Origin of the sequence: Halobacillus sp. A1, from assembly GCF_024189295.1 — a bacterium.
In the GTDB taxonomy this organism is placed as follows: Bacteria; Bacillota; Bacilli; order Bacillales; family Halobacillaceae; genus Halobacillus_A.
This window is the reverse complement of sequence record NZ_JAIZEN010000007.1, coordinates 115,343-197,177: the sequence shown is the minus strand read 5'-3', so window position 1 is coordinate 197,177 and position 81,835 is coordinate 115,343. Positions and strand designations below refer to the sequence as shown.

Below are 81,835 nucleotides of genomic sequence, written 5' to 3'. Positions count from 1 at the left end.
TAATCCGAAAGAACAGAGGGATGAAAAACACTTCTTCTGAGTAAAAGCGTTTTTTATCGCTTACTTCGCAGGGAGGAATGAGAACTGCGATGCTCCTTTTTAAATGCGAAAGCGCTTCGTCCAGCGGAGTTTGAACTGGAATGAGCTGCCAGAGATAAAGGAAACAAGAAGCCCGTAGTGATTCGATCTTGACTTACAAAAATCGTTAGTCGCTAATCGTCGGAGCTTGTACGCAGCTTTGATGAAAGATCAGAAGTCTTTTCCAGTGCCAGGAGGGTTCGTTCATTCCATTTCGCATGGGGTGGTTGGGAAGCTAGGAGACTCCCGTGGGAGAAGGATGTAGGCGAGATCCCACAGGGCTGCCAGCCCGAGGAAGCTCGCCACTTCCCCCACAGGAAAGCGAGTAGCTTTCCAACCACCCCTGACTCTTAATAAGGTAACGAACCCTGGTTATCTCGAAACTGAGTCTTAAAGTATCCTGCCAGTTAGTTTAATTACGGTAACTCACAACTATTTCAGGACGTTCACCCACCTCTTTTTCTTTGCATAAAGTACTTACAAATGCAGAGAGGATGTGAGGCGATGAGTACAAACCAGCTTCACTATTATGCTGGAGACCATACCGCTAAAGGGTTTTACCCATTATATGCTTCGAATCTCCAGAATCTAGACCATGTCATCCGGTTAAAAGGCGGACCAAATCATATTAAAACAAATGTCCTGAACAAAATTGCAGACAAATGGAGCCGTGAAGGGTTCCTTTTAGAATTCATGCATAGCTCTTCCGATCATGAAGCCCTTGACGGGTTGATCAATCCTGAATTGAAGATCGGTCTTTACAGCGGTCCGAGTCATACTCGAGGGTTTGGCCGGTGGACGATGAACTGTATCGATATTGATAAACTGCTAAAAACAGAGGAACAGGATAAAGCCGCACACTATCGATCAAAAATAAAAGAAGCTTGGAACTATGCCCACGAGGCTTTTCAAACGGGTCTTGAGATTCATGATGATTTAGAGGTCATTTATATATCCAACATGGATTTTCAAAGAGCTGATCAACTAACAGAAGATTTTATTCAACATTTAAAAATGAAGCCTGTCAATTCTTCCCCCATCACTAAGCATCGATTTTTCGGAGCTTCGACTCCCGGTGGTGTGTTGGATTACATTCCTAACTTGACCGAAAATTTAACCCATCGTTATTTTATTAAAGGTCGGGCAGGTACAGGTAAATCAACCTTTCTAAAAAAAGTCGCTGCTGAAGCAGAGCTGAAAGGTTACAACGTTGAACTTTACCACTGTGGATTTGACCCTGAAAGTATAGATATGGTCATTGTCAGAGAGATGGGCTTTTGTGTGTTTGACAGCACAGACCCTCATGAATATTTCCCTGAAAAAGTTGGAGATTCGATCGTGGACCTATATTCTGAAACAGTTACAGCCGGAACCGATGAGGCACATGCCGAAGAAATCGCTGAACTGACTACGGGCTATAAATCATTCATGAAAAAAGGCATCGATTATTTAAAACAGGCGAAATATTTAAATGATGAACTGAGCAGCCTCTATGTCACACCTCCGTCGTTCGAGAATGAATTGTATGATTCAGTTCTCCAGGAGATTAGCCAATATGCGTAAAATAAAACGGGCTGAATAGTTTTTTTCAGCCCGCTTTTTTATAATCTTTTCAGGGACATCGCTTCCCTCATATTTTCCAACGAATTTTTCCCTTTTTGCTGAAGAGCGATCATAAGATTGGTATAAAGGGCATCCATAATGCTCAGCTGTGCAATTCTGGAAGAAAATGCTTCCGACCTGAAATCTGTCTCTTCTGAGACAGTGTAAAGTGAAATATCCGCTTCTTTTGTAAGAGGTGACTTTGCGAAATTCGTGATGGCAATCGTTTTTATTCCACGCTCATTCAAAATTTGCAGTACATCGAGTGAATCTTTTGTCGTACCTGAGTGGGATATGATGACAGCCACATCATCTTTAGTCAGTTGAGATGCAGACATTAGCTGCATATGTGAATCAAGCTGCGTGCTGACCATTAAGCCCGTCCGTATGAATTTATGGTAGCCGTCTAACGCCACGACAGCTGACCCCCCACAGCCATAGAATTCTATCTTCCGCGCCTTAAGCAATAGCTGGACAGCCTCTTCTATGGCCGTTCCATCCAGAATCTGCAACGTGCTTTCTAACGTCTTACTATTTGAACGAAAAACTTTTTCAGAAACAGTGGACACGCTGTCTCCATCATTGATCTCTTCGTGGAGATCTTTGATTGGTGTAACAATTTCAGCTGCAAGCGCAATTTTGAACGCCTGGTACCCTTTAAAGCCGATCCTTTTACAAAAGCGAAAGACAGTCGATTCAGCCACATCCAGTTCATCTGCAACCTGGTTAATCGTGTGGTGAACGATGATTTGCGGGTTATCCAAAATATAATCAGCAATTTTCTTTTCTTTATCACTGAATTTTGAATAATGACTTCTAATTCGTGCTAATCCATGTTGTCCTTCAGTCTTCATCATATTGACCCCCTGTTTTAACTATTATTCTCATTATATAAGAAAAAATATTTTTTTAAATGTCTTGATAACGAAAAAAAATTTGATATAATTGCCTCAAGATAAAAAAATATTCTTTTTACAAATGGAGGAACTACGATGAAAATAGGGATGGTCGGCCTTGGAAAGATGGGTCTTAACCTCACACTTAACATGCTTGATCATAACCACGAAGTATTAGGTTATGACACAGATTTAACAGTAAAGGAAAAAATTGATAATGAAAATTTTACTTATCACAGCTCTTTAGAACATCTTGCAGCTAACCTGCCTAAACCCCGAGTGCTTTGGATGATGGTTCCTGCAGGAAAAATCACAGAACAAGTCATTGAGACACTTTCTTCCCAGTTAGAAGCTGGAGATATGATCATTGACGGCGGAAATTCAAATTACAAGGATACTGTTCGCCGCTCTGAATTCTTAGAAGAAAAAGGAATTTACTTCTTTGATTGCGGAACAAGTGGAGGTATGGATGGAGCAAGAAACGGCGCATGCACGATGGTCGGAGGAAATCCTGATAAATTTAAACATATCGAACCTATTTTTGAAGACGTTTCCATAGAAAACGGATACTTGTATACTGGAAAAACGGGCAGCGGACACTTCCTTAAAATGATCCATAACGGCATTGAATATGGAATGATGCAGTCTATCGCTGAAGGATTTGATATTTTAAGCAAGAGTGAGTTTGATTATGACTATGAAAAAGTGTCCAAAGTTTGGAATCATGGATCTGTTATCCGATCATGGCTGATGGAACTGACTGAGCAGGCTTTTGCAAAGGATGCCAAACTAGACGATATCAGAGGAGTGATGAATTCGTCTGGTGAAGGAAAATGGACAGTCGAAACTGCGCTTGATGTACAAGCCGCTGCTCCTGTTATCGCGCTATCATTGATGATGCGTTACCGTTCACTTGAGGATGACACCTTCACAGGTAAAGTTGTCGCCGCTTTGCGAAATGAATTCGGAGGGCACGAGGTCGTCAAACAATAGTCTAATTCATAAGAATTTGAAAGCGTTTAATTATTTTAAAAGGAGGAATTTTTTATGTCAGATGTATCATTGATTCTTATAGCCATGGCCGGTATTTTTCTATTATTATTTCTAGTTATCCGCACAAAACTTCATGCTTTCGTAGCTTTACTGCTTGTCAGTTTAATCGTAGGGATCGCAGCAGGAATGCCGCTTGGAGATGTTATCGATTCAATGGAAAGCGGTATGGGCGGAACTCTCGGCTTCGTTGCGATTGTTGTAGGTTTAGGTGCGATGTTCGGGAAACTGCTTGAAGTTTCTGGCGGTGCTGAACGACTAGCACAAACATTAATTGCAAAATTCGGAGAAGATAAAGCCCAGTGGGCGCTCGGGATCACAGGTTTCCTTGTAGCCATCCCGGTGTTTTTTGATGTCGGTTTCATCATCCTCGTTCCAATTGTATATGGATTAGCTAAAAAAGCGGGTAAATCCATATTGTATTACGGAATACCGCTACTTGCTGGTCTGGCCGTAACTCACAGCTTCATTCCCCCTACACCAGGACCGATTGCCGTTGCTGACTTAGTCGGCGCTGACTTAGGCTGGGTCATTTTATTTGGTGTTATTGCAGGTATCCCATCTATGATTCTAGCAGGACCTGTATTTGGTCGGTACATCGCTTCTAAAATCGATGTCGGAGTTCCTGAATATATGCAGAACAGTGAAGAAGAACAACAAAAAGAATACGATAAGGAACTACCAGGATTCGGTTTAATTACTACGTTGATCCTTATTCCACTAGTATTAATACTAGTGAATACCATTTCAGAATTGACGTTGGCAGAAGGAAACGTCTTCAGAAGTATCGCTACTTTCATCGGACACCCTTTCGTGGCACTGACTTTTGCTACACTACTTACATTTACACTGCTTGGAACAAAACGTGGATATACGCGTGACGAAGTGCAGGAGATTGCTACAAAAGCGATGGAACCTGCCGGGATCATTATACTAGTAACGGGTGCAGGAGGAGTATTCAAACAAGTATTAGTGGATTCAGGTGTTGGAGATGTTCTCGGTGAAATGATGATTGATTCCGCATTGCCGCCCGTTCTTCTTGCGTTTATCATATCTACGGCAGTTCGTTTAGCACAAGGTTCAGCTACCGTTGCGATGGTCACAGCTGCAGGACTTGTCTCTCCATTGATTGAAACATTAGGATTAGAAGGCCCAGTGCTTGGGTTAGTCGTTATCTCCATTGCTGCCGGTGCTACCGTTTTCTCACACGTCAACGACTCTGGTTTCTGGCTTGTAAACCGTTACTTTGGTCTAGACGTAAAAGATACCTTGAAATCCTGGACCGTCATGGAAACCATCATTGGTTTTGTCGGTTTTGGAGTTGTATTCGCCATCAGCTTCTTTATATCGTAAAATTAGAAATATAGAAGAAAAAGGGATAGCATAGGCCTGTCCCTTTTTCTTATTAAACTATTCAAATCGCATGGGAGGATAACAGCTATGAATACTCAATCTTATTATTTAGGTGTCGATATCGGTACAACGAGTACGAAATCTGTACTTTTCAATAAAAAAGGTGAACTCATTACGAAACACACAATCAATTACCCTCTGCACACCCCCAATCAGCTGGTGGCTGAACAGAACCCGGAAGAAATATTCGAGGCTGTTCTAGGAACTATCAGAGAAGCTCTCAGAAAAAGCCACATACAGCCTGAGGATCTTCAGTTCGTTTCCTTCAGTTCAGCAATGCACAGTTTAATCGCTGTCGATGAACACGGAGAATTGTTGACAAACAGCATTACATGGGCCGATACCCGAAGCTCAATCTATGCAAAAGATATTAAAGAAAATCAAAACGGCCACGAAATTTACTTACGGACAGGTACTCCGATTCATGCGATGTCTCCACTTTCAAAATTAGTGTGGCTGAAAGCCGAACAGCGTGAAATTTTTGACCAGACAGCCAAATTCATATCGATTAAAGAATATGTATTTCATAAACTATTTGGAGAGTACATTGTCGATCATTCCATAGCTTCTGCTACCGGACTATTCAATTTGGAAAAGCTTGATTGGGATGAAGAAGCGTTAGCTGTAGCCGATATATCAACCGATCAATTATCAGACATCGTTCCTACCACTCACTCTATATCTGGTTTAAAAGAAGAATATATAAAATTCCTCGGCTTAAAGGAAAATACTCCTTTCATCGTCGGTGCGAGTGATGGCGTATTATCTAACCTAGGAGTCAATGCCATCGATCCTGGTGTAATTGCTGTAACAATCGGAACAAGCGGGGCGATTCGAAGCGTAACCAATAAACCAACCACTGATCCTAAAGGAAGGATCTTTTGTTATGCGCTGACTGAAGACCACTGGGTCATTGGTGGTCCTGTAAACAATGGTGGAATGGTGCTTCGCTGGCTGCGGGATGAATTTGCAGCCGCGGAAGTAGAAACCGCCAAGCGTCTTGGAATCGATTCTTATGACGTGTTGACCAAGATTGCGACAAACGTTCCGGCTGGATCTGACGGGTTGATTTTCCACCCATTCCTTACTGGCGAGCGGGCACCGCTATGGAATTCAAGTGCGAGAGGTTCATTCTTCGGACTCAGCATCCACCACAAGAAACAACACATGGTCCGTTCCGTTTTAGAAGGAATCATCTATAACTTATATACGGTCCTGCTCGCGCTTGAAGAGCTGACAGGCGAACCTAAACGTATCCAGGCCACAGGTGGATTCGCAAGATCTGAAGTTTGGCGGCAAATGATGACAGACATTTTCGATAAACCTGTTGTCGTCCCTGAAAGCTACGAAAGCTCCTGTCTCGGAGCAGTAGTCCTTGGGATGTACGCTACAGACGAAATTGAAGATTTCAGCATCGTATCGGATATGCTCGGGCACACTCATACGCATGAACCAGTAGCTGAAACATCGGCCGTATATCGTGAACTTCTTCCGATTTACATCCGTTTATCTCGTAGTCTACAAGAAGAGTACGATTCGATAGCAGAATTTCAACGTAACCACATTCAGTAAAATAAAGCGCTCCCTCCATGTGGAAGGGAGCGCTTTTGATTTATACCCTTTTTCATACTTTCAATGAGATGTTGGCTAAGTACATAAAGGGAACTGTCCTCTCTAATCTTTTTTTTCATCACCTACGAATTTTCCATGTTTAGGCACAGCAATCTGTTCGAATTGGGAATCTAATTTCTCCAGATTCTCCTTCAAGGTCGCACCTCTCATAGGAAAGCCATGCCCAGTGACGGCTAATTTTGGGTTCAGTGAATTGAGTTTTGTCACAGACTTCCGTGCCTGCTTCCAATTCACGGTCAAGTAGCGAGGCGGACCGCTGATCTCCTGCTTCTGAGTAAGAACCTTTGATAAATCCTCTTGTTTGACGGTAATAAATGCATCCCCCGCTATTAGTGCTCGATCTTCTTGACGGAATAAAGAGATATGACCTTCCGTATGACCTGGGGTGTGAATGGATTCCCACCCTTCCATGTGAGGTACTCTACCATCTTCTGGAAGTGGACGGATGTGTTCGCTAATATCGATTCCTTCGTTCGGAAACATTCGTGACATTTTAACGACCAGCCCGCCTTCTACACTAGTATCCGGTTCAGGATAATCTTTTCTTCCAGTTAGATATGGGAGCTCATCACGATGCGCGTAAACCGGTACTCCCCAATGCTCAGCAAGTTTCCCTACTGCACCGACGTGATCGAAATGACCATGAGTGAGAATGATAGCTTTCGGACGATTGTGCTCTCCATATATTTCAGCTGCCGCTTCGAGTATGCGATCCGTTGATTTAGGCATACCTGCATCGACCAATACCCAGTCTTGTGGTTGGTCCGGATGACCAACAAAACACACGTTAACGACTTGGATTGTAAGGCAATGAATATCGGCAGCGAAGGACTGTTTCATGCCCGTGGCTACTGAAGTGACAGGAATCAATCTATCTTCCATTTTTATGCCCTCCTTTTTAAGGACATGTTCCCGCTGTGCTTTGATTCTACACTTCAACCCGTCTTAATTACTGCAGAAAAACACTAAATAGCAGCCGCTAAGTGTTTATAGTTCTGTCAGATATTTTAAGTAATATTCAAAAGTGAGATCGGCAAGCATAATAAGCGATGAACGATTGGATACATCGTATCCTTCATAAGAAACCTTTTCAACAGGTGCACTTAACGCTAAACTACACAATCTATTCAATCGGCTATCAGGATGATTAGTCAAGGCTACAGTCTTAATGTTCAAGTGATCTAATTTATCACACGCTTTAATCAATGTTTCTGTTTCTCCACTAGAAGAAATAAAAATGACTAAATCATCCTCACTTATCCAATTGCTAATTAGGTCAATCATATGAGATTCGTAAATGTAGGTGGTTGATAAGTTCATCTGCATCAACCTCTTACTCATATATTCACCGATCATTTTGGTAAGACCAACCGAAAGAACCACTATTCGATCGGATACGTGAATTAAGGAAGCGATCTGCTGAAAATCATGTGCTTTTAAATGGGAGAGACTATCTTGGACGTCCTTTTGATAGCGATTTATTGGATCTAAGTCACCTAATAGTAAATCCACCTCAAAGTTTTTCAAGAAATATTTCAATTCAGAAAAACCTTCCATTCCTAACTTGTGACACAAACGTACAACCGTAGTCGTACTTACATTGTTATTTTCAGCCATTTTAATTAAAGACATCGTTTTGGAGTTCTCCAAGTGGTGTTCAATATAATAAAGTACGCGCTTTTCAGAATGTGTCAATAAAGGGATTTCCGATGAAAAATTATCAAGTAGAATGCCCATGCCGCCAGCCTCTTTTCTTCATATTACCACGAGTATAGCACGCAGAATGTACAATTGTACATTTCCTGTATAACTACGCACCTGAATCCTGTGATACAAATGAAACAAGCAAATGAAAACACTTACAAAAAAGAAAGGGTGATGGGAATGAATTTAGCTCAAATGACAGAAAAAGCACTCGTTCGCTTTGACTTACAAGAGCATAGCAAAGAAGGTGTGATCTGGAACTTGACTGAACAGCTTTTTGAGCAGGGTTACCTCACTTCCAAAGACGACTTTTATAAAGAGGTATTAGAAAGAGAAAAATTATCAGCTACTGGATTTGAAGCAGGTCTTGCTATTCCCCACGGTAAATCATCAGCAGTTAAGAAAGCTGGATTTGCGGTAGCAAGACTATCAAAACCTATTAACGACTGGGAGAGTATCGATCCGGACAACAAAGTCGAACTTGTCTTCCTACTAGCAATACCTGAGGGCGAATCTGGTTCTACTCATTTGAATCTTCTCGCTGAATTAAGTACCCGGTTGATGGATAAGTCTTATTACAGCCAGCTGATGCAATCTAAAAACGCAGAAGAATTTTTGGCAGCACTTGATCAATACAAGGCTCCTACAGACCAACCTGCAGGGACTGAAATGAACAAAACAGTCCTGGTCATCACGGCATGTGCTGCAGGAATAGCTCATACTTATATGGCTGCAGAAGCGATGGAACAGGCTGGCAAGAAAAAAGGCGTGCGTGTATATTCAGAGAAACAAGGTGCGAATGGATTAGAGGATGAACATACAGCCGAGCTGATCAAACAAGCAGACGGCGTAGTGTTCGCTACCGATATCACTCCTAAAGGTAAAGAACGGTTCAGAGGACTTCCTTACGTTCAAACTCGCGTCGCTGCTCCCTTGGAACGAGGGGAACAACTCATTGACCAGGTCCTAAATAATCCTGATGGCATTGTAGAAGGAAGCGGAGAGAACGATTCACCCGACCCAAGTTCCAACAAAAAACAAGGTGTTCTCGCTGAAATGGGACAGGCTATTTTAACCGGGATTTCGTATATGATTCCAGTAATTGTCGCTGCCGGACTCATGATGGGGATTGCCAAGCTTGGTGCTATTCCTTTTGGTCTTGTTAATGAAATAAATGAACCCAGCTATGCTGATTCAGATAACGAACTGTTTGTTATCCTGCACCACCTTGATAAATTCGGCTTTTTAATATTCCAATTCATGTACCCGATATTCGCGGCATTCACTGCCTATTCCCTGGCTGACCGAGTAGGTATTGTCGCAGGTTTTATCGGAGGTTTATTCGCAGCAGGTGTTCACTATCAATACTGGGGTGTTGAAGAAGGTATTCCTTCAGGTTTTCTTGGAGCACTTATTCTTGGTCTCACGGCAGGGTATATTTCTAAGTTTTTAAATGAAAAGATTAAATTGAATAAGAACTTCCAGGCGATGAAGCCAATGCTCATTATTCCTGCCATCAGTGTTCTATCTATCTTTTTACTGAACTTCTACATCATTGATCCAGTATTTGGTGGTTTAAATGAGCTGCTTAGAGTGACGATTGAATCCGCACAAGGATCAGGAGAAGTTGTTCTCTCTACGATCATTGCTTCAGCGACAGCTTTTGACCTTGGAGGACCTATTAATAAAGCTGCAGGCGCCATTGCAATTGGTTTAGCGGCTGATGAAATATTCCCTTTGACAGCTCGTGTACTTGCTATTGTCATTCCACCAATCGGCCTTGGACTCGCCACTTTAATTGATCGCTTTGTCGTCGGCCGTCGTGTCTTTGATGCCAATCTTCGTGTTGCTGGAAACACATCTATTTTGTTAGGATTTATTGCAATCAGTGAAGGTGCAATTCCTTTCATGCTGCGTAATCCGATTATTACTATTCCAATTAATATTATTGGTGCCATATTAGGTTCTGTAACAGCAGTAGTTCTTGGAGCCGTGCAATGGTATCCACTTCCTGCCTTTTGGGGATGGCCTCTCGTTGAAAACATTGCTGCTTATTTAATCGGCCTTGCCGTAGGTGCCCTGTTTATTGCGTTCGCCAATATTTTTGTCCGTAATGCACTAATTAAAAAAGGACGAATCACAATTTAATAAAAAAGCCTGTCCGTTCTTACGGATGGGCTTCTATGCTAAAAGGAGGCACTTACTATGTCAAAGAAGCGGGTATATATCGTTCCCCATTCCCACTGGGACAGAGAATGGTATTTCACAATAGAAGATTCTAATATATTACTTGCTGAAAATCTTGATTACTTGATCGATCTATTAGAAAAAAATCCAGATTACCATAGCTACATTTTTGACGCTCAGACTTCAATTGTAGAAGAATATTTAAAAGTTCGTCCTATGAAGATGGAAAGACTCAGACGACTGATCTCCGAAAAAAGAATTTTTGTTGGTCCATGGTATACGCAGGCTGATTCCCTGCTAGTTCATAAAGAATCTTTGGTTAGGAATTTATTATACGGGGTGAAAGGAGCCGAACAAATGGGCCACTCCATGAACGTTGGATACCTTCCTGATATTTTCGGCCAAAATCAATACCTTCCTTCTATATTTAAAAATTTCGACATTGAGAATGCAATTCTTCAACGGGGAGTTTATAAAGACCAGCTCAACGAAAACCTGAATTTCCTATGGGAGTCTCCCGACGAAGAAAAGATAAAAACGAACCTTCTTCCTTTGGGGTACGGTCCTGGAAAATTTCTAAGCTCTGAGGATGATTATCATTATGACAAATTGCAGCCATTGTTGAAAAAACTAGAAAAACTTAATCATGATACTGACCATTTGCTTCTCCCGTCAGGAGGAGATCAAGTATTAATACGAGATCATTTTCCAGAAACAATTGCCAAACTTAATGACAATGATGATCAATATGAGTATGTACTTTCCGATTATGAAACTTTCATGGACAAAACGTGGAGTGAATACAGTTTTAACCACACCATTGCAGGAGAGTTGATCGGTACGGAGAGTTCGCGAATTCACAACACGATCGGATCCCAGCGCTATGATATTAAACAGATAAACGATCAAGTCGAACATAAGATCATCAACCAGCTGGAACCTTTGGCAGCAATTGGGCAGAACCTCGGGCTTCGCTACCCTCAGGAATGGCTGGATCAGATGTGGAAACCTTTGTTTGACATACATGCTCATGACAGCATAGGCGGCTGTAATTCTGATGACACTAATCACGACATCATTCAACGTCTAGTAAAAATTGACCGACAGGCAGACGGACTGATGAACCTTATAAAAAAACAAATTACGTACGCTATTCAAAACCAGCTGGAAGATAAGGATATCCTGGTTATCTTCAATACGTATCCAAAGCCATTCAGTGGAGGGATACAGACGACCCTTTTCACCCGCTCCCCTCAGTTTGGAATCCATTCCATGCAGGGGTCTGAAATTGATTTTTCGATTTTGGATCAACAATACCTGAGCGGTGGTAAAAAAATTGTAGTATCTGCTGAAGGTGATCAGGAAGTTGAAATACCAGGTTATTATCGAACAGAAATTTACGTCGGATCCACAGAACTTCCTGCTTTAGGGTATTCGACTTGGAAAGTGACTGCTTCACAAAAGAAACAGGACAAGCTTGACATACAGCATGATCAATTGATTAGTAATCAACATTATATTATAGAGTTCAATAACGGAAAGCTGACTTTGACCGAACGAGATACCGGAACGACGATCAGTGATTTTCTAAAATTTGAGGATACAGCAGACGCAGGAGATTCCTATGATTACTCTCCCCTTTTAGAAGATACTCCGATATTTTCTGGTATGGCAGACCTTGTGTCTGTTGAACATTCACAAGCTTCGCAAAGATTGACCGTAAGACATGACATGAACCTGCCGATCGACTTAGCCGCACGCAAACAACGTAACACGGATCGACCTTTTTCTATAAACACTGTCGTTGAACTTCGTAAAGGTGAAGACTTTATCCGCTTAAAGCATGATTTAGACAATCAAATAAATGATCACCGCTTGCGGGTCCATGTGAAGTCACCAGTGAGCAATCCGGATTTTTCTTACGCAGATCAGGGATATAGTCTAATTCAACGACCAGTGATAAATCCTCGGATGGACTTTTGGCGTCATGATGGTTATAAAGAGGCTCCTGTTCCTATTTATAAAGTCGAGCAGTTTGCTGGTGTATTAAGTGAGCAAGGTTCGTTGATGGCGTACACGAAAGGAATTAAAGAGTTCGAAATTGTAGACTCTTCGATTGCGTTAACATTGTTTAGAAGTGTCGGTTTGCTTGGCCGAGATGATTTAATGTGGCGGCCCGGCCGAGCTTCTGGAATTAATAACAAAGTAGTAAAGACGCCTGACGCTCAAATGCATGGGAAGATGGAGTTTGAGTATGCACTTCAGCTATCAGGAAGTGAACTGCGTGCAGAGAAGTTGTTTGAGAGTGCCGATCGATACCGAGACCGCTATGTGACCTATCAGTGGCAGGATTTAAACACATTTGAGGAACGTTTGGATCGCTTTGAAATTCCATACCCGCTTAAAAATGTTCCTGCGGATTATTCTTTAGCAGAGCTTCAGGACAAAGAATTATTTGTGAGCTCCGTGAAAAAATCTCATGACAGTGAGGACACTATTATCCGTGTCTTTAATCCATCAAATGTTAAACGATTCATCGATATAACGAGTGACATATTAGGTCCTATGAAACCTACTAATTTAAAAGAAGAGAACGGCGGAGAATTATACGTAAAGCCGAAGAGTTTTCAAACAATTAAGCTAAGCAGCGGAGGCGGTCAATCGTGAATCAATTGATGGGTGACATACTGACCCACTTAGAGAAGATATACGGCAGTATCCACGAGAAAGATTTGAAACTGTTTGAAAATATGATTAACCGTTGGACAACAGTTGACTGGAGTGGAGCTGAACCTCCTACTGAAAAAAACATTTACCTCATTACCTACGGAGACAGCATTTATGTAAAAGATGAACCGACGCTCCCTGTATTAAATCGCTTTTTAAAAGAGGAAGTTGGAGATACGATCACCGATGTTCATGTTCTGCCGATGTTTCCGTATACTTCGGATGATGGTTTCTCAGTTACTGACCATAGAGCCATTAATCCTATACTTGGGGATTGGAGTGATATTCGTTCCTTTTCTAAAGATTATCGTTTGATGTTTGATTTCGTTGCGAATCATATGTCGAAATCAAGTTCATGGTTTGAAAAATATTTACGGGATGATCCAAATTACTGTCAATTTTTCACTCCAAAAGAGGAAAGCTTTGATGCCAGCCAAGTCGTCCGTCCACGAACTTCACCACTGTTTCATGAGTATCCAGGAGGAAAAACCGCTTGGACTACCTTTAGCGAGGATCAAGTAGATATAAACTTCAAACATATCCCAGTTCTTGTAGAGATGACGGATATATTACTGGAATACGCACATCAAGGAGCAACTAGCATTCGATTAGATGCGATCGGATTCATATGGAAAAAGTCAGGTACCACGTCTATTCATTTACCTGAAGCTCATGAGATAATTAAGCTATGGCATACAATAATCAACGCATTCCAGCCAAATACTCAGATTATTACAGAAACCAACGTCCCACACAATGAGAATATCAGCTATTTCGGGAATGGGAAGGATGAAGCAAATATGGTGTATCAATTCAGCCTCCCTCCTCTCGTTTTATATAGCATGATTACCCACAACGCTGAGAAATTGACGAACTGGGCAAAAACAATAAATAAAATATCAGATACTGCCACGTACTTTAACTTTTTAGCCAGTCACGACGGAATCGGGATGCGACCTACGGAAGGGATATTGCATGATGAAGACCGTGACCTGCTCGTTGATCATGTAAAACGAAATGGCGGAGAAGCTTCTTACAAAAGTAACCCGGATGGAACTAAAACGGTTTATGAATTAAATATCAATTACTCAGAGGCACTCGTGCATCCATCAGAAGATGTAACGGAAGAAGATGAAGTGAATAAGATGCTCGCAGCTCACTCCATCCTACTTAGTTTTATCGGTGTGCCCGCTATTTATTATCATTCTCTACTCGGATCTAAAAACGACCTTCAAGGGTTGGTGGAATCAGGAATACCGAGGAGAATTAACAGGGAAAAACTTAATTACCATGTCATTCGTGAGGAATTGAGTACTGACCCGCGACGTTCAGCAATATTTGACGGATTACAAGAAATGATTACAGTAAGGCAAAAGGAAAATGCTTTTTCCCCGTATGCCTCGCAAGAAGTAATTAATATCGACCAAAGAATTTTTGCATTAATAAGGAAGAATGAGAAAACCGGGGAAGAAGTGTTTTTTGCAGTTAATACTTCCAGAGATGATATAACCTTCACCTCTCCATATGCTGCCGAGGGGTCTATCGATTTATTACTAAGATGTGAAGCACCATCAGAAATTTCACTTTCAAGCTACGAATTCACCTGGATAAAACGCTAACATATTCACTGCATTCTTATGGTACAATGACCGATAGAACGTATAATAAGAGACAAAGGTGTGTGTATAACGCCATGTATAAAGAGCCTATTTTTCTCCAACCCGAATTCAAAGAGCGTATTTGGGGCGGAACAACACTTAAAGAAATTTTCAACTACGATATCCCCTCTGATACAACAGGGGAATGCTGGGGGATTTCCGGTCATGTGAATGGACCAAATACCATTTACAATGGACCTCTTTCTGGCAAAACCTTGGCTGAAGCATGGGAACAGCATCGTGAACTATTCGGAAATGAGGAAGGCGAAGAATTCCCTTTACTCGTCAAAATCCTTGATTCTAAGAAAGACTTATCTGTTCAGGTCCATCCTGATGATCAATATGCACGTGAAGTAGAGAATCAAAACTACGGCAAAACAGAATGCTGGTATGTCATCGACTGTGAGGAAGGATCAGAAATCATTTTCGGTCATCACGCGAAAAATAAAGACGAACTCACTTCTATGGTAGAGCGCGGGCAGTGGGACAGCTTACTGCGCCGGATCCCCGTACAGCCTGGAGATTTCTTCTATGTACCTAGCGGGACGATTCACGCCATCGGCGAAGGTATCCAAATACTCGAGACCCAGCAGAGTTCAGATATTACGTACCGAGTCTATGACTACGACAGAACTGGAGCTGACGGTCAAAAAAGAGAGCTGCATTTAGAACGTTCTTTAGATGTAACAACGGTACCTCACTTGGATCCTGATCTAACTAGAGAATCTTATTTAGAAGCAGGACTCCGCTTTGAGAAACTCGTCGAGGAAAAATATTTTACTGTGCACCATTGGGATCTTGACGGAAAAAGTAATGATCTGATCCCAGGTAAGTATACGTTAGTCAGTGTACTTGATGGGGAAGGTTTGGTTCATATCGGTTCAGAAGATTTTTCGTTTAAAAAAGGCGACCATTTCATTATGCCTGCTACAGTGGAACACTTTAAGATGAGCGGAAAAGCTAAAATGATTAGTTCACGATCCAACAAATAGCATATTCAAACGTACAGCTTTAAGCAGCTGTACGTTTTTTTATTTACTGCATTATTATCCTAAGCACTATTCTTACATTTGCAGAACCACTCCTTACATTTCCCTAAATAAAAGGCTAGATTAAAGTTCCGTGTTGATATTCAAATAAGCTCCCTATTCTTGAAGATTCAGTTTCGAGACTTTTGTAAGAGAATATGGTATCTTCAGAAAACGGATCGCTTTCCGCGGGCATGTGGTGAGCTTCCTCAGGCTTCGCCTTCCGGGACCTCACCTATTCACCTATCATGTACATCCCACAGGAGTCTTACCGGTTTCTGAAGTCACCATAAGATTGAGTCTCTCCATATCCTGGACCCTCTTGCTTTTGTTAGATAATGGAAACATCTTATACGGTGCTTATATAAAAAATAACTGCTTTAGAGTGATAACCAGCGAGACTTTTTTGTTCAGAAAAATGCCTGCAGATACCTTAAAGTACAGCGAGTATTAAATCTAAAATACTATATACCCTCCACTGGAGTTTTATCCTCCCAGTATTACTAAGAAAGTTTTTGAAGCGATTTCGAGAAGCAAATCATAGTTAGGGGCGGCGGGGAATGGTGAAGACTCCTGTGGGAAGAGAGTGCTTGGTGAGATCCCGCAGGACGGAACGTCCGAGGAAGCTCACCGCGCTCCCACGGAAAGCGAACCATTCCCCGCCGCCCCTAACCTCTCACCAAATATCTCGAAACCAAGTCTTAAAGTATCCTGCCATATTGTTGAATAACTCACTTATCAATATCAACAACCACCTTTAACTTAGCCAATAAAAAAAGATTTCGACCGAAGTCGAAATCCTTTATTTCGTAGCCAGTCCAAGAGCACCTTTGACTCCTGCTTCATTCGTCAATCCTGGCGGCACGATATAATCATTTATATTTTCTTCAGTCAGTCTTGGGGAACTTACATATCCATTGAGCATCTCGACGACCTTTTTACGGATCAGATCAAATAAGTGGGTCTGCTGCATGACTCCGCCTCCCATGATGATCCGTTCTGGAGAGATAATATAAATATAGTTCACTAACGCTTGAGCTAAGTAGTGCGCCTCAATTTCCCATACGCGGGGATCCTCAGACAGTTCTACACCAGCCTTTCCCCATCTTGCTTCAATTGCAGGGCCGGAAGCCATCCCTTCTAAACAGTCCTGGTGATAAGGACAAGCTCCTGAAAAAGAATCTTCCTCATGTCGACGGACTCCGATGTGCCCCATTTCAGGGTGTGACAATCCTTTTAATGTTTGGCCGTTAACGACGGCGCCCGCTCCGATACCTGTACCCACTGTGATATACAAGCATGTATCTACGTCGGTCGCATTCCCCCAGCGAGATTCAGATAGAGCTGCCACGTTAACATCCGTATCGACTGTTACAGGTACTCCTAGATTTTCGGATAGGCTGTCCGCTAAGGGAAAACCGATCCAATCGATTTTAGGGGTTTTCTGAATTTGACCGTAGGTTCCCGCTTTTTCATTGAGATCGATTGGGCCGAAACTTCCCACTCCCATGCGTTCAATTCCCTTACCCTTAAAGAACTCGTAAACTTTAGGCATAGTAATTTCTGGTGATTCAGTCGGGATTACGATTTTTTCAAAAATGCTTCCTTCTTCATCTCCAATAGCACATACAAACTTCGTGCCTCCTGCTTCTATGGCTCCTAATTTCATCTCATCACCATCCTTGACTAGTTATATCAATTGTATCATTTTTTAAATCCCAGGCTTGTACATTTAATTCGCCTTTTACCTGAAGAGAACGGTTATCTTCCTTAGCAAAAATACGAGAAGTGAACACTTCTTCTCCATGATTCACAAAAACCTCTAATGAGGAGTGGTCAATAAATAACTGAAGATGACGCAGGCCTTTAGGCAAACGACAGCTTCGTGTTTCCATAGATCCATCGACATAGCTTGGCCTTTCCATTGTCAGAAGTGATGTTTGTCGGTCATAACGTAAAGTAGTGTAATCAAATAACTGTACTTCTTCCATTTCTCCCTCTAATTGAAGTTCAGAAACTCTTGAGATTGACCCAGACCATTCCCCTTTCACATCTTCACAAAATCTTTTAGAAGCGCGCAAGTTTTTCATTTCTTCTAATGGAAGCTGATGAATACGCCCATCAATCAGTACTAATTCACGGGGCAGTGTCATCTGATGGATCCAGCCATTCTTAACAGTTGGCTGCTCTGCTTCATTTTGGTCAGGGACGCCCATCCATCCAATAAGAATCCGGCGGCCCAAATCATCCAGTGTTGTCTGAGGAGCATAAAATTCAAATCCTCGATCAATCTCCATGAATCGATTGTGTGACAGCTCAGCTTTTTCATAATCAAGTCGACCGACAACATAACCAGACTGATACTGATTATTAAAATCTATCCCATCAGCCTCAAGCCCTTGAGGAGAAAATAGTAAAACCTCCTGCCCGTCCAGCTCAAATAGATCAGGGCATTCCCACATATAGCCGAGGTCGCTAAACGGAGGACGATCAGCTTTTGCAATCATTCCCCTGTGTGTCCAGCTTTCTAAATCTTCGGATTCGAACAGCGCGACGGAACCAACCTCATCTTCTGTCTGAGCCCCTATGACCATATACCACAGCCCATTATGAAACCACACTTTCGGGTCACGGAAATGAGGGGTGTATCCTTCTGGAAGTTCGAGTTTTACTCCCTTTTTTGAAAAAGTTATACCATCTGCAGATTCCGCAAGGCATTGGTAACTTTCTCTCTGTCCTGATTCGTCTTTTACATTTCCCGTGTAGAAGAGCTTTAACAGGCCATCGTCATCTACAGCACTTCCAGAATAACAGCCATTTTGATCAAACCAATCGCCAGGCGTGAGCGCAATCGGCTCTAGTGACCAGTCCACTAAATTCGTTGTACTGAAATGCCCCCAGAACTTCGCCCCATGACCCGTATGGAACGGCATCCATTGAAAGAAAAGATGATATTTACCTTTCCACTGGATCCAGCCATTAGGATCATTCAATAAGCCAACAGGTGGTGCCAAATGATAGGAAGGGTAGTACGGATCGTTTTTTATGTCACTGTGGTGATTGTTAACCGCCTCGTAAGCTTGCTCTCGTAATTTGCTGTCATGCGTCATAGAAATATCTCCTTGTGGAATAAAAGGAGACCTAGCCGCGTGCCCAGGTCCCTTTTGAAAAGTATAATTATTTATTCTTATCTAGCATTTTATCATTGAATCCGAACAAGTACGTCAAGATGAAAGCTACTGCAATCGCGACAATATTGACGATCAAGTAACCGATGATTTGTTCATTCAAGTAAAGCAATGATCCAGGAATAACCGTAATCGCCAAGCCTGTTGCCTGCAAGTTGAAAATCGAAGCAAGGAAACCAGAAACACCACCGCCGATCAATCCCATAAGGAACGGCTTCATATAGCGAAGGTTAACACCAAAGATTGCCGGTTCTGTAATACCCAGGAACGCAGAAAATGAAGATGGGTAAGCTAGCGCTTTGAGTTTATTGGAGCTCGTTTTCACACCAACCGCAAGAGCCGCTCCACCTTGAGCTGCAATCGCACCTGTAATGACAGGGTTGAACGGGTTATACCCTAAATTCTCGAACAATTGGATTTCTAAGAAGTTGAAGATATGGTGTACCCCAGTGACAACGATGACCTGGTGGAACAGACCGATTGTTAAACCACTTAAACCGAATGGAAGATCCAGCAAAAATAGCATAGCTTGAAAAATTCCGTCCTCTGCCGTATGCAGCACAGGTCCAATTAAGAAAAGGGACAAAGTAATCATTACTAACAATACAATGAATGGTGTCAATATTAAATCGAGCGCTTCAGGTATTCGTTTACGACATGCTTTCTCTAGTTTGGCACCAACCAAGCCGGCAAAGAATGCTGGAAGCACAGAACCTTGATAACCGACAATCGGGAGGAATCCAAACATGTAAATTGGTTCAGCATTTCCTTCTGCCACTGCCCACGCATCAGGTAATGCTGGCGATACAAGCATGAGTCCTAACACGAGACCGATGACCGGGGTTCCTCCAAAGACTCTAAACGTCGACCACGCCACTAATGCAGGCAGGAATATGAACGCCGTATCTGTTAACACTTGAGTGAAAAGAACGATATTTTCAGGTACACTATCTGGCGTCAAACCGAACATAGCTAAGAATCTTTCCTGGATCAATAGTCCGCGAAGACCCATAAACAGCCCTGTTGCTACAAGAACGGGGATAATCGGTACAAATACATCACCGAAAGTACGTACAGCCCGCTGGAACATCGTTCCCTGCTTTTTAGCTTCTTCTTTCATTTCAGACTTGGAAGATCCTTCGACTCCAAGATTCGTTACTTCTTCATAAATACGATTTACTGTTCCTGTTCCGAAAATGATTTGGTACTGTCCAGAGTTATAGAAAGCACCTTTCACTTTTTCAATGTTCTCTAGGCTCTCAACATCAACTTTTTCCTTATCATGCACCATGACTCTCAAACGTGTTGCACAGTGTGCGATCGACTGGATATTATCTTCTCCACCAACCGCTTCAATGACCTGCTTAGCAATTTCATTGTTACTAGCCATTACTTCTACCTCCCTGTTTGTTAGATATGTGATCGATTACACAACGCTAATAATAAGATGATTGCGCTGTCAAAACAAAAAATAAGGAATCGATTACATGTTTCGTAAATAAAAAATGTAAGCGTTTGTAAATTATTTCTGAAAAAAGATTACAACTGTGTGTAATCGATTACATATCATTTATTGATTTATACTATACACTATCTCTTTTTATAAGTCTATAGGTTTGAATGAATTTTTCTTTTTCCTTTTTTTGTTTCAGTTGCTGGAGCAACAACTGCGCTGCTTTTTTTCCAGCTTCTTTATTGAAATAATCAATCGTTGTCAGAGCGGGCGTCACATATTGAGACAAGGTTGAGGCACCAATTCCTGCAACTGCCATATCCTGAGGAATTCGTATTCCTTGTTCTCTTAAATATTCCATCGCGCCAATAGCCATGCGATCGGTTACTACAAATACGGCAGTAGGAAGATTATCTTCATTGCGTTTTACTATTTTCTTCATACATTCATAACCCGATTCAATACTGAAATCACCTAATTGTATCCATGAATCATTTATTAGAAGCTGATGCTTTTCAAGCGAATCAAAGTATCCTTTTTTTCTCTCGACACCGACGGAGGGATCTTCCTCTCCTACTCCGATAAATGCTATCTTATCATGGCCCTGACCGATCAGCATATTGGTCATATCGACAGAAGCGTGGTAGTCGTCATATACGATAGAAGTTACACCAGGAAGATCTTGACCTAAGGAGATAAAAGGAAGAGCGGCGTCCTCGATGGTCGAGATCAAGCGGTCGTTGATGTTTGTAGCAAGTAAAATGATACCGTCCACATGTCGGCTTTGCAGCAATCGAATGTATTCGATTTCTTTCTCTTTATTTAATTCGGTGTCCGTCAATAAGATTTGGAAGTTTTCACTTGCTACGACTTCGTTAATCCCGCTGACGACACGACTTGCTGTCTCTGTACTTATTTTAGGCAGGATGACACCGATGACGCCTGATTTTTTTGTGCGCAGTGATTTGGCGGATAGACTTGGAATATAGCCTGTTTCTTCTACTATTTTCATAATGCGTTTCCTGACTTCATCACTTACATACCCGTTATTGTTCAACACTCGGGAAACCGTAGTTCTAGAAACATTCGCCAATTTTGCAATATCATTTATAGTCGTCATATCCGCGCCTCCAACTGTCATTATCTACAATTATTTTAGGGGATATACGAGCGATTGTCCATGAGAGCTATTAACTTCTTTTCTTACCGAAATCGGAAAACTTTTTTATGTCTCTATAAAAATCGTAGCAATCCCGGCACAGCTCTACCCATTTCGTCTTTCCATCCGTTACCGTAACCATATCTTTTTCTTCTACAAGTTCCTTACATTTCCAGCAAGTCGTTCTTATTTCAATTACATCCTCTAAACCTTTCCTATCCAGCTCATTGAAATAGCTCATCAAAAGGTCACTCCTTCGTATGTTTGTCCATACTATACTCCTTCCTCCGATAAGCTGCTAATCAGCAAAATATAACCTTCTATGGTTTTCTTTATGACTAAAACTACTTTTATAGGAGTGATTTTCATTTTTTCACTTATTGAGAGAGGCTGTTATTTGAAGAAACAATCCGTTATAAAAAGATTTAACTGTGTCAATATCAACACCTGCTTGTTTGAAGAGCTCTAAAGTGTCTCTATTTAAGTGGCAGCCATCACACACCTGCTTCCATAAAGGTGTCAAAAAATCCTGTGTACGCGCGACCCAATGTGGGGCTGTTCTCACATGTTCAAAAAGAAGTATTTTAGCTCCAGGGCGGCTTACTCTCTTCAATTCTTTAATTGCTAGATCAGGTTCTGGAATTGTACAAAATACGAGTGTTCCAACAATTGAATCAAACGAGTCATCCTTAAATGGAAGAGCTTCGGCTCCTACTTCATGGAAACGGATAGTAACGTTTGATTTCTTTGCGTTTTTGAAGGCATGATTAATCATCCCAGAGTTCGGATCAATAGCATCAACAGAATGTACATTCTTGTAGTAAGGAAAATTCACACCTGTTCCAGCCCCTAACTCCAACACTCTTCCTTCTGCGAGTGTTACTAGTTCTTCTCTTATTCTATTAAACCTTTTTTCTTCAATCGGCTTCATGGCCGCGTCATAAATAAAAGGAAATACTCTTCCAGTCATGAAACTCCCCCTTTTTATTTGTTTACCCTTTTTATAAATTTAAAAGCTTTGTTTTTTCAGAGCGGGTCAGCGTCCTGCCCCAAAGAGCGAACTTTCACCCGAAGCATACGGTGCTTATATAAATATTTTAAGGGAGCTAATCCAAAAAACCTCACATCGAAATGTGAGGTTTTAAAGTTACTCATTTTCTATCAAAGCGTCAGTCAATTCAACCGCCAATCTTTCTGCTGATAAAGGGCCAGCAAAAGTACCCATATCTCCTGGAAGCTCATACGTATGGCCTTCTTCTACAAAATCGAGATTTGTCCATGCCGGATTGTCCTCTAATTGTTCGAACACATTATCCTCTTCTAAAACCAGATAGAAGAAACGAGCATCCTGGTAATTTTGAAGAGCCTCTATATCAGTTTCCAAAAATCCATAAATCTCCGGTTCTTCTGTTTCCACAGCATTATCGACGCCGATTTCTTCTAGAACTCCCGCTACTACCGAGTTATCGGTGAAGTGTCTCATTATAGTAGAGTCTTGGGCTGTAAAGGCTTGTGTAACAACCGCCTCAATATTGTCCAGGCCAGCCTCATCTAACCGCTCGGATTGCTCGCTGAAGGTATCTTCCAACTGTTGTTTCATTTGTTCAGCTTCCTCCTGCTTGTCAAAAATCTCGGCCGCAGTATCGAATTCATTAAGTAAATGTTCATATTGATCATCTGCGTCTTCTTCCGAATAAGGCGAAAACATAACGGTTGGAGCAATTTCTTCAAGTTCCTCAACAATACCTTCGTGATTATATTTAGCTCCAATAATTAAATCAGGCTCTAATCTTGCGATAGCTTCAAGGCTCGGTTCAGCACGAGTCCCTACATCTTTTGTCGAATCAGGAAGCGGATCCCCTACGTTTATCCATTTATTATACCCATCTACATCTGCTACACCGACCGGCTCTATCCCAAGTGGTAATACATGTTCAACGTAGGACCATTCCAATACAACAACATCCTCAGGCGTTCCTTCAATCGTTTTTTTCCCCATACCATCTTCTATCGTTACACTTCTTTTCTCTAGTTCGTCCTCCTGGTCCGTTGTTGAGCTTTCCTCTGAATCACTGCAGGCAGCAAGAAGCAGTAATATCCCTGCTAACAAATAGATGGTAACGTTCTTCATCACAACATCTCCTCTCTCTTAAAAATATATCCATATGTACATCGTTCAATTGATAAAGATTATCATTATCATTTATTATGATAGCCTTTGTGTTTTTCTAAGTCAAACGAATTTCCTATTATAAATTGACGGTTGAAAAGATTTCTTCTATACTATCGAATAACATTCCACTAATATTTTCTAATGTATAGGCTTGAGAATAAGGCTCAGCTGTTTCTACCCAGGCAACCGTAAATTGCCGGACTACATGCTCTTTGAAGGGATTCGTATACCCTCAGAAAGCATGGTACACCTGGACAGCTGGTCCAGGTGTTTTTTATTTGAAGTCGTGAAGCATGATGTAGATTTACTGATTGACTTCCATCACCTTGCAAGGTAAAGCAACATCATCCATCCTCTTAAAAGAGAATGATGAGTTCGAGCTCTTACTAATTCTCCACAAAATTTGAAAGCATCATGTAAAAAAACAATTTATAAAAGGAGACTTCCCCATGTCCATTTCAATGCAGCAGCGCAAAAACCTGGCAAATACAGCTCTTGGCCACAGAAAGGCAGACACTGTTATTACCAATGGCATCCTTGTGAACGTTCATACAAAGGAGTACGAAAAAGAAAAAGATATTGCTATTACCGACGGATGCATCGCTTTTATCGGGGATTGCTCCTCATTGATCGGTGTCGAAACCGTAGTGATTGATGCGAAAGGTAAATATATTACACCCGGTCTCATCGACGGCCATATGCATGTAGAAAGTACGATGCTCAGTGTCACCGAGTTCGCCAAAGCCGCCATTAAAAAAGGAACGACCACGGTTTTTATGGACCCTCATGAAATTGCTAATGTCTTCGGTTTAGAAGGGGTCCGCTGGATGCACGAAGAAGGACAGCACCTACCCTTGCGCGTATTTACTACGGTACCTTCCTGCGTACCTGCAACTGATACACTGGAAGATGCAGGCGCCGAATTGCTCCCAGAGCATGTGGAAGAAGCGTTAGGGTGGAAAAACGTAGCCGGTTTAGGTGAAGTCATGAACTTCCCAGGGGTCGTCTACGGCGACCACAAGATGACGACTGAAATTGAAGCGACAATACAATCAGGGAAAACCGTGACGGGGCATATACCTGCTGAAGACCCTAAAATGCTTCAAGCCTATGCAGCATCAGGCGTAACTTCATGTCATGAAACGGTGACTAGAGAACAAGCCCTGGTGAAATTGCGGATTGGAATGCATCTCATGATCCGGGAAGGGTCAGCCTGGCAGGATGTGAAACAATTGGCCCCGGTCATTACAGAGGATCATATGCCTACAGAAAACATGTCGCTCATCACTGATGATGTATATCCACAGACGCTGACAAACCAGGGTCACCTTAATCACGTTGTTCGTAAGGCGATTCAAGAAGGGATCGATCCTTCCACAGCAATTCAGTTGGCGACTATTAATATTGCAAATTATTTCAATTATGGAAATGAGCTTGGAAGCATAGCTCCTGGCAAAAGAGCTGATGTACTTTTAATAGAAGAATTAGAAAAAGTTGACCCGAGTACCGTAATCGTCGGCGGTGATATCATTTATGATAACGGCCAATATCAAGTCGATTTCCCAGCCTACACATATCCCGAAAAAGCTAAAAACTCTGTTCACCTTAAAGAACCTTTAAAAGCCGAGGACTTCTTTGCTAAAAGCATCCAGTCCCATGAAACAGAGGTGAATGTTATAGAGGCGGTTGAAAATAATGCGAGGACTGTTAAATCGCATGCCCTGCTCCTTGTAGAGAACGGGGTGATACAGATAGACCAAGAGCAGGATGTCATCCGTCTCTCCTGCATCGACCGTCACCACCGGTCAGGGGAAATTTCCAATGCTTTCGTAAAGGGTTTTTCTATTAAAAAAGGAGCTGTTGCTTCCACTGTAGCCCATGATAGTCATAATTTACTTGTCATGGGTGTGAATGAGGAAGATATGGCTATAGCTGCCAATCAATTAGCGAAGATCGGTGGAGGAATGATCGTTGTTGAGAATGGTAAAGTACTTGCAGAAGTCCCTCTTCCAATTGCCGGACTTATGTCAGATCAGCCTTTGGAGACTGTAACCGACCAAGTGGTGAAATTAGAAAAAGCCTGGGCACAGATTGGCTGCAAAATGAATGCTCCCTTTATGACTTTCTCTTTAATTGCACTTCCCGTCATTCCAAGCTTGCGCATCACGAATCGCGGGCTTGCTGATGTAGAAACCTTTGAGTTAATTCCTTTAGAAAGGTAGACACCCACCTTTTGGGAATGGCATAGGTTATTCCTAGACCCTCTGTATTTATAAGATGGTCCAGGAGGCGATGGGTCGTGGAACTGACCGTTTCCCATTGGTTATATGGGTTCTTCACATTCCTTATCATCCTAACGATGATATTTCGAAAAGGCGTCGTATTTCCGACGTTAGTTGGCACATTTTTCGTTGCGTGGGTATTCAGTGGAAATTTGATAGGTGGGTTTACGGCTATATTCAATGCAAATTTAGTAGCGGCACGTGAATTATTCAACATCTTTTTAATCATTACGTTTATGGTCGCTCTTTTGCATTCCTTAAAAGACCTTGGGGCTGACCGAAGGATGATTGAGCCTATCCAGAAGGTGATGATCAATAGCCATGTTTCATTTTTTGTATTAATAGCGGTAACCTATGTCATTTCGCTGTTCTTTTGGCCTACTCCTGCTGTTCCGCTTATCTGTGCACTGCTTGTGCCGGCCGCAATTAAATCTGGCCTGCCTGCAATGAGTGCCGCAGCGGCCGTTGCGCTTGCCGGTCAAGGAATGGCGCTATCTTCGGACTACATTGTTCAGGTCGCGCCTGGCTTATCAGCAAAATCAGCTGGTGTTTCCACTTCAGCTGTTATGGACCAAGCGCTTATCCTATCCTTGATTACAGGAGCTGTTGCGATTGGGACGGCCTACCTACTGCAACGCAACTCTTTCCGTGTAAGGACGGATCCTCGTAATGAGCTGGAGATCCAATCGATGCAGGGATTGAAAAACCAACACCACAGTCAAAACAAAAACTTGCACATATGGAGCAAAACATTCGCAGTAATCGTTCCTCTGTCCATGCTTGCCGTTATGCTATATATGGTTTCTACAAAGCTGACCGCTGGTCGTATGGGAGGATTTGAAGGCGGGGATGGGGCCGCCTTCATCGGCGGCGTAGCCGTTATTTTACTGTTACTTTCAACCGTTGCTTTTGGCAAGCACCGTGCTCTCGATTATATTAGTGATCATATTACGGAAGGTTTCGTTTTTGCGTTCAAGGCAATGGGTCCTGTCATTCCGATCGCGGGCTTCTTTTTTCTTGGGAGTCCAGATTTTTCTGGCGATATCTTATCCGTTTCTGAAGCCGCAGGACCGGCTCTTTTATTCGATCTAGTCCAGTCCACTCATGATATGGTTCCTCAAAATGCATTTTTAGCAGCTTTCAGCATTTTAATTATTGGAATCATCACAGGGCTCGACGGTTCAGGTTTTTCAGGGTTACCTTTGACTGGAGCACTGGCTGCCTCACTTGCCAACAGTGAGATCGATCCTGTTACACTCGCTGCTATAGGTCAAATGGGATCGATTTGGACAGGTGGAGGAACCATTATCGCATGGTCCTCTTTAATAGCAATTGCTGGATTTTGCGGTGTATCAGTCATGGATTTAGTACGGAAAAATTTTGCTCCGGTCATAATCGGACTTGTCGTTTCTACTTTTCTTGCCATGTTCATATTTTGAAGGAGCTGGCTTCTGCATTGGAAGCCAGCTTATTTTACATGGGGAATGTTTCTTGACTAATGTATGTAATCGTGGATAAACAAAACAAATTAAAAGTCCAGGGTAGACCGGACACTTTCCAAACGGATACCTGACAATGGAGTATTAAATGACTCATTAATGAACAAGATCTTTTCGTAATCTGATCAGAACTTCCCCTGATCCCTGACGACGATGACCGCATGAGTCATTTCGTTGTTCTGCCCTAGAACAGGTGTCCCTCTTGCTTCTACATCCACCCATCTTCCATCGATGTGTTTGTAGCGGTAATTTGCTCGTTGAACTTGTTTAGTCGCCACCATTTCTTTGAATTTGTTGTAGACCCTCTCTGAATCTTCCGGATGAATAAAATCGAAAATTTGCTCTCCGAAATAGCCATCAGACGTATACCCAAGCATTTTTTCATGGGAAGGGGAGGCGTACTCCACAATCCCTTTCCTGTTGATGACTTTGATTAGATCTGTGATGTTATCAGCGATAAAGCGATATTTTGATTCGCTTTTACGCAACGCTTCTTCCGTTTTCTTTCTTTCTGTAATATCCACGCTCGACCCTATCACTTCAATGATCTCTCCGCCTCTGCTGATCGGTCTCAGGGAAGAAATATAATGAATACCATTCACTTCGGCTTCATAAGTGACTCTTTTGGATCCGCTCCACGCTTTTTCATAATAAGCGGTCTTTTCCTCCGCCACTTCTTTCGGAAGGAATTCTTTCATCTCCCTTCCTACGACATGCTCAGGTGTCAGTCCCATTCGATAAAGTAATTCTCCATCACATAAAGTATGAATGAATTTACCGTCACGTTTGACGAATTTAAGAATCATGCCTTGTTGTTTACGAACCGTTTCCAAAAGCTCCTGGCGAGCCATTTGTAATTCTTCTTCCATCCATTTTTTGTACGTGACATTTGAAGGTAGACCATGCTCTTCAATAACACGGTCGACAATGTGCATCTTCCTCACAAACTCTTGAGCAGGAACAGGCTTACTAAACAAAAAACCCTGAGCTTCATTACATAAATTCCGCTGTAAGAAAGCAACATGTCCTTTTTGCTCAACTCCTTCGGCTACCACTTCAAAATTGAGCTGATGAGCCATGACGATCATTGTTTTTACAAGCGTGGCATCGTTATTATCCTGTGTGCAATTCTGGATGAAAGATTGGTCGATTTTGATTTTATCAATCGGAAGGTTTTTCAAATAATGAAGGGAACTATACCCTTTTCCAAAGTCATCAAGGCTTATTTGAACCCCCATAGCTTTCAATTCCCGCAGTACTTTATTCGCAACATCTATATCCATCATCATACTTTCAGTTATTTCCATCTCAAGACATCCAGGGTCAATTCCTGTTTCTTTCAGAACATCTCGAACCCTGTCGATAAGGTCCGGCTGGTAAAACTGCCTGACAGACAAGTTTACAGACATGATAATTGGAAACAAACCCTTCTCCCGCCATTCCCTGACTTGATAGCATGCTGTTTTAAGCACCCAGTCTCCAATCGGAATGATCAAGCCTGAAGCTTCAGCTTCCGGTATGAATTGCCCTGGAGGCATCAGTCCGTACTTGGGATGTTCCCATCGTATTAAAGCTTCTGCACCTGTTATTTTTCCTGTTGTCAAATCAACTTTCGGCTGATAATACAATCGAAATTCGTTGGATTTTAATGCTTGCTTAATTGTGTGTTCATTAACAAGGTGAGACGGATCATCCATTGTTTAATACCCTCCTTAACAGTCCTTTATTATTATATCGGTCAATCTTTTACGCTGCTTAGCTTTTTACTAATAAATATATAACTTAATCACGAATTGATTCGTAATTCCTCAAATTTTGTAATAAAATGAAAGCGTATACTTTATTCAGAATATGAGCCAAGCCAAAACAAAAAGGAGAGGTTCAATTGAAAAAGATCGTTAACAATCCAGAATATGTTGTACGGGATATGCTAGAAGGGTTGATAGCTGCTCATCCTGACTCGCTTAAACAAATCCCGGAAACTACAGTCGTCGCAAGTAAAGATGCTCCCTTACAGAATAAAGTAGGGATAGTCAGTGGCGGAGGAAGCGGACATGAGCCTGCTCATGCAGGCTATATTGGAGACGGGATGCTGGATGCAGCGGTTTGTGGGGAGATGTTCACTTCTCCGACCCCGGATCAAGTCTTTGAAGGCATTAAAGCGGCCGACGGAGGCGCAGGGGTTTTCCTTGTAATCAAAAATTATACTGGAGACGTCATGAATTTTGATATGGCTGCTGAACTGGCGGAAGCCGAAGGCATTGAGGTTGAGAAAATTGTCGTAAATGATGATGTTGCCGTTGAAGACAGTTCTTTCACAACTGGACGCCGCGGCATAGCTGGGACAATTTTTGTTCATAAAATTGCTGGAGCTAAAGCAGCTGCCGGCGGATCACTGCAGGAAGTCAAGAACATAGCAGAAAAGGTTACAGCCAATGTACGATCCATGGGGGTGGCACTTACTCCTTGCACTGTGCCGGCAGCGGGTAAACCAAGCTTCGTTTTAGAAGATGACGAAATGGAGATTGGCATTGGAATACACGGCGAGCCGGGCATTGAAAGGAAAAGAGTTACTTCTGCAGACGAAATTGCTGAAGAGCTTACGAACAAAGTACTTGAAGACATTGAGTTCAACACGGGCGATGATGTAGCACTCATCGTTAATGGAATGGGCGCCACTCCAGAAATGGAGTTGTATATTTTAAATAAAAAAGTGAATGAAATTTTATTAGAACGTGGTTTGAATATTCATAAAACCTTTGTAGGAAATTACATGACGTCCCTTGAGATGTCTGGATGCTCAGTCACACTCCTGAAGCTGGACGAAGAAATGAAACCTTTGCTTGATGCTGAATCGAGTGCACCGGCTTTCCGTATCTGATATGAAAGGAGAATAATTATGGAACTTACGGCTCATGACATCATTACATGGATGAAAAAGACAAATGAAAAAATCCAAAGCAATAAAGAACATTTGACTTCTCTGGATCAAGCAGTCGGAGACGGGGATCACGGTATCAATATGGCTCGCGGTTTTAAAGAAGTCGTAGTCAAACTCGAAGATACCAGCTACGAAAGTGTCTCCGATGCACTTAAAGATACGGCTATGACGTTAATGAGTAAAGTCGGCGGTGCGGCTGGTCCTCTTTATGGTACAGCGTTCCTGAAGCTGTCTACTTCGTTGAAAGGGAAAAGTGCGGATTATACTCATTTCTTGAACGGTTTAGAAGAGTCACTAGCAGGATTGAAGCAGCGCGGGAAGTCACAAGAAGGTGAAAAAACCCTTATTGATGTTTGGTCTCCTGTTATAGAGAAAATGAAGGAAAGTGATGACTTCGATGCAAGTCTACTCAAACATACGGCAGGAGACTCCATGGAAAAAACAAAAGATATAAAAGCTACCAAAGGACGCGCTTCTTATCTAGGTGACCGTTCAATCGGTCATCTAGACCCAGGTTCCGTCTCTTCCTTTTATGTATTTGAAGCTTTAGCTGAAACAATTGAAGGAGGTCGCTAACGCATGGAACCAGCAGGTATCGTACTCATTTCACACAGCGCAAAGGTTGCGGAAGGGATTAAAGAAATCATTCATCAGGTAGCGAAGGATGTGCCTATCGAACTTGCCGGAGGTACGAATGATGGGCGAATCGGGACGGATGTCGAAAAAATACAGACAGCCATCGAACGAGCGCATACTGACAGCGGTGTTTTGCTTATTTACGATTTAGGAAGCGCCATGATGAACGCGGAAGTCGCCGTGGAAATGAGTGAATTCGATGATATTGAAATAGCGAATGCGCCATTATTAGAAGGCGCATACGTAGCGGCTGTAGAATCTGGAATGGGCAAAAGTCTGGCTCAAGTGAAATTAGCTGCTGAACGGGCACTGCAAGAAGACTAGACCGTGGTTTTAGCAGCGTATTTAATTAAATAGGCTATAAAACAATAAATAACCGTCCACTTTTCTTTTGAAAAAGGACGGTTATTTTTATTGTAGCGCTTACTTCTTCTACAATTACTATCGACAAGCACAAAAGGTTGCTTCCTTTCCTCTCGGTGATTATGATAATAGAATAGACGGCTCTACAAGACTAGCAAATAGAGGTTGATCATCCATTGAAGAATTTATTAAAAGAACCCTACTGGTTAAGCCGTTTCCTCGCTTCAGATCCTGGAAGGAAACGGCTTAACCAAGCGGGAAAAGCCACCCTCAGCTTAATCTTCTCGGTTTTTACCGTCCTCATCATTATTAATTGGGCGGATGGTCCTGAACTCACTCCAGCAATCATGGGCGGAATAGCTGGCATGATGGGAATTTTAGTCGTGAGTGACGACACTACGAAACAAAAAAAGGTGACGACTCTCCTACTAAGCTTATCTGCTATTGGAGGCGTTACCTTTGGTTCTCTTTTAGCTTATAACGCATATCTCGTCTCGGCATTGATGATTGCTATCATATTCAGCGCTTTTTATTTCTCGAAATATGGAAGCCGCTTTTTTTCTTTAGGTATGATTGCATTCATGACAGTTTATTTTGCATCGTTTTTAAAATTACCTTCAGAACAATTTCTCTGGTTTTATATGGCGATTTTCATCGGAGTAACTTATGCCTATTTGAATAATTTTATTCTTTTTAAAGGTTCGGCCCAGCTATTAAGGAGAAGCATGAATTCGTTCCATAGACAAGCCAACCTTACGTTCAAACTTCTGATGAAAATGCTGGAAGATCCTTCTACAAGCGACAGATATAACAAGCGGCTTTTGTACAATGTGAAAAAACTGCGCGAATACGCCGGGCACGTATCTGCAGATTTGAATGTGCATGATATTAAAGAATTGTGGCCGGGTCTGACTGCCTCCCAGGTGAAGTTATACGTGTTCGACACGGCTATGTTTGTGGCCACATTAGCAGATTCTCTCACTCAACTTAAAGAAAATGAAGGTTTAGAAGCTACTGACGTGAGACGCCGCTTAGCTAAAGTAGTTTCTTCTCTTCAAAAGGCTGATGTACTTGCAGTGGACTACGATGAAGAGAATTTAAGGGAAGCTCAGATGGCCATCGGTGAACTAAGGTCAATAATAAATGATCTATTCACTCAATATAAGGGCGATCCACAAGGTTGGCACTATCTGTTAAGACGCATCGAATCCACCGCAAACCATGTGACGCGCGCTGCCCTATCTATTCAACAAGTGAAAAATGAAGAACCATTAACCCCCTCTGATGATAAAAAAGATGACCAGGAAGAAGAATCCTCAACAGATCAGGCCGATAAGAAAAAAGGACTTGAACCTACGACTAAAAAAGCGTACCAGGCGCTGGTCGCCGGCTCCATATCGATCGTGGTCGGGTACGCCATCTCTCCCGTTCAGCCTTATTGGGTCGTACTTACTTCGTTCATCGTTTTACTAGGAACACAATCCGTCGGACGCATTTATTTAAAAGGACTGCAGCGATCTATAGGTACCATTATAGGAGCAGTGATCGGATTTTTCTTAGCCAATCTTGTGTCGGGTAATTCCCAATTAGAAGTCTTCCTGCTTTTTGCAGTCGTATTTTTTGCTTTTTATTTATTGACTGTATCCTATACGATGATGAGCCTTTTCATCACGATGCTCATTGCATTTATGTATGATTTAATGCTTGGCGGAATCAGCTTTTCCTTGCTGACTGCCCGTGTTGTTGACACGATTGCAGGTGCAGGTATCGCTCTTATAGTTTCATCTTTTCTTTTTCCGACACAGACGAGAGACAAGGTATACGAAACCTTCAGCGAATATTTAGAAGAACTCGATATTTATATGACTCAATACATCCGCAGTTTTACAGAAGAGATTAATATTAAGGAGCTAGCCGATCAGGCTTTTACGCTTGACGAAAAACTGCAAGCCGTTTTAGATGAAGCGGAGCCGATTATGCAGCACCCGGCTACCCGCCGTCATTCTGAACTGCCGAGATGGGTCACTATATTTACAGCTATCAACTATTACGCCGACCATTTAGTAGCCTCCTCTTACCTCAAAAACATAGGCTATCCTGAACAAGTTCGTCAAACCTTTCCAACATTAGAAAATCATATTTCCCACAACATCACAACTATAAAGAAGATATTGGATGGAGATCAGACGGGTGGAACTTTATACACTTTACAAGAGGAACGAGAGCTAATTGAACGCGGCGCACCCTTGGAAGAGCAGCACTATATAGACCTCGTACATCATGTTTACTATATTTGGCGCGTGAACCAATCGCTTCTATTACTTGGTGAAAAGTTAGGCGCATCTCAAACAGAAAAATCCTTGTAGAAAAGAAATCTACAAGGATTTTTCATTTATACGAGCTGTCTGCTCCAGTGACGATGCTCAGCGATCGCTTCCGTAAACTCTTTAACAAAAGCTTGCGCATCATCTCCGTGAACAACACCTGGACTGTTTGTGATCTTCGCTTCTTCCAGCCACTTCTTACCGTGATGTGTCGCCCCGATCGGCTTGAAATGAGAGAAAGCTTCATTGATAAAGTACATGGCATCTTTATGTGTTTTCTCACTTACCCGACTACCGCCCACAGCATATATAGCATCGAAAAGGACAGACTCACCAGTCAAGAACGTGTGGTCCACTTTCACGTCTGCACCATCATCACCTTTCAGGGTTCCTAACTTATCACTTACGATTTCTGGCTGGATGCCCTTTCCTTTCAGTCCATCCAGGATTGAACTGACTTCTGAACCATCAAAACCTTCAGCTATTAAAACAGCTACTGTACGAGTTTGAGGTTTTTTGTTCGTATTTTCCTGACTTAATGCTGGAGAAGATTTTGTTACACCAGACCCGCCAGTCTGCGGAATCTCAGCACCAATATTTTCAGCAAATGCCTGTGCTAATTCAAGACTGACATTGGCGTACATATCGACCACCTGCTGCTGGATAGAAGAGTTTTTCACTTTACCTAATTCAAAACTGAACGCCTGAATGATATGATCTTTCTCCGCATCACTCATACTGTTCCAAAAAAGTGTAGCTTGAGAAAAGTGATCTTTGAAGCTCTCACTTCTTGCTCTTACTTTACGGCCTTCCACTTTCTCCTGGTAATGAACATAACCACCTTCTTCCTCAGTAGACGTTTCCGGAGTATTATTCGCCAACGAGTTCTTATGATAACTAACCGGCCCCTTATTGATGGTCATTCTTCCATATCCGTCACGCTGATTATTATGGAAAGGACAAACTGGTCGGTTGATCGGCAGTTCATGAAAGTTAGGTCCACCAAGACGGATTAATTGTGTATCCGTATAGGAGAACAAACGCCCTTGAAGAAGAGGGTCATTTGAAAAATCAATTCCAGGAACGACATTACCCGGATGGAAAGCGACTTGTTCTGTTTCGGCAAACACATTATCCACGTTCCGGTTCAAAGTCATTTTACCGACTATTTTTACTGGGACATCTTCTTCAGGCCAAAGCTTAGTAGGATCTAATATATCAAAATCAAAGCTAAATTCATTTTCTTCTTTGATTACCTGGACTCCAAGCTCATATTCAGGATAATTTCCCGCTTCAATTGATTCATAGAGATCACCTCTGTGGAAATCCGGATCCTTACCATTTATTTTTTGAGCTTCATCCCATACCAGTGAGTGCGTGCCGAGCACTGGCTTCCAGTGGAACTTTACAAAGTGAGCTTCCCCTTGATCGTTGACGAGTCGGAACGTATGGACTCCGAAACCTTCCATCATTCTGAAGCTGCGCGGAATTGCCCGATCCGACATGGTCCACATCACCATATGAGCCGACTCCTGATTATTGGCAACAAAATCCCAAAACGTATCATGAGCCGAAGCTGCCTGCGGCATTTCATTGTGAGGCTCTGGCTTCACTGCATGTACGATATCCGGAAACTTCAGTGCGTCTTGAATGAAAAACACAGGAATATTGTTTCCGACAAGGTCATAATTTCCCTCTTCCGTATAAAACTTTGTTGCGAACCCGCGGGCATCACGTACAGCTTCTGCAGACCCTTTATTACCAGCAACGGTAGAAAATCTTACAAAGACAGGAGTCTTAACTGATGGATCCTGCAGGAATCCAGCTCTAGTATATTCCTTCATTGATTCATATACTTGAAACTCGCCGTGAGCAGCAAAGCCCCGGGCATGTACGATTCTTTCAGGAATTCTTTCGTGGTCAAAGTGCGTCATTTTCTCCCGGAAGTGAAAGTCTTCCATTAATGTAGGGCCGCGCTCTCCCGCTTTTAGTGAAAACTCATCTTCAGATACTTTTGTTCCATGGTTGGTCGTCATTTTCTTTCCGCGATCGTCTGTGCGAAATTTCTCCAGCTGTTTATCTTTCTTATTCTGCTCATTGTTTTTTCCCATAGAATGTAAACCTCCTGAAATGGTTAATTATGTATATTAAATACTATATTTATATACCACTACTTCCTTATACCTAAACTGCCTTATATTAAAATTAAACAATATTCAGAAAAATATAATACTGTCTGTTAAACTAAATAAGTCATATTTACTATGACAGTCTTACATTTGCAAGTAAAATATACAGTTTAAGGAGACATTTTTCTTTATTTTCCCAATAATTCATATATAATTAAAGGAACAATGTAAATGAGTAAATAGGGAGGGTCGATCATGGGGTGTCATAATCTTATAGAACCAAGTCCGATTACACAGATTCAAATAAAACAAACTTCTACTGTTTATAAGACGTATCATCAGCTATTGAAGGCCCATTCTCGAACCGAAGCTACCACCTTAGTCAAGGATTATTGCTTGAACACCTCTCCAAAGACTTTTGAAGACCGATTAGCCTACCTGGAATTTCTGTACATGAACGATTTTTATCAAGAAGCAGAATCACTGCTTAACACTGAGACGTTCACAGATGAAGCGACAGCTCTTTATCAGATTTTATTAGACAGGAAGAAATCCCCTCTTACTTATCAGCAGCTCCGCAAATTGGAGTCGCTTGAATTTCAGCATCCTTCAACTCAATGCTTACACTTTTTCACGATTGTTTACGGGTATTATGATTTAAAAAGATTTACCGGGCTCGATAAGTATATGGAAGACTGTTTTGAATCATTAAACAAAGTGAACGAACCCTTATTTCATTATTTTATGAAGTTAAGATTCGAAGAGTTAGCCTTTCAGCATTATTGGAAGACTAATAATATACTCTTAGCAAAAAAGCATGCCTACAAATACTTGAATAAAGTAATATCTCCCCACCAATTATGTAAAATGAACCACATCCTCGCTTTATGTCATGTTTTTGACAGTTTCGAGTATTCTTTCGAATACGCTCAAACTGCTTTAAAAATCGCAAAGGATTATGAATTGGAATCATCCATCAATTCTATTGAAAACCACACCATTCCGTTTATATGTGCTTTCCATCAGCGAACAGAACATATTACCACTGCAGATCCAATTGAAACGGCTCATTTGGCCATAGCCGACCGTGATTTTAAAAAGGCTCAACACATTCTGCTTCCTCTTAAAAATCCAACCCCTTTTCAACAAACTTACTTGGGTGTCGCTACAAATAGTAAAGAAATGCTTATAAGTGCCCATGAAAGATTCAAACATGAGAATGGTGATCTATTTTTCGCCAATCTGCCTATCCATTATTTAAATCGATATTTATTTTAGAAAAATCACGTTTCTCCTTATCGTGATTTTTTATTTCAATCATTTTATTTTATTAATATAGTGTTATAATGGCTCTAAATACCAGTTATATTTTTATACAGCCATCAATACTCCAACCTCACATCCTCGTTTAACGCCGTCATAAAGATTTAAAACCATCCCAGACCCAGTACAATAGTCGCTCCCTTGTATTTAATTCAAAATAGCAAGACCTGGATTTTCTACTTCAATAAAATACAATACAGGAGGTTTGTAATGAAATCTTTAATGCTGTCCATTCTGTTGCTTGTTTTATTGTTCGGTGCCTCAGCTACTGAAGAAACTGAGTATTCAAAGGACCCAGGGGATCCGGGAATGGGGTCTATTAAAGGTATTTATTATGTAACACTATAGATTTAAACTTCAATGCTGACTTAAAAAGGTATATCCTTATGCAGGATATACCTTCAGCTCGTGTAGAGATATTAGAATTTTATGTATAAATCTTCTTGATTGTGTCTTGAAAGTAGACTGCGCTTCTTTCTTGAACAGCGGCAGAGTAAGAAGAAAAGTTAAGTTAAAGTATCACCTCTATATACAAAGATGACTCCATTATACTATATACATTTTCTTGAAACCCCTGTAATATGAAAGCGATTACAAAAAAGAAGAAGGGATGATATTTTGAAGAAATTACTTGTATCTATCGGGATTATCATTTTTTTATTGCCTTTTGCGCAATCGATTGCACAATCGACAATAAGTGCTCAGGACCATGTTTATGAATCAGTAGTTGTCAGAGGAAGTGCTGATTCTTTGGATTGGAGCTCTGACAATAACCCACTTACATACGACGAAGAAGAAGGCACCTGGGTAAGTGAACCCATTGATTTAAAGGGCGGAAAAAATGTAGAGTTCAAGTACGTATATGACGGGAACTGGATGGAAGGAAGCAACTTGGAATTCACTCCTCCACAGGATGGAAAGTATACATTTGTCTTTGATCCAAAAGAGGAACGTAAAGTTAACGTTAAGCTTGCCGATACTTCAAGTGGAAGTCTGACTTTGGAAGTTAAAGTACCATCTGGAACTCCTGATTGGGTAGTACCGACTTTAGCTTCAAACAAAAACGACTTCAATTACACGGCAAGTCCACTTGAAAAATCTGGAGAGGATACTTACAAAATTGAGGTTAAAGGAGAAGCTGGAGAGACTCTGGAATATAAGTACAGTTTAGGTGGAGAGTCATATCAGGAAAAAATAGAGGCATCTCGAGAAGCAATTTTTACAACGGATAATAAAGTTTACAAGGACGAAGTTAAAGAATGGGAGAACATTCCCGTAGCGGACAAAGTAACACATAATTTCAACCATGACCCATATACACCAGACAAACATGATGAAACTACCATCAAAGTGACGGTTGAACATTACGGTCCTATTGATCAAGGAGCAGTCTACTACACTACCGATGGGTCAACGCCAGAAGGAACTCGGGGGAGCGTATCTAACGGAGAAGTCTCTCCACTAAAAATAAAAAATATTGAAACGAATGAGGATGGGTTGCAAACTAGTCTTTTAGAAGCAACCATTCCAAAACAAAAAAATAATACTCGTGTGAAATATAAAACTGATGTTTGGGATTCTGCAAGTAAAGGATCACAGTTTGCTGATAACAACTCCCTGAGCTCTGAAGACGCTACGGAGTTCGCGTACTATGTGGAAGATTACAAGTCACCTGAATGGGCTAAAGAATCTATGATTTATCAAGTGTTTGTAGACCGTTTCCGTGATGGTGATGAAAGTAATAACACTTCTGTTGACCCTTCCCTTCCCGAAGATGAACGTTTAAAAGGATGGATGGGCGGAGATCTTCAAGGGGTTATTGAGAAGTTAGATTATATTGAAAGTCTTGGGGTCAATACAATATGGGTCTCACCTATTTACGAGGGTCCTTACTCACATGGTTATCACCCTACAGATTTCCTCAATATTGACGAGCGATTTGGAAGTAACGAGCTGATGAAACAATTAGTAGATGCAGCTCATGAGAAAGATATGAAAGTCGTTTATGACCTCGTACCTAATCACGTTTCCGATCAACATGAATTCTTTCAGGATGCCGTCAGCAAAGGGGAAAGCAGCTCGTATTATGATTGGTTCACTTTTCTAAAATGGCCGGAAGAGTATGAAACATTTTACGATGTAAAAGAATTACCAGAATTGAATAACGACCATTCAGAAACCAGAGACTACATGCTTAATACTGTCGTACCATTTTGGATGGATGAAATTGGTGTAGATGGGTTCCGCTTAGATTATGCCAAGGGCCCAAGCTATAGTTTCTGGGTAGATTTCCGTCACGCTGTGAAACAAAATGATGCTGAAGCATTCATCTTCGGAGAAGTTTGGGATGATCTGGATAAAATTAATTCTTACTCCGGAAAACTTGACGGGGCAATTGACTTCGAAACTCAGTCTGCCATTTCCGATGCATTAATCAATGGAGAAAGCATGAACGAATTCGGCACATCTCTTACAACTATTTTCGATTCGTACCATGAAGAATTCATTCCAGCTACATTCCTGGACAGTCATGACGTTCCACGATTCATTTATGAAGCTGATGGCAGCGTCAACACGATGAAAAACGCGGCTTCGCTGCAATTCACTTTACCAGGGGCCCCTATCATATATTATGGAAATGAAGTAGGCTTATCACAAAGCGGCGACCATGACCTTGTAGAGGAGTGGAAAGATCGTTATTACCGCGAGATGATGCCTTGGGATGAAGAAGAACAAAACTTAGATTTAAAAGCGCATTATCAGAATTTGACTAAAATCAGGGATGACAATAAAGCTTTGACACACGGAGAATTCAATGTCATCCATTCTAATCAGGACACTCTCGTATATGAACGTACGCTTCCCCAAAATAAAGTAATCGTTGTAGTAAATCAGGGAGACAACAATCAGTCTGTCGAACTGTTTGACCTCTATAATCAACAAACGCCAAACAACGTTCACCTGACTTCTTTATTAGACGGCAAAAAGCTGAAAAGTAAAAAAGGGGAACTTACCATTGAAACTCCCGCAAATTCTGTAGAAATATTTGAAGTGAAAGGCAAACTAAAAGCAGTTAAGTAATAGCAAAGGACAACCTCACTCCTAAGTGAAGCTGTCCTTTTCCATACGAGTGTGCCGATTACTATGTTTCACTTCAGAAAGGATTGGGAATCACAGGTATATAAATCAAACCAATCCAAGGAGTGTATAAAATGCCTTATATTAAGGAATTCACTAATGATGAAAAACTTATGGAAGATATTAAGAAGCTTCAAAATAACGGAATCTCAAGTAAAGAAATTTATGTATTATCCCATGACGATGACCGTACTAACCGTATTGCTGACAATGCGAATGCAAATACGATCGGTCTTTCAGAGCAGGATGTAAAAACCTTTGTAGGAAATATCTTTAATAAACAAGGGGATGAACTCCGTGCTAAGCTTCAGGAAATAGGTTTTTCTGAAGAGGATGCTCACGAATATGAAGAGGACATGGATGAAGGAAAAGTACTTCTGATTGTTACAAGCAATGAGAATGTAGAGCATATCCTCGTATGATTAAAAAAATCTGCCCTCTCAGGCAGATTTTTTTTGCTTTACTTCAAGAGGTTTAATCAATACCTTTACCTAGTTTTATTTTCGATTAATGATCCTTGCCGAAAGCCCTTACAGTTGTTGCGATAATAGGTAGGACAGCTGTGCAACAAAAAAAACAACTATTTTGGTTAACCAAAATAGTTGCTCTACGTTTCCTCCTATTATTCAGAGTCATAAGCGTTCAATGCGTTTACGGAATGAGCAATAGCTGAACCTGCTTTTAAAGCCGTTGCTACAAAAATACTTTCAGCAACTTCCTCTTTTGAAGCTCCCTGGTTTTTAGCCCCTTTCGTGTGAATGTCTATACAATAAGGACAGCCTGTCGTATGAGCAACAGCTACAGCAATCAGCTCTTTTTCTTTCGCAGATAAGACACCAGCTTTCATCGCCTTCTTATCAAAATCTATAAACCCTTGAAACGCATCACCCGATAACTTGGCAAATTCTTTAATTCTATCAAAATACTGCTGCTTGTACAGCTCTTGGTCCGAAGTCCCATCGTAAGCGTTAAGAGCATTTCCTCCATGAGCCACTGCTGACCCAGCTTTTAGAGCAGTGGCCACCATGATACTTTCGCTTACCTCCTCACGGGAAACGTCTTGTTTTTTTGCATTGTTCACATGAACCTCAATACAGTACGGGCACCCTGTCGTATGCGCGACTGCAATTGCTATAATCTCTTTGAATTTAGCTGTAAGTTCCCCCGGAGCTACAGCCTTTTGGTCGAATTCCACGAAAGCTTTGAAAGCTTCTGGTGCTAAGTCTCCAAGCTCCGGCAGCCTTGAAAAATACGATTTTTTATAAAGAGTGTCATTTGTCATAGATATCCCCGCCTTTTTATGAATTCACTGAACATTTTACTGAATTTTCTTATATATTAAAAGGATTTGAGTTTTTATTAGGAGTAAAGAGGGATAGAATTACTACAGTACATTAAAGTGGAAAATAGAAGTACACCGCTAGCCTATAAAGATTTAATGTGATGGTAACCTTAAAGTAGTACCATTTAGATTTTAAATAATGAACTGGAATGAGTTATACCCGAGTCCTTGTCTACGTCCATCAATGGCATAAAAAATAAAGACCCTATTACGGATCTTTTTGATGAAAAGGATTAAATTCAAAACTTTCATTTATTTTATCTATTGATCTAGTCATCCACACTTCACCTTGCTTTCAGATTTGTTCAATCATCATAGCCATCCCTTGTCCCCCGCCCGCACACAAAGCAGCAACACCCAGCTGTTCTTTTCGTCTTCTCATTTCGTGAAGAAGGGTCGTTATTATTCTTGCGCCGCTCGCACCTACGGGGTGTCCTAGTGCTATGGCACCTCCATTTACATTAACCTTTTCCGGATCTAAAGAGAGCTCACGAATAACAGCTAATGCTTGAGCCGCAAAAGCTTCATTCAGCTCGATAAGCCCGATATCCTGAACTTGTTTAGATGTTTTTTCTAATAGCTTTTTTACTGCCGGGACAGGTCCTATCCCCATAATTTCTGGAGAAACTCCTGATGCTGCCCAGTCGATTATTCGAGCCAGTGGCTGGAGACCTAATTCTTTTGCCTTCCATTCTTTCATAATAACGAGCGCGGAAGCCCCATCATTTCTTCCACACGCATTCCCGGCAGTGACTGAGCCATTCTTTTTAAAGGCTGGTCTTAAAGAAGAGAGCTTTTCAAAGGTCGTCTCGGGGCGAGGGTGTTCATCGGTCTCCATTAGGAAAGATTTCTTTCTATCTGTTATTTCAATAGAAACCATTTCTTCTTTGAATTTCCCTTCATTTATAGCTTTGCTGGCACGATGTTGGCTTTCCAGGGCAAAAGAGTCTTGATCTTCTCTGTTTATATTATACCTTTCGGCGACGTGTTCAGCTGTCATCCCCATCCCAAGATCTTCACCGTAAATTTCCTGAGGCTGCTGACCCGCTTCTACATTAGAATCAACTAATCTGGTTTGATCACCGCCAAAACGTGTGTTGCGAATGTAAATCGGTGAGTTGCTCATACTTTCTGTACCACCGGCAACTACAATATCTGCTTGACCAAAGGTAATTTGCTGAACAGCTGAAGCAATGGATTGCATCCCTGACGCGCATAATCTATTAATTGTATAAGCAGGAGAAAACTCTGGAATCCCGGCACGTAATGCGGCTACTCTAGCCACATTGGAAGACTCCGTGGTTTGCCTTACTTCACCCAGAATCGTTTCATCCACTTGCTCAAGTGTTATTCCTGCCCTTGAGACAGCTTCTCTTATAGCAATGGAAGCTAAATGACCAGAGTTCAATTCTTTCAAAGATCCTCCATATCCGCCGATAGGAGTTCTAACCGCGCTTACAATAACAAAGTCTTCTGTCATGAAATCCCCCTCCTTACTACTTAAAGACTGTATTCTTTTCTCAACTGGCCAGCTATGATATTTTTTTGAATTTCAGAAGTCCCCTCATAGATTCTTGTAATTACTGCGTCACGAAAAAATCTCTCTATCGGATAATCAGATATATAGCCGATTCCTCCGTGGACTTGAACCGCTTTATCAGCCACGCGGTTGTAGACTTCCGAACCGTATAATTTCAGCATAGCTGCTTCTTTAATGATTTTTTTCCCTTCATCTGCCATCCATGCTACTCGATAAGTAAACGATCTTAATGCCTCAATTTCCACAGCCATTTCCGAAACCATATGAGCGACAGCTTGATGATCAATAATAGGAACACCGAATTGCTCGCGTTCTTGGACAAACTGCATGGACAAATCCAGCAGTTTCTGTGAGGAACCAAGATTTCTTGCAGCCAAACCAGCTCGACCGTTTGCTAAAATTTTCAAGGCATTTACGTAGCCTTGCCCTTCTTCTCCTAGAATATTCTCAGCAGGTACCTTGCAATCTTCTAAAATAAGCTCTGCAGACTGCGACCCGTGGAGCCCCATCTTCGGTTCAACCGCTCCCACGTGAAAGCCGTGGAAGTCCTTTTCTACGATAAAAGATGTTATTCCTTTAGCTCCTTTACTAGAGTCGGTGACAGCCATGACGGTAAAGATGTCAGCTTCCGTCGCATTTGTAATATAATGTTTAGTTCCGTTTATTATATAGTGATCCCCTTCGCGTACCGCTGTAGTTTTTAAGTTGGTTGCGTTCGATCCGGCACTAGGTTCCGTCAGAGCAAAAGCTCCAATTGATTCACCACTCGCTAGTGCCGGCAAGTACTTGCTCTTCTGCTCGGCATTCCCAAGCTCCACGATTCCTACGGTCCCAATTCCTGTATGACCTCCTATCAATGTGGTGTACCCATTGTGGGTTGCCCCAATCTCTTCATATAGAGCGCATTTCCCCACCATCCCGATGCCGAGACCTCCATACTCTTCTGGAATGCTTAAGCCGAATAATCCCATTTCTTTAGACATAGCAATAATCTTCTCTGGAATTTTGTCTTGCTTTTCAATATCCATAGCCACCGCTTCCACTTCAGTCTGGATAAAATCGCGCACGTTCTTTTTAAGAACCTGAATATCTTCATCTAAATGAAAATCCATGACTTCACTCCTTATCAATGCATTCGAACAAAACGTATAATAAAAACGAAGTCTTTGGGGATAGGCCCAAAGCTTCGTTTCTACCTCTAGCTTTTCCCTCTAACAGAAAACTCTTCTTTTTCAAGAGACCAGGCTGGCAATGAGTTAGCCAGCTGTTTATCCGATCGATAACCTAGTAAATATTCGGCTTGCATAATGGTATGAATTTCACGGGTTCCTTCATAAATGACGGGTGCTTTCGAATTTCTCAAAAACCTTTCCACAGGATAATCGTGAGAGTAACCGTAAGCCCCATGTATTTGTACAGCATCATTAGCCGCTTCATTGGCGAAATCACATGCCTGCCATTTAGCTAATGATGTTTCCCTCGTATTCCGTCTGCCTTGATTTTTCAGTTCACCGGCGCGAAATACCAGCAAGCGGGACATTTGATATCCTGCTTCCATTTTAGCGAGCATTTGCTGCACTAATTGGTGTTTCCCGATTTCCTTTCCAAATGTTTCTCTTTCATGACAATATTGGACACTTTGTTCGATGCAAGCTTGTATTTGTCCGCAAGCTCCGGCTGCTACGGTAAATCGACCGTTATCCAATGCCGCCATAGCTATTTTGAATCCTTCTCCTTCTTTTCCAAGCAGGTTATCTTCAGGTACTTTTACATTGTCAAAAAATAATTCTCCCGTATTGCCCGCTCGAATACCTAGTTTGCCTTTGATTGCATGTGATGAAAATCCTGGCATAGTCCGTTCTATGATGAATGCTGAAATACCTTTGTGTTTTTTAGTTTTATCTGTATAGGCAAAAACTAAAAAATGATCAGCGTAGTCACATAGGGAAATCCATGTTTTTTGTCCATTGAGCACGTAAGAGTCCCCATTTTTCACAGCTGTAGTTTGTAAGGAGGCGACATCAGACCCCGCATTTGGTTCAGTTAATCCGAAGGCTCCGACCTTTTCACCTTTGGCTTGCGGGATGAGATATTTTTCTTTTTGATCCTCGTTTCCCCACTGTAATAGTGTCATGCTGTTCAACCCTGTATGCACAGAAACTGCCGTTCTGAACGCTGTATCCCCTCTCTCCAGCTCTTCGCAGACGATAGCTAGTGTATTATAATCCATCCCGCTGCCTCCATACTTTTGCGGGATACATACTCCCATCAAATCCAGCTGAGCAAGTCTTCTTAGAATAGACGGTTCGAAATGCCCTTCAGCATCCCATTCTTGAATATAAGGATTGATCTCTTTATCAACGAACTGCCGAACAACTTTTCTGACCATTTCCTGCTCATCGCTTAAATCAAAGTTCACGGTATCACCCTTTCTTTTCTGAATTCTTCTTTTATTCATCCACTTCTATTTCAAATACCTCTCCATCCTCTATTGCGACAATACGTGTTTCTGTTCTAAATCCTCCGTCTTCACCGATCTCAGGTATCGTATACACTTGTTTATCTTCCGGTAATTGCTCCAGTCCAGCCTGCATGCTCGCTCGAATAGCTTCTGGATCATCGACAGTTCCTGCTTCCTTCATCGCTTCCATAAATATATAGAGGGAAACATAGTGGAAACCGGCTTCTGATCCTGGGTCCTCATCATATTCATTACGGTATTTTTCTACAAATTCATCCGTTCCAGGATAATCTGAATCTACTAGAGGGGTTACTCCGACGGAACCTTCAAACAATTCATAGGAATCCTCTTCCGCCACTTTTCTCATCTCATCAAGCTTCGCCTGGTCCATGATAATAAATCCGCCTTCAAACCCTAGCTCTCTTGCCTGTTTGGCTAATTTAGCAGTCGGCTCAGAAGGTCCTCCAATAAACAAAACATCCGGATCATTTTCTAAAGCGTTTGTCACGATAGTAAAGAAGTCCGTTTCCTTGGAAAAATCAATGGAAGAATCGTAAACGACTTCTCCTCCCGCTTCTTCCCAGTGAGGGAGCAATTCTTCAGCCCAATCTTTTCCATATTGGGAAGCTGTCGGCAGAGCAGCCAGCTTCTCTCCAAAGCGTTCCATAGAATACTCGGTAAAAGGTTCTACATATACGTCGTAACGAGGAGGAATCCTGACTGTAAGGGGATTTCCTGCTTCCGTTACCCCTGGCTCACTGGTGTAAGCGCCGATCAGAAAATTGTCCTCTTCATTGAACACCTGCATCGCATTTATCCCTCCGCTGTGAGGTGCGTAAATAATAGGAGTTTGATTTTCTTGAACGAGCCGCTTGGCATTAGATGCTGTTTCGTTTGGCAGATACTTATCATCTAAAGGAATTAAATTAAACTTGTAAGTCTGCCCATCAACATCAAATCCACCACCATCATTAATTTCTTCTGCCGCCATTTTCATCCCGTTCAAAGACCTTTCACCGTAATAGGCAGCCGCTCCACTCAAAGGGCCACTGAAACCAATATTGACAATCTCCTCGCCTTCTTCAGTTTCAGGCTCCTCGACTTCTGTATCAGCTTCGGTTTCTTCTTCACTTGAAGCATCGTTAGACGTGTTTTCAATACAACCTGTCAAAATGAGTACGAAGGACAACATGATTAGGAAAGCTAATAACCGGAACAATTTCATTTACTTTTCCTCCCGTTTAATGGTATTCGCTTAGAGTCGACCGCATTGAATATTTCTCTTTCCCTTTACAGTTGATTATCTTCAAGCACCGATATAAGCCTTACGAACGGAATCATTAGTGAACAGCTCATTAGAAGATCCTTCTACAACAATCGAACCACTTTCAAAAACATAACCCCTGTCAGCGATTTTCAAAGCCGCGTTCGCATTTTGTTCAGCTAGCAAAACCGTGGTCCCTTCTTCATTAATCTTTTGAATAACCTCAAACATCTGTTCAACAATCAAGGGCGCTAAACCAATGGAAGGCTCGTCTAGAAGAAGCAGCTTCGGTTGGGACATTAAGGATCTGCCGATAGCAAGCATCTGCTGCTGTCCACCGCTCAACGCCCCCGCCGCACTGTCTTTCTTTTCCTGCAAGATCGGAAATAAGTCATAAACGTGCCCCAGTGACTTTTTCACTTGTGCTTTTTTTCGACGATGGACGTATGCGCCCATGACCAAATTTTCATAGACAGTCATACCGCCAAATAATTCCCTCCCCTCTGCACACTGGACAATGCCTGCTTTAACAATGCGATCCGGGGACTTCTTCTTAATAGAAGAGCCATTGAACAAAATGTCACCATCACTCCATTTTTCAATACCGCTGATTGCTTTAAATACTGTGCTTTTACCAGCTCCGTTCGCTCCTAGTAAAACGACCAATTCTCCTTCATTCACTTCGATATCGACTTTTTCAATGGCTGTAAAACTTCCATACTTCACCGATAACCCAGCAAGCTTAAGCACTAGCATCGCCTCCCAAGTACGCTTCAATGACATCCTGATTGTTCATTATCTCTTCCGATGAACCTTCAGCTATTTTTTCCCCATAGTTTAAAACCATGATCTTGTCTGCAAGCTTCATAATCATTTGCATTTTGTGTTCGATAAGACATACCGTAATGCCTCGCTTGACCATCTTCTTCATGAGTTCTGCCAGTCCTTCGGTTTCCCCAGAGTTTATCCCTGCAGCTGGCTCATCTAGAAACACGACTTCAGGATCGGTAGCCAGAGCTAATGCAAAAGCTACACGCTTTTTTTCTTCCTGAGTGATGCTGCCGGCCAGTTGATCTGTTATGTTCGTCAAACCGACAAAATCTAATACTTCCATCGCTTTATCTTTACACTTCTTCTCTTCTTTCTTATAGCGCTTTGTTCTTAACACAGCGTCCAATAAGTTGGATTTCGTCCGAAGACGATGGCCGACAATAACGTTGTCCAATACCGTGGCTTGTTCAAAAAGATTCGTCGTTTGGAACGTCCGGGCTACACCTAGTTCAGCAATTTTATTCGGCGGAAGCTTGGTGATATCCTTTCCCTTATAAATAACCTGTCCCGAGGTAGGAATGTAAGAACCGCTGACTAAGTTGAAAAAAGTAGACTTCCCTGCCCCGTTAGGTCCGATAATCGCATTGATCTTGCCTTTTTCAATTTCGAAATTGACATCTTTCACCGCTGTGAGACCACCGAACTGTTTCGTCAGATTCTTGGCTTCTATGAACATCCGTTATCCCTCCTTCACTTTATCTTCACGAACATCTTCAGAGTCGGAATAGGTACTCTTCCATGTTTCGGCCGGTGCTTTCTTCTTTTTATTGAACCATTTCATTTTCCACTCACTGACCATCCCTACAATGCCTCTAGGATAAAAAATGATAATCAAGGTGAGCATCGGTCCAAAAATCAACATACGATAATCTTGTAAAAATTGAAGAGACTGGGAAACGGAAACAATTAAAATGGTTCCAACAACCGGACCCGCTAACGTCCCGATCCCCCCAACAAGTAAATACGTAAGTAAATCAAAAATAATCGTTGTATAACCAATATCGGGACCGATAAATCGAATGAACGATGCATATAACGCCCCTGCTAGTCCCGCAAAAAAAGTGGAAAGGACAAAAACGGTCAACTTGTTTTTCATAGTTGAAATGCCGATCGTTTGAGCAAGTTCTTCACTGTTTCTAATTGCTATGAACGTACGGCCAGTAAGAGAGTGCACAATCCGGTACATGACGACAACTGTCGCTAATAGAAAGAATAAGATGAGATAGTATTGTGAGATGGCACTCTGGAACGATATTGGACCGATATTTGACGGTGCCGGAATGCCGATCAAGCCACGAACTCCTCCTGTTAAGCTGTCCCACTTATCGATAACGAGATAGATGACATATCCGACGCATAGCGTGTAAATTGCAAAAAAGTGCTCCCTGGTTCTAAGGGCAACCAACCCAATAAGTAATCCGATTCCGCTTGTAATGATGCATGCTAAAATCAAAGCCACCCAATAATTAAGCCCGGCTTTAACAGTTAACAAGCCTAATGCATAAGCTCCAATAGCAAAAAAACCGGCATGGGCAAGCGATAAATACCCCGTATAACCCGCTAGAATATTCAATCCATAAACCGCAATACTCCAAATGAACGATAACGTCAAAATATGAAGCCAATACTCATTTTGGATAATAAACGGGATGACCATGGCGCCGATGATCAAGACAATCAATGCGATACTTTTTTTAGTCATTGCCGGCACTTAAAATCCCTCCTTCGAAAACAATCCTTTTGGTTTGAAGGACAAAATGATGATAAGTAATATGAAAGCTATAACATCCTTATAATCATTGGATATATATGTGGCCCCAAGGCTTTCTGTGAATCCGAGAATATACCCTCCCAGGATCGCTCCTGGTACACTCCCCATCCCGCCGAGGATGATGATGACAAATGCCTTTAAGATTACAAGGTGGCCCATCCCTGGAAAAACTAGATTGATAGGAGCCGACAAAGATGCGGCGATGGCTGCTAACCCGCCAGAAATCAAAAAGGTGAGCATGGCCACTTTATTTGTATTGATTCCTACTAGATGTGCCCCTTTACGGTTTTGTGCCATTGCTATAATAGTCGATCCCATAAAGGTCTTTTTCAAAAAGAAATAGAGAAGAATCATGACGATGACCGCCCCGACATTGATCAACACTCGCTGCATCGTCAATGTTGTACCGAACACGTTAACGACCTCTCCATAAGGTGTACTCATCGTGCGATAGTCCGCTCCCCAGACTAATTGAGCTAACGCCTCAAGAAACAGTAGAATTCCTATGGCTGCGATTTTGTCATGGATCGGCGGCGAATTTTTCAGCGGGTTAAAAACAAGGCGTTCCATCAATACTCCCAGCAAACCGACAACGACTATCGAAATGGCGATTGCCAGCCAATAGTTGAAATTCCACAGAAGCATCGAAGTAAGAGTCACATAAGCACCGAGCATGTATAATGCTCCATGAGCGAAGTTGGGAATGTGTAAAATTCCATAAACAAGGGTCAGACCTAAAGCAACCAGGCTGTAAACACTTCCTATGGTCAACCCATTAAAAAGCTGCTGCGTGAGAATATCCATTCAACTACCCCTTTAGCCTCACGAATGTGCGGAAGGTTATATTCCACCTAACACCTACTGAATAGTTAGTATGTATTAGGTGAAAAGACTAATTTTGAAACCTCCGCCAATTAGCGCTGCCTTATTTTTTTGTTGCCTCGAATCGCACCACTTCTTCCTCCTGAAGCTTACGCCACAAAATCTTTCCGCTGGCCGTTGTCGGAAATTCCTCTCTGAATTCAACTACACGAGGATACTTATAGGCAGCCATTTGCTGTTTCGACCACTCTATGATTTCCTGTTCAGAAATCTCACCTTTATACCCTTCATTTAAAATGACAAATGCTTTGATCTCTTCTCCTTTCCGCGGATCAGGTATACCTACGACACATGCTTGTTCAACGGCCTCATGGTTATACAAACGAGTCTCAACCTCTGTAGGCCAAACATTGTATCCCGAGGCATTGATCATACGTTTCACACGATCAACAATGAAGAAATACCCCTCCTCGTCAACACGGCCAATATCTCCAGTTCTAAAGAATGATTTTCCATCAATCTCAATAAAAGCGCTTTCATTTTCGTCATCCCTGTTATAATAACCGATCATCACCTGGGGGCCATGAACTACAATCTCTCCAATTTCTCCAGGTTCCTTTTCACTTTGATCGACTGGATCTATGATTCTTGAATCCACATCAAAGGATGGGATGCCTAAGCACTGCATTTTTGGCCGTTCAGGCGGATTAAAGTGGGTTTGAGCTATGGTTTCCGATAGCCCGTACCCTTCCGTGAATTCTAAACCCGATAATTTAAACAGCTTCTCTCCGAGAGCCTTAGGAAAAGCAGCCCCTCCTCCAGAAATCCCGATTAAGGATGTTAGATCTTCAGGTTGTAATTCAGGATTGGCAAGGAAATCAACGAGCATCGTGCTTATCGTAACCCAATGAGTGCACTGCTGTTCACTAATTAATTTCCTAGCCGTCTCACGGTCCCATCTCGTCATGATTACCATCGTACTACCGCTGAAGATCGGCATATGCATACTGTGGACCATTCCTGTAACATGAAATAAAGGTAACGTCACCAGGCTTTTTGATCTTGAGGTTAAGCGTGACCAATGAGCTGCACCTACTGTATTTGCCTGAACGGTTCGGTTCGTGTGCATACAGCCTTTAGGCAATCCTGTCGTACCAGAAGTATAAGGAAGAACCGCCAGATCATCAGCGTCTAATCGTTGATCATGTGGTTGGATATTCGTACGGATAGCATCTTTCCACAGAAAGAAGTTCTCATTAGGAAAGACTGCCGGGGGACCTAGTGCTTCCTGAGGTATATCTTTTTCCTCACCTGTATAATCTGAATATGAAGCAATAATTAATTGTCCAAGAGTAGTTGTCTTATTTAGTAAAGGCTGGACTTCTTCTAATAGTTCCTGGCCAATGATGCCATTTCGAATTTCACAATCTTTAACATAAAATTCAAGTTCATTCGATTTCAGCATAGGATTGACCGGGACTACTACAGCTCCAGCTCTTAGTATGGCATAATAACTTATAACGAACTGAGGTGAGTTCTGCATGAATAAAAGGACCTTCTCACCACTAGTCACTCCAAGATGCTGCTGTAAGTATCCCGCCAGACTCTCCACCTCTTGAAGCAGCTCGCGGTAGGATATGGTGTGCCCATAGTAACAAATCGCCTCATGGTCAGGGTACCTGGCAGCTGATATTGTCAGATTGTCATATAAAGAGGTTTCGGGAATGGTCAATGATTTTGTAACGTTCGGCCAAAATTCATAATGCTTCGTCTGCATAAATAAATCCCTCTCCTTTTTAATGGCTTTTCCTATCAAATTAAGTAATCATCCATCCTCCATCTACGAGTAAATCTGTACCTGTCATGTATGAGGCTTCTTTTGAAGCTGCGAAGGAAATGACATTAGCGATTTCCTCAGGTTTTCCGACACGCCGCAATGCTGTATTCTTTTCAATTGCCTGTTCAAATCGTTTGTTCTTTAACCCTTCTTCTGTCAATGGTGTTTCTGCGAATCCAGGGGATACTGAATTCACACGCACTCCATGTGGAGCCATTTCTAAAGCCAGTGCTTTTGTAAAATTTATTACCGCTGCTTTTGAGGAACTATAGTGAGGGATCATTGCGCCCGCCTTATGACCCGATAGAGAAGCGACGTTTATAATGGCACGGTTCTCCCCACTATTGTTGTCTATCATGATTTTTCCTAATGCTTTGGAAACGAGAAAAACGCTCTTAACATTCGTATCTTGAATACGCCCCCATTCACTGGCAGGAAGGTCTAAGATAGTGGACGTACCTGAAGTCCCTGCGTTATTGATCAACACATGCAGAGTTCCATAATTCTGCGTTATGAAATGAGCTAATTCTTCAACATCCTCTTCTGCCGTCACATCCGCTCGAAAGATTTCGGCAACGGGCTCGCTTAAAGAGGAATTGATTTGCTCCGCTGCTTTTTCCAGCTTAGAAACGGTCCGTCCGACAAGAACTACTCGTGCACCTTCAGCAGCCAAGCGAATAGCCGTCTGCTCCCCTATACCGCTTCCAGCTCCTGTAACTACTGCGGTAGAACCAGAAAATCTTCTCACTTTATCACCCCAACTTTAATTTGTAACCAGCTGCTCATCTAGAACTTCTCTTATTTCTGCAGGAATAGCCTCGCTTCTTTGTTCCTCGTAATTGAAATGAACAATAGTGGCTTCTGCTTTAGCTATAATGTCCCCTGTTTCTTTCGCTTGAATCGAATGATCAAAGCGGAAACTTTTTGTACCTATTCTAGATATCCAAGTAAAGATCTCCAGTTCCTGGTTGAAGTAAGCCTGACTTAGAAAATCGCACTGAGTAGAAGCGATAATAAATTGACCAAATGTCTGATGATCTTTCAGCAGGTTTTGAAAGAACTTCCCGCGCGCTTCTTCTAAGTAAATGAAATAACTCGTATTATTCACGTGTCCAGCGGCATCGGTCTCACAAAACCTTACCCTGGTTTCTGTTACGTGTTTCACGTTCAGCACCTCCATCCCGTTGAATTATACTGACTAGTCAGCATCTACAGGCCAACATGTAACATGGCCGAATGCTCTATTCTTTTTTGTTAATGCCATTTAAAATCATTTCAAGATAAATATCGGTCAATTGTTCATCAGAAACTTCCCCCTCAGGATGAAACCAGTAATAACTCCAGTTCGTCACCCCAAGAATTCCACGGGTTATCATATCCGCATTTAAATTCTCCTGAAAGTATCCTTCCCTTATTCCTTCTTCTACTATTTTCTGAACGTTTCTTCGGAATAAATCTCTTTTTTCCATGTTCTGTTCCAAATACTCAGGGGCAAGATTACGCATTTCCCTGAAGAATATCCTCGCGCTCTTCTTTTGATTCTGAATACTATGGATGAGCATAAAAATAGTTGCACGAAGCTTAGCCCGGCTATCTTTTGACGGATCGTTAAGAATGTCTTCCTGGGTTTTCAAAAGAAATTCGATATAACCGAGATGAATATCCCTGAGCAGCTCTTGTTTACTTTTGAAATAATAATAGAATGTTCCCTTAGTAACTTGAAGTTCATTTGTAATATCTTCTATGGACGTTTCTGTGAAACCTTTTCTATCGAATAAATGGATACCAGAATGAATCAGCTTTTGTCTCATGAAAAAATGTTCCTCTCATTTAAGTATGGTATAACTACTATGATGTCCTGCCTATAAACCCGGCGATAAAATTATATCATACCTAAAAGCACAGTCTTTTCAGTAGAGTCAGGGGCGCTCGATAATTGTCGCTATACCTTGGCCGCCTCCGATACAAGCGGTTATTAGAGCGAATCTTCCGCCTGACCGGTTCAGCTCATAGAGAGCTTTAGTCGTAAGAATTGCTCCAGTAGCCCCCAGTGGATGTCCATGTGCGATAGCTCCTCCATTAACATTCACCTTGTCCAGGTCCATTTCAAGTTCTCTGTTGCAAGCTAACACTTGACCGGCAAAAGCCTCGTTGATTTCAATCACATCCATATCTTGAAGAGAGAGACCCGATTTTTTCAATACTTCTCTTGTTGCAGGCACGGGGCCTATCCCCATAATATTCGGATCGACGCCTGCTACAGCACTTTCACGCACGATAGCTAAAGGTTTCACACCAGCCTCCTCCGCTTTCTCTCTCGACATCATAACAAGTGCCGATGCTGCATCGTTCAACCCAGAGCTGTTCCCTGCTGTAACGGACCCACCTTCCACAAATGCCGCCTTTAATTTAGATAACCCTTCCATACTAGTTCGCGGACGTGGGTGCTCATCGATTTGAAATTGAATAGGATCACTTTTTCGAACGGGAACTGTTATAGGAGTGATTTGCTCATCAAAACGGCCCTCTTCTACAGCACTTACCATTCGCCGCTGACTTTGATATGCGAATTGATCCTGTTCCTCTCGACTAATCTGATATTCTTCCACTAGATTCTCAGCTGTTATCCCCATTGGAGGGTCTCCTATCTCGTTTGGGGCCAATTGAGATTTTCGGAATTTAGGAGGGGCAGGACTATATGCCTTCTCCGGGCGTTCCATTAAATAAGGAGCTTGACTCATGCTTTCCGTTCCACCAGCTACATAAATATCTCCTTCCCCGGACCGAATAGCCTGGGCTGCTAAATTGACCGCATTCAACCCTGAGCCACATTGTCGATCGATGGTTAAGCCTGGCAGATTAATGGATAGTCCGGTCTGCAGAGCGGATAATCTAGCAATATTACCTCCTCCACTCAGTACGTTACCGAAAATAACATCCTCAATAAGTTCCGGATCTACCTGGGCACGTCGTATGGATTCTTTGATTACTTCTGCACCTAGAATATGAGCAGGTATAGAAGCCAACGTTCCTCCTTGTTTCCCAATAGCTGTACGCACAGCTGAAACAATCACTGCTTCTCGATTCATAGTTTCAACTCCTTATCCAGATTTACATAGCGTGTGATCCACCATCGACGATCATTACATCTCCTGTGATATAATCCGATGCCGGGGCAGCGAGGAATACAGCAGCACCTTTCAAATCATTCTCCGAACCGAACTTTCTTAACGGAGTTCCTTTAAGGAACGCCTCTTCTCCTTTTTCTATCAAAACTTTCGACATCTTTGTAGGAAAAAATCCAGGGGCAATAGCATTCACATAAATACCTTTAGGTCCCCATTTGACAGCGAGATCCTTTGTAAAAGTAATCACAGCCCCTTTACTAGAGTTGTAGCCGATCGTATTCATATACTCCGGGTCAGAGCCTTTAAGACCTGCTACAGAAGCAATGTTAATAATCTTTCCATATCCTTGTTCAAGCATGACTTTCCCTACAGCCTGGGCCATGAGAAAAGTTCCTGTCATATTCACGTTTATCACCTTCTGCCATGCGGCAAGAGGCATTTCTTCAACAGGAGCACCCCAGGTAGCTCCGCTGTTATTCACTAAAATATCAATCGTTCCAAATTTCTCGACTGTTTCTTTCACGACCCTTTGAACATCCTCTTCGCTTGTAATATCACACTTAAGTGCGAGTGATTCTACTCCAATCTTAGCAAGCTCGTCACTTACTTCCTGACAGGCCTCTTGTTTTCTTGAGCAAACGACAACATTGGCACCAGACTCTGCGTAACCTTCAGCAATTTGTTTCCCTAATCCTCTTCCTCCACCAGTTACTATGGCCGTCTTTCCTGAAAGGTCAAACAATTGTTTAATATGCATGTGGGCTCCCTCCTGTGCCGCTGATGGTTGGTTTACGGCTGCCTCGTCATTTTCTTCCTACCTGTTCGCTCTACCTTTATGTAGGAAATGCCTCAGTTTTTTTTAGCACGACTGTACCGGTAATGACTGCCCTGCCATCCTGATTCTCCGCATTCACTTCAAAGCTCATTTTTTCATCATTGTCATCTTCCAATCTAGCATGAAGAGTGATCACGTCATCGATAAAGACCATCCCTTTGAAACGAATCGCGTAGTTCTCCATGAAGGCTTCTTCATAGTAGGGGGTAAACAGCTTTGCAAGATTTCCCATCGTCCACATTCCATGAGCAATGACTCCAGGCAGGCCAGCCTTTTCAGCTTCCTCGTCAATAGTATGAATGGGATTGTAATCTCCTGACGCTCCGGCATATTTGATCAAATCAATCCTGGATACGGGCGGCAGAGTGATTTCTTCTAAAGACTCACCAACCGGAAGACCTTTTAATGAATTCACACCCTCATCTCCCTTCGAACCGCTTCTGTAATAATAACGACCTGTTCCTCTGTAAAAATCAGTCGTCCTTCAAGGTCTTCCCCGAACCTATTTAATAGTAAAAATCCCATCTCTCCACTTTTTCCGTTTCTTTCATAGTAATTTTTGACCTCTGAGTAACAGAGAATGTCTTCTCCTACAAGCAGCGGGCGCTCATAATGATAGATTTGTTCACCATGTATGAGACCTTTGTTTGGAAGCTTCAACTCCTCAATCGTTCCATAATCAAAAACTCGAGGGAAAGTGGGTGGAGCAATGTTTTGGTGATAACGAGACTGCTTCCCTGTTTCTTCACAGACAAAAATAGGGTGAAGATCACCGATAGACTCGGCGAATTTTTTGACTGCTCCTCTTTCCACCGTGTTTTTCACCTTTGCTGATCGTTTACCTATGCCATGCGTGAACATGAAACCACTTCGCTTTCATTAATTTTTAGGCCCTCCGGCTACATACATCACTTGACCACTGACAAAAGAAGATCGTTCATCAGCAAAAAAGGCTACGGCATTGGCGATGTCATCAGCTTTGCCGCTTCTTCCAACTGGAATGTTTTCTACACTTGCCTTAACTAGATCTTCAAACGAAATGCCAATGCGTGCAGCGGTTTGTTTCGTCATTTCAGTTTCAATAAATCCGGGTGCGACAGCGTTACACGTAATTCCAAATCTGCCAAGTTCAATTGAAAGCGTTTTCGTAAAACCTTGTAAACCAGCCTTGGCTGTTGCATAATTCGCCTGCCCGCGGTTACCTAATGCAGAAGTTGATGAAATATTGATGATTCGTCCATATTTATTCTCGACCATATACTTCTGAGCGGTTTTTGCTGCGTTAAAAGACCCTTTTAAATGAACGTTCATCACAGTATCCCAATCTGAACCTTCCATTTTAAATAACATGTTATCGCGTATCACTCCGGCATTGTTTACGAGAATATCAATCGATCCGAACTTAGAATGGGCCTCTTCCATAGCAGCTTCTACCTGATCAGCCTCTACTACATCGGCTACCTGGGTCATGACTTCAAACCCCTTTTCTCTCAACTCATGTTCCGCCTCAAGTAACGCTTCTTCATTAATATCAATAATAGCCACTTTTGCGCCTTCTTCAGCCAGTCGTTCGACAATTCCCTTTCCTATGCCACGACTGCCTCCGGTTACAAATGCTGCTTTTCCTTCAAATCTTCCCGCCATAACTATCCCTCCAATATAGTAAACTTCACCACGCCTTGTACGGGGCTGCCGCTTGACCCATGCACGATCAACCTATTTTGACATGTCCTTTTAACAGGTTTCTAGAAATAATTAATCGCTGAATTTCATCTGTGCCGTCGTAAATTCTCCACAACCTGGCTTCACGATACCAGCGTTCAATCGGGAGTTCCCTCGTGTAACCCATGCCTCCATGGATCTGAAGCACACGGTCTACCACCCTATTTCCCATGTTGGCCCCATATAATTTTGCCATCGATGCCGCATGACGATTATCTTCTCCCTGATCGAGCGTGAATGCTGCATTGAGAACAAGCCATTTCGCTGCTTCAATTTCCACTGCAGAATCTGCGATTTGCCACTGAATTGCCTGCCTGCTCGAAATCGGCTTACCGAACGTTTCACGCTCTTTCGAATAGTCGACCGCCATTTTCAGCAGCCGTTCGGCAGCTCCTACAGCCCGTGCTCCGACTATCCACCTCGCGAATCCGATCCATTCTAGACCAAGATCATATCCAGCGTTCACTTTCCCTAATATATTTCGATCAGGAACTCGGACGTTATCAAAAACCAAACCAGCAGGTCCCCATTCCCCCATAGTATGGATATACTCAGATTTCCAGCCCATCTCCCGGTCCGCAATAAAACAAGTTACTCCTTCACGACCTCCAGATGATTCGTGCAGCTCCTTATCGGTAATGGCGACTACCATGACGAAATCGGCTTCATTTCCTCCCGTTATAAATGTTTTTTCCCCGTTTAAGATCCATTCATCTCCGTCCTTGACCGCGGTCATTTTCAGATTTCTCGTATCCGAACCTGCCCCCGGCTCTGTCATCGCAAAACATGACTTTTTCTCTCCGTTTATTGTAGGCAATAAATAATTTTGTTTCTGTTCCTCATTGCCATAATAGAGAATATTATCGGCCGACCCTCCAAATTGAAACGGGACGAAAGTTTTAGATACTTCTATAAGAACGATGGCCATCATCATCTGTCCTAAATCAGCACCTCCGTATTCTTCGGGTGTATTAATGCCCCAAAATCCTGCATCTTTAGCTTTTAATTGAAGTTCTTTCATTTTTTCCGAAGAAATTCCTGGCTTACCTTCTCTTTCATTTCTTAATACATCATTTTCCAAAGGTATTAATTCTTTTTCAACAAATTTACGAATAGTTTTTTGAACCATTTGCTGTTCGTCAGTTAAACGTAAGTGCATACAACGATCTCCATTCTCTTAGGATTTTATAAAAATTACTGTATGAACCACCACATACTAACTAGTCAGTATGTATTACTACCATAATATTTTAAACTTTCAGAAAATACAACCCATAATTTGTCACTTGTTGAATTCATTATTAGGGTAAGATGTCTTTTTACTAGAAATTTCTTCTGCTTTTATTAGAAAGACTTTGTTAAAGTTCCGTGTTGATATTCATATAAGCTCCCTGTAGTGGAAGACTAAGTTTCGAGACATTCTGCCTGTTTCCGTCACAAAAATAGAGCTTGATGGGCCGGGAAATCACTCGCTTTCCATGGGCGTACGGTGAGCTTCCTCGGGCTAGCGCCCTCCGGGATCTCACCATGTACTGTTCTCCCATAGGAGTCTCGCAATTTCCCGGCCCTTCTTGCTTTTGTGAAAATAACTGAAACATCTTAGGCGCTGCTTCACATAATAAATAACGGCTTTTGACCTTAAAGTGCAGAGGATCTTAGAACTAAAAATGCTATACCTATAGATATTTAGTGAAGGGCGGTCTCACTGCGCTCCCACGGAAAGCGAGCCATTCCCCGCCGCCCTGACCCACTCACCCAATGTCTCGAAATTTAGTCTTCCACAATCCTGCCATATTGTTGAATAACTCACTTATCAATATCAACAATCACCTTTAACTTAGCTATTAGAAAAAGGAACGAGGAAAACGACTTGCCATCCTGTCCAGTTCCATTTTGCTACACTCGCCATTAGCTTATCCTCATTTTTATACAGGTATTAAAACTTCTCGTTAAACATCGACAAAGTGGTTAACTTCTATCTCCCGATGAATTCAAGGAGTATCATAATAGGATCGATTCCTTTTTCTAACAATAAACAAATCTATATATTATAATTAATATGATTCATCTTAATGAAACGAAGGAATAGGACAAATACCTTCACTCATAACTTGCACATAGGAGGAGATTGTATGGATGCAGTGACGGTTGCCTCAACTATAGTAATCGGTTCGATGGCCATTGGAATATATACTCTTCATTGGAAAACCAAATCTTTGAAGGAAGCTAAATTAGACTATATCTTTTCTAAATCTAATAAATCTCCCAAAAAAAGAATCCTTCGTTTAATCGATCAATCGAAGAAATCTTTGGATGTTGCAATTTTTTTACTGACTGAAGAGGCTTTTGTAAGTCACATCGTTAAGGCCTCAAAGCGAGGGGTAAACGTAAGGGTGATCACTGATATTACACAAACAAATACTTTGCCTGCACAAAAAGAAATTATACAACAGCTCATTGATTCCGGGGTCCCTGTAAAGGTGAATTATCACGAAGGAAACATGCACCTTAAAGTGATGGTTTCTGACAAGAAAACAGTTACTACAGGCTCATATAATTTTACTAAGTCTGCTGAAAATAAAAATGACGAAATCCTTGTCACTATAAAGAGTAAGGAAATCGCTAAAGAGTGGTCGAGCAAGTTTGAGCACATGTGGAAAGACGAAGAAAATTACGGGCCATTGAAAAGAATTCCTTTAAAAAAGGATGCATAAATATAAAGAAAGGTTCGTCCATGCACGGACCTTTTCTCATGTGAATATATCAGACTTTGGTTATTTCTCTATTTCGAACTTTCACTCTGAAGGGTATACCCTTCCACGAGAGTCTAACGTTTCCCTCCCCTTTCCATATAAGTGTTTCGAAACCGCTACAAGAAAAAGCAAACATTTATGTTAGTGTGCTGATGGTTAATACGGCAGCGAACCCGGGGTTATCTCGAAGAAAAGTCTTTCAGAATCCTGCCATATTGTTGAATAACTCTTTTATAAAATCCACCTCCGCTAGATTTGCCTCAGTAGCTTATAAATGAGTCCCTTATTTATTATAGTCCCACAAAATTACCCATTCCCCTTCCACTTTTGCGACAAATACCTCTTGATGAAGCTTGAAATGTCCATATTTACCTCTATATGTTTGAATGACAGTAGTGGCATATACAACTCCGATCGGATCACGATCTTTTTCCATCGTCCAGTTTTTTATTTTTTTTGATCCCTCTAGAGAAAAAGTGAAGGTGGTCACTCCGAAATGATTCATAAATACATGAGCCCGATCCTGAAGGTAACTGCCTTTTGCAAATTTTTCTTTCATGAAAGGGTGGAGCAGTTCCCACGAATCGGAAAAATTCCCTTCCTGCTCGTATGTATAAAAAGATTCAACAATGCGCTTTGCTTGTTGTTCAGGTGATGTGTAGATGAATATAGCAATCGTAACAGCTATGGGGATGAGGACTATGGCACTGAAAAGCATGATTTTCTTCGATGATCCCATAAAAAGCTCCCCTCCTTTTTCTATAACGATATGCTGGGACTTTCTAAGTAAACACAGAAAAAGAAGGGTTTCCCTAATAATGTTGGGTTCAAAATCAAACGTATTTGCAGGAACGAAAACCCATAAAGAATAAAGCAAGTACTAAAAACGTTCAGGGGGTAACCCCTGAACGTTTTCAGATACATTTCTATATAACAATACTCTGTACTTTCATAGGTGCTTAAAATTTATCTGTCGAATTCAGAAATGAATTTTTGCCTCTTCATATATAATTGGCATTCGTTCACAACTCAGACCTTATGCTTAAACGTTTTTTAAAGCAGGTTACCATTATGAATAACTTTTATTTAGACTGCGGCGATATTTACTCGCTGGATGATCCTCCGGCAGCGTGCTATTTCCATGTGGAAATAGTTTTTCCCTCATCGTTCCTTGCTCATACTCTGTCTTGTATAACCCACGCTCTTGTAAAATCGGAATGACAAGATCGATGAAAGATTCTAAATCTCCCGGAGATACAAGGTGATTCAAGTTGAATCCATCTATACCTGATTCTTCGAATTGATATTGGATTTGATCGGCTACTTCTTGTGGATTACCTACGATGATATTTGGTCGATCTAAGCCATCAAAGCGCTGTAGTACTTCACCGACTGTCTGCTGCTGTTTAGGTGCATCTTTCGTAAGAGTAGCCGCTTTATAGTGGCCGCCTTCTGTTTTCTTTTTGTATTGGAAAATTTCATCCGGATCCTGCGCTTCGAATTCTGCTACATCATAGCCGCTTGCTCCATACTGAGCTTTAGCTGCATCAGGACTCCAGACATTATCATACTCTTCCAACTTCTTCTCAGCTTCCTCTGTAGTTTCGGCTACGATTACAGTTAGAAAGCAAATGATTTTCAAATTTTCCGGATTACGACCGTGCTTTTCAGCTCTTTCTTTTATATCGTCTGAGTAATAACGAATTCGCTGGGGCGTCGGTCCTCCGACAAAAATGCATTCCGCATGTTTGGAAGCGAATTCTCTTCCCCGCTCTGAAGTCCCTGCCTGATAAATCACTGGAGTCCTCTGTACGGATGGTTCGCTTAGATGAGGCCCTTCCACACTGAAGTAATGACCTTCATGATTAATTTCTTGGACTTTCTCGGGATCTACGAGCGTTTCATTCTCAGCATCCTCTACGACAGCTCCCTCGTCCCAGCTTTGTTCCCAAAGCTTGTATGACACATCAAGATACTCATCAGCAATATCATAGCGTTCATCGTGCTTAATCATATTTTCCAATCCGAAATTCCTTGCCGCATTTGGTAAATAAGAGGTCACAACGTTCCAGGCAACCCGGCCATTCGTTAAATGATCGAGCGTCGAAAACCTTCGCGCATTTCCAAACGGAGGTTCATATGTAGTACTGACCGTTACAGCAAAGCTCAAGTTTTCTGTAACACTTGCCATCGCTGAAACGAGCATGGCCGGATCGTTCAACGGTACACTCAACCCATCACGAATAGAAGGTTCTTTACTTTGACGATACACATCATAGATGCCAAGAACATCCGCAAAAAATACAGCATCGAACTTTCCTTTTTCCAAAAGTTTCGCCAGCTCCACCCAATAGTCCAAATCTTTGTAACGGCGGTGCCGTTTACTTTCCGGGTGTTTCCAGAACCCATGGGAATTGTGCATCGAACTATTCATATCGAACGCATTAATAATCATCTTTTTACTCAATTGACATCCTCCTCGAATCTTTAAAATACAAAAAACCTCTTCTCGGAAAAAAGAAGAGGTTTTAATATACAGATGCTTGTATACAGCTCTCCTTATCTCCCAAGCGTTACGCTTGCTGGAATTGGCACAGTACTGAATACAGTCTGCTGCCGAGGCTTCAAAGGGCCAGTCCCTCCACCTCTCTGGATAAGAAAGTACATAATTTATTGAATTATCCAACAATATACAGGAAGGCTATTTCAGTGTCAAGTAAGCTTTTAATGCTATTCCGGGTTACGGGCAGCTTTAGTAAAAATTAGAGAACTAGTGGAAAAGGCCTCCTTCAAGACGAAAGAAGCTCGTCAAATAAAATATAAATAATAGCTTACTGCTTTTCAAGCTCGTGCTGTTCCACCATCCACTTTATGAATTCCAATTCCTCTTCCTTTAAATCTCGGCCGACTTTTTCTCGAAATTCCTCTACTAATGTTTGATAGAGTTCTTCTGAATTCATCAATATTCCACCTTAGACAATATTCAACCTCTATTACGCCCTATTTTACTATACCGAAATATCTTTTGCACCGGTTAAATTCACTTAAGTTTATCAAATTATGAATAAAAAATGTGAAACATGTCATTTTTTCCGAATATTTCTGAAATGTTTAAACAGAGTCCATATAGGAAATTCAGTAATACACTCTACAAATTAAAAGAAGGTGAACCTATGTCAGAAATAAATAAATACTATACTAGCAGCTATGAAGAATCTCGGACAACATTTCGTCAGCATTTAACAACTATCCAGAAGAAATGGCCAGAAGCAACCCTTTCCACTAAATCTATAGGTGAGGAAGCAGATAATACAATTGACATCATTTTTTCAGAAGCACGAACCAGAAACGAACAGATTGTTTTCATGACCTCTGGTGAGCATGGAATTGAAGGCTATGCAGGGGGGAGTGTCATTCATTTGTTCGTAGAAGAATACATCGATAAGATAGACCCTGATACTACCGGAATATGTATCGTACACGCACTAAACCCATGGGGAATGAGACATTATCGCAGAGTGACTGAAAACAACGTAGACCTAAACCGCAACTATATATATAATTCTACAGCTGTTCCCGAAGACATTAATGAGAATTACGCTAAAGAAAGCGACCTCTTTTTACCAAACGGTAAGCTTGAAGATATAAATAAAGAAAAAACCCATTTATTCGCACAGTTAGGTAAAGGAATTGCTGATGAAGGGTACCAGGGTATTAAAAAAGCTAAAGGTATGGGACAATTTGAATTTGAGCGCGGAGTTTACTACGGTGGAAAAGCTGAAGAAGAATCAGCTGTATATTTAAAAGAACTGCAAAGAAAACTTCTATCATTGTTCGACCGTGTCATTCACATGGACTGGCACACCGCCCTTGGTCCAACAAATGAAGTAACCGCCGTCATTTCTGAGCACGATCCTCGTGAGGAAGAAGAAATCAAAGCGGATTACCAAATGAAAAACATACAAAAATTCAGTCCAAAAAAAGTGAAGGGAGATTCAACTAATCACTTTTTCAAATTGAAAAACGAAGAATACCCAGCCACCCATTTATTCTCTGCCTTGTTCGAATTCGGGACATTCGGTACTGGGAAGAGAGCTGAATTGCGTGAATTAACTACAATCGTTTTAGAAAACCAGCTCTACTGGGAAGGCGCTGAAAAAGAGAAAGACAGACAATGGGTGCTGGAAGAATTTCAGAATATGTTCTATCCTGAGGAGACTGAATGGAGAGAATCGGTATTGAAAGAAGCGCGGCTTGCGATAGAAAATGTATTAACAAAAGAAGGAATACTTCATTAAGAAAAACGTGGGGAAGGAACCCCGCGTTTTTTGTCATTTTGCTCTAAATTCCTTGTGATAGCTACAGCCTGAATAACTCTTATTTGAAACATCTCACAACCAAAATATTCGGTGGGTGTGGTAAAATAAGACTCGTGGTTTACCCTAATGGCAGGAGGATTGAAAATGTCCGATGAGTATAATTTAGCTGCATCAGAATTCCGTTCCTTAAGAAAAGCCTCTAGAAAAATGTTTGAAGTAATCAGTAAGCAGCTCGATGTCAACACTGCTTATGTTACAAAAAGAGGCGATCATGCGATGACGGTTCTTAGCTCGTTTAACGCCAAGGAAGAGATTATTCCTGAAGGATACTCAGTGGAGTACAGCGGTACTTATTGCCGAATGATTATTTCAAATGACAATGAGGCTATGACGACACCTAACTTAATCAAAGATGAAATAACCCGAGAACTTGAAGTTACCAGCCAGTTAGAGGTGAAGGGTTTCCTTGGAGTTGCATTGAAGGATTTGAACGGAGAAGTTTTCGGAACATTGTGTGTCATGGATAAGCAGGAGAAAGAGTTTAAAAAGAAAGATATAGATTACTTGAAGTCGATGGCTGAAGTATTATCCCACTTGATTGAATTGGATGAAACTAAATATAATATGTCATTACTGAATGTTCCAATCATCCCGATCACCAAAGGAGTTTCTATACTTACAATTCAAGGTATCATCGATAATTATCGTGCAGACAAAATTATGGAGAAAGTCCTTAAATACGGCTCAGAAAATGAAATCGATCACTTTGTGATTGATCTATCAGGCCTTGTCATTTTAGATGGTAAATTCCCTTGTGTACTGGTTGATATTGTCCAATCTCTGCAGCTTATGGGCATCGAAGCCATCATTACAGGGATTTCACCAGAGATTGCAAAGCACGAGGTTAACAACATCCAGCTACTCTCCTTAAAAACGAAAACCGTAGCAAACCTTGAATCCGCACTTGAATATATAGGTTTTCATCTCGTAGAAAAGTAAAAGGCTGGGGAGTTTCACATTTCCCAGCCTTTTCAATATCCTGCTATGTATTTTAAAAAACCTCACACTAGCTGTTGGAGGGTCATGACCGGATGCACCTTTATGAGCAATATTCAAAGTTTGCCTGCGGACTTTGCGTTTGATTTCATCAGCTAATGCACTATTAATTGGAATATGAACCCCTCCTAGAAATAAGCTTTATACTAAAAATATGAAAATAAATCTTCGCATATGCCTATTCTCCTTTCGTATTTTCACTCATTACTATAGCTGACCTACGTAAATGAAACATGAATCAGAGGTAAATAATTGTATTTTTACTATGAAAAACGCCCTGGATGCACCATTCTGAAAGGTTATCCCTTATATGACTTACTCCACCCCAGCTATCTTTATCGGCCTTTACGTGGTATGGTTAAAGTAACGACAAAGGAGGTCGATGTATGTCTAATCCCATATTATTGACAAAAGATCGGCAGCAGACGCATTCACTACAGGTGAAACGCATGGCGATTTATAAACAGAGTAAGATCATTGAAGCTACCGACGAACTTGAACACACCTACTATTTCTTCTTTCATGATGATCGTTTTTTAGACTATGCTTCCTCAAAAAAAATCCTGAAACGCTCCCATACACATTCAGCCTTTCAGAAAGGTCTCGTCCTATCATACCCTCACCCATTGATCGAAACATTGATTGCTCCTTATTCCCACTTTGAAAAACAGAACTTTAACATGCTCTTCAGAAGACTACAAAAGCAGTATACCCTGCAGCAGTCCGCTTTGATTGCGACTTATTTTGAATCTTTTATTCATAGAGATGAAATCGCCGAGATGATAAAATCCCTTCTCTACAAAGAACGTCGAGATGGAAAACTATTATCCTGCTACCGCATTTTGCAGATACTCAGAGACTTCGCACCTAATCACAGCCTTCTGAACGCTTTTGCAAGTGATATTAAATTCATCCAATATGATGAACGTTATCAAAAAGGTGATATGAAACTAATCTCCAAAGATCCCGTTTATATTGAAAATAAATTATTCTCTGCTAAACACAATGAAAAAGCGTTTAAAAAATTGGCCGCACTTTATAAAAAGCAATCACGTAATGCAGACGTTACAGCTCTCTATATTTCCCGTGTAATCCACACCCAAAGCCCGGAAGATTACCAGAACCTTCATACGTTCATCAGCGAACATTTTGCCGAAGATATTCAGCTTGAAATTCTAGAAGACTTATATAGAAAAAATGTTCATATCGACCTATTGGTTCAAGATTTATTACTGAGCTATTTAACTAATGAAAAGTTTACAGAGGCCTTCAAACTAATGGATAATCATGCGATGACACTTCCGCCCTCTCAGTCTAAAGCACTGATCAGCGCTTTAAAAAACAATGGAATGGATACAGAGTCTATTCCGCCTAAAGAGTTAGGCCAGGTACTTCTCACACTATTTAACTCCGATGATGATCAAGCCGGGGAAATGCTGAATCAGACTGTTAGTTCTCTTTTACGAGAAAGAGGTCTAAACTTCACTAATGAGTGGATAGAACCCTTTCATAAAATTACAGCCGCTCAAGGTACAGTTAATAAAATCAGTGAAATGAATGAAATCGCCGAAGACCCGAATCAACAGCAGCGGCTTGGCGAACTATATCATGAATTTAATTACCCACAAAAAGCGATCGAGTGTATGAGCTGGGAAATGGAGCTTCGGGATGACGATCCAATGCCCGTCCGCTGGCTTGCTAAATTATATCAAGAATTAGGGATGGATGAGGAAAACAAAGCGTACGAACAGCTTTATATCAATATGGTCAAACATTCCTAACAAAAAACCGGCAGCTCTGCCGGTTTTTTGTTGCTTTAAATGAGTTCCCGTTATACCTAATGCATTTACAAAAATAACCTAGGCTTAGGGATACCTTTTTCTTCCCTTCCAACTCCGAAATCGTCAAAATCTCCCACCAGTGACGAGCAGTCTACTGGAAAATCAAAAGGAATGAATTGACGGTAGTTGTCTGAATTAAGTTTTGCATTTCTATAATCATCAATCGGTTGATCCACAGAAATAGCTGCTCGGCGCTGCCCTTTCAGATGGTTTACAATGACCTCGCCAATATACCTGCCCAGTCTTAACCCTTCTTCATTATCTGAAGGGAAATGTACCCCTCCATACAAACGGCTTACCGCATCATCTTCTGCAATCCTATTCAGTTTTTTTCTTTCTTTAGGAAAAAAGTAGCTGAGCACAACCTCCGCACATCCTGACATTGTGGCATGACCGGAAGGATAAGTTGGAAAGCGCGGAGTACAAAGCAGAGTTTTCATTTTTTGATCATATTGATTCGGCCTTGCTACGTCCCACTTGTATTTCAAATCCCACACAATGATCATCGTGTCATTGACAGCTGCCTGCACTACAGCTAAAATCCTTGCAGCAGCAGTCGGGGCGACATTATAAGTATCTATGAGGCGATCGATTACAGGGGTCCACTGTTTTGTCGGAACTCCAGTACCATAATAAACGGCAATATTTTTCTGTTCAGTCGTTAAATTCCCGAGGGTGTGCTGTACTTCATACAACTCTTTTTCAAAATCCACGTTATTTGGATGAGCGATAGGCAGACGCATTTTTCTCCCATATGGATCAAGAAAATTCCCCTGTTTGTCTCTTTTTAAAAACATTAGTGGCCATGAACCCGCATCAGGCGTTACAGCATCAGTCGGGGGATGACGCTCTCCTGCATAGGCGACCTTCGACCACCGTAAATAATTGATATCCATTTCCATCATCTCCTAATTACCTTATCCCATAATATGAATGGAAAGCGGAGATGTATGGACTATTTCAATATTTTCTTCAGTCAATTGAATGTAATCGACCTAAGCTGTTATCTTAGAGATATACTACTTTTTGGAGGTGCCCTATTGATCAACGATGCCATATCTGCGTTAAAAGGAAGCTGGCTTCTGCTGCGTTCCATTGCCGTCATTTCTTCTAGCGTTGCTACCATTGTCTCAACCGTTCTTCCCTTATACTTATATTTTTCAATTCCAAATCAGACAATGATCCCGTTATTTTTCCTATTGGTACTTGGAGCATTTATCATCCATGGAGTTTTAACTCATATATTAAATGATTACGTTGATCATCTATCAGGAACCGATGAACATAGTCCGGCTATTCTATCTGGAGGAAGCCGTGTCATCCAAACTGGATATATCACGTCAGACAAGCTTTGGAAAATAGGACAATTCCTAATTGTCCTCCTCCTTGTTACCATAATAACTTTTACAGCACTCAGTTTTTACAAGCTTGCGATTTTATTATCAATCGGCCTATGGGGAGCGATTTCTTATTCTCTTCCACCGTTGCAGCTAAGCTACCGCCCTTTTCTCGGAGAATGGTTATCCACTTTTCCTTCCGTACTTTTCCTCGGATTAGCCGGTGCGTGGCTGACACTTGATCACCTACCTGAATGGGTACTGCAAAACGCTGTCATCAATGCTTTATTCTGCATAGCCTGGGTTATGGTCCACCATATTCCTGATCTTGAAGCTGACAAAAAGGCCATTCCTGTAAAACAAACAAGTGTTGTGTGGTCAGTTGAAAAATTCGGCATCGGCTTCAGCCGTCTTCCATCCCTTCTGTACTTCGGTTTAACAGGGGTATGTGTCATCTGGCTCGGCTTTGACCGGTTATTGGCTGGTTTCGGTCTTCTTGCTTTCGTTACCGCAGCTGTCTACCTGATCATTAAAATGAAAGTAGAGGACCCTGAGCAGGTTTCGACTTATGAGAAAATCATTTTAATTCTAGCAATGCTAAATGCCGTTTTGCTTGGCATCTTCATCTGACTAGAACTACAAGCAGTCGGGGGTGAATTAGCTGCTGCTATGGAGGAGTTCTGGAGCTATGTGGTTGAGTTTTTAGGTGTAATGGAGAAATTCTAAAGTTTTTTGTGGTCTAATTATAATTATGAAGGCATTCAAAGCTGAAATGCAGGAATAACCTCCACAAAAAAAGACAGGAAAAGTTCCTGTCCCTAAAGGTCGCTGCATATTAGTAGACTCCCCTTATATGATCATGCACCTTTTCATCGTAAAATTTATCAATCTTACTTAACTCATTCTGCGAAAATTCATTTACGTGTAAAGCATTCAAATTATCCTGCACCTGTTGTACATTGCGAAAGCCCGGAATCACACTTGTAACTGCTTCCTGCTGTATAATCCACTTCAGGGCGGCTCTCGTCATATTTTCACGCTCATCCGCGATCCATTTTAATTGTTGGCTCAGTTCAACACCTTTGGTGAATTCTAAACCACCAAAGGTTTCGCCTACATTGAAAGCCTCACCTTCTTTATTAAAGTTGCGGTGATCATCCTTCTCAAAAGTGTGCTCTTGATTAAATTTACCTGTCAACAAACCACTTGCTAAAGGAACACGCGCAAGGATTCCAACTTTTTTCTCCAACGCAGAAGGAAATAATTTCTTCAAAGGTTTTTGGCGAAGCATATTGAAAATAACCTGAAGTGAACTTGCTTTCGTATTTTCCAATACGAACAGCCCTTCTTCTATGGTTTCCACGCTAACCCCATAATATCTGATTTTCCCTTCCTCTTTCAGTTTCTCTAACACTTCAAAAACTGAACCGTCCTTCATAATTTCAAAAGACGGGCAATGAATCTGATACAGGTCCACTTGTTCCCTGTTCAGCCGCTTCAAACTGTCTTCTAGATAAGTTGAAACCTGTTCCATCGAATAATTTTCAGGGTCATCAATATCCCCTTGCCGGCAAAATTTAGTGGCAATTTTAATCTCTGCTTCCTTACCTTTTGTTGCTTTTGCCAGCAGCTCTTCACTGTGCCCCATTCCGTACACGTCTGCGGTGTCAAAAAAGTTTACACCTGCATCCATTGCCGTTTGGAGTCCTTCCAAAGCTGCACGATCATCTGTTTTCCCCCAGCTGCCGCCAATAGCCCACGTTCCAAAACTTAATTCACTGATTTCTAAATCTGTGTTACCTAATCGATTATATTTCAATGTTAAGCCTCCTAATGCCAGGGGCTGCCTTTTGATCAGGCAGCCCCTCCACAATTATTTTCGAAAATGAGCCAGTTGTTCATTTAGAGTACTAGTTTGTGTATACACCTGTTGGTAAATCTTAAACAATCGGATGTATTCTTCAACCTTATCTTCTTCAGGTTCAAATGTTCGATCTATCTTAATGAATGCTTCTGCACAACCTTCAAGAGAGTCAAACCAGCCACAGCCATATGCTACTATCATCGCGGCCCAGATGGGGTGGGATTAAATATTGAAGGCTGTGTATAGTGTGGGGAAGAATTTTCTCAGGAGAGTTCGGTCACATGTTTGATTACAAGTGATTTTCTATACCTTTAAGCTGCGTTGTTTAATACCGTCCAGTAAACCTTTAATGTAAAGTTGGTGAAGATGGCTCCTCTAACCACCATCTTTCCAATATATATAAATTATTGTGTCACATAATCTGACAACTTCATTGAATCTCATAATAAAAATGATTATTCTGAATATTCAGGAGGATGATTATGGAACATAAAAAATATTTACAACAATCAATCCAATTAGCTGTAGAAAACATTCAAACAGAAGGCGGCCCATTTGGGGCGATCGTAGTCGATCAATATGGAAACATTGTAGGAGTCGGACAAAATAAGGTCACATCTTCTAACGACCCAACTGCTCACGCTGAAGTTCAGGCCATCCGAAAAGCCTGCCAAAATCTCGATACATTTCAGTTGACCGATTGTGTACTATATACAAGCTGTGAGCCGTGTCCAATGTGCTTAGGTGCTATTTACTGGGCACGCTTGGAGGAAGTGTACTATGCTGCAGACCAAAAGCTCGCAGCTGCAGGTGGTTTCGACGATCAATTTATTTATGAAGAAATCAATAAGTCTCATAGAGAACGAACCATACCATTTTATGCATTGGATCTGCCCGATAAAAACCTACCTTTTGAAACGTGGGCAAGTCAAGAGGAAAAAGTGGAATACTAACAGTGAACGAATCGTTCGCTTTTGTGGTTGAATAATTTCGCAACGCACGAAAACCCAGTCATTTGACTGGGTTTTTGCTTACTTAAAAAAGTCATGTTATCACGGTGGCTGCCCCTCTAAATTTGAAATTAGTAAACGTTTACTCCCTTCTCCAATCAACAATTTGTTATACTTATAGTAAGTCATATTCTTATTCAAGGGTTATATAGTGAAAAATTGACACATAAACACTAAAAAATTTTCTTACCCAACTGTCATAGTTTTTCACTTATACGACCACTCTTTTATTAGAGTCATAAGGAATATAAGTACGAAGCACAAGAACTTAATTTACACCCCACAACCATAGTTGAATCTATTCACCCTGGAGGAATACAAATATGGAAATCAAAGAAAAGTTACTCTCAAACGGCTGGAAGAAGTTCACTTTCTCAAACAATAAAGGTATAACCATCTCTGTCTTGGATTATGGCGGCATCATTACTGAAATCAACGTTCCAGATCAGAAAGGTACAATTGAGAATGTTGTTCTTTCCTACAAAGATTATGACAGTTACATAAACGATCCAAACTATTTTGGAGCTTTGATCGGCAGAGTCGCGGGCCGAGTTGAAGGTGCGTCTTTTTCACTGAATGGTAAAGAATACAATCTAGATGCAAACGATGGCGATAACTCTCTCCATGGTGGAAAACAAGGCTTCAATAAGAAAATTTGGGAAGCTTCCCCTTTCCAATCATCAACAGATGTAGGGGTAGTATTTACTTGTGAAAGTCCTCATTTAGAGGGCGGCTATCCAGGCAGCGTTTCTATAAAAGTTACGTACCAATTAAACAATCAGAATCAGTTTATAGTTGATTATCAAGCGATCAGCGATCAGGATACACCTATCACCTTAACCAATCATAGTTATTTCAACTTAAGCGGTAATGCGAAGCGCACCATTTGTGACCATAAAATGAAGATAGCGAGCGATCGTTTTGTCGAATTAGATGAATACCTAATTCCTACAGGGAATATAAATTCAAATCAGGATACCCCTTTTGACTTAAGAAATGAAACGACTCTGAAGTCCCCGCTAGGTTCAGATCATTCTCAAATCCAGTTGGCAGGCAATGGGTACGATCATTATTTCATCTTCAAAGAAACAGGTGAAGAACAAGTGACGTTAAGAGATGAAGACAGCGGCAGAGTATTAACAGTCCATACGACTCAACCTGGAATGGTTTTATATACGGGGAACGGTTTGGGCGATGAATTTCAATTAGCCAGCGGCCCTGCGGAGAAACACTCCGGCTTATGTTTAGAAACCCAGGCTTCTCCTGCTTCACTTCATCACGATGGATTCCCCAGTGCTTTGCTGAAAGCTGCAGAACCTTATAATAAAAGAACAACATTTACTTTCGATACATTTTAAAAGTTACAGCCTTCCCCCGGTTTTGATTACTGCGTGGGAAGGTTTGTTTAGTATGTGATATAGTATATATATATACATACTTTTTTACTAAACATAGCTAATGAATTTGAAGGAGAGAACATCATGGCAACGATTCGCGACATAGCGGAAAAGTCAGGATTTTCCATCGCTACAGTTTCCAGGGTATTGAATTACGACGCCACTTTGTCCGTTTCTGAAGAAACTAAAAAACGGATATTCAAGGCCTCTGAGGAATTGAACTACCGAACGTTAAAACAACGGGCGACCAAAAATGGAAAAAAGAAGCACCGTCTCGGAATCGTTTTATTCCATTCCGAACAAGATGAAATCAGCGACCCTTATTTTTTAGCCATCCGTCTGGGAATTGAGAAAGAGAGTACCGCTAAACAGATTGATTTAATCAAGATTTACCGAAAAAACGATCAGCTTGATTTATCTGATGTAGGTGCCATAGACGGGATGATTGTGGTTGGCAGAATCCCTCCCGAAGAAATCAAAGAGATAAAAGATATCACAAACTACATTACATTCGTAGATTATTCTCCTTGCGAATTAACTTATGACTCTGTAGTTATTGATTTTCAAAGGGCCATGATTGATGTACTGGATCACCTGTTAGCACTGGATCATCGCGACATCGGGTTCATTGGAGGTATTTTGAATCCCCGCCCGAATGAAACCTTGATGGACTACCGTGAAAGATTCTTCCGGGATTATTTAGCTTCCAAACACATTCTCAATGAAAAATCCATATTCATTGGACAGTTCACAACAGAGGACGGCTATCGCCTAATGCACAAAGCTTTACAACAGTCAAAACTCCCTACTGCTTTTGTTGTAGCCAGCGACTCAATGGCAATCGGGGCATTAAGAGCGCTTCACGAAAACAAAATCCGCGTGCCTGAACAAGTCTCTATTGTCGGTTTCAACGATATTGCTGCCTCCAATTATCTTCAACCATCTTTATCGACGGTGAAGGTATATACGGAATTCATGGGAGAAACCGCAGTCGAACTTATGATCGAACGTTTAAATACAAAGAGAGAAATCGCGAAAAAAATTGTCATTCCGACAAAGTTGATTCAAAGGGAAAGCACAGTGAAACTCCGTTAAAAAAGGCTTGGCGCATATGCCAAGCCTTTTTGTTTACTAATGTTTTGCTTTTAACTTATATAGTGACGACGTAAAATCTCCCAGTTTTTCATTTTGTGGAGGCACAGACCCAGAATATTCATTTTCAAGCATCAGTCCGGCTCTCATAAGTTCATCTCCGTAAAAGCTGGCTGCCCAGCCTTCGATTTCATACTCCTGGTGTTGATCCAAACCTTTTAATAACAATCGAGGAAACCCGGGATTCGGTTCAGCGAGAATCTTGTAATAACCGACGAGTGCTTCCTTTTGATCAGAAGATACAACCATCCATGCTACTCGATTGCCTCCATCATCAAACGGACTGAGCAGACGGTAGAACGTTCCGAATTGCAGCAGTTGTCGGTGCTCCTTATAAAACTGGACTTGCTGCCTTACTTCTTCCTGTTCCTCAGAAGACATACGGGTAATATCCAGTTCATAGCCGAAGGTTCCAAAGAAAGACACATTTCCACGCATAGATAGACTCGTATGTCGATGAACCTGGTGGTTCGGCACGTCAGAAACGTGGGCTCCAATCGAACTTAATGGATAAGCCATCGAAGTTCCATATTGAATGTTCAATCGTTCAACAGCATCCGTGTCGTCACTCGTCCACGTTTGTGGAGCATAGTACAGCATCCCAGGATCAAAACGTGCTCCTCCGCTGGCGCATGACTCGAATAGCACATCAGGGAACTTAGACGTCAATCGTTCGTATAAATCATACACACCTAAAATATAGCGGTGGGCTACTTCACTCTGTCTTTGTGCCGGCAAATCTAGAGAACCGATTTCCGTCATATAACGGTTCATATCCCACTTAACATAAGAAATAGGTGCTTGACTCAGTACGTCTGCCATCTGATCATACAGATTGTCGACAACTTCGTTTCGTGAAAAATCCAGGACGTATTGATTTCTTCCATGAGACTGGCTTCTTCCTTTGACTTGAATAACCCAGTCTGGATGTTTCTTGTAAAGTTCACTCACTTTATTGACCATTTCCGGCTCAAACCACAACCCGAATTTCATACCAAGATCCGTGATTTTCCTGGCGACCCCTTCAATACCATTAGGCAGTTTTTCTTTATCGGAAAACCAGTCTCCTAGCGAAGTGGTGTCATCATCTCTTTTGCCGAACCAACCGTCATCGAGTACAAACAATTCAATTCCAAGGTCTTTTGATTCCTTAGCAATTGACAACAGCTTTTCTTCGTTAAAATCAAAGTATGTCGCTTCCCAGTTGTTTATAAGTACGGGACGCTCTTCTTTTTTCCACGGTCCACGTACGAGACGTTCACGATAAAGTTCATGATAGGTTTGGCTCATGCCATTTAATCCCTCGTCTGAATAGACCATCACGACTTCAGGCGTCTGGAACGATTGACCAGGCTCGAGCAGCCAGCGGAAATCAAACGGATTGATCCCCATCGTCACTCGTGCCACATCATATTGATCAACTTCTACCTGGGCAAGGAAGTTTCCACTGTATACGAAATTGAAACCATAAACTTCTCCTTGAAATTCATCCGCATTTGTCCGTTTCAAGGCGAGAAACGGATTTTGCTGAGAACTGCTCGTCCCTCTAGTGCTTGAGATGCTTTGAATGCCCGGCACAAGCCCTCTTGATTTCACATGACGCTCTCTCGACCAAGAACCAGATAGCTGAACCATTTCAAAATCGGCATCAAAGAGGTCAACACTCGTGCTGAGCGCACGTGTCAATTCAAGCTTCTCTTCCCCTTTATTCACAAACTCTGCACTGCGGACCACGGCATTACGAGTTTCATAAATGGAATAAGTCAACTTGATTTCTGCATCAATCAATGAATCAAATAATGTAATGACAAGTGTAGATGCCTCCTCATCACTTTCAGTATAAGTAGCCGGCAGACCGTTCAATTCAGGCTTCCCTTTATAAATCTCATGAGAGAGATACTCGAATTGAGTAGTCCGGCTTCCATTTTCCTGAAGAATTTGAAAAGCAGGTTCACGGTAATCCGTCGTCCCATAGGAAGGATATTCCTGTTTAATGATATCTAAAGAAAATTCGAGATCCCCTTCATATACACTGGACATCCCTGCTCGTGCCTGCGTCCTGAACAGGTGTTGGAAAGAATCGCGATGACGGATTGCCTTTCCATAATATAAATGACCAAGCTGTTTATTTTTCATAACCGTGAAAATATAGCTGATTCCCTCGTTTTGTAAGTGAAATTCTTTTGTTTTTTCATTAAAATATATTGGCATCCCTAATCCTCCATTACTACGATTTCAGTAAAATTATCCTTTGACTGCCCCAGATGAAAGTCCAGCGATAAAGTACTTCTGTAGGAAAAGGAACAAGATCGCCATCGGAATCATCGCCATAAAGGCTGCGGCGGCGACAAGCCCCAGGTTGTTCTGGTTTTCGCCAAAGAAACTTGCCATTGCTACGGTCAGTGTTTGAACATCGCTGCTCTGCAGGAAGAAGATCGCAAATTGATAGTCATTCCAAATGAATACACAAGCAATGATCAGAACAGATGCCGTCACTGGTTTCAACAATGGAAACACGACTCGGAAGAAAATACCGATTGTGCTCGCTCCATCGATCTTCGCCGCTTCTTCCAATTCTTTTGGAATTGTAGAGCGAATGAACCCTGAGTATAGAAAAATAGTCAAAGGTAAAAATGCGGCGACATTGTTCAGTATGGCAATCGTACGTGTGTTCAGCATACCTATATCTACTACCAGCTGGTAAAGCGGTACAAGAGCAGTTAGTGGAGGAACAACCATAATGGCTATGAAAAACATCATCGCTGCTTTGTTTAATTTAGTATTGCGCCTGGCTAGTGGATAGGCTGCTAGTGAACCTATGAAAATTAATAAAACTGCTGCAAAAAAAGTGATAATAAACGAATTGACAAAAGCAGGTCCCAAATTCGCTTCCTGCCAGGCGATGGTGAAGTTTTCAAGGGTGAAGTATTCCGGAATAGCCCAGCGGGAACTGAAATCTCCGCGTGTTTTCAATGATGTTGTAATCAAAATATAAAACGGAATAGCGTGTAGAGCTGCTACAAGAACAGCGAGCAAAGCCAACAAACCTTTTTTCTTATTTTGTATCATTACGCTTCAATCTCCTTCCGTTTGAAGTACCATAGAGCAAGCAAGCTGAGAATCAGAATTATGAAGGCTACCAACACACCTTGAGTAGCTGCATATCCTGCGTCCTGCCTGCTGAAATAAAGATCGTACATAAATGTAGAGCTGGACTGTGACGCATTACCCGGGCCGCCGCCAGTCAAAGCTACGATGACATCAAACAGTTTCAAACCACCAATGATATTGATAACTACGTTGATCGTGATCGATGGTGCAAGCATTGGCAGTGTAATTTTCTTAAATTGTTGAAAGGCAGTAGCACCATCTATTTCTGCTGCTTCATAAAAATCTTTCGATATGCCTTGTAAACCTGCCAGATAAATGATCATTGCAATACCGACAAACTGGTAAGTATTCACTAGCACAATAATGTAAGGGTTGATATCAGCATTCCCAAGTGCGTTGATCGAGTCTAAACCAAAGAACATCAATGCATCATTCAGAGCTCCATTTTGGAATGCGAAAAACAGATAAAAAATGTACCCCATAATTAACGGACTAATGATAACGGGAAGGTAAACAATCGTTCGGGTTACTGTCCGAAATTTTATTTGATTATTTAATAAAAGTGCGTAAAAAAGACCGAGCGCGTTTTGTAAAATTGTACTCCCTATCCCATATAGTAAGGTGTTTCGAATAACTGTCCATGTCGTCGGATCATTGAACATACGCGTGTATTGTTCGAGCCCTACAAAGTTGAATGATTGTGAAAAACCGTTCCAATCCGTAAAGGAAATCCTGACACCATCCATGAATGGATAGACAATGAAAGCGGTGACAAATAAAACGGCGGGAAGATACATCCACCATAATGATTTTTCTCCATTAATCCCGCGTTTTTTAGTAGATTTCCCTGGTTTCCTTTTACTTTTCTCAACGAGTTCACTCATAATTTATGTCATCTCCTTATCACTGCGCGATCGCATTCATTAAAACAGAAGGGAGAGAGCATCCTCTCCCCCTTTTCTTTCTATTGAATGAATATTATTCGCTGTCACTTTCTTCTCGTAAGCGCTCATATTCAGATTCCATAGTTGATGCCGCACCTTCAGGGTCTCCCCCAGCCAACAACTCTTCTGTTGTAGTAGACATGACATCCCACATGCCACTTGGTAAATAGACGCGGTCGAAATAGCTGACAATTTCGTTATCTGAATATTTTTGTAAATCCTCAGAGAAATAAGTGTCTGCTTCTACACCTTCAATAGCTGAAGCTAAATTCGTTCCTTCTGCAATACGCTGTGCATTTTCAGGTTCAGCCATAAACTCGATGAACTGCTTCGCTTCATCTTTCATTTCAGACTCTTCAAAGATGGCAAGTGTAAAACGTTCTCCGCCAATCCAAACTTGCTCGTCCCCTTCATGAACGGCCGGTGTTGGCATCAGACCAACTTCCACATCTTCATTCATTGCTGTTGCATCAGGTCCAACTGAACCACCTGCAAACATGAAAGCGGCCTGTTCTCCCGCCATAATTTCTGGAGCCTGGGCAAATTTAGCTGTCAAAACATCTTGATTCAGCAGTTCATTCTCCTGCAGCATCAACAATTGTTCTGGAAGCCACTCATATTGGCTCCAGTCGAATGAACCATCAAGAAATTCTTCTGTATAATCATTTTCTTCATCTGTCGCAAACATCGGAGTCATCATTTGGTCAACCATCTGACCAAGCGGCCAACCATCGCCTCCACCGATCCATAACGGAGCAACTTGACCTCCGCTTTCATCACGAACAGTTTCCAGAGCTGCAACGAACTCATCCCAAGTTTCTGGTACTTCGATACCATATTCATCTAGAATGTTCTTATTATAAATGACACCATCCTGAGCCATATTCACAGGGTAGGTATAAACTTTTCCGTCTTCATCAGTAACGATATCTTCCATTGCAGGATTCATATCGTCCACCCAGTCCATGTCCTGTTGGTCGAGTGTATACTCACCATAGCGAAGCTGGGACCAGCCGTGAGTATCAAAGATGTCCGGAAGGTCGTTAGCTGCCATCTGCACTCTCATTTGATCCTCATAGCCACCACCTGGAAAACTTGCTTCAACATCAATTTCGGTTTCTTCTTCAAATTCACTGATCAACTCTTCAAACGTATCTCTTTCTCCTTCACTACTTGCAGAAAGAGCCATTGTCAACTTGCCTTCCTGGCCGCCGCTGACTTCTCCTTCGCTTCCACCACTTCCATTACCACTCTCTTCTCCGTTGCCGCCACAAGCTGCTAACAATGCGACCATCCCGATACTGCCTGCCCACTTTACAAATGAGTTCTTCATAAAATACCCCCTTGTTTGTTTTAAAAGCTCTAAAACATTAACCGTCGTTAACCTGGTACTTCACCTTTAGTAAAACGAGTAAACAAAAAATCAATTAACTTTTACTAAAATTTTATCTTTGTTAAATAAAATATATCAGAACGAGAAAACGCTTTCAAGTATTTTTAAGAAATTTCTCATAATTTTTTAGTAAGTTAACAATTAGTTTTTTCTTATATAATGTTGTTTTGTGTTTTTGCTAAAAATGACGTTATACCTTTTTATTAATATTTCATATAAAACCTTTTTAAATCTAGAGAGTTATGTATTGATATGCCAGTTTTTTTACAGGTTTTATTTCTATATTTCAAGTAAACTCAAGGCATCCTTAAGTTGATACCTTTTCAACTGCGTGCGTTGAGTCTCCTCATTATCTTAAGGGTGTTTGGCTTCTTTCCCGCGAATTACGATCTATTTTTAAAACTCTATTTCTTTAAGTCTAAACATCTCAATAAATTTTACACCTTAAAATAACATTTTGAATTAAATAGTAATTTGTGATACTTTTAAGTTAAGTAAATTTTAGTAAATGAAGTGGAGGTGTGACATGGCGAGTTTAAAAGATGTAGCAAGAGAAGCAAATGTTTCCATAGCGACTGTTTCCAGAGTATTGAATGAAGATAAAAATTTATCCGTAGCCAATACTACTAGAGAGAGAGTTTATGAATCTGCAAGGAAGTTAAATTATTTGTCTCTGTCTCATAAGAAGAAATCCAATGCACGACCTTCCAAAAAAGCTATTGGTATGATCGTATTCTGCTCAAAAGATTATGAGTACGAAGATGAATATTTCTCTTCTATTCGAAGAGGCATTGAAGCAGAATGTTTAAGGCAGGATATCGTTATTTCTACTTTAGTCAGGCAGGAACAGAATCTATTAGAAGAAAACAGGTTGGACGACCTTAGCGGAATCATCGTCGTCGGAAATATTTCACCCCAATTAGTACACCAAATTTATTCTAAGTATGAAAGAGTCGTATTTGTTGATGAATCACCAGGACTCGAAAAGTTCGACAGCGTAACGTCCGATTTTCATAGTGCGACTACTCGGCTTTTGGAGCACCTTGTATCACTTGGTCATCAGAACATCGGCTTTATAGGCGGTCCAGAATTCGTCCACTCTCCTATGAAAGACCGTGAACTTCAAGTGATTGATAACCTGGAAAAATTAAGGTTCGAACCTTATAAAAAAATCATGTCAAAGAGAGGGTTTTATGATGAAGGAAACGTGTATATTGGAGATTGGTCAACAGATGCCGGCTATCAACTAATGACTCAAGCCATAGCAAAAGGCGATCTCCCTTCATCGTTCATCATTGCAAGCGACCCACTCGCAGTTGGTGCGCTTCGTGCCTTACATGATGCAGGGTTGAATGTTCCAAACGATGTATCGATCGTCAGCTTCAACGACATAGAAATGGCGAAATATTTAAACCCTCCTTTGACTACGGCGAAAGTTTTTTCAGACGAAATGGGTAAATCAGCAGTAAAATTATTGAATGAACGAATAGAAGGAAGAGTTGTCCCATCTAAAATCATTCAC

At 41.5% G+C, this 81,835-nt stretch carries 68 protein-coding genes and 2 riboswitches (1 of these 70 only partly in view); of the genes, 27 read left to right on the top strand and 41 right to left on the bottom strand.

The window, feature by feature from the left end:
• Positions 1 to 582: 582 nt before the first annotated feature.
• Positions 583 to 1,641, top strand: coding sequence for a hypothetical protein (locus LF817_RS10120; RefSeq protein ID WP_253935687.1), 1,059 nt, complete (start codon positions 583 to 585; stop codon positions 1,639 to 1,641).
• Positions 1,642 to 1,679: 38 nt separating this feature from the next.
• On the opposite strand, the gene LF817_RS10115 is transcribed toward LF817_RS10120, so the two are convergent.
• Positions 1,680 to 2,534: a MurR/RpiR family transcriptional regulator gene (locus tag LF817_RS10115; RefSeq protein ID WP_253935697.1), complete on the bottom strand. Its 855-nt coding sequence runs from the start codon at positions 2,532 to 2,534 to the stop codon at positions 1,680 to 1,682.
• Between the two features lie 138 nt (positions 2,535 to 2,672).
• Between LF817_RS10115 and gnd the strand changes: the two genes are divergently transcribed.
• The 3 genes from gnd (at position 2,673) to gntK (ending at position 6,611) form a co-directional block, all read left to right on the top strand.
• Positions 2,673 to 3,569: a phosphogluconate dehydrogenase (NAD(+)-dependent, decarboxylating) gene (gene gnd / locus LF817_RS10110; protein ID WP_253935686.1), complete on the top strand. Its 897-nt coding sequence runs from the start codon at positions 2,673 to 2,675 to the stop codon at positions 3,567 to 3,569.
• A 54-nt stretch (positions 3,570 to 3,623) separates the two neighbouring features.
• Positions 3,624 to 4,979, top strand: coding sequence for a GntT/GntP/DsdX family permease (locus LF817_RS10105; RefSeq protein ID WP_253935685.1), 1,356 nt, complete (start codon positions 3,624 to 3,626; stop codon positions 4,977 to 4,979).
• Positions 4,980 to 5,066: 87 nt separating this feature from the next.
• Positions 5,067 to 6,611, top strand: a complete 1,545-nt coding sequence (gene gntK, locus LF817_RS10100; RefSeq protein ID WP_253935684.1) for a gluconokinase — start codon at positions 5,067 to 5,069, stop codon at positions 6,609 to 6,611.
• A gap of 102 nt (positions 6,612 to 6,713) precedes the next feature.
• Here the strand turns inward: gntK and LF817_RS10095 are convergent, their stop codons facing one another.
• Together LF817_RS10095 and LF817_RS10090 are read right to left on the bottom strand one after the other, a co-directional pair.
• Positions 6,714 to 7,553 (bottom strand): MBL fold metallo-hydrolase, encoded by an 840-nt coding sequence (locus LF817_RS10095; RefSeq protein WP_253935683.1) that lies wholly within the window; start codon positions 7,551 to 7,553, stop codon positions 6,714 to 6,716.
• A gap of 105 nt (positions 7,554 to 7,658) precedes the next feature.
• Positions 7,659 to 8,408 carry a MurR/RpiR family transcriptional regulator gene (locus LF817_RS10090; RefSeq protein WP_253935682.1) on the bottom strand — a complete coding sequence of 250 codons (750 nt, stop codon included), beginning with the start codon at positions 8,406 to 8,408 and terminating at the stop codon, positions 7,659 to 7,661.
• 147 nt (positions 8,409 to 8,555) lie between these two features.
• On the opposite strand from LF817_RS10090, the gene LF817_RS10085 reads away from it, so the two are divergent.
• From LF817_RS10085 to manA, 4 genes are all read left to right on the top strand, one after another.
• Positions 8,556 to 10,523, top strand: coding sequence for a fructose-specific PTS transporter subunit EIIC (locus tag LF817_RS10085; protein WP_253935681.1), 1,968 nt, complete (start codon positions 8,556 to 8,558; stop codon positions 10,521 to 10,523).
• Positions 10,524 to 10,580: 57 nt separating this feature from the next.
• A complete protein-coding gene (locus LF817_RS10080; RefSeq protein ID WP_253935680.1) occupies positions 10,581 to 13,229 on the top strand; it encodes a glycoside hydrolase family 38 N-terminal domain-containing protein in 2,649 nt (882 codons plus the stop codon).
• Positions 13,223 to 14,908: a sugar phosphorylase gene (locus tag LF817_RS10075; protein ID WP_371925034.1), complete on the top strand. Its 1,686-nt coding sequence runs from the start codon at positions 13,223 to 13,225 to the stop codon at positions 14,906 to 14,908. Before LF817_RS10080 ends, LF817_RS10075 begins: the two co-directional genes overlap by 7 nt.
• A gap of 74 nt (positions 14,909 to 14,982) precedes the next feature.
• A complete protein-coding gene (manA, locus tag LF817_RS10070) occupies positions 14,983 to 15,939 on the top strand; it encodes a mannose-6-phosphate isomerase, class I (protein ID WP_253935696.1) in 957 nt (318 codons plus the stop codon).
• An 838-nt stretch (positions 15,940 to 16,777) separates the two neighbouring features.
• Here manA and LF817_RS10065 read toward each other — a convergent pair.
• The 7 genes from LF817_RS10065 to LF817_RS10035 all read right to left on the bottom strand — a co-directional run bounded on the left by LF817_RS10065 (position 16,778) and on the right by LF817_RS10035 (position 23,906).
• Positions 16,778 to 17,644 (bottom strand): ROK family protein, encoded by an 867-nt coding sequence (locus LF817_RS10065; protein ID WP_253935678.1) that lies wholly within the window; start codon positions 17,642 to 17,644, stop codon positions 16,778 to 16,780.
• A gap of 4 nt (positions 17,645 to 17,648) precedes the next feature.
• Positions 17,649 to 19,085, bottom strand: a complete 1,437-nt coding sequence (locus tag LF817_RS10060; RefSeq protein ID WP_253935677.1) for a sucrose-6-phosphate hydrolase — start codon at positions 19,083 to 19,085, stop codon at positions 17,649 to 17,651.
• Between the two features lie 67 nt (positions 19,086 to 19,152).
• A complete protein-coding gene (locus LF817_RS10055; RefSeq protein ID WP_253935676.1) occupies positions 19,153 to 20,553 on the bottom strand; it encodes a sucrose-specific PTS transporter subunit IIBC in 1,401 nt (466 codons plus the stop codon).
• Between the two features lie 193 nt (positions 20,554 to 20,746).
• Positions 20,747 to 21,736, bottom strand: coding sequence for a LacI family DNA-binding transcriptional regulator (locus LF817_RS10050; protein ID WP_253935675.1), 990 nt, complete (start codon positions 21,734 to 21,736; stop codon positions 20,747 to 20,749).
• Between the two features lie 70 nt (positions 21,737 to 21,806).
• Positions 21,807 to 22,016 (bottom strand): hypothetical protein, encoded by a 210-nt coding sequence (locus LF817_RS10045; protein ID WP_253935674.1) that lies wholly within the window; start codon positions 22,014 to 22,016, stop codon positions 21,807 to 21,809.
• A 132-nt stretch (positions 22,017 to 22,148) separates the two neighbouring features.
• Positions 22,149 to 22,745, bottom strand: a complete 597-nt coding sequence (locus LF817_RS10040) for a class I SAM-dependent methyltransferase (RefSeq protein ID WP_253935673.1) — start codon at positions 22,743 to 22,745, stop codon at positions 22,149 to 22,151.
• Positions 22,746 to 22,922: 177 nt separating this feature from the next.
• Positions 22,923 to 23,906, bottom strand: a complete 984-nt coding sequence (locus tag LF817_RS10035; RefSeq protein WP_253935672.1) for an ABC transporter substrate-binding protein — start codon at positions 23,904 to 23,906, stop codon at positions 22,923 to 22,925.
• A gap of 163 nt (positions 23,907 to 24,069) precedes the next feature.
• Positions 24,070 to 24,172: riboswitch (purine riboswitch) on the top strand.
• A 225-nt stretch (positions 24,173 to 24,397) separates the two neighbouring features.
• Between LF817_RS10035 and ade the strand changes: the two genes are divergently transcribed.
• Positions 24,398 to 26,170 (top strand): adenine deaminase, encoded by a 1,773-nt coding sequence (gene ade / locus LF817_RS10030; protein WP_253935671.1) that lies wholly within the window; start codon positions 24,398 to 24,400, stop codon positions 26,168 to 26,170.
• A gap of 77 nt (positions 26,171 to 26,247) precedes the next feature.
• Positions 26,248 to 27,669, top strand: coding sequence for a hypothetical protein (locus LF817_RS10025; RefSeq protein ID WP_253935670.1), 1,422 nt, complete (start codon positions 26,248 to 26,250; stop codon positions 27,667 to 27,669).
• Between the two features lie 185 nt (positions 27,670 to 27,854).
• Here the strand turns inward: LF817_RS10025 and LF817_RS10020 are convergent, their stop codons facing one another.
• Positions 27,855 to 29,426 carry a sensor domain-containing phosphodiesterase gene (locus tag LF817_RS10020; protein ID WP_253935669.1) on the bottom strand — a complete coding sequence of 524 codons (1,572 nt, stop codon included), beginning with the start codon at positions 29,424 to 29,426 and terminating at the stop codon, positions 27,855 to 27,857.
• 188 nt (positions 29,427 to 29,614) lie between these two features.
• Between LF817_RS10020 and dhaK the strand changes: the two genes are divergently transcribed.
• The 4 genes from dhaK (at position 29,615) to LF817_RS10000 (ending at position 34,035) form a co-directional block, all read left to right on the top strand.
• Positions 29,615 to 30,610 carry a dihydroxyacetone kinase subunit DhaK gene (gene dhaK / locus LF817_RS10015; protein WP_253935668.1) on the top strand — a complete coding sequence of 332 codons (996 nt, stop codon included), beginning with the start codon at positions 29,615 to 29,617 and terminating at the stop codon, positions 30,608 to 30,610.
• A gap of 18 nt (positions 30,611 to 30,628) precedes the next feature.
• The gene (gene dhaL, locus LF817_RS10010) at positions 30,629 to 31,246 is read left to right on the top strand and encodes a dihydroxyacetone kinase subunit DhaL (protein WP_253935667.1); all 618 of its coding nucleotides are present in this window, start codon (positions 30,629 to 30,631) and stop codon (positions 31,244 to 31,246) included.
• Positions 31,247 to 31,249: 3 nt separating this feature from the next.
• Complete coding sequence (gene dhaM, locus LF817_RS10005; protein WP_253935666.1) at positions 31,250 to 31,630, top strand: dihydroxyacetone kinase phosphoryl donor subunit DhaM; 381 nt, start codon at positions 31,250 to 31,252, stop codon at positions 31,628 to 31,630.
• Positions 31,631 to 31,845: 215 nt separating this feature from the next.
• Positions 31,846 to 34,035, top strand: coding sequence for an FUSC family protein (locus tag LF817_RS10000; protein ID WP_253935665.1), 2,190 nt, complete (start codon positions 31,846 to 31,848; stop codon positions 34,033 to 34,035).
• A gap of 26 nt (positions 34,036 to 34,061) precedes the next feature.
• On the opposite strand, the gene LF817_RS09995 is transcribed toward LF817_RS10000, so the two are convergent.
• The gene (locus LF817_RS09995; RefSeq protein ID WP_253935664.1) at positions 34,062 to 36,104 is read right to left on the bottom strand and encodes a catalase; all 2,043 of its coding nucleotides are present in this window, start codon (positions 36,102 to 36,104) and stop codon (positions 34,062 to 34,064) included.
• A 273-nt stretch (positions 36,105 to 36,377) separates the two neighbouring features.
• Here LF817_RS09995 and LF817_RS09990 point away from each other — a divergent pair, with 273 nt between their 5' ends.
• The 4 genes from LF817_RS09990 (at position 36,378) to LF817_RS09975 (ending at position 41,005) form a co-directional block, all read left to right on the top strand.
• Positions 36,378 to 37,400 (top strand): AimR family lysis-lysogeny pheromone receptor, encoded by a 1,023-nt coding sequence (locus LF817_RS09990; protein ID WP_253935663.1) that lies wholly within the window; start codon positions 36,378 to 36,380, stop codon positions 37,398 to 37,400.
• 255 nt (positions 37,401 to 37,655) lie between these two features.
• Entirely contained in the window at positions 37,656 to 37,793 is a 138-nt protein-coding gene (locus LF817_RS09985) for a hypothetical protein (RefSeq protein ID WP_253935662.1), read from the top strand.
• Between the two features lie 270 nt (positions 37,794 to 38,063).
• Complete coding sequence (locus LF817_RS09980) at positions 38,064 to 40,526, top strand: alpha-amylase family glycosyl hydrolase (RefSeq protein ID WP_253935661.1); 2,463 nt, start codon at positions 38,064 to 38,066, stop codon at positions 40,524 to 40,526.
• A 131-nt stretch (positions 40,527 to 40,657) separates the two neighbouring features.
• On the top strand, positions 40,658 to 41,005 hold the full coding sequence (locus LF817_RS09975; protein ID WP_253935660.1) for a YflT domain-containing protein: 348 nt from the start codon (positions 40,658 to 40,660) through the stop codon (positions 41,003 to 41,005).
• A gap of 200 nt (positions 41,006 to 41,205) precedes the next feature.
• Here the strand turns inward: LF817_RS09975 and LF817_RS09970 are convergent, their stop codons facing one another.
• The 19 genes from LF817_RS09970 to LF817_RS09880 all read right to left on the bottom strand — a co-directional run bounded on the left by LF817_RS09970 (position 41,206) and on the right by LF817_RS09880 (position 59,295).
• Complete coding sequence (locus LF817_RS09970) at positions 41,206 to 41,865, bottom strand: carboxymuconolactone decarboxylase family protein (protein ID WP_253935659.1); 660 nt, start codon at positions 41,863 to 41,865, stop codon at positions 41,206 to 41,208.
• A 355-nt stretch (positions 41,866 to 42,220) separates the two neighbouring features.
• Entirely contained in the window at positions 42,221 to 43,405 is a 1,185-nt protein-coding gene (locus LF817_RS09965) for a thiolase family protein (RefSeq protein ID WP_253935658.1), read from the bottom strand.
• Between the two features lie 20 nt (positions 43,406 to 43,425).
• Entirely contained in the window at positions 43,426 to 44,577 is a 1,152-nt protein-coding gene (locus tag LF817_RS09960; protein WP_253935657.1) for an acyl-CoA dehydrogenase family protein, read from the bottom strand.
• A gap of 86 nt (positions 44,578 to 44,663) precedes the next feature.
• Positions 44,664 to 45,884 carry an acyl-CoA dehydrogenase family protein gene (locus LF817_RS09955; protein WP_253935656.1) on the bottom strand — a complete coding sequence of 407 codons (1,221 nt, stop codon included), beginning with the start codon at positions 45,882 to 45,884 and terminating at the stop codon, positions 44,664 to 44,666.
• Positions 45,885 to 45,915: 31 nt separating this feature from the next.
• Positions 45,916 to 47,151, bottom strand: a complete 1,236-nt coding sequence (locus LF817_RS09950) for an ABC transporter substrate-binding protein (protein WP_253935655.1) — start codon at positions 47,149 to 47,151, stop codon at positions 45,916 to 45,918.
• Between the two features lie 81 nt (positions 47,152 to 47,232).
• Complete coding sequence (locus tag LF817_RS09945) at positions 47,233 to 47,940, bottom strand: ABC transporter ATP-binding protein (protein ID WP_253935654.1); 708 nt, start codon at positions 47,938 to 47,940, stop codon at positions 47,233 to 47,235.
• Positions 47,933 to 48,697, bottom strand: coding sequence for an ABC transporter ATP-binding protein (locus tag LF817_RS09940; RefSeq protein WP_253935653.1), 765 nt, complete (start codon positions 48,695 to 48,697; stop codon positions 47,933 to 47,935). Before LF817_RS09940 ends, LF817_RS09945 begins: the two co-directional genes overlap by 8 nt.
• Positions 48,698 to 48,700: 3 nt before the next feature.
• Positions 48,701 to 49,732, bottom strand: a complete 1,032-nt coding sequence (locus LF817_RS09935) for a branched-chain amino acid ABC transporter permease (RefSeq protein WP_371925033.1) — start codon at positions 49,730 to 49,732, stop codon at positions 48,701 to 48,703.
• Complete coding sequence (locus tag LF817_RS09930) at positions 49,733 to 50,596, bottom strand: branched-chain amino acid ABC transporter permease (protein WP_253935652.1); 864 nt, start codon at positions 50,594 to 50,596, stop codon at positions 49,733 to 49,735.
• 121 nt (positions 50,597 to 50,717) lie between these two features.
• Positions 50,718 to 52,391 carry a long-chain fatty acid--CoA ligase gene (locus LF817_RS09925; protein ID WP_253935651.1) on the bottom strand — a complete coding sequence of 558 codons (1,674 nt, stop codon included), beginning with the start codon at positions 52,389 to 52,391 and terminating at the stop codon, positions 50,718 to 50,720.
• A gap of 40 nt (positions 52,392 to 52,431) precedes the next feature.
• On the bottom strand, positions 52,432 to 53,199 hold the full coding sequence (locus LF817_RS09920; RefSeq protein WP_253935650.1) for an SDR family NAD(P)-dependent oxidoreductase: 768 nt from the start codon (positions 53,197 to 53,199) through the stop codon (positions 52,432 to 52,434).
• A gap of 15 nt (positions 53,200 to 53,214) precedes the next feature.
• The gene (locus tag LF817_RS09915) at positions 53,215 to 53,616 is read right to left on the bottom strand and encodes an acyl-CoA thioesterase (protein WP_253935649.1); all 402 of its coding nucleotides are present in this window, start codon (positions 53,614 to 53,616) and stop codon (positions 53,215 to 53,217) included.
• 76 nt (positions 53,617 to 53,692) lie between these two features.
• Positions 53,693 to 54,262: a TetR/AcrR family transcriptional regulator gene (locus LF817_RS09910; RefSeq protein ID WP_253935648.1), complete on the bottom strand. Its 570-nt coding sequence runs from the start codon at positions 54,260 to 54,262 to the stop codon at positions 53,693 to 53,695.
• 108 nt (positions 54,263 to 54,370) lie between these two features.
• Positions 54,371 to 55,540, bottom strand: coding sequence for a thiolase family protein (locus LF817_RS09905; RefSeq protein WP_253935647.1), 1,170 nt, complete (start codon positions 55,538 to 55,540; stop codon positions 54,371 to 54,373).
• Between the two features lie 22 nt (positions 55,541 to 55,562).
• The gene (locus tag LF817_RS09900; protein WP_253935646.1) at positions 55,563 to 56,336 is read right to left on the bottom strand and encodes an SDR family oxidoreductase; all 774 of its coding nucleotides are present in this window, start codon (positions 56,334 to 56,336) and stop codon (positions 55,563 to 55,565) included.
• Between the two features lie 76 nt (positions 56,337 to 56,412).
• On the bottom strand, positions 56,413 to 56,829 hold the full coding sequence (locus LF817_RS09895) for a MaoC/PaaZ C-terminal domain-containing protein (protein WP_253935645.1): 417 nt from the start codon (positions 56,827 to 56,829) through the stop codon (positions 56,413 to 56,415).
• A complete protein-coding gene (locus LF817_RS09890) occupies positions 56,826 to 57,275 on the bottom strand; it encodes a MaoC family dehydratase N-terminal domain-containing protein (protein ID WP_253935644.1) in 450 nt (149 codons plus the stop codon). Before LF817_RS09890 ends, LF817_RS09895 begins: the two co-directional genes overlap by 4 nt.
• Before the next feature lie 18 nt (positions 57,276 to 57,293).
• Positions 57,294 to 58,058, bottom strand: a complete 765-nt coding sequence (gene fabG, locus LF817_RS09885) for a 3-oxoacyl-ACP reductase FabG (RefSeq protein ID WP_253935643.1) — start codon at positions 58,056 to 58,058, stop codon at positions 57,294 to 57,296.
• A 67-nt stretch (positions 58,059 to 58,125) separates the two neighbouring features.
• Positions 58,126 to 59,295: an acyl-CoA dehydrogenase family protein gene (locus LF817_RS09880; protein WP_253935642.1), complete on the bottom strand. Its 1,170-nt coding sequence runs from the start codon at positions 59,293 to 59,295 to the stop codon at positions 58,126 to 58,128.
• 973 nt (positions 59,296 to 60,268) lie between these two features.
• Here LF817_RS09880 and LF817_RS09875 point away from each other — a divergent pair.
• Positions 60,269 to 60,850, top strand: a complete 582-nt coding sequence (locus LF817_RS09875) for a phospholipase D-like domain-containing protein (RefSeq protein WP_253935641.1) — start codon at positions 60,269 to 60,271, stop codon at positions 60,848 to 60,850.
• A gap of 322 nt (positions 60,851 to 61,172) precedes the next feature.
• Here LF817_RS09875 and LF817_RS09870 read toward each other — a convergent pair whose 3' ends face one another.
• The 3 genes from LF817_RS09870 to LF817_RS20225 all read right to left on the bottom strand — a co-directional run bounded on the left by LF817_RS09870 (position 61,173) and on the right by LF817_RS20225 (position 63,849).
• Positions 61,173 to 61,628, bottom strand: a complete 456-nt coding sequence (locus LF817_RS09870) for a hypothetical protein (protein WP_253935640.1) — start codon at positions 61,626 to 61,628, stop codon at positions 61,173 to 61,175.
• A 330-nt stretch (positions 61,629 to 61,958) separates the two neighbouring features.
• Positions 61,959 to 63,356 carry an LLM class flavin-dependent oxidoreductase gene (locus LF817_RS09865; protein ID WP_253935639.1) on the bottom strand — a complete coding sequence of 466 codons (1,398 nt, stop codon included), beginning with the start codon at positions 63,354 to 63,356 and terminating at the stop codon, positions 61,959 to 61,961.
• Positions 63,357 to 63,445: 89 nt separating this feature from the next.
• Positions 63,446 to 63,549, bottom strand: a riboswitch (SAM riboswitch).
• A 171-nt stretch (positions 63,550 to 63,720) separates the two neighbouring features.
• The gene (locus LF817_RS20225) at positions 63,721 to 63,849 is read right to left on the bottom strand and encodes a hypothetical protein (protein WP_256558264.1); all 129 of its coding nucleotides are present in this window, start codon (positions 63,847 to 63,849) and stop codon (positions 63,721 to 63,723) included.
• 213 nt (positions 63,850 to 64,062) lie between these two features.
• Here LF817_RS20225 and LF817_RS09860 point away from each other — a divergent pair, with 213 nt between their 5' ends.
• From LF817_RS09860 to LF817_RS09850, 3 genes are all read left to right on the top strand, one after another.
• On the top strand, positions 64,063 to 65,187 hold the full coding sequence (locus LF817_RS09860) for a M14 family metallopeptidase (protein WP_253935638.1): 1,125 nt from the start codon (positions 64,063 to 64,065) through the stop codon (positions 65,185 to 65,187).
• Between the two features lie 165 nt (positions 65,188 to 65,352).
• A complete protein-coding gene (locus LF817_RS09855; RefSeq protein WP_253935637.1) occupies positions 65,353 to 66,207 on the top strand; it encodes an STAS domain-containing protein in 855 nt (284 codons plus the stop codon).
• 443 nt (positions 66,208 to 66,650) lie between these two features.
• The gene (locus tag LF817_RS09850) at positions 66,651 to 68,045 is read left to right on the top strand and encodes a hypothetical protein (RefSeq protein ID WP_253935636.1); all 1,395 of its coding nucleotides are present in this window, start codon (positions 66,651 to 66,653) and stop codon (positions 68,043 to 68,045) included.
• Between the two features lie 65 nt (positions 68,046 to 68,110).
• Here the strand turns inward: LF817_RS09850 and LF817_RS09845 are convergent, their stop codons facing one another.
• The gene (locus LF817_RS09845; protein ID WP_253935635.1) at positions 68,111 to 69,001 is read right to left on the bottom strand and encodes a vanadium-dependent haloperoxidase; all 891 of its coding nucleotides are present in this window, start codon (positions 68,999 to 69,001) and stop codon (positions 68,111 to 68,113) included.
• 54 nt (positions 69,002 to 69,055) lie between these two features.
• Between LF817_RS09845 and LF817_RS09840 the strand changes: the two genes are divergently transcribed.
• Positions 69,056 to 70,072 carry a prenyltransferase gene (locus LF817_RS09840; RefSeq protein WP_253935634.1) on the top strand — a complete coding sequence of 339 codons (1,017 nt, stop codon included), beginning with the start codon at positions 69,056 to 69,058 and terminating at the stop codon, positions 70,070 to 70,072.
• A gap of 205 nt (positions 70,073 to 70,277) precedes the next feature.
• Here the strand turns inward: LF817_RS09840 and LF817_RS09835 are convergent, their stop codons facing one another.
• Both LF817_RS09835 and LF817_RS09830 read right to left on the bottom strand, forming a co-directional pair.
• Entirely contained in the window at positions 70,278 to 71,261 is a 984-nt protein-coding gene (locus tag LF817_RS09835; RefSeq protein ID WP_253935633.1) for an aldo/keto reductase, read from the bottom strand.
• 54 nt (positions 71,262 to 71,315) lie between these two features.
• Positions 71,316 to 71,507, bottom strand: a complete 192-nt coding sequence (locus LF817_RS09830; protein WP_253935632.1) for a hypothetical protein — start codon at positions 71,505 to 71,507, stop codon at positions 71,316 to 71,318.
• 281 nt (positions 71,508 to 71,788) lie between these two features.
• Between LF817_RS09830 and LF817_RS09825 the strand changes: the two genes are divergently transcribed.
• From LF817_RS09825 to LF817_RS09815, 3 genes are all read left to right on the top strand, one after another.
• Positions 71,789 to 72,259 (top strand): nucleoside deaminase, encoded by a 471-nt coding sequence (locus LF817_RS09825; RefSeq protein ID WP_253935631.1) that lies wholly within the window; start codon positions 71,789 to 71,791, stop codon positions 72,257 to 72,259.
• A gap of 380 nt (positions 72,260 to 72,639) precedes the next feature.
• Positions 72,640 to 73,674 carry an aldose epimerase family protein gene (locus LF817_RS09820; RefSeq protein WP_253935630.1) on the top strand — a complete coding sequence of 345 codons (1,035 nt, stop codon included), beginning with the start codon at positions 72,640 to 72,642 and terminating at the stop codon, positions 73,672 to 73,674.
• Between the two features lie 123 nt (positions 73,675 to 73,797).
• On the top strand, positions 73,798 to 74,808 hold the full coding sequence (locus tag LF817_RS09815) for a LacI family DNA-binding transcriptional regulator (RefSeq protein ID WP_253935629.1): 1,011 nt from the start codon (positions 73,798 to 73,800) through the stop codon (positions 74,806 to 74,808).
• 36 nt (positions 74,809 to 74,844) lie between these two features.
• Here the strand turns inward: LF817_RS09815 and LF817_RS09810 are convergent, their stop codons facing one another.
• The 4 genes from LF817_RS09810 to LF817_RS09795 all read right to left on the bottom strand — a co-directional run bounded on the left by LF817_RS09810 (position 74,845) and on the right by LF817_RS09795 (position 80,253).
• Entirely contained in the window at positions 74,845 to 77,076 is a 2,232-nt protein-coding gene (locus LF817_RS09810; protein ID WP_253935628.1) for an alpha-galactosidase, read from the bottom strand.
• A 33-nt stretch (positions 77,077 to 77,109) separates the two neighbouring features.
• Positions 77,110 to 77,934, bottom strand: coding sequence for a carbohydrate ABC transporter permease (locus LF817_RS09805; RefSeq protein WP_253935627.1), 825 nt, complete (start codon positions 77,932 to 77,934; stop codon positions 77,110 to 77,112).
• A complete protein-coding gene (locus tag LF817_RS09800; RefSeq protein ID WP_253935626.1) occupies positions 77,934 to 78,860 on the bottom strand; it encodes a carbohydrate ABC transporter permease in 927 nt (308 codons plus the stop codon). Before LF817_RS09800 ends, LF817_RS09805 begins: the two co-directional genes overlap by 1 nt.
• A 94-nt stretch (positions 78,861 to 78,954) precedes the next feature.
• Positions 78,955 to 80,253: an ABC transporter substrate-binding protein gene (locus LF817_RS09795; protein ID WP_253935625.1), complete on the bottom strand. Its 1,299-nt coding sequence runs from the start codon at positions 80,251 to 80,253 to the stop codon at positions 78,955 to 78,957.
• Between the two features lie 586 nt (positions 80,254 to 80,839).
• Here LF817_RS09795 and LF817_RS09790 point away from each other — a divergent pair.
• Positions 80,840 to 81,835, top strand: the 5' portion of a protein-coding gene (locus LF817_RS09790) for a LacI family DNA-binding transcriptional regulator (RefSeq protein ID WP_253935624.1). The gene runs 72 nt beyond the window's last position; only the first 996 of its 1,068 coding nucleotides appear in the window; its start codon is at positions 80,840 to 80,842; the stop codon falls past the right edge of the window.

What these genes read in the sequence shown, in the direction of transcription:
- LF817_RS10120 (WP_253935687.1), top strand. Translation starts at nt 583, where the DNA reads ATGAGTACAAACCAGCTTCACTATTATGCTGGAGACCATACCGCTAAA.
- LF817_RS10115 (WP_253935697.1), bottom strand. Translation starts at nt 2,534, where the DNA reads ATGAAGACTGAAGGACAACATGGATTAGCACGAATTAGAAGTCATTAT.
- gnd (WP_253935686.1), top strand. Translation starts at nt 2,673, where the DNA reads ATGAAAATAGGGATGGTCGGCCTTGGAAAGATGGGTCTTAACCTCACA.
- LF817_RS10105 (WP_253935685.1), top strand. Translation starts at nt 3,624, where the DNA reads ATGTCAGATGTATCATTGATTCTTATAGCCATGGCCGGTATTTTTCTA.
- gntK (WP_253935684.1), top strand. Translation starts at nt 5,067, where the DNA reads ATGAATACTCAATCTTATTATTTAGGTGTCGATATCGGTACAACGAGT.
- LF817_RS10095 (WP_253935683.1), bottom strand. Translation starts at nt 7,553, where the DNA reads ATGGAAGATAGATTGATTCCTGTCACTTCAGTAGCCACGGGCATGAAA.
- LF817_RS10090 (WP_253935682.1), bottom strand. Translation starts at nt 8,408, where the DNA reads ATGGGCATTCTACTTGATAATTTTTCATCGGAAATCCCTTTATTGACA.
- LF817_RS10085 (WP_253935681.1), top strand. Translation starts at nt 8,556, where the DNA reads ATGAATTTAGCTCAAATGACAGAAAAAGCACTCGTTCGCTTTGACTTA.
- LF817_RS10080 (WP_253935680.1), top strand. Translation starts at nt 10,581, where the DNA reads ATGTCAAAGAAGCGGGTATATATCGTTCCCCATTCCCACTGGGACAGA.
- manA (WP_253935696.1), top strand. Translation starts at nt 14,983, where the DNA reads ATGTATAAAGAGCCTATTTTTCTCCAACCCGAATTCAAAGAGCGTATT.
- LF817_RS10065 (WP_253935678.1), bottom strand. Translation starts at nt 17,644, where the DNA reads ATGAAATTAGGAGCCATAGAAGCAGGAGGCACGAAGTTTGTATGTGCT.
- LF817_RS10060 (WP_253935677.1), bottom strand. Translation starts at nt 19,085, where the DNA reads ATGACGCATGACAGCAAATTACGAGAGCAAGCTTACGAGGCGGTTAAC.
- LF817_RS10055 (WP_253935676.1), bottom strand. Translation starts at nt 20,553, where the DNA reads ATGGCTAGTAACAATGAAATTGCTAAGCAGGTCATTGAAGCGGTTGGT.
- LF817_RS10050 (WP_253935675.1), bottom strand. Translation starts at nt 21,736, where the DNA reads ATGACGACTATAAATGATATTGCAAAATTGGCGAATGTTTCTAGAACT.
- LF817_RS10045 (WP_253935674.1), bottom strand. Translation starts at nt 22,016, where the DNA reads ATGAGCTATTTCAATGAGCTGGATAGGAAAGGTTTAGAGGATGTAATT.
- LF817_RS10040 (WP_253935673.1), bottom strand. Translation starts at nt 22,745, where the DNA reads ATGACTGGAAGAGTATTTCCTTTTATTTATGACGCGGCCATGAAGCCG.
- LF817_RS10035 (WP_253935672.1), bottom strand. Translation starts at nt 23,906, where the DNA reads ATGAAGAACGTTACCATCTATTTGTTAGCAGGGATATTACTGCTTCTT.
- ade (WP_253935671.1), top strand. Translation starts at nt 24,398, where the DNA reads ATGTCCATTTCAATGCAGCAGCGCAAAAACCTGGCAAATACAGCTCTT.
- LF817_RS10020 (WP_253935669.1), bottom strand. Translation starts at nt 29,426, where the DNA reads ATGGATGATCCGTCTCACCTTGTTAATGAACACACAATTAAGCAAGCA.
- dhaL (WP_253935667.1), top strand. Translation starts at nt 30,629, where the DNA reads ATGGAACTTACGGCTCATGACATCATTACATGGATGAAAAAGACAAAT.
- dhaM (WP_253935666.1), top strand. Translation starts at nt 31,250, where the DNA reads ATGGAACCAGCAGGTATCGTACTCATTTCACACAGCGCAAAGGTTGCG.
- LF817_RS09995 (WP_253935664.1), bottom strand. Translation starts at nt 36,104, where the DNA reads ATGGGAAAAAACAATGAGCAGAATAAGAAAGATAAACAGCTGGAGAAA.
- LF817_RS09990 (WP_253935663.1), top strand. Translation starts at nt 36,378, where the DNA reads ATGGGGTGTCATAATCTTATAGAACCAAGTCCGATTACACAGATTCAA.
- LF817_RS09985 (WP_253935662.1), top strand. Translation starts at nt 37,656, where the DNA reads ATGAAATCTTTAATGCTGTCCATTCTGTTGCTTGTTTTATTGTTCGGT.
- LF817_RS09975 (WP_253935660.1), top strand. Translation starts at nt 40,658, where the DNA reads ATGCCTTATATTAAGGAATTCACTAATGATGAAAAACTTATGGAAGAT.
- LF817_RS09970 (WP_253935659.1), bottom strand. Translation starts at nt 41,865, where the DNA reads ATGACAAATGACACTCTTTATAAAAAATCGTATTTTTCAAGGCTGCCG.
- LF817_RS09965 (WP_253935658.1), bottom strand. Translation starts at nt 43,405, where the DNA reads ATGACAGAAGACTTTGTTATTGTAAGCGCGGTTAGAACTCCTATCGGC.
- LF817_RS09960 (WP_253935657.1), bottom strand. Translation starts at nt 44,577, where the DNA reads ATGGATTTTCATTTAGATGAAGATATTCAGGTTCTTAAAAAGAACGTG.
- LF817_RS09950 (WP_253935655.1), bottom strand. Translation starts at nt 47,151, where the DNA reads ATGAAATTGTTCCGGTTATTAGCTTTCCTAATCATGTTGTCCTTCGTA.
- LF817_RS09940 (WP_253935653.1), bottom strand. Translation starts at nt 48,697, where the DNA reads ATGTTCATAGAAGCCAAGAATCTGACGAAACAGTTCGGTGGTCTCACA.
- LF817_RS09930 (WP_253935652.1), bottom strand. Translation starts at nt 50,596, where the DNA reads ATGGATATTCTCACGCAGCAGCTTTTTAATGGGTTGACCATAGGAAGT.
- LF817_RS09925 (WP_253935651.1), bottom strand. Translation starts at nt 52,391, where the DNA reads ATGCAGACGAAGCATTATGAATTTTGGCCGAACGTTACAAAATCATTG.
- LF817_RS09910 (WP_253935648.1), bottom strand. Translation starts at nt 54,262, where the DNA reads ATGAGACAAAAGCTGATTCATTCTGGTATCCATTTATTCGATAGAAAA.
- LF817_RS09905 (WP_253935647.1), bottom strand. Translation starts at nt 55,540, where the DNA reads ATGAATCGAGAAGCAGTGATTGTTTCAGCTGTGCGTACAGCTATTGGG.
- LF817_RS09900 (WP_253935646.1), bottom strand. Translation starts at nt 56,336, where the DNA reads ATGCATATTAAACAATTGTTTGACCTTTCAGGAAAGACGGCCATAGTA.
- LF817_RS09890 (WP_253935644.1), bottom strand. Translation starts at nt 57,275, where the DNA reads ATGTTCACGCATGGCATAGGTAAACGATCAGCAAAGGTGAAAAACACG.
- fabG (WP_253935643.1), bottom strand. Translation starts at nt 58,058, where the DNA reads ATGGCGGGAAGATTTGAAGGAAAAGCAGCATTTGTAACCGGAGGCAGT.
- LF817_RS09880 (WP_253935642.1), bottom strand. Translation starts at nt 59,295, where the DNA reads ATGCACTTACGTTTAACTGACGAACAGCAAATGGTTCAAAAAACTATT.
- LF817_RS09875 (WP_253935641.1), top strand. Translation starts at nt 60,269, where the DNA reads ATGGATGCAGTGACGGTTGCCTCAACTATAGTAATCGGTTCGATGGCC.
- LF817_RS09870 (WP_253935640.1), bottom strand. Translation starts at nt 61,628, where the DNA reads ATGGGATCATCGAAGAAAATCATGCTTTTCAGTGCCATAGTCCTCATC.
- LF817_RS20225 (WP_256558264.1), bottom strand. Translation starts at nt 63,849, where the DNA reads ATGAATTCAGAAGAACTCTATCAAACATTAGTAGAGGAATTTCGAGAA.
- LF817_RS09860 (WP_253935638.1), top strand. Translation starts at nt 64,063, where the DNA reads ATGTCAGAAATAAATAAATACTATACTAGCAGCTATGAAGAATCTCGG.
- LF817_RS09855 (WP_253935637.1), top strand. Translation starts at nt 65,353, where the DNA reads ATGTCCGATGAGTATAATTTAGCTGCATCAGAATTCCGTTCCTTAAGA.
- LF817_RS09850 (WP_253935636.1), top strand. Translation starts at nt 66,651, where the DNA reads ATGTCTAATCCCATATTATTGACAAAAGATCGGCAGCAGACGCATTCA.
- LF817_RS09845 (WP_253935635.1), bottom strand. Translation starts at nt 69,001, where the DNA reads ATGGATATCAATTATTTACGGTGGTCGAAGGTCGCCTATGCAGGAGAG.
- LF817_RS09840 (WP_253935634.1), top strand. Translation starts at nt 69,056, where the DNA reads ATGGACTATTTCAATATTTTCTTCAGTCAATTGAATGTAATCGACCTA.
- LF817_RS09830 (WP_253935632.1), bottom strand. Translation starts at nt 71,507, where the DNA reads ATGATAGTAGCATATGGCTGTGGCTGGTTTGACTCTCTTGAAGGTTGT.
- LF817_RS09825 (WP_253935631.1), top strand. Translation starts at nt 71,789, where the DNA reads ATGGAACATAAAAAATATTTACAACAATCAATCCAATTAGCTGTAGAA.
- LF817_RS09820 (WP_253935630.1), top strand. Translation starts at nt 72,640, where the DNA reads ATGGAAATCAAAGAAAAGTTACTCTCAAACGGCTGGAAGAAGTTCACT.
- LF817_RS09815 (WP_253935629.1), top strand. Translation starts at nt 73,798, where the DNA reads ATGGCAACGATTCGCGACATAGCGGAAAAGTCAGGATTTTCCATCGCT.
- LF817_RS09810 (WP_253935628.1), bottom strand. Translation starts at nt 77,076, where the DNA reads ATGCCAATATATTTTAATGAAAAAACAAAAGAATTTCACTTACAAAAC.
- LF817_RS09805 (WP_253935627.1), bottom strand. Translation starts at nt 77,934, where the DNA reads ATGATACAAAATAAGAAAAAAGGTTTGTTGGCTTTGCTCGCTGTTCTT.
- LF817_RS09800 (WP_253935626.1), bottom strand. Translation starts at nt 78,860, where the DNA reads ATGAGTGAACTCGTTGAGAAAAGTAAAAGGAAACCAGGGAAATCTACT.
- LF817_RS09795 (WP_253935625.1), bottom strand. Translation starts at nt 80,253, where the DNA reads ATGAAGAACTCATTTGTAAAGTGGGCAGGCAGTATCGGGATGGTCGCA.